The organism is Neoroseomonas lacus (genome assembly GCF_014644535.1).
Classification (GTDB): domain Bacteria; phylum Pseudomonadota; class Alphaproteobacteria; order Acetobacterales; family Acetobacteraceae; genus Neoroseomonas; species Neoroseomonas lacus.
The window spans coordinates 1-114234 of sequence record NZ_BMKW01000006.1; the positions used below are offsets into that span (position 1 = coordinate 1).

Genomic DNA, 114234 nt, shown 5'->3' on the forward strand with positions numbered 1-114234 from the left:
TCCGCATGGCCATGATCCGCATCATGCTCCGCCGACTGGCAGCAATGCCCTCAGCATGAATCGGAACTTCCCGGATGGGCTCTGAGGCGCAGACTGGACGAACCTTGCACCGCAGAAGTGACGTCCGAAGCTTAAGGAGAAAGGTGCATTAAGTAAACTGATAGCGTAATCAGAGACCGCAATTGATGTAATGACAACAGGCGGTGCTGGATCGCTTGACCGTCCTGAGGCATGCCGGAACGACAGGGGACGCTATGACGGCAACGCCGCCGGATCCGATCGACTATCAGCTTATCGGCTTGGCCGAAGATGGCGGGGTCGGGGACCTGCTCGCCGGCCTCGGTCAGAAGCAGGGACGGATTCGCCTGCAGGCGCTGATTTCTGAATGGCTGCGCATGGAGAATCTGGTTGTCCTGACCGGCTCAGGCACATCGGTCTCCGCGGGCGGCAAGACCATGGCCAATCTCGAGACGGCAATTTTCGACACCATCCAGGCGATGGCCGATCTGCCTGCCTCCATAGCGCCGATCCTCGAAGCTCGCCGGCGCAATGTCCAGCATGCCAATCTCCTTAGCGAGCCGATCGGGTTTGAGACCTGGCTGTCCTTCGTGGCAAATGCCCTGGTCGTCGCGGAGAATGCCGGCGGTCCGTTCGGAGCCGTCGCCTGGCCGAATACGCCCGGCCCAACCAAGGATGAACTCAAGTGGTTCGTCGACCGCCTGCGAATCGCGATCTTCGCCGAATGCGCGCTGTCGCTGCCCGATAGCGCGCAGGCGACCACCGCGGACAAGATCGCACCGCAGCTGGCCTTCCTCTCCAAGCTGGTCGCGCGTGACAGCAATCTCGGGCGCACGCACCTCTTCACGCTCAACTACGACACACTGTTCGAACAGGCGCTCGAACTTCTCGGCGTGCAGTATTTCGACGGCTTTACTGGCCGCGCCGCTGCGCGTTTCGACCCATCGGTCTATGGCCTCGACATCTATTATCCCGGCGAAGTCGCCGAAGGACGCGTGCGCCGCTTCGACAAGTTCCTCCACTTCTACAAGTTGCACGGCTCGATCCACTGGTTCGAGCAGGGCCTGGAGATGCGTGCCCGCCATCCCGATCTTGCGCCGTATCGCGCCTATGCCAGCATGACCACGTCCGAGAAGGCCGCAGCACTTGTCCCGCTGGCCCAGAACGCGCGATCGGTCGGGATCCTGCCCACTGCCAACAAGTTCGCGCAGACCCTGGCCATGCCCTATGCGCACCTCTTCCGCTCGTTCCAGGTGCGCCTCGGCATCCCCCAAACCTTCCTGCTTGTCCTCGGCTACGGGTTCGGCGACGATCATGTGTCGCGGATCATCGAAAATGCTCTGATGAACCCATCGCTTGTCATGCTGGTGGTCGAACCCAATCCCAACAGCCCAGTGATTGCGCGCATCCGACGCTACAAGGATCTCGGCAAGCGCGCCTTCGTGCTGTGCCCGACCGAAGCCGGCTTCGCCCTAGAGCCCTTTGCGCATGCGACATTCGACGATTTCGCCCGCACGGTGATGCCGGACGTTCAGTGGCTCGACGACTTCCTGCGACTTCGCCGCTTCGAAAAGCAGATCGCCTCGTCCGCTACGCCCGCCACCTCGGATGACGCGGGTGGATAATCCGCGCCTCATCGGTCACATTGTCTCGGTCCAGGGCTTTCGGGTAAAGGTCGAGTTGCTGCCGGAAACCCGTTCGGCGATGCGCGCGACGCTCGACGGCGTTCAGGCCGCAATCGCGATCAATGCCTATTTGACCTTTGCGCTGGGCGCCGGCGAAACGGTGATCGGCATCATCACGGATCTTGAAGCGCGCGAGACTTTCGATCCGGGCAGCAGCGACGATCTGAGTCTCGAACTGATGAAGCCACGCCGAGTTGCTAGCGTCCAGCTGCTCGGCACGATCGAGCATAATGACGACGAGCCCTCCTTCAGTCCGGGCATCTCGGTTTTGCCGACGCTCGACACGCCGGCGGAGATCGGCTCGCCTGATATCCTGCGCGCTGTCTTCGAGATTCCACCGCGACGCAACAAGCCCGAGGGCTATGACGAGAATGACTTCGACTGCGATCTCAAGATCGGTTTCCCGACTGGGCAGGCGTGCAATGTCGTGCGCGCCTCCTATAACGATCTCTTCTCGCGGCCGCTCGCTATCGTCGGCAACACCGGTTCGGGCAAATCCTTCTCGGTCTCCAGCCTGATTCAGAAGGCGATGAAGGCGCTCGACGGGGCGCGCGAGGAGCCGCACGTTTTCATCCTCGATATCAATGGCGAATATGCCAAGGCCTTCCCGGCCGCCGAACCCGAACAGCGGCTGCCCGATCGCATTTACCTCAACGGCAAGGAATTTGCGCTGCCGCTATGGTTTCTCAACGCCGAGGAGATCTGCGCCTGGCTCAGCGCGTCAGAACAGACCCAGGAGCCTGTGCTTAAGGATTGGTGGGCGATCGCAAAGGGCGGCAATGCGACCGCGGCCGCGAGCATGGGCGCGTTCCAGAATGCCATGAGCGCGCTCGACCAACTGCTAACCGAACTCACCAGGATCAAGAAGAAGGCCGCCGGCTCCTACTGTGACGCGGTCACCGGCCATCTCGCCGGGACCGGGATTGACACCACGGCCTTCACCGCCTTGTTCGCCGCGCATCGCTCGGTCAATGACTACAACACCGAGGTGATGAACAATCAGGCAGCGATCGCAGCGGAATCCGAGACGCTCAAGGACGCGATCCGTGCGAAGATTGTTGGCGGCAGTGGCGCGGCCGAGGCTGGTGCGCGTACCGCCGATTCCCCGTTGCCGATCGCGCGGGCGACGCTGACCGATCCATCGCTTATCAACCGCGCGGTCTCCAAAGAGGATACATTCCGGGTCGATGCGCATCTGACGACTTTGAAGCTGCGCCTGAGGACGCGGCTCGACGATAAGCGTTGGCGCGCCTTCCTCAATTATGAGGAAGCCGCCACTCAAATCGACACGCTGTCGTCCTGGTTTTCCTGCTTTGGCCTTGGCACCGACACCGGCCCGAAGGTCTCGGTGCTCGACCTGTCGATGCTGAGCAATGAGGTATTGCCCTATGCCTGTGCAGTCATTGGCCGAGTTCTGCTTGAGACGCGTGAGCGATTGCCTGCGACCTCGCGCTACAAGCATCCGTGGGTGGTGGTTCTCGAAGAGGCGCACAATTATTCCCGGCCGGCGCGGTCGGACGAGGATCGCGGTCATCGTCTGGCGCGGCTCACCTATGAGCGGGTCGCCAAAGAAGGCCGCAAGTTCGGGCTGTCTTTGATCATCGCCAGCCAGCGGCCGAGCGAGATCAGTCAAACCATCATCAGCCAATGCGCCAACTTCATCAGCCATCGGCTGCAGAACCCCGACGACATTGACCATTTCCGCCGCATCATCCCGATGCAGGCGCGGCGGCTGCTTGACCAAGTGACGATCCTCGCCTCAGGTGAGGCGATTGTGTTCGGTAGCGCCTTTCACCTGCCGACGCGTGTGCAATTTGATCGGCCCGATCCTGGACCATACAGCCAGACTGCCGCACCGTATCATGAGTGGCACAAGGAAGCGTCGGCCTTCCCGCTCGGCGAAGTCATGGAGGCTTGGGGCACCTGATGCGTACTCACTTGGAATCTTGCGCCCGGACCGTTTTTTTCGGCGAGAAGCACGCGATCGCCATTCGATATGGCTAGACCGCTTTCAACTCGATATCGGTCGTTCGAGGAAAGGCTGAACGAATGGCCGCTTTCGGGATCAGAGTTCCGCCCATCGAACTACCGATATGGGCGCAAAGCAGTCAAGGAGCTTGACCACATCACAGCAGCCGATGCCGGACGCGCCGTGCCGCCTCGACAGTGAAGCGGCGACGCCGATTGCTCGGTCGACGCCGTCGCGCGACGCTACCTCCGCAACCTCGCAAGAGTATCGGCTCTGGCGGACGCGACAATCGCATCGACATCTTCGGCCAGCATCAGTCTCTCAGCAACCAGCCGCCCCGCGGCGGTGCGTACGGCGGCAACGTAGTCGTCTTGTGCCGCATAACGCTCCTCGATCGACAACCTTGGGTCGCGGGCTGACTCACGTTCCACGCGGGTGACGGCAAACGGCAACACGGCGCCGGTATTGTAGCATAGCGCACCCGGTGCGAAGCCCTCCGCGCGCGGGTTCCAGCCGGTATAGGTTGCGCGCGGCACTTCGAGCGCTACGCTCCGCACGCCGGCTATGGCGTTGCCGTCGGCATCCACCCGCGGCACCAGCACCGCGTATTCGCCGCGCACCACCGGCGGCACGACGCCATTGTCCACGAGCTGCGCCGGACCATAGGCCCCGCGATACCCCAGCGCGGCGATCCCCGCATACAGTCCGGCCGCCGGCACCAGCGTGCCCTGGCTACGCATCGGAAAGCGCGTGGCGGGCGGTTCCACGCCCTCACGCATCCAGGCCTCCATCGCGACCAGCAGCGCGCGCATAGGCGCTCCGGCATGCAGCGGATTCACCGGCAGGGCACAGCGATCCAACGGCGCAGCCACCGCACTCGCCAATGCGAAATGCGGATGCCCGGCCATGGCATAGGCGCGCACTTCTGGCGGCAGGTCGATGTGGTTGCCGCGCGTATCGGTCACCAGCAGGGAGGCTCGTGCACCCCAGAATTCGTATTCGCTGTCGGTCTGCATCACCAGTGGGCAGGTGCTGGACAGGCGGCAGCGCAGCAGCAGCCCGTCGCGCCGCCCTGTCAGGTGGTCCTCGGTGACAGCGTAGGTGAAGGGAAACTGGTCCGCGGGGTACAGCCTGTCGCCGTGCGGTGTCGGGTTGCGCCCGGGCTGCGCAAAGCGTGCATTGGTGAAGGTGCGGCGCGTGCCGGGGATGTGCGGCAGCATGGCGTCGTAAACACGCCGGCCCCGCTCATCCTCGTTGAAGCCGAGATAGAGGAAGTCGCGCACGAAACGCCCAGATTGCGAAACGCCATGCAGCATGGCGCGGTCCACCGAGACACGGCCCTCGACCGCCAGCGGATTGGCGGCGCCGCGTTCACGCATCAGGAAGGCGCCGACGTCGCGCATCGCGGCGAAGGCGATACCCTGCACCATTGGGTCGCGCGCCGTGTAGATGAATTCATACAGCGCGCCCGCGTCGAAGCCGGCGGGGCGGGTGATCTCGATGCGCGACGGATCGACGAAGCGGAAGCTCATGTCCGGTGGGGTCTGGCGCTCATCCTCGAAGCGGCCGCGCACGGTCAGCGTCGCGCCCTGCTGGCTCGCCGCCGGATAGGTAAGCGGCACGGTGACCGGGCTGGTGGTGGAGTCGAACAGGAACTCCTCGCGCGACACACCGGTGACGTTCGGCACCACCGGTGCTTCCAGCCGCAGCCCCGCACCGCGGCCCTCGCCTGGTGGAATGTCGGCCTGCCAGCCGACCCAGGCCAGGGTCAGGCCCTGGCGTAGCAGGAAGCCGTTTCCCGGGTTCCGTCCGTTCATCAGGCCATTCGCCGCACCATCATTGTAAAGCTGACCTACGAGTTCGCGGCCACGGTTCGGCGCCTCGACGATCAGCGTGCCATTGCCGCGGAAGGGCTGGACGGGACGCAGCAGTACCACCTCGGTAACCGCCTCGACACGGCCCTGCGCGTTGCGCGGTGCGAGCGCGATGTCAGCGATCAACGCATTGCGCGGATCGGCAGGGTCGAGCGCTATGGTGGCGCGAGCGGCGATGCGCGCATAGCGGCCGGCTTCGCCGAAGGAGCGGCCCTCGAAGACGATCTCAGGGGCGCCGACCTGTTCGAACCGTATCACTTCGGCACGCGGCGCCACCGCAAGCATGCAGAGGCCAACCACGGCCAGCGTGGCAGATCGAATGCACATGGGAACGTTCCTCCGTCAGAAGAGGTTAGGCTGCAACGGCTGCCGAAAGGAAGTGGGGCGGCCGACGTCGCCATCGAGCTGTTCCCTGTACGTTCTAGGCGCTAATATGTCGCGGATGACGCTCCCGGGCCGCAAGATCATCCACATCGACATGGACGCCTTCTACGCGTCGGTGGAACAGCGTGACGATCCGTCGCACCGCGGCCGTCCGGTGGCGGTTGGGCACGGTGCGGCGCGGGGCGTGGTGGCCGCTGCGAGCTACGAGGCGCGCGTCTTCGGCATCCGCTCGGCCATGCCGTCGGTCACGGCCCTGCGGCAGTGCGCGGAACTGATCTTCGTCCCGCCGCGCTTCGAGGTGTACGGAGCCGTCTCGCACCAGATCCACGCGATCTTCGCCGACTACCCGCCATCTCCGAACACATACCCCCGAGCGATGCTGTCCCGCGCCGCGTGTACACGGCCGAGAAAGTTCTGCTGATGTTGTGCATCACGACAGATGTGCCGATTAGACCAAGGACGTTCCGATATGAGTTTCCTTGCAATTGAATAGTCATGCCGATGTCGCTGCGACGAGCCGATCCTCTTCTCGGCATATGAGCACCACGCGTCCACGCAGGAAGTTCCTCGAAGAGCTCGCCGAATGGCCTGTTTGCTCGACTGTTGAGAACGCTGAAGCATTGCTCGCGTTGAAGACGTCGGCGACCAGGAAGTCGTCGACGATGCAAGTCTGAGGCGAGAATGCACGATCGAAGATCTCAGGAGCCCCTGGACGTTCCGAAAGACGTCCTGGCGCCAAAGCGCCGCGGCCATGGCATGGCGCTTCCACAGCGGCTGCGAATGATGGCAATACGACTGGAGGCAGGACTGCGCGAGACGCCGCAGCGCTTCATCCCGCTCGCGTTCCACGCGGCGCGTCTTGATGAAGAGGCCAGGCGTCGCCTTCTGCACTTCCTTGTTTCCGACGTTCAGCGCGAAGCGATCGCGTCACCGACCTGCCCTCCGCGTGTGCTCGATTTGCTGGACCGCGCGCGCGATGCCGTCGCGGGTGAATCGCCCGAGTGCGATGAGCGCCGACGCACGCTGGCCAATGATATCCTTGCGCAGGAGATGCCACGCCGGCGAAGGCGTCACATCCATTGCCACGGAGCAATCACATCGGATCGACGCCTGCTGTTCCTCCGCACTGTTCTACTAGCGGAGGAAGCCGACGCGTTCACCCCCCTCAACCTGTGGCGGGTCATCGCCTATGCGATGGCCGACTATGACTATGACCACTTCGTCCTGAAGGGACCGCACATCGCTGTGCGTGTCCGCGCGCTCGCACATTGGGTCGAGCGCGAGATGGCATCTGCACCCGTGGATGCGGAGACGAGCTGCCGCTCATAAGTGGGCGGCGGCTTGCGCTCGTGCTCGGATATCAGCGTCGCTGTCGCGATCGCATCGCCTGTAGGACGGAGGCTGCATCCGGCACCCAACGAACGCCAAGCCGGGACATCGGCCGTGTCGGCAATCGCAGATTGCGATGCGCACGGAGAAAAGGAACGTTGCCCTCCGCGCAGCGTCGCTCGAGGTCGTCGCCCCAGGCCAGCATACCACGCCCACTGATGGGCAGGATCTCGGCCTCCAGCGCCTCGCCTGTCAGCCGGAGCCTCGGCGGCAGGCGATGGCGCCCAAGCAAATGCGTTGCCATGTAAATGCCGATGCGCCCCACTGGATCCGTCGCCGAGGGCAGGCAATTGTCCTCGTCGAGATACACCGCCATTTCAAAGCCAAGCCGTTGAATGCTAGTGCCTGCTTCTCTGCCTTCAGCCCTTCAGCATCGATGGCGCCAAGAAAAGTAACCTCCAGCCGGCGGTAGTTCAGCTCGATGTCCTCCGGATGCGGCACCCACTCCGGTTCCGGCAGACCCTGCTTGATCGCGGCCGCAATATCGTTTCGCGCCGTCTCCTGATAACCCTCCCAGAACTCGAGGCGAGCCTTTTGCGCCTGATGGAAGCGTTCATCCTCAGCCTTCAGTAGATCAAAGAAGGTCCGCTGTGCCAGAACCCCACCGCGCATGGCCGCAAGGGCCAGGGAGCGCGCCGCAGCCTCCCGGGTGGTGACCTGCTGGCTGCCTGAGGCATCGTTGATGGTGAGCATGCGCGCCGCCTCAGCGCGCAACGCCTCGGCTGTCGGATACCGCGCCTCAATCCAGTTCGGCTTCACCTCGCGCTTGCGCGGCCTCCCGCGCGGATTGCCGGACTGGCCCTTGCGGAACTGGCCAGATTTGGGCGGGCGCTGATACCCCACCCTATCCTGCTCGGCATCATCGTCACGATCCTCGGTCATGCCGCCTGACCTCCCTGCGGGACGAGGCCACGCGCCGCAGCGACGTCCTCGAACGCCTTGCGGCTATCTGCCAGGACGGCCTCCTTCCCGGTGAAGGTCTGAAATCGCCGGATAATGGTGTCGCAGTAGTGAGGATCATATTCGATCAGGCGTGCAGCTCGCCCTGTCATTTGGGCTGCCATCAGCGTCGTTCCCGACCCGGCGAAGGGATCCAACACCAGGTCTCCCCGCCGCGAGCAATCGCGGATCGCATCCGCGACCAATGCCACCGGCTTGACCGTGGGGTGCATGGCCAGCTCCTCGGCGCGCTTGCCCCGGATGCTACTGATCCCGGGGTAGTCCCACACATTGGTGCGGTAGCGCCCGATATCGCCCAGGCCGAAGTTGTTCACATGCGGCGCGGCACCATGCTTGAACACGAAGATCAGCTCATGCTTGGAGCGATAGAAGCTCCCCATGCCACCATTGGTCTTGTTCCACACACAGAGGTTCTTCAGTTCGAGCTCGGCCAGGCGACCAGCGGCGGAGAGCTCCTCCAGGTGCCGCCAATCCATGCAGACATAGAGGATGGCGCCATCCTGGCAGCGGGCGGCCATGTTGGTCAGGGCTACCGTCAGGAAGGTGCTAAACTCCGCCGCCGCCATCTCGCCCACCCCCATGGCGAACTCCCGATGGCGGACCCGCCCGAGGCCACAGACATGCCCGTCGATGGGCACGTTGTAGGGTGGGTCGGTGAAGACCAGCCCGACCTGCCCACCCTGCAGCAGCCGATCATAATGGGCCGGGTCGCGCGCATCGCCGCAGAGCAGGAGGTGGTTGCCGAGGCACCAGAGATCGCCAGGGCGCGATACAGCGTGCTCTGGCATGTCGGGGATGCGATCGGCAGCGCTGTCGTCCGGCCCCGGCTGCTGCTGTCGTGCCAGGTCGAGGGTGAAATCGACCTCCGTCAAGCTGAAGCCCGTGAGCTCCACCTCGAAGCCGGCGTCGATCAGTTCCTGGAATTCCAGGGCGAGGAGGTCCTGGTCTCACCCGGCATTCAGCGCCAGCTTATTGTCGGCCAGCGCATAGGCTTGGCGCTCCTTGGATGTCAGGTCCCCCAGCGGCACCACGGGGATCTGGTCGATGCCGAGCAGTTTCGCAGCGGCAACCCGGCCATGGCCGGCGATGATGGCACCCTCATCATCGACGAGGACGGGGTTGGTGAAGCCGAAGCGCTCGATCGAGGTGGCGATCTGGCGGATCTGCTTGCGGCTATGGGTGCGCGCGTTTCGCCTGGCCGGCGTGAGGCTGCTGACGGGCCGGTAGTCGATGGCGCGCGTGGGGAGATCTCGCATGATGGGTTCCCGATGCGGTGACGATGGCGACGGAACCGCGATACGGGGCGATATTCATGAATTCAAACTATTTGATACACGATCTATACATGCTCTTAATGACCTCTTAGAAGCCTCTTAAAGGCCTCTTAGACCTCTACACTCTATTGATTCGAAGAGTGAAATTAACGAACCAAATCATTTTCAAGAACAAATCCGCCTGCGAATCGGCGTGCGCGATGCCTGTACTGGGCGAAGGTCGCGCAAAAATCGTACATCGCCATTTCGCCGCCCATCACTGAGAGGTTTTGGCGGACCGGATGTCAGTCCTAGGCGGAGGATGGAGCGAGCCGAGTTGGGACCGGTCCCAAACTTAGGCGGAATGCGGAGCCTGATGCGCTGCTTTGGATCCTTCGCGGAAATTTTTCCGCATTAAAGAAGGCGGGGGCCGTCCCGAAGCGGGCTCCTCTGCATCAGAGATCCGTCACAGATCCTTGCATCCTATAGGTTGACGTCGAATCATATATGATTTCTGATCTGCGAAGGAGGACCTTCCCCATGATCGCTCGCCGTCCGCTAATCCTATCCGGCTTCGCCTTGATGCTCGCCGCGGCCGACCCGGTGCCCGCCAGCGCCCAGACGACCCCCACAACTGCGCCTCCTTCTGCCAACACTCTCGCCGTCGTGCAGGCGCGGGGCGTGCTGAACTGTGGCGTTAACGCGGGCGTTCCCGGCTTTGCTGTGCCCGACAGCGCCGGCGTCTATCGCGGCCTGGACGTTGATATCTGCCGTGCGCTCGCCGCTGCGATCTTCGGCGACGCCGACAAGGTGAGCTACCGCGCCGTGACCGGGCTGACCCGTTTTCCCGCACTTCAGAGCGGCGAGATTGACGTCCTCACCATGGAGGTCACCTGGACCTTCGGGCGCGATGCGGGCCTGAACGTCAACTATACCGCCATCAACTACTATGACGGCCAAGGCTTCCTCGTGCGCCGTTCATCCGGTGCGCGATCGGCGCGCGACCTCGATGGCGCCACCATCTGCGTGAATCCGGGGAGTGCGACTGAGCTGAACTTGGCCGACTATTTCCGCCAGCACGGCATGCAGTTCGCGCCCGTCATCATCGAGACTGGCGCTGACCTTGTACGAGCCTACCTCAGCGGTCGCTGTGACGCCCTCACCAGTGATCGCGGCCTTCTCGGCGCGCGGCTGCACTCCTCCATCCCGAATCCCTCCGAACACGTCATCCTACCTGACGTCATCTCCAAGGAGCCCTATTCCCCCGTCGTGCGGCACGGCGACGACCGCTGGGCCGACATCGTTCGTTGGACCGTCTGGGCGATGCAGGAAGCAGAGGAATATGGCGTAACGTCAGCGAATGCGGAGGCGATGCGGTCATCGAGCAACCCCACCGTCCAACGTCTACTCGGAGTGACCGGCGACTTCGGTCCGATGCTCGGGCTGCGGCCGAACTGGGCGTACGACATCGTTCGACAGGTGGGCAACTACGCCGAAAGCTACGACCGCAACCTTGCTCCGCTTGGGCTGGAGAGAGGGGCAAATCGCCTGTGGCGCGATGGGGGTCTACTCTACCCGCCGCCATTCCGCTGAAGAGCATTGCGACAGCACTTCTGATGGCCGGCCGAGCATGTTGGAGCCGCGAGCCGCGATGCCCGGCCCGCTCGACCGCGGCAATGCGCCTCCGGCGCTGCCGTCCCGCAGGAAGACATGGCCAAGCGCGGCATGCGTGCTTTCGCTTGAGACCATCCGAACAACCGACATGCTGGGACCAAGCTGTCCGTCCCGCCGCAGAAAGGGGAATGCGATGATGCCCACGAAGCGCCGTTCTATTCTGGCCGCAACCGCCAGTGCGGCCCTTGCACGGCCCAGTCGGGCGCAATCTTCATCCGCGCGCACACTGCGCCTGGTACCCCAGGCGGATCTTGCCAATCTGGATCCGATCTGGACGCCCGCCGCGGTCACCAACAACCATGGCTACACGGTCTTCGACACGCTGTATGCGCTGGACGAACGGTTGCAGGTCCGGCCCCAGATGGCCGACGGGCACCAGGTCTCGGATGATGGGGTCACCTGGACCATCAAGCTGAGGTCAGGGCTGATATTCCATGACGGCGAACCCGTGCGCGGGCGCGATTGCGTCGCCAGTCTGCTGCGATGGAGCAAGCGTGACGGCTTCGGGCAGATGCTGGCCAGGGTTGTCGACGGCTGGGAAGCGCCGGACGACCTCACGATCCGCATTAGGCTCAAGAGCCCTTTCCCGCGACTGCTTGAGGCGCTTGGCAAGCGTTCCATCTTCACGCCCTTCATCATGCCCGAGCGGCTGGCGCAGACCGAGCCTACCCGACAGATCACGGAAATGATCGGCTCCGGCCCCTACCGCTTCGTCAGGGATGAATGGTCGTCCGGCAATCGCGTCGTTTATGCGCGGCACGAGGCCTATGTGCCGCGCGACGAGCCGGCGAGCCTGCTGGCTGGAGGCAAGCATGCGCATTTCGATCGCATCGAGTGGCGGATCGTCCCCGATGCCTCGACGGCAACCGCAGCGCTGCTCCGCGGTGAGGTCGATTGGCTTGAGCAGACCATGCCCGACCTGAACCCGATGATGACGCGCAATAGCAATGTCCGGGTCGAGGCGCTGGATCAGTACGGCACCCTCTCCTTCCTTCGCTTCAACTCGCTGACGCCGCCCTTCAACAATCCCGCGTTGCGCCGCGCGGTGCTCGGGGCCATCGACCAAGACGCCTACATGCAGGCTGTCACCGGCGGAAACATCCGCTGGCAGCGCTGCGCTTCGATGTTTCCCTGCGGCGTGCCATTTTCCAACGAGGTCGGTGCGCCGTTCCTGCGATCGCCACCCGACCTGGCCAAGGCGCGCGACGCCATTGCCGCGGCAGGCTACGCCGGGGAGCGCGTGGTCATCATGAGCCCCAGCGATTTCGCGTCCATCGCCCCGCTGGGCGACATTACGGCGGATGCCCTCGCAAAAGCCGGCATGAACATCGATCTGCAGACCATGGATTGGGGCACGCTTGTGCAGCGCCGCGCGTCGCGCGCGCCAGTGGAGGCAGGCGTATGGAACATCTTCCATAGCTGGGCACCCGCGACCAGCATGATGACGCCCGCCTTCAACGACTATGTGCGTGGGCTTGGCGCAGGTGGCTATTTCGGCTGGTACGAGAATGCCAGAATCGAGGCGTTGATCGGTGATTGGCTCACGGCCTCCACCGACCAACAACAGCAAGCCATCTACGACGCCGTCCAGGCCGAAGCGTGGGCGGCCCCGCCAACCATCATGCTCGGCCAGTACTTCCCGACCACCGCTTATCGCGGCGACCTGACCGGCCGGATCACCACCAGCAGTCCGCTGCCGTGGAACATTCGCCGCGCCTAGGACAGGTCGGGTTCGGCCGGAAATAGCCAGCGCTCGACGATGCCCATTGAAGAGAGCCTGGAGCAGACGGCGGGAACGCGCCGTGAAGGCAGCATGCTCCAGAACGAGCAGAGGAAGCACGATGGACGGAAAACGCCCCACTGTCGCGTCGCTCACCGGGATGGTGGCCGCGGCGCATCCACTCGCTGCACAGGCTGGCGCCGGCGTACTGTCGCGCGGCGGCAACGCCTTCGATGCCGCCGTGGCGACGGCGGCCGCGTTGAACGTCGTCGAGCCTGGGATGTCGGGCCTGGCCGGACAGGGTGTGGCCAGCTGCTATGTGGCGGCTGAACGGCGCGTTCGCACGCTCAACTTCGTGACGCATGTGCCGCACCAATTTCCGGCCGGCCGCTTCCACGACCGCGAGGAGATGCGCAAGGGAGCGCACACGCCAGGCGTGCCCGGCAACCTCGCGGGATGGTGCGAGCTTCTCAGGGCGCATGGCAGCCTCTCTTTGGCGGAGGTGTTCGCGCCGGCGATCCGGCTTGCGGAGGAGGGCTTCCCTCTCACCGAGATGAACACCGACCACATCAACCGTGCCGCCGCCGCATTTCGCGCCTTCCCATTCTTCGACGACTGGAATGCGACCTATACGGCCGGCACAGGGCGTGTCGCCCTGCATCAGATTCTGCGACAGCCGAATCTGGCGAGGACATTCGAGGCGATCGTCGCGAAGGGGCCGGATCATCTGTATCGCGGCCCGCTCGGGGAACAGATGGTCCAATACCTCGCCTCTCACGGCGGCTGCCTCACCATGGCTGATCTCGACGCGGTGCAGCCTGCGTGGAGCGATCCGCTCTCCCTGCGCTATCGCCATCTCACCGTCCACACGCTGCCGCCACCGAGCGAGGCGTTCCAGCTTCACCTGACGTTGGCCGTGTTGGAGAGCTTCGACATTGGCCGGCTGGAACCGCATGGCGTCGAATACCTCGACATGCTCTGGCGGACCATCCGCGTCGCCGCCGGCGAACGCATTGAGCACAACAAGCCGGATAACGAGACGCTCGACCGGCTGCTCGCCAGCGTCAATATCGATCGCCTTCGGGCGCAGGTCATGGCACCCGGCGTCATCGACGGCCTGACCGAGCAATGGCTGCCGCGCGCGCCGGACATGAACAAGGAGAACACGACCTCCTTCTCAATCATGGACGCAGCCGGGAATGTGGTGTGCCTCACGCAGAGCCTGGGCGACCTCTTCGGCTCCGCGGTCGTGATCGGCCAGACCGGCGTCTGCATGAACGACTTCCTGTATTGGGCCGAGACGGACCTGCGCGGCCGCAATGCGCTTGTGGGCGGCAGCAGGCTGGCCTTCCCGACCGCACCGATGATCAGCACCGTCGATGGCGAGCCGGTCCTCGCGCTCGGCACGCCGGGCAGCTACGGCATTCTGCAGACACAGCCGCAGGCGCTGGTCCAGTACGTGGATTTCAGGCGCGACCTGCAAGAGGCCATCGAGGAACCGCGCGCACGGCTTTTCGACGGGCGGGTCGTTCATCCCGAAAGCCGTCTGCCGCCCGCGACGCTAGCTGCATTGGCGCAGCGCGGCCATCTGGTGCAGGAGACGCCGCCCTGGAGCATCCTCGTCGGCGGCATGCAGGGGATCGCGCGTGATCCGGCCTCCGGCGTCATGATCGGTGGCGCGGACCCGCGCCGCGAAGGCTATGTGGCACTGGCGTGAGGCGCCGATGGCGGCCGACATTGTTGGCGCGCTGCCTCTGGTCGAGACCGGCGCCGATCAGCGCGCTTGCGCCGGGCGGCTCAGCCTTTGTTCTTCCGCCCCTCGATCAGCGTCTGATAGTTGGCCAGGACCCGTTCAAGCGCGACGTTGATGTGTGCTTCCAGGATGGCCACTGCGGTCGCCGTGTCGCGACGTTCGCAAGCCTCGAGCATCGCCAGGTGCTCCGCGAGGATGTAATCCGGAACGCCGATGCCGCGTGCCATGAGCGTGGCATAGCCGTATCGGTGTGAGATGGCGTGCGCCTGCTCGATGAAGGCGAGGAGGTGCCGCCGCCCACAGGGCGCGTAGAGCGCCATGTGGAAGCGGAGATTCCATGAGAAGAGAAGTTCGAGCGGGACGCCTTGTTCCGCCTCCTCGAGCAGCGCCCTGGCGCGTCGGGTATCGCGGCTCGTGAGGTCCGGCATCGCCAGGCGGAGAGCGAGCGGCTCGAGCACCAGGCGCGTCTCATAGGCGTCCTGAAGTTCGAGACTGCTCTCGGGCGCGACGACGAAGCCCCGGTTGCGCTCGAAGCCGACCAGGCGGGATGCCTCCAGTTCCCTCAGCGCCTCGCGGACGGGAATCGGGCTGATATCGAGGGAGCGGGCGACGGGATCGATGCGAATTGCCTCCCCACCGGGCAGCAGTCCGATGACGATCGCTTCGCGAAGGACGGCGGCGGCGAAGGCCGGGGCGGGCTGGTCGCCGCGCCCGATGCGTTGGGCGAGCGCGCCGAGAGGATCGGCTCGGCTGGTATCGGAAGGCGCGCGGGCCTTGCCGTCCGAAGGCGGCCGGGGCGCTTTGGAGGAGCGAGTTGAGGTCACGGGGGCACTCATGTCCGATCCGACGGTTCAGGCCGCAAGGGGGACGCGCGCGGGGGAAGAATCATATATATTGACACTAAATCGTATATGATATTTTCTCGCGCCATGATCGCTCCCATCAGAAACACATTGGCGACCACATGCTAGTTCGCGATGCCGGACGCAACGAGCATGACGTGACCGCGCGCGGTCACCCGCGCCATCCGGACGAGGCCAAGCGCGGAGCGGTAGCGGATTTTCGCTCGGACCTCATGGCCGGCATTCCGCCTGCCGCGCGCGAGGCCATGCTACGGGCGGCAGCGCAGGATCCGGAGATGGGCTCTCGCGACGATCCCCACCAGTCGCGGCTGGAACGCGTCGTGGCGGATCTCGCCGGCTTCGAGGACGCCCTGTTCGTGCCGACCTGCACGCTTGCCAACCAGATCGCGCTCCGCCTCTGGTGCCGGCCGGGCGATGCCATGGTCGCGGCCGCGGACAGTCATGTTGCCGGGCAGGAGGCGTCGAGCACGGCAGGCCTCGCTGGCGTGACGGTGCGGCGCCTGGCGGGGAGGCGAGGGCATCTCGCGCCCGAGGCGGTGCAGGCTGCCCTTGCCGCGCCACGGCGCGCCGAGGAGCAACCCACCACCCTTGTCTGGCTGGAGAACACCCACATGCGCGCGGGCGGCAGCGTGGCGCCTGAGGGCTGGGGCAGGGCGATCGCCAGTGCCTGCCGGGAAGCGGGGGTACGCCTGCACCTCGACGGCTCGCGCTTATGGAATGCTGAGGCAGCTACGGGACTTTCCCTCGCGGCCCTTGCCACGGACGCGGACAGTCTCTCCCTCAGCCTCAACAAGGCGCTTGGCGCGCCGGCGGGGTCGCTTCTCCTCGGCGGCCGCGCCTTCATCCGCGAGGCGCTTGCCGTGCGGGCGACGCTTGGCGCGAATTGGCGCCCGGTCGGCTTCCTCGCGGCCGGCGCCTTGGCGGCGGTGAATGGAAGGGCCGACCGTCTGCAGGACGACCACCGGCGCGCTCGCCTGCTGCATGTCGGGCTGTCGCGCGCCCTCGGGCCTCTCGCGGGCGAACCGCCCGACACGAATATCGTACTCGTCACGACCCCGCCGGGAATGGCCGCCACCCATGCCGCAGCGGCGCTGCAGGAAGCGGGTTTACTGGTCCTGCCACTCGATCGCGCGACGCTCCGGTTTGTTGTGCATGCCAGAATCGATGACGACGCCGTGGTAAGGGCCGTCGACGTCACCGCCCGCGTTCTGAATGCCACGCCTGGGTGATGGTGCGGGCCCCGGCGCCGTGGGCGCCTGATCCACGCTCGAGTGTGCGGCGGAAGGCAGCGAGGGAACGATGATGCGCCACGACGCCCTGGATGATGCCTGGATCGGACCTCTTGATCTATTCCGGATTGGCCTGGGTCCATCGAGTTCGCATACGGTTGGCCCAATGGTCGCCGCGGCGCATTTCGCGGCGCTCCTGCCGACAGGTGTCGAGCGCATCTCGGTGCATCTGTATGGATCCCTTGCCCTGACGGGACGGGGGCATGCGACCGACACCGCCGTGCTGCTCGGCCTTACCGGCGCCCGGCCCGACGAGCTCGACCCGGACGATGCCGCAGCGATCGCGTCCGAGGTGCGGGCGCGACGACGCCTACGATTGCCCGCCGGCGGGGAGGTGCCGTTCGTGCCCGCCTCCGACATCGTCTTCCATCCTCGGGAATCGCTGCCGCGGCACACCAACGGCGTTCTGTTCTCCGCCATGGCCCGCGAAGGGCCCTTCACGCGCACCTACTATTCGATTGGTGGGGGCTTCGTCGTGGATGAGGAGGGGCTCCCGCTCGGGTTCCACCGCCGTTTGAGCCGACGATTACGCTCGCGCGATCGACAGTCATCGGGATGACGCGACAAGCATTCGTCATGAGAATCCCGACAGCCTTCCCGACATCAATCGTGCGGCCACCGCCCAGAGCCAGGATCGCTGTCGCCTGATGCGCCTTGCATTGTCGAAAGCGTTGTTGACCGTGGCGTCGCTTGGGTCGGGCTCGATCTCCGAGAAGATCGAATGTGCGACACCGGCATGGTCGAGCGGCGCAAGAATGCGAACGAGGATTGGACCTCAGCGCATCGCCGGGTAGGCGGCGATGAGGACCCGCTTGATATTCAGCGCGGGAGTAGCTCGGTGGGCTTTTCATGCGTATTGGAGTCAAAATAAAACAGGTCTTATAGAAGAAGTTCTGGGTACTTTATAATTTAATATAATTATTAGTGGCGATGACGATCGTACATATACTGTCGTTCGATGGGTTAGGTGGGCATTTTGATATTATGGTCGGGGTGGAATGATGCAAATAAGACGAATGAATATATCGAATATTGTCAATCATTCGTAGTATCCATCCGGGAGCAGCCTAAATCCAGCTGATCGTGCCCACTTCCAGTAGAGCACTGCAACGACGGGTCATGATCATGGATGGGTAACCTCGTCCAGGAGCTCCACACGGCCGGACAGCCGCAATCCCGTGCCATCGGGACCTCGGCGGACGAAGATCTCGGAAGGCCTGCCCATCGCTTCTCCCTGCCTTACGGTCAGCACGAGCGGCGCGGCGCCGAGAGTGCAGAGACCCGCATAGAGCGCGGTTGCGGCGATGCCGGTCGCGGCATCTTCCGGATAGCCGGAGTTCTGTGGGAATTGCCGCGCATGCGCTGAGGCGGAATTGGCCAGAACGTAAGGGTAAAGGCCCGTGGAACCGATCGCCTCGCACGCCGCGCGTACCGCGCCCGGGTCGGGCGCGAGCGCATGCAGCCGCGCGACATCGCGCAGGGGAATGAGCGTCTTGATGCGGCTCGTCGTTGCATTTAGGACCGGCGCATCGGCAAGATCCGCAGCGGTGATGCCAAGGGCGGTGAGGATTGGGGCAAGGTCAGCCACCGCCGCGGCGCGGCCGGCGGGCTGGGTCAGTTCGACGGTATCGTCCATGAAGATCGCACGTACCGGCCCGGACAGCGTTTCGATGTGCAATGTGGCGCCGGGTGCCTCGCCGCGGCGCCGCAGCAGCCAGGCGGCACCCAGCGAGGCGTGGCCGCACATCTCCATTTCATGCGCAGGAACGAAGAAGCGAAAACGGCGATCCGCTGACGCGGAATCCACGGGCGGCAGGACGAAGGCGCTCTCATGGCCATGATGGGCGGCGATCAGGCGCATCGCCTCGCCCGTCAGACCGCGCGCATCGGGTACGATCGGTGCCGGGTTGCCGCCGCCCGGCGCGGCCGGAAAGACAGAGACGAGAATGGTTCCGGGAACTCGCGGGGCCGATGACATGCCCTGCTGATACCAGTTGGGCCAAACATTCGCGCGCCCGATCGGGCCTTAGGAACGTCCCGATCGGGCCATCTTCGGAGAGTGTCCGGCATGGCGCCGGAACAGTCGTGCAAGATGGGAGGGTGAGTTGACGCCAACCGCGCCTGCGGCTTCGGTGACGTCGGCGCCCGCGGCAAGGCGCCGCGCGGCGGCATCGACGCGGATGCGCGCGAGATGGGCGCCGATCCCCTCATTGAAATGGTTGCGGAACAGCCGCGTTAGGTGCCGGCGTGACACACCGAACCGCGCTGCGAGAGCGCCAAGGTCATGTCGCCCTGCGGGCTCCGCCGCGAGATGGGCAGCGACCGCCCGGACCAGGGCAGCGCCATGGTCGCGCGCCAGGGCCGGCAATCCCTGATCCGCGACCTCGGCCAGGATGAGCTGGTCGACCAGGCGTGCGCGCTCGTCGCTGCGGCGCAGGCTGTCCCGATAGCCGAGCAACGGCAGCAGCGCCGGCGGCAATGGCCCGGCACGCCAGCCGGCACTGCGCGGCAGCCAGCCCGCCAGTTTGCCGTCGGCCGCGTAGAGCACCAGGTGCTGATGGCCTGCCGCCCCAGCGCGCGTCCGATGCCCCACGCCTGCCGTGACGACAAGCGCCTCGCCGGGACGCAGCACGTGTTCCGACCGGCCTCGGCTGTCGAGCGCGAAGCGCAGCGAGCCGGCACGCGGCATGAGAAGCATGGCGCAGTCATGGACATGCCAGTCGGTGGCATAGTCGTCGCCGCCGACAGTCGTTGCAGCCCAATCGGTATGACCCAGCGAGAAGTACATGGTACCTGGAGGATAGACGAAGGGTGAGCCAGAAGGGAGAGGGTTGTGCGACGCGGGCGTCCTACCGTGACGGGGGCCAGCACTTCTTCGGGGATCAGTTTCGTCAGGTCGAGCACATCGAAGTCGAAGGAAGAGGGGGCGAGCAGGAAGGCAGTTCTTCCCTTGCGGGAACTGACCACTTTTGATCGTGAGGCAGTGCGCCGCCCAACCTCACCCACAGAAGCGCCAAAGCTCCCGTTGGCCAGTCGCCTCCATTGTCTCCACGCCTTTGATAACGAACATCGCGCAAACAGAGAACCCTTGCGCGGGCACGAGGCTAGTGAAGAATGATCATATGACGGCCCGGATCGGAATTCTTCTCACGCCAGATTTCGGACTGACCTCGTTCACATCGATCGTGGAGGTGATGCGAAGCGCGAACACGCTGCAGGGGTCGGATGTCTACGCGTGGCAGATCATCGCGGCCGAGGCCGGCCCAGTCCTGAGCACGGCGGGTGTCGCCATCATGGCGGGGCCGCTGCCCTCGGAACACACCGCTTTCGAACGCATCTTCGTCCCGGCAGCCGGCAATCCCGCGCTGTATGACAATGCGAGGGTTCTGCAATGGCTGCGGCGCGCACATCGCCATGGCGTACAGGTGGTCGGTGTCTCTGGCGGCGCCTTTCTTCTTGCGAAGGCGGGCCTGCTCCATGGCCGGCGCTTCACAATCCACTGGGAGCATATTGAACCCTTGCTCGAGGCATTTCCGGACCTGACACCACAGCAGACCGTCCACGAAATTGACGGCAGCACGGTTACGGCAGCGGGCGGCATCGCCACCTTTGACCTGATGCTGACGCTCTTGGCGCAGGATCGCGGAGCGGCATTCTCCGCGCGTGTTGGTGACTGGCTGCTCCACACCGAGCATCGATCTGGCGCGCAATTACAGAGGTCTGATCCCGGCACGCGCAATGCGGTCGAGCATGGTGCGCTGGCCCGCGTGCTTGCGCATATCGAAGGCCATGCCCACGAACCGCTGACGCTCCAGGCGTTGGCAGCGAATGCCAGGCTGTCGAGTCGTCACCTGGAGCGCCTGTTTCAGCAATATCTCGGCCGATCGGTGCATGATCATTTGGTGGACGTCCGTCTGTCGCGGGCGCGGGTGTTGCTGCGCCAGACGCCGTTGGCGATCGGCGAGATCGCGATTGCAACTGGCTATGCCAGTGCCAGCCACTTCACGCAGATCTATCGCACGCGCTTCGGGATTACGCCGCGGGTGGAACGGCAGCAGGAACGGCGGCGCCTTGGACGTTTTCCGTGATGACGGCGCAGCGATTGGCGGGTGCGCCGCCGCCCGCCCAGCTCGGCACGCTCTCGGCCGACCGCTCGCCAGCGATGGCCTGCGCCACCGCACGCCCCATCAGGGCACCGAACTTGAAGCCGTGGCCGGAACAGGCGCTGATGATCCAGCCGCACTCCGCCAACGGCTCCACGATGAAGCGCTCATCCGCCGTCACCGTGTAGTAGCAGGCGCGGCAGTCCGTGATCCTATAGCTTTCGGCGTCACGAAGGTTTCCCGCGATGGCCGAATGCAGCCGCGCCACATCCTCCGTCCGGACATCGCGCGGCGCATCGGGATCCCCGGTCAGCGAAAAGCTGTGGTCGCCGATCTTCAGGCGCGTGCCCTGTCGCGGAGGCAGGATATACGCCCCGTTTGCACCTCGGGAGATGATGACTGGCGCGACGGCCCAGGCCGCCGCCATCGTGGCGGGTGGCTCCAGATAGATCACCGCCTGGCGCGACGGTACCGCCGCTCTGTCATAGGCCGGCAAAAGACGCCCCACCCAGGCTCCGGCGGCGACGACCACCAGGTCAGCTTCGTAGTCGCGGGCGTCCGCGGTCACCGTGCCCCTGACCGGATCGATTGCGGTGACCCGCGTGCGGGACAGCAACTGCGCGCCGTGTCGCGCGAGCCAGCGCACCAGATCCTCGACGATGCGCGAGGCAAAGAGGATCCCTGAACCCTGCGCCTCCAGGATTCGCGCGAAGGCTTCGACGCGCAGCATCGGAAATGACCGACGGGCGGTGGCCGGATCGATCTCGCGCAGGGCCAGCCCCGCCTCGGCCTGGGTCGCAGCTACAGCCTCGATCCAGCTCTCTTGCCCGCTGGACAGGAGGTGAATTGAGGGCGTCGGTTCGAGGTGGACGGCGCCGAGGTCTGACCATAACTCGTCCCAGGCGGCGAAGGCCTGCGGGATCAACCGGGCATAGCCCCGCATCTCGCCATAGGCGTGCCGGATGATGCGGTGTTCGTCGAAGGACGAGCCGAGCGGATTCGGCAAGTCGCCCTGCTCGATGACCGTCACGGCAAACCCACGTCGCGTCAGCGCCCACGCCGTGCACAACCCGGCGATGCCGCCGCCGGCGACCAGAATGCGTCCCTGCCGACGCGGTGCGCGCACCGTCACTGGCGTACCGCGTCCATCGCCAAGGTGTATTCATCCTCCCGCACGCTATAGGCGATGCCGGCCCTTGTGCCCCAGGTATTGATGGGGAAGTACAGAGGAATGATCGCCTGCTTGTCGGTGATCCCGCGGTCGGCCACCTGGCGCACCAACGCCTCCCGCGCGGCTTCATCGATGGTACGGCCGGCTTCGTCGATCAACGCATCGGTGCGGTTGTCGGAGAACTGTCCCCAATTCCCCGAGCCGATCCCGCGCTGTCGATCCTGCGTATGCAGGATGCGCTGCAACTGCGTCAGCACTTCGCTGCGCGCAGAAAGCGAACCGCTCAGCGTGGCGCTGAATTCATGCCGTGCGGCACGCGAGAAGTAGATGGCCGAGGGCATGGCATCGACCCGTGTGCGAATGCCGATGCGCGTCCACATCTGGCTTACCGCCTGCAGTACCTGCGCGTCGAGCGGGTAGCGGTTGTTCGGTCCCGAAAGAGCGAGGTCGAACCCTGCGGCCAGACCGGCTTCCTGCATCAGGCGTCGCGCCGCTGCGATGTCCGCGCGCGGCACCTCCGGCTGCGGCCGCAATGCCGGATACACCGTCGGTACCGCCTGGCCATGCAGCAGACGCTCGGTCAACGCCGCGCGGTCGATCGCCAGGGACATCGCCCGCCGGACGCGCACATCCTGGAGCGGATTGCTGGGCAATGGCCGACCCTGCGCATCCGTGACGTTGGGCGATTCGCTGCGCCCCACATCAAGGCCCAAATAGTAGAAACGTACGCCGGGGGCCGAAGACAATCGCAGGTCGTCGCGGCGCCGCAGTGTCTCGATATCAGCGCCGCTGACGAAGTTGATCATGTCGACATCGCCGGCCAGGAGGGCAGCGGTACGTGCGCCATTGTTGACGATTGGCCTGATGACAACCGACTGCCATTCTGGTCTGTTGCCGGCATAGGACGGGTTGCGCTCGAGGACGATGGCGCTGCCGCGGCTGCGGGACACCAGGCGGTAGGGGCCGCTGCCAATGGTGGCTGCGCCTGAATCATAGTCAGCTGTCGTCGCGGCGGCAGCCGTCGCACGGGACAGGATGGCGACGGAGCGCAGCGAGTGCATGAGCAGCGGCGCCGGTGCATTTGTTCGCAGCCGAAGCCGCCGCTCATCGAGCACCTCGACCGTGCTAATATCCTGCAGATACCAGCGAAAGCTCGACGGACTGCCCGGTACGTTGCGGGCGCGCTCGTAGGAGAAGGCGACATCGTCGGCGGTCAGCGGCCCGCCATTGTGGAACGTGACGCCGGACCGCAGGGTCACCTCCCACGTCAGGTCGTCAATGTTCGTCCACTCCAGGGCGACGTCAGCCACCAGCTCGCCTGCGGCGGTCAGGCGCGTCAGGGAACCGAAGATATGCTTCGCCAGTTCCATGTTCGGCGTCAGGTCGTAGAAATGCGGGTCCAGCGATGTCGCTTCGCTGGCGACGCCGATGCGCAGGGTCTGGGAGGCCGTCGGCTGCGCGAGGAAGGCCGCGACCGTCGCCGCGATCAGCGCCGCTCCGCGCCCACGCGATCTCATCTGTCGCGCGATCATTGCCAGATCCCCTCGGCCACGCGCAGGTAGTTCTCGCCAAGGATGCCGCGTGCCTCGGTCTCGCTGAAGCCGTTGTCAAGGAGGGCATCTGCCAGTTGCGGCATCTGCTCCGGCTCGAAGTAGTTCCAGGGTGGCGGCCGCAATGCCTTGCGGCCGGTCCAGCGATGCGGTGTCTTTGCGAAGTTGCGGTAGTGCTCGCGGGTGAAATAGACGTTGTCGATGCCGATCGCGACATGCTGGGGTCCTACGCTATCGGCGATATAGCGGATATGGCGCAGCATGTCGGCGACCTCGGCGGTGCCCTCCTCGCTCAGGAAATTGCCGATGCCGGTGACGCCGATAACGCCACCGGAGCCGGCACAGGCACGGATCAGATCGTCGGGGATGTTCCGTTCATGCCCGTGGACAGCGATGGCGTTGGAATGGCTGAAGATGACGGGTGTCGTGGAACATTCGAAGATGTCGCGGCACGAGGCATAGCCAGTGTGGGTGGCATCAACGATCATGCCGACCTGGTTCATCCGCCGGATCAGGCTGCGGCCGAAGCTGCTGAGGCCGGCATCGCTCTCCTCGAGGCAGCCATCCGCCGCGGCATTGCGCTTGTTGTAGGCGAGCAGCATCTGGCGCACGCCAAGGGCGTAGTACACCTCGACCATCTCCACATCGCCGCCGAGGCCGTTGCTGCCCTGGAAGTTGAACTGGATGGCCAGCTTGCCATCACGCTTGGCCTGGCGGATGTCAGGGACGGAGAGAGCGAGGCGATAGCGCTCGGGCTCGCGAAGGATACCGGCCCGGACCATGGCGAGGTGGCGCATCGTCTGCTCGATGCCGTGCCGGTCGCCGCTGAGTGACAAGGAGACTGAGGAGATGCCTGCCGCGACATAGCGCGGCAGGATCGTGTCGAGATCCTCGTAAGGCTCGCTATAGGGAAGGACCAAGTCGCAACTGATCACCGATTCCCAGAAGGACTGTCCCATCGCCGCATCCCCGGTTGCCGATGGTGCAGCCTAGAGGGAAGGTTGAGGCCCTTTTGTCGGTTTTGGGACACGCACCGACGATCACCATGTTCGCGGCGGCGTCCAGTCGATGAGCGGATCGGCCACCCACGCTGCGTCTGGACGTGACGGTTGATCACCTGAAGCGCGGCATCAGTCATGGGGCTCTGGGGCATTCGGCTGTTGGCGCTCCAACCGCCTCTCGCCTTTGCTTTGGGCCCGTCGCCGCAAGGCGGCTGAGACCAAGGCCAGGCAGCGTGATTCTGGCGGTTGGCCCGGCATGTCGCAGCTCGTGCGCGATGGAAGGGCTGGGTCGACGCTGGTGTTCATGGCCCTCGATCAGCGCGACCGTCCTCGCCCTTCGGGCATGGAAGCGGCTTTGCCGCTCGGTCGCGCAGGCCGGCAGTGCCCTCGGAGCCGAAGCAGTACGGCAACTGCGTCACCTTCAGGGGGGACGGACGCATGAACGTTGATCCTGATGCGCAGCACCAACGATCTCATTGTGATTCAAAAAATGAAAATGGAATTCCAAAACCATTTGACGATGAGGCCAGGCTGGCGCACATAGGGGGCATGAAGACGACCAAGACGCCCGAAGCTGGACAGGTGACCGTCGCCATGGCGCGTGGCCTGGAGGTGCTGCTTGCCTTCGCCGCCGACGACGAATGGCTTGGCAATGCAGAACTCGCGGCGCGAACCGGTCTGCCAAAGCCCACCGTCACCAGGGCCACGAATACCCTTGTCGAAACGGGCTTCCTCGAACCCGACCCGGCCTCCCAGCGCTTTCGCCTTGGCCCCTCGGCGCTGGTTCTGGCGGGGCGCGTGACAAACTTCGCCTCCCTGCGTGTCACGTTGCGGCCAATACTCCAGGGGGTCGTCAAGGATACCGGTGCCAGCGTCGGTGCTGTTCATGCTGACCGCGGTGAATTGACCTATTTCGAATACTGCCGGTCCGATGGGCCGATCGCGATTTCGCTTGGCACGGGTTCTCGCGTGGCCATGCTGCATTCGGCGGCTGCGTCGGCGATGCTTTCAGTGGCCGCACCCCTCGAGCGAGAGCGTTTGCTTGCTGATGCGTCAGTCCATGGCCCGGACGAGATGGCCGCCCTGGTGGCACAGGCGGCGCGTGGCGCAGCCGAAATGGCAGAGTTCGGCCACTGCCGGTCATTCGGGCTTTGGCACCCGCATGTGAATTCCATCGCCGTCCCGTATCGCGTTCCGGTGACGGGCATGCTCACGGCAATCACGGCCGCCGGTCCGATCTACGCGATGACGCCGGAACACCTGGTGAGCGTCGTCGCACCACGACTCCAGGCCGCCGTGGCGGATTTGCAAAGGAGATTCGGGCTATGACCAACCTGACCGCCCAACGCTCGCTGGGTCGACGCGCCGCTATGAGCCTCGCAGGGATGGCCCTTGCTTCTCCCGCGACGTTGCGCGCACAGACGCCAGTGTCCGGTCCCATCCGTGTCGTCGTCCCGTACTCGACGGGCGGTACGGCCGACTTGGTGACGCGGTCCGTCGGCGACCGCATGTCGGCCGCCCTCGGCGTGCCTGTGGTGCCAGACTATCGACCCGGGGCAAACCTGATGATCGGCGCCCAGATCGCAGCCACGGCGCCGCCCGACGGCCGAACGCTCTTCCTTGGGACGGGCACGAGCCACAGCCTCAATCCGCTGCTGCGCAGCAATCTCCCGTATCGGCCCGAGCAGCTGGTTCCGGTCATTCCACTGACCGAGAATGCCTATATCATCGTCGTACCACCCGACAGCCAGGCGCGCACGCTCGCCGAGTTCGTCGCTCTTGCAAGGGTCCAGCAGGGCGGGATGAACTTCGGCACCTTTGGCGCCGGAAACATCAATCACCTGGGTATGGAACTGCTGGCCCAGCTCTCCGGCATCACGATGAACAGCGTTCCCTATCGGATTGGCGTCCAGTCCGATGTGGATCTGATGGCGGGCCGCCTCGATGTGCTCATGACCACCTTGACGATCCTGCCGCATATCCGTTCAGGCGCGGTACGGGCACTCGCCGTCACCACGCCGCAGCGATATCCGCTGCTGCCCGAGGTCCCGACCGTCGCCGAACAAGGCTACCCCGGATACGACGTGCGCGGCTGGTTCTCTTTCTTCGCGCCAGCGGGCACGTCGGAGCAGATCCTTGCCCGCTTCAACACCGAGGCAAACGCGGCGCTGCGAGATCCCGCCGTTTCGGCCGCATTTGCCCCTCATGGCCTGACCCCGCTCGGCGGCAGCGCAGCCGATCTTGGCGCCATGATCGCCGCCGAGAATGCGCGTTGGGGCCCCATCATTCAGCGCCTCGGCCTTCGCGACAAAGTCTGAACTGCGCAACACGTCGTTCCAACAGGAGAAGCCCATGTCCGAGACCAAGACACCCCATGTCATTGAACTGATGGCCGAGGTGGGGAAGGCCTTCATTGCGCATGACGCGGCGGGCATCGCCGCGCATTTCGCCGAAGACGGCGTGTTCATCAATGCCGTCGGTGATCTTGCCGGCGACACCTATACTGGCCCCGAACAGGTTCGCGGATACTTCGAGAAGATCTTCGCCGAATCGCCGGACGTGGCGTGGAAGGCGCGCGCCGCACCGCTGGTCATAAGCGACACGCAGGCGGTGACGCAGTGGCACCGCACGGCGACAGGCCCCGATGGCGTCCGCAAGCAGTGGTTCGGCGTCGACATCTACGAGTTCCGCGGGCGTCAGGTGATCAAGAAGGACACCTACATCAAAGCGATCATCACCGGCTGACGATCGAGCCCGACCAGGACGGCCGCATCGGTATGGGCGGTGCCAGAGGCATTGGAGCGAAGACATGATGATACTGGGTGCAATTGGTGGTGCCCTGGGCGGCCATCTTGGCGGTTGGCGTCATCCGGATGCCTGGCCGCTCAGCATGATGCAGCTGTCCAACTCGATTGAGTTCGCGAAGACGGCCGAGCGCGGCAAGCTGCACATGATGTTCATGGCAGACGGCAACGGCGTCCGTCAGATGGACAAACCCGAGCTCTTCGCAGCCAACAGCCCGTCCGACCGGCCCTCCGTGTTCGAGCCTGTGACCCTCTACGCGGCGCTGTCTCAGCATACGAGCCGGATCGGCTTCGTCGGCACAGCGACCACGACCTATGAGGAGCCCTATACCCTCGCGCGGAAGTTTGGATCCCTCGACCACTTGAGCGGTGGGCGAGCGGCCTGGAATCTGGTCACGACGTCCAACGCGGAGGACGCGCTCAATTTCAGCCACAGCGAGCATGTCGCGCGCGACACGCGCTACGGGCGGGCACGCGAGTTCCTCGACGTCGTGCGAGGCCTTTGGGACAGCTGGGATGAGAACGCCTTCATCCAGGACAAGACCACGGGACGATATCTCGATCCTGCCGGCGTACAGGTCCTCAATCATCGCGGCGAGCACTTCGCGGTCAAGGGCCCGCTCAACATGGTGCGGCCGCCGCAGGGGCATCCGGTCGTATTCTCGGCGGGACAATCCGAAGCCGGCAAGGAACTGGCCGCCTATGGATCAGACGCGCTCTTCATGTCCGTCGCCAGCATGCAGGAGGGGCAATCTCTCTACGCCGACATCAAGGGACGCATGGGAAAGTACGGTCGATCGCCCGATCAACTCAAATTGCTGCCGGCGCTGAGCGTCCTGGTCGGCCGTACAGCAGCGGAGGCGGAGGCGCTTTTCGACGAGCTTCAGTCGCTCATCTCGCCGACGCTGGGCGTTGCCTACTTGTCCAAGATGATCGGTGCGGACCTGTCTGGCTATCCGCTGGATGGACCTGTTCCGGACGTTGCAGTGCAGTCAGTCGGTGGCACGGGAATCGGCACATCGATCCAGCAGATGGCGCTTCGCGAGGGCCTGACGATCCGGCAGGCGTACGAACGCATCCTGCCGCAGATGGGCGGCAATATGATCAAGGGCGACCCAGAGCAGATCGCCGCGGCCATGACGGAGTGGTTCACGTCCAAGGCCTGCGACGGCTTCATGATCACGCTACCGCTTCTTCCTCGCGGCTTGAACGACTTCGTCGATCTCGTCGTGCCCTTGCTGCAGCAGCGAGGCGTGTTCCACATGGATTATGAGGGACTGACGCTGCGCAGCAATCTCGGTCTGCAGCGGCCGATCCGCAGAATCGCAGCAGCCAAGACTTTGACAGCCGCCTGACGGGCGATTTCGTCCGAAGGCACCCTCGCCCCTCTTGATTCAATCCGGGTGGACCCGGCCAGTGCGTCTGGCCGGCCCGTCTCCCCACGTCGGACGACATCCAGCATGAACGCCATCGCTCCTGCCCACACGGCCAGCTGCTATGATGACCTTTACCTCTTCATCGGAGGCGAGTGGATCGGAGCGGCCGGACGCTCGACGTCGCCCGTGATCAATCCTGCGACGGGTCAAGTCATTGGCCATGTGCCGCACGCGACTGCCGTGGAAATCGATCACGCCCTGGAGGTCGCCGAGGGGAGCTTTCGAAGCTGGAGTGCCACTCCGCCTTATGAGCGCGCCAAGATCCTGAAGCGCGCCGCGGACCTGATCCGCGAACGTACCGCTCATCTCGAGTGGCTGATGACGACGGAAGAGGGCAAGCCCCTGGCCGAAGCCAAGTACGAGATCGCCAGCGCTGCCGACTACTTCGAGTGGTTCGCCGAGCAGGGCAAGCGAACCTATGGCCGCGTCGTGCCTGCCCGACGTCCCGGGGTCCAGCAATTTGTGAAGCGCCAAGCGATCGGGCCAGTGGCGGCGTTCACGCCTTGGAACTTCCCTGGCATCACGCCGGCTCGGAAACTTTCCGCCGCATTGGCCGCGGGTTGCTCCGTCATCATCAAGCCCGCCGAGGAATGCCCGGCCACCGCCCTGGGAATCGCCCGCGCACTGGACGATGCTGGGCTGCCGAAGGGTGTACTGCAGATGGTGTTTGGTGATCCGTCAGCGATCTCCTCGCAACTGTTGGCATCACCGGTCATTCGCAAGGCGACCTTCACCGGGTCGGTGCCTGTCGGCAAGTTGCTGGCAGCGCAGGCAGCATCCGGCGTGAAGCCCATCACGCTCGAACTTGGCGGTCACGGCCCGGTGCTCGTCTTTGACGATGCCGATCTCGATGAGGCCGCGCGGCTCGGTGCGGCGAATCGTTTCCGTGGGACGGGTCAGATCTGCATCTCCTCAACCCGGTTCCTGGTGCAACGCGCAAGCTACGCTGCGTTCGCCCAACGCTTCGTGGCTGCGGCCGAAGCGCTGGTGGTCGGAGACGGACTCGATCCGGCAACGCAGGTCGGCCCGCTCGGCAACCAGCGTCAGGTGGCTAAGGTCCAGGCGCTTGTTGAAGACGCACTGGCCCATGGCGCGACATTGCTCACCGGCGGCCGGCGGCTCGCACGTGACGGCTTCTTCTATGCCCCCACCGTACTCGCAGACGTGCCGATGCACGCGCGCATCATGCACGAGGAGCCTTTCGGACCCATCGCCGTGCTGCGTCCATTCGACACCATCGAGGATGGATTGGCTGAAGCGAACCGGCTTCCCTATGCCCTGGGCGCCTATGCTTTCACGACGAATGCACGCACTGCCATTGCCGTGGGCGATGGCTTCGAGGCCGGCATGATCGGCATCAATCACTTCAACATGATTGTGTCCGAGCTGCCGTTCGGCGGAATGCAGGAAAGCGGCTACGGCTCCGAGGGTGGCGAGGAGGGTATCGAGAGCTACCTCGTCACCAAGTTCATCAGCCAAGTGTGACGTCACCTGGTCGTCATCGGGCAAGGAGAAGCCATCGTGAAAGCAATACAAATCGACGAGTTCGGGGATGCGGACGTGTTGCGTATCGCCGAGTCGCCAGAGCCGGTGCTGCGGCCCGCGGACCTGCTCGTGCGCGTGCGCGCCGCTGGCGTTAACCGCGCGGATCTGACGCAACGCCGCGGTGGGTATGGTCGAGCCGACTTCGGAGACTCAACCATCATGGGCTTGGAAGTTGCCGGCGAAGTCATCGCGATCGGTCCTGAGGCTGCGGGCTTCGCTCTGGGCGACAGGGTCATGGCCGTGACCGGAGGTGGCGGCTATGCAGAAATTGCACGCATCGACCATCGCATGGCCATGCCGGTGCCGCCGAATCTGAGTTTCATTCAGGCAGCCGCGATCCCCGAAGTCTTTATCACGGCACATGAAGCGCTCTTTCATTTGGCGGATCTGCAACCCGGAGAGTCCGTGCTGATCCACGCGGCGTCGGGCGGCGTTGGCTCCGCGGCGGTGCAGCTTGCCCATGCCGCGGGGGCGCGAGTTCTTGCGACAGCGCAAGCCGGCAAGTTGGATCGCGTGCGGGAGCTGGGAGCCGACATCGCCATCGATCATCGCAACCAGGACTTCGCCGAGGTGGCTGCCAAGGAGACTGATGGTCGCGGTCTCGATGTGATCATCGACTTTATCGGCGCACCCTACATCGAGCGGAACATTCGATCCCTCGCCGCCGGCGGCCGGTTGATCCAGGTCGGCCTCATGGGCGGTGGGGAGGCAAAGATCCCGCTCGAAATCATCCTCTTCAGGCACATTCGGATCATTGGCACTGTGATGAAATCACGAACCGCAGCCGTCAAGCACGCGATGACCCGGCGCTTCAGGGAACGTTGGTACGAGGCACTTTCGACGGGTGCGCTGAGCCCTGTGATCGACAGCGTATTCCCCATGGCGGATGCCGCGGGGGCGCATCGCCGTATGGAGAGCGGCGACGCGTTTGGTAAGATCATTCTGTCCGCGGCTCAGTGATCGTCTTCGAGCGCAGCACGAGCTGCGACGCGGCTTCCTCTACGCCGCAGTTGATGACGATCATCTCCAGCCGCCGCTCGCTTCAGGTCATCCCGTTTCAAGGCACGTTGCACGCCAGGTGGGTCGTCCGGACACTTGTTGTGTGTCACGGGGAGCCGCCTTCCGCGCCATGCCGAGCGCGACCTGTGAGGCTCCTCGGTGCAAGTCCTGCCGGACTGGTCGTGCCCCAAACGTCGCTCAAAGCGCGCGGCGCAGTGGGCGCCGAGCGTGCCCAACACAGGGGGTGAGGACGAGTTCCTGACATTACCGCAGGCTGTCTCTTGGGGACACGCACACCCCGTCGGCGCCTGGTGTGCGGCGTCGCGCTTGAAGCGGTCCGCGCCGATGCAGCAAGTGATCGGTACCTATCTGTCAAAGCGCTTGCCGTTCGTGCCAACAGAAAACCTCCCGATCAATGTTGGAATATCCAGTCGGCGCCTTCGTAGAAAGTCGCTCTCGCCATCCGAGGAGATTTCCGATGCTGCTCACATGCCATTCGGCAGACAGGCAAATGGACAACACACGGAACTACGGCACCGCAAGGTGAGCCGATCATCGTAGGCGCGTCAGCCATGATCGCGAATCCTACCTACTTCGGAAGCGGCCAACGTACCAGGCTGCGCGGACAGGCATCACAGGGTCGGCACCGCGTCGACTTTGCACACTAACTTCGAAAGGAAAACACCATGAAGGTTCTAACGGACACGATTCTGTCCTTCTCCGCCTGCACGGCCGAGATCGATATCCCAGTGGACCAACTGGACATCGCGGAGTGGCTCTTTAGCTTGCCCGAGGCGGAGTATCAGCGCTGCTGCCCGCCAGACCACATCTCCTGTGGCACCACCCGCACCGATGATGGCCGACCGATGTCCATCAATGTCGAGATGATCGGCACAGGCCTAGTGATCCAGCACTACGTTGCCGAGGAATATGGCAAGGCCTACTGCCGGATGAACTCGATTTCGGATGTCTTCACGCCGAACGGGCGCACCCAGGTCAATGTGATCTGGGAGCTGCTCGCGGAGCCCCTGGAGGGCGGACGCACGCGCTATACCAATCGCGTGACGTCGCATCCGACCGACGCCTTCATGGCGTTCCTCGAACAGCACGGCATGACCTTCGAGGCAGCGGCCAAGGCCCGACAGGAAGCGGGCGGCGACCACAATGGGCGCGAGACCCCGTTGTTCGCGGCAAGCATCGCACGCAGGGCAAAGGCACGGATGAGTGCGCAGGTTCGAGCGGCCTGACGGCGCTGACTGAACCAGGGACACGGCGGGAGTCACCCGGGCGTGCTTGCAGCATGGCCGGGGCGTCGCAGCGAACCGCGCTTCTGACGATCGAGTTGCTCTACCGGATGGTCCCGTGTCGATGCAGAAGGTGCCGTACCGCGTCGCCACACAACCGAGCTTCATTCCATCCGGAAGGAGCTAGACGTTCAGGTTGCGCCGGCCACCGTCCTGTCGTGGATCCGAGACAGAGAGTTGCCCGTGGGAGGCGTCACCACGCCGTCTTCCGCGCGCTTCTACAATAATCATGGGGCGAGACCCTCAGACTGTGATGTGCGTCGCTGTTGCGAGAAGCGCTTCGGAACGACCCGGGATGAAAGCTGCAAGCCGCGAGCGCTGCCCCAGTGATCGACGACAACAATGCCGTCATGAAACGTCGCCGTGTCGAGGGCGGATGAGACGGTAAAATACTGAATAGAGGTACCTGTACACGACCGTCACAGCGTAACGCAGTGAAGGGATCCGCTTGGGCGGCGGCGGCCTACGCGCCCTATGAGCCCTCGACGGACAGATCGATCCCGGGTCCAGCCCAATCCAACCGTCAGGTCTGGACATTTTCGCGTTCACAGCACATGTCTTTTGGGGCGAGATAGTCGCGTCAATGCTATCGTCCCAACTTCAGCATGCCGAGTGAGAGGGACAGCGTTCCGGTGCGCCCGAAGGCAGTCTATGGCGAGAATCTGAGTGACCATTGGCGTGGTCACTGCGCCGTGTCTTCGATAACGGCCGGCGAGACGACGGCGGGCGCTGTGACCATCGCGCGCCTCACCGGCGGACGCGATTTCGGGTTCGTCGAGCCAGTGCCGGCCGAGGAGAGCTACGCGTTCTCGCTGGAGCTGATGAACTACCAGAGTGGCGAGCTCTGGCTAGATGGAAGAAGCACCCAACAGACAGAACTGGCGCGGAACAATAGCGTCTTCTTTGATCTGCGGCATCGCGTCGAAGCCAAGTTAGAAGATCCCTTTGACTTTCTGCACTTTCACATCCCGCGAGCGTATTTTGACGCGTTGGCGCGTGCCTCCGGGCTAGCACGTATCCAGGATCTGAACTTCACATCAGGTCGAGGAGTTTTTGACGAGACGATCCACCACATTGGGCAGGTTCTGTTGCCGGCAGTGGCTTCACCTCGCGAAGTCAATCGCCTCTTTCTAGACCATGTGATCACGGCGTTCTGCGTCCACGTGACGACGACTTACGGGGCACGTGTGGAACCCAGGACCACTGCGCGAGGGCTTTCGGAATGGCGCCTGAAGCGTGCCAAGGAACTAATCGAAAGCCAGCTTGATGGCAAACTTACTATTGCAGAGATCGCGCGCGAATGCGGCCTGACGCCGAGCTACTTCGCCCAGCAATTCGCCGAAGCGACCGGGATGACCCCGCATCGTTGGCTCCTGAAGGCGCGGGTCGATGCTGCAACCAGGCTGCTAGTCCAAGGGGCACTTCCGATCGCTGCGATCGCCATCGCCTGTGGGTTTGCCGACCAGAGCCATTTCACACGCACCTTCTCCAGAGTGACCGGCGTGACGCCCAAGGTCTGGCAGGATCGCTTCCGATAGATTTGCTGTGAGAATGGCCGGACCACACGCCCCCATCTCCCACCGGTCTGCGGGATCCTGTTCAATAATTCCATATCCCGTGCAATCCAGGAGCGTGGGAACCGGGCATGTTGGCGGCGGCGAGTGGATGACGCGTGTGCATCTCAAGACGACGGCTACTGGAGCGCCCAGATGAATGTCCTGACAGCCCATGACCGTGAAGCCGCGAAGTCGACTCTCGAGCGCCCTCCGGCATCACGACAGATGACTGATCTTGGACGCACACCGATGTATGGCGCGTGCACGGATCATTTGGTTAAGAACTCACTGACGGTGATCGCGCTTGGTGTCGATGCCGCACATCATTGGCTGAATCGCTCGCCGCCGAATATCGCGGAGGCAACACGGGTTCTTTCGCTCGCACGCGCAGCTTCGTCCAAGATCAGTCGTGCGATGTCAGGGGAATTGACGAAACTTGAAGAGCACGCTGGTGGCTGACGTCGGCTCACAATCGCCACGTCCGACCACGCGCATCTTCATCAAGGTGAACAGGATTGCCGGGGCGGCGCAAACTCGTTCAGGACCGCGTCGGCCTCAGGCGTCGCCATTTCGATTCGCGCCAGGTCATGTTCGTCAGCGGCGCGGCCAAAAGGCGCCGCGCCGCGATGCGCTTACGCAGGAGCAAGATCCTTCCCGCCCATACGAAGGCGGCTGAGGTAGAGATAGACCACCGGCGTCGTGAACAGCGTAAGGAGCTGGCTCACCGCGAGCCCCCCGATCATCGCGAAGCCGAGCGGCTGCCGCAGTTCCGCGCCGGTTCCCGTTGCCAGCATCAATGGCAGCGCGCCAAGCAACGCCGCCGCCGTCGTCATCAGGATGGGACGAAAGCGCAACAGGCAGGCGTCACGAATGGCATCGACCGGCGGCTTGCCCTGCTCCCGTTCCGCCGCGAGCGCGAAATCCACGAGCATGATGCCGTTCTTCTTCACGATGCCGATCAGCAGGATCAGGGCGATCATCGCGATGATGTCGAAATCATAGCCACCGGCCCAGAGCACCAGCACCGCCCCGAGTCCCGCCGAGGGCAGGGTCGACAGGATGGTGAGCGGATGAACGAAGCTCTCATAGAGAATGCCGAGGATGATGTAGACTACAACAAGCGCGGCCAGGATCAGCACCGGCACGCTCCTCAACGACGATTGGAAGGCCTGTGCGTTGCCTTGGAAGCTGCTCCGCAGGCTGCCCGGCAGCCGCAGCCTGGACATCGCCTGGTCGATCGCCGTCACCGCGTCACTCAGTGCGACGCCGGCTGCCAGATTGAAACTAAGCGTCACCGACGGGAAGAGGGCCTGGTGATTGACCGCGATGGGTCGCGTCGGCGCGCTGCTCCACCGGGCGAATGAGGAGAGCGGCACCTGTCGGCCCGTCACGGGGGAGGTCATGAAGATCCGCTGCAACGCTGTCGGTGCCGCCTGGATCGCCGGCAGGGCCTCCAGGACCACGTGGTAGAAATTCGTCTGCGTGAAGGTCTGGGCCGCCTGCCGTTGCCCAAAGGCGTCGTACAGCGTGCTGTTGATCTGCTGCGGCGTGATGCCGTAGCGGCCGGCGGCGTCGCGATCGATCTCGATGGTGAGGGTCGTGCCGCCGGTCTGCTGGTCGCTGGCGACGTCGCGGAGCTGCGGCAGCGCACCGAGCGACGCGAAGATTCGCGGCGCCCAGAGATCCAGCTCCGCGGCGTTCGCATCCTGCAAGGTGTACTGGTACTGCGTGCTGGCAAGACGCCCGCCGACATTGATGTCCTGGACCGATTGCAGATACGTCCTGGCGCCCTGCACGGCGGCCAGTTCGGGGCTCACGCGCCGAATGATCTCGCCCGCTGATGCCTGGCGCTCGTCGCGCGGGGTAAGGCTGATGAACAGACGTCCCTGATTCTCCGTCAAGCCTGCTGCACTGCCAAGGCTCATGCCGACGGTCGCCACATCCGGATCATGCCGAACGATATCGGCCAATCGCAGCGAGATGCGCTTCATTTCCTCGAAGGATGTCTCCGGCGATGTTTGGATTGTGCCGAGGATCAGCCCAGTATCCTGCTGCGGAAAGAAGCCCTTGGGAATCTGCACAAACGCCACGCCGGTCGCGACGATCGTTGCGAAGAACAGCATCAGCATCGCGGGCTGATGCGCCAACGCGACATCCAGCATCCGTCGATAGCCATCCTGAATCGCGTTGAAGGCAGCTTCGGACAGCCGGTACAGCCTGCCATGGCGCTGCGTCGCATCATGGGGTGGCAGCATGCGGGCGGCCATCATCGGCGTCAGCGTCAGTGAGACGATGACCGAGACGAGGATGGTTGCCGTGACGGTCACCGCGAATTCGCGGAACAGACGCCCAACGATGCCCGGCATCAGGAACAGCGGGATGAACACCGCGACCAGCGATATGCTGATCGAGACGATGGTGAAGCCGACCTCCCCCGAACCGCGCAATGCCGCCGCAAGGGGCGACAGGCCCGATTGCGCGTGCCGCTCTATGTTCTCAAGCATCACGATGGCATCGTCCACGACGAATCCGACCGCGATGGTCAGCGCCATCAGCGACAGATTGTCCAGACTGTAGCCGAGCGCATAGAGCACCGCGAAGGACGCGATGAGGGCGAGCGGCACCGAGACCGCCGGGATCAGCGTCGTGCGGAGATTGCGCAGAAAGACGAAGATGACGGCGACGACCAGGCCGATGGTCAGGACCAGGGTTCTCTGCACATCCGCCACGGCGGCACGGATGGTCTGTGTCCGGTCGCTCAGCACGGTCACCGTCACGCTGGGCGGAATGGCGGCTTGCAGCGCGGGCAGTGCCGCCTTGATGCGATCGACCGTGGCGATGACGTTGGCGCCCGGCACGCGGCTGATGGCGAGCATGATGGCTGCTCGGCCATTGGCATAGGCGGCAAGGCGGGCATTCTCGGCCGCATCGACCGCCTGGCCGATGTCACGCACACGGACCGGAGCGCCGCCTCGATAGGCGATGATGGCGTCATTCCATTGCGCCGCCGCCAGCAACTGGCTGTTGTCATAGATGACGAAGGACCGCGTGCTCCGTTCCAGCGAACCCTGCGGCGCGACCGTGGTCAGGGCCGCGATGGCGCTGCGCACATCCTCGAACGACAGGCCGAGCGAGGCGAGTTTCGCGGTATCGATCTGGATGCGCACCGCGGGCTTCTGCTGGCCGTTGACGCCGACCTGGGCGACGCCCGCTATCTGCCCGAGGTGTTCGGCGAGGATCGTCTCCGCATAATCATCGACCTGGGTCAGTGCCAGCAGGTCCGATTGGACGGCCAGCACCAGGATCGGCGCGTCAGCCGGGTTGACCTTCCGGTATTGCGGCGGCGACGGCAGGTTGCCCGGCAACTGGCCGGCCGCCTGGTTGATCGCGGATTGGATGTCGAGAGCCGCGCCATCGATGTTGCGGGTCAGGTCGAATTGGACCGTGATGGCGCTGCTGCCCAGCACGCTGCTCGATGTCATGGAGGTGACGCCGGGGATTTGCCCGAACTGGCGCTCCAGCGGCGCGGTGACGGAGGTCGCGATGATTTCCGGGCTGGCCCCGGGGAGCTGGGTCGTGATTGCGATGGTCGGGAAATCGACCTGCGGCAGTGGCGCGACGGGCAGCAGCGGATAGCTGACGACGCCGAGGAACAGCAGCGCCATCATCAGCAGGATGGTGGCCACCGGGCGCGCGATGAAGGGGGCGGAGATGTTCATCGGGCCGGCCCGCCCTGGGTTCCGCCCGTTACCGTGACCCGGCTGCCGGGCTGCAGGCGGAACTGGCCGTTGGTGACGACCGTCGTGCCGACCGGCAAGCCACCATCCAGCACGGCAATGCCGTCGGCGATACGCGCCACCTGTACCGGCTGCGGCGCGACGGTCTGGTCAGGGCGCACAACGTACACCCAGTAACCGTCTGGCCCTCGCTGAATGGCTGTCGATGGCACTGTCGGCACCGCGTGATCGACGCGCAACAGCAGGCGGACCGTGACGAACTGGCCCGGCCACAATGCCCCGTCTGCATTGGGCAGTTCCGCCTTGAGCTGCAACTGCCCGCTCGCCGGGTCAATCTGGTTGTTCACCAGCAGCAAGGTGCCCTCACCGAGCCGGCGGCTCGATTGCCGTTCCATCACAGTCACGCGCAACGGCCCGGCGGCCATCGCGCGACGGATGTCGGGCAGGGTCTCCGCGGGCAGCGTGAAGATCGTGGCGATCGGTCGCACCTGCGCGATCACCACGATCGTGGTGGCCTCCGCGGCCCGCAGCAGGTTCCCGGCATCGACTTGCAGGATGCCGGTCAGGCCGCTGATCGGCGCGGTCAGCGTCGTGTAGCCGAGCTGGATGCGGGCGCTCGCGATGGTGGCGTCGTCGCCCTGCAGCTGCGCCTGCAATTGGGCGACCAGCGCCTGCTGGTTCGTGAGCTGCTGGCGTGACGCGAAGTCGTCTCGCGCGAGATCCGCATAGCGCTGCAGGTTGAGCTGTGCGTTGTGAAGCAACGCCTCGTCCTGTGCCTTGCGGGCGAGCGCCTGGTCCAGCGCCGCCTGGTAGGGGCGCGGGTCGATCTGCGCGAGCACATCGCCGGCATGAACCTCCTGGCCTTCCCTGAAGCGGATCTGCTGGAGGATGCCATCGACCTGCGCCCGCAGAGTGACGGTGTTGAGGGCCTGCATCGAGCCAAGGCCGTCGAGCGTGAGCGGGACATCAGCCATTCGGAGCGGCGCGACTTCGACAGGCACCGGCTGCGCCATGGCGACCTGGACAAGCGTCGTCATGGCCAGCACCAGGATGGCGAACAGATGTGAGGGAAGCGCCAGCTTCATGTCGTGATGTCCCTGCCGAAGGCCATACCAACATATCCCCCGATGAATCGGCACACACTGTGCGCCAACCTACACCGCTGGGTCCGTGGTATCGGCGAAGGCTAGGCGCGGGCTGCCCGCAGGTCTGCCGTTGCGCGGGCGCGGATTGTCGAATCGGCACGATTTCTGTGTAGCGGCGATCTGTCGTCGTCCTGCCATGGTCGAACTCATACCTTGGTTTACCTTCGGTACGCCAAGGTGCGAGCGCGACGACCCGGCGTAGAATGTCCTCGCGATCCAGCCTGCCGTCAGATGTGTCCATCGAGATGATGAAGGCGATACCGATGGCCCAGTTCAATGCAACGACGTCCGAGACCACCCTCGATCGCGCAGGCCTCGGCGGCATCGCGCATCTCGACGGCGGAGACGATTGTCCGGACGCCACCATGGCGCACTTCGTCCGCGCCCTGCTGCCATCCCAACAGGCGGAGGCGGTGCTCAGCGGCTTCTACACCGAGGCCTTCCACGCCAGCCTGCTCGACCGCCTGGCTGCGCTGCGCGGAACCGGATCGCAGGACAGCCGTCGGCGCGTATCGCCGCTTCCGAAGTGGAAACTGCGCAACGTGGAGGCGCATGTCGATGCCAATATCGGCGAGCGGATCCTGCTGTCCGATCTGGCGGTAAGCGCGGGGCTCAGCGAGATGCACTTCGCCGCGCAGTTCAAGCTGGCCACCGGGCAGCGTCCGCACGACTACGTCACGCATCGTCGCATCCAGCATGCGCGCCACATGTTGATAGAGACGCGCGAGCCGATCGTGCAGGTGGCGCTCGCCGTTGGTTTCCAGACCCAGGCGCATTTCACCACGGTGTTCAAGCGGGTGGTCGGCATGACGCCGAACGCCTGGCGCAAGGCCGAGCGGGACCGCAGAGCGACGATGCCGCCCGTGGCGATCGCTGAGCATCGCGTTGTGTCCGGCGGCGCACAGTGGCAGCCCTTCGCCGCGATCCGTGGTGAGCATGTCTGCGCCGCGGAGCAGAGGGCGTCGGCCGGCGAACGCTGACCGTCCCTCGTTGAAGGGCCGGCTGAAACCAGGCCCTCGAAGCGACGAACACGGACAGTATCGGGCGCGCCAGCCTTACAGGGCTGACGCGGCCGGTCCCTCGAGCCATGGTCCGAAGCTTACTCACCCGCCATGATCCTGACTCCGCGCGACGCCTGTTGGCGCGTTCCGCATGCGCCATGTCCGCGCCTCAGCCAGGGCTCTCTGCGGCGCGGATGATGGCCCGCGCCGCCCCGACCACCTCCTGCCTCGTGGTGAAGCGCCCCAATCCGATGCGCAACGCGCCGAGCGCCTGTGCATCAGTCAAGCCGATCGCCTGCAGCACCGGCGAGGGATGCAGCGCGCCCGAACCGCAGGCCGAGCCGGAGGATATCGCGACGTCGTTCCGCAGGAGGTAGATAAGGTCGCGCGCCACCAGCCGCGGCCAGCCAAGATTGAGATTGCCGGCCAGCCTATGGGTCAGGCCACCATGGATGCGGAGCCCCGGAATGACGCGCAGCCTTTCGAGCAGAAGTTCGCGCAGGGCCGCGATCCGTTGCGGTTCCTCCGGCAGTGCGCGGAGCGCGAGCGCGGCGGCCATCCCAAAGCCGACGATCAGTGGAACTGGCAATGTACCCGGTCGCAGGCCCCGCTCCTGACCAGCGCCGAACAGGATCGGGGCAAGCCGGTCGCGCGAATCCCTCGCGACGATGAGCGCGCCGACGCCCTGCGGTCCATAGATCTTGTGCGCGGACAGGCTGATGAAATCTGCCTGCAGACCGGCCCGCGATATCGGGATGCGACCTGCCGCCTGCGCGGCGTCAACATGCAGCAGTATGTCATGCCGCTTCGCCAGCACGCCGATCTCCTGGATCGGCTGGATCGCGCCAATCTCGTGATTCGCGAACGCCATGGAGATCAGGCCGGTGTCCGGCCGGATGGCTGCCGCAACTTCATCGGGGTGGACAAGGCCATCGCCGTCCACTGGCAGATACGTGACAGTGCCGCCGCGGCGGGCATACTCGGCCGCACAGGCCAGAACCGATGCATGCTCGATGGACGTCGTGATGAGGTGACGCCGCGCGCCCGTCTGCGCACCGAGCAGCGCGAGATTGTTGGCCTCGGTGGCGCCGGACGTGAACACCACATCGGCGGGACGCGCGCCGACCAGCGCCGCGACATCGCGCCGGGCGCCCTCGACGGCCGATTGGGCACGCCATCCATACGGGTGCTCGGCCGATCCGGCATTGCCGAAGAACGCGCCCAGAAAGGGTAGCATCGCCTCGCGCACGCGCGGGTCGACCGGCGTCGTGGCGTGATGATCGAAATACGCCGGCGGCCCGGACCGCGCCACATCATCGACGCCATCGATATCGCCGGCAAGGCTCCACAGGATCCGGCTGTCGATCATCGCGCCGCAGTCCCATGTGCACCGCCGCCGCCGGGTGGATCGCCCGCTCCGTCCTGATCCGCGGCTGGCTGGACGAGCGAAACCGGATCGCTGGCCGGGAACGTCTCGGACAGCGCCTCATAGAGAAGGCGATCAGCCATCGCGTCCCGCATCTCCTCGGCTCGCCTGTGGGCTGCTACGGCGTCATCGGATGCTGCGTTCAGGGTCTGCTCCATCAGTCCAGATTGCGCGGACACCATCCGCCCAAGCGAGCAAGGCTTCTTCCAGGATCGCGTGGAGACTTGCGGATTGGCGCGGCGTCGTAGATCTAGAAGCTGACCCTGACGCCGACACTCCAGCCGGTGACGCCGTCGCCGACGATGCCGGAGCCGCGCAGGCTGACCGCGCTAACCCCGGGCAGCAGCTGCCCATCGGCGAATTCGAGCCCCCCGCCAAGCTCCGCGAATCGCGAGAATCCCAACGCATCGTTGTTCTGGCCGAGCATCCAGGTGCCGGATGCGAAGGCGATCCAGCGCACCGAAAGGCTGCCGACCTCGAACCCTGTGGGGCCCTTGAGCTCGACGCTGGCGGTGGCCACGCTGAAGCCATTTGTGATGTCGAATGCCGGATCGCTGGCGCTCAGGCCGATATCGGCAATCTGGTTGAAGCGCAGGCCGGCCTGCAGCGTCATCTGTCTGCCGAGGTCGCGCTCGTGCAGCGCGGCCACGGCGCCGCCGATGAGCAGACTGTCGAGAGATACATTCGTCAACAGGCCCCGCGTCGCCTGCGCCAGCACGGGGGCAACTACACCACTGAAGCGCGCATCGCTATCGATCCTGGTATAGCCGACCAGGAAGATCGGCCGGATAATGGTCTTGCCGCCCAGCGCCTCGAGAACGGGGATGTCGACCCCGACGCCACCGAGTGCTGTGACGGCATCGTAGGTGAAGCGCGCCCCGGTTGCGCCGTAGCCTCGGTCAGACACGATGTCGTTCTCGCGGCCGTGGTTATAGCCGCCCGTGAACTCTACATACGGCGCAGCACCTCCGAGCCAGCTAGATTCGACAGGTGCGAAACTGTGCGCGACGGGCACCTTGTAGCTGTCCAGATGCAGGCCGCCTGAATCGTAGGTCGCCGCGCTGATGCCCGGCACCCCGCCGAAGATCGAGAAGGTATGGAGGGCGCCGGCGATGTCGCCCGCACGGGCGACATCAGCGAGGGATTCGCGCAGCGTCTGCGCGGATGCCATGGCGGGCGCACCGGACAGAAGCAAGGTGATTGGCAGGCGGCGCAGACAGGATCGGACGGGATTCGTCATGGTGCTTCAAAATCCTCGCTGATCATGCCTGCATTCGAGCCCGTCGGACCCCGTCACGGAGCGTCGCGCTCGTGATCGTCGTGGTGCTTCGAAAGGCGTCGCTGTGCTGCCTGGGTGCCGCCGAGCGCCCGCCCGGTGTTGCAACCACGCCGGATCAGAGCCGCTCGGCCTCGCGCCAGTCGGCCATGGTGACCGTCGCGCTCGGAGCGGTGCGCGCCACCCGCATCGTCGTTCGTGATCGAGAATTCCGACGGAGTTGCCGCCGTCAGGCCGAGTGTCCGTCTGCCAGGTGGCCCGACCCATCCCTGCTGCCGCCATCAATCAGTGCCGCGGCGACACAATGCGCGATGGTGTTGCCGTCCACGGGTTTGCTCAGATAGGCCTTTGCGCCGGCCTCCATGACCCTTCGCCGGATCGCCTCGGTAGGAAAGGCCGTCATGAAGATCATTGGGAAGCGGCGACCGGCACTCAGCAGACAGGCCTGAAGCTCCGGGCCGTCCATGCCCGGCATCTGCACGTCAAGGATCATGCAGGCCGGATTCTGGTGCCCTTCTTCATCGAGAAACGCCAGGGCGGACCCGTATCCGCGGGTTTCATAGCCGAACGAACGCAACAGGCTGGACAGTGCGTTCCGTACCGCTTCGTCGTCATCAACGATGGCAATCTGAGCAAAGTGGCTCATCAGTCAGGGGACCTCGGTGCCGTGCCGCACGACGAGGATCCATCGTGCGGCTTCGTGTCTTATCGCCGCTGATGGCTGGTCTTGGAACTATACAGAGGTTTGCAAGGTGTCAGACTATGGTCGCGGCAGGCCGAGGGCTTCCGCCTGGCGCACGAGCTCGGCCAGTGACTTCGCCTGCATCTTCCGCATCGCATTGCCCCGGTGGATCTTGACGGTGATCTCGCTCAGGCCGATGCGCCCGGCGACCTGCTTGTTCATGAGGCCGGCGACAACATGCACCATGACTTCTCGTTCGCGCGGAGACAGCGTCTCGTAGCGTTCGCGGAGATCGATGGCCGCTTCGGTGGTCTTGCGCCGCTGTCGGTCCCGGCCCACGGCGGCGGCGACGGCATCCAGCATGTCCTGGTCCCTGAACGGCTTGGGCAGGAAATCCACCGCACCGGCCTTCATGGCGCGCACGCTCATCGGCACGTCGCCATACCCCGTCATGAAGACGATCGGCATCGCGACGCCAATGCGCGCCAGCTCACCCTGGAGATCGAGGCCGCTGATGCCGGGAAGGCGCACATCCAATACGATGCAGCCTGGGATATCGGGGACCGGCGTGCCGAGAAGTTCCACCGGCGAGGCGTGCTGGCGCGTGGCGAAGCCCACCGAGCGCAGCAGGCTGTCGAGCGACGCCCTTACGGACGCGTCATCGTCGACGATGATGACGATCTCCTCCGCAGGAGGTTTCTGCGCGGGCGCGCCGCCTGGACCTGACTTGATCATGCTGCGGCGTGCTCCTGGATGACGGCAGGGAGGCTGAGGCGGAAGACCGCGCCCTCACCCGGGCGGCTCTCGACGGACAACCGTCCTCCATGCGCCTCGGCGGTGGTCCGGCAGATGGCCAGGCCCATCCCCATCCCCTGCTCGCGGGTCGTGAAGAAGGGTTCGAAGAGCCGCGAAAGCTCGGCCGGTCCTATGCCGGGGCCGTTGTCCGCAACGATGACAGCGATACGCCCGCCCTCATCAAGGCTGGCGGAGACGCGTATCAGGCGTGGCTCATCACGCACGGCCAGGGCCTGGCCCGCATTGATCATCAGGTTGACCATGATCTGCTGGAACTGAATCCGATCGCCGCGTACCGGGGGCAGGTCCGGTGCAATGTCGATCGTGAGGTCCACCTGAGCTGCCAGGAGCTCCCGTTCCACAATGAGAACGGACTCGTCGATGATCGTCGTCATGTTCAGCAACTCCTGCTGGAGTGGCGCCTTCTTCACGAAGGATCGGATGCGCGCGACGATCTGGCTCGCCCGGTTGCCTTCGGCCACGATGCGGCTCAGCGCCTGATCGACTTCCGCCAGGTCCGGGGAAGCGCGGCGGAGCCAGCGCAGACCGGCCTCCCCATTGGTGACCACGGCCATCAGAGGCTGGTTCACCTCATGCGCAATGGACGCCGAGAGCTCGCCGAGCGTCGCCGTGCGAGCGGCATGAGCAAGACCAGCCTGTGCAGCAAGCAGCGCGTCCTGTGCCTGCCGGCGTTCCGTGATGTCCACCAGGAAGATGAGCACGCTTCCGTCGGGATCGTCCGCCGGGGGGAAGGTCACTGTGTACAGCAATGGCGTACGGCTGCCATCGGCGTGCAGGAGCTCGGACTCACCTTCGAAGAATGGTTCGCCGCGCGCGAAGGCGTCCAGGGTCTCGGCAAAGATGCGGTCACCAACGATGCGGAGATTTTCGGCGCTCGCATCGACGGGTTTGGTGGCGCTGCGATTCAGAATGCCGAGCATTGCCGGATTGACGTCGATCATGCGCACCAGGGTGCGGATGCTCCTGACCTCCTGCAACGCGCCGTCATGGGTAGTGGCGAGATCGTGCCACGATACGGATCCCAGACCATGCAACGCGGCGCGAATGCCGCGCCAATCTTCCTCGATGACGCCGATCCGACTTGTGTTGAACATGCGGCGATAGCGGCCTTCGCTCCGCATCAACGCCGAGGTCGCGGCACAACCCTGCAACGCCAGCACCGCCGTAATGCCGATGGCCGAAAGGCTCACCATCGCTCGAAATGTCGCGGAGCCGACGGACCGGAATCCGTGTGTTTCGAAATAGGCGATCAGCGTCAGCAGCAGCGTGCCGCCGGCCGCCATGACAATGTCGCGGCGACGCCCAGTCCGCGCCGCCAGCAGGACGACAACGACATACAGCACGGCCACCGCGCCTTCGAGCGGCGAGATGGTGTCGAAGAGGAAGATCGCAACTGTCAGCAAAAGCGCGGTGGCCAGCAGCGCATTGCGGTTCGCAGCCGGCCCCGATCGTTGCCCGCCACGCCGCAACGATGCCGGTGGGCTTCGATGCATATCGGTCGTTGGATGTTCGCCCACGGATCCGCCGCCATTTCCTGACACGTGAACTGATACAGCAGTTCCCAAGCACGAACGATGCCATGGCTGCGGCGACACAGGAACTATACGGAGGTTTAGCGTCGATGCCGCCTGTGCGGAAGTGGACGCTACGCTTGCACGGGCATGACATCCGGCTCGCCATTCGCCAGCCGGGCGAGGAACGCAGGATCAACCCGCAGATGCGGGGTCACCAGCGCCGGCGGTCCAAGTAAACAGGCGGCGTTGGATCAAGGGTCGCTTGGGTGCCGCCACCTGCTGATCTGCGATGCCGTGGGTGGCGGGAGCATTATCTCGTCGGCGAGCGGCGCCGCCCATCCCATGCCGGCCCTTTATCGTCTCCGTGGTTCAGGGCGCAATACGGTGCGGATGTGTGCATATCGTCCGGCGCGCCCCCTTAGCCCAGGCCACGAGGGTCAGGCCTGCATCCTGCGCGATCTCGATCGCAAGCTGCGTCGGCGCCGACAGCGCAACCAGCACGCCGATGCCGGCGGCAACTGATTTCTGCACCATCTCATAGCTGCAGCGGCTGGTGATGACGGCGAAACCCTCCCCGGGATCCGCCGGCCCCGCGGCCAGCGCACCGATGAGCTTGTCAAGCGCGTTGTGACGCCCGACATCCTCGCGCACCAGCACGACGTCACCCTGCGACGTGGCCCAGGCGGCCGCGTGCACGGCGTGCACGCGCAGATGCAGGTCCTGTAGCGCCGGCAGGTTCGCGACTGCGTGCGCGATGGCGGAAGGGGCGATCACCTCGCCGGTCCCGACCGGGCTGAGCGGGCGGAACACCTGGTCAAGGCTGTCGACGCCACAAAGACCACAGCCTGTCCGGCCCACCAGGTTCCGGCGACGCGCCATCAGCGCGGCGAAGCGCTCATGTGTCACCGTCATCTCGACGGAGATGCCGCGACAGGTCGCGCGTTGTTCGATGTCGAGCAACTCGGTCGAATCCTCGAGAATGCCCTCCGACAACGAAAAGCCGAGCGCGAAATCCTCCAGTTCCCGTGGCGTCGCCATCATCACAGCGTGCGACACGCCATTGTAGACGAGCGCCACCGGGACTTCCTCGGCAAGGTCGATGTGTCCGAGCCGCGACATCCAGGCGGCCGAGCTGGCCGCCGGCACGAGGATCTCGGCCGCTGCGGCCTGCATCATCATCGTCATGACTCATATCCTTCCGGCGTTGTCTGGGCACTGCGGCGAAACACCCAATAGGCATTGGCCTGGTAGGCCAGCACCACCGGCAGCACGATGATGAGACCGAAGCCGATGAAGCGGAGGCTCTGCGGATCCGACGCGGCTTGCCAGATCGTGACGCTGTGCGGAATGGCGTAGGGCCAAAGGCTGACGGCCAGGCCAGCGAAACCGCACAGGAAGATCACCACGCCGAGCAGCAGGGGTCGCACGCGGCTTTCACCCCAGAGGCTGAACCACGTAGCGGCCGAAGCCAGCATGGCCAGCATCGGTACCGGGGCCAGCCACAGGATGGTTGGCCAGCCGAACCAGCGCTCGGCGATGCGCGGGTCAACCAGGGCGGTCCACAGACTCACCACGACGAGCATGGCGGTTGTCACGATCAGGGCTGCGTGACCGCCCTCGCGCGCGAACGTCCGAGTGGTGCCCTCCGAACGCCAGATCAGCCAGCCGGCACCCAACAGCGCGTAGCCACCCATCAGGCCGACGCCACAGAGAAGGCCGAGCACGCTCAGCACATCCGTCGCGCTGCCAGCGAACCGGCCGTCATGCACGGAGACGCCATTGATCAGACCGCCGAGGATCATGCCCTGCGCCAGCGCGGCGAGAACGGACCCGGCACCAAAGACGACATCCCAAGCTCGGCGGAACCGTTCGGCGTTGCCGCGGAAGGCGATCGCCACGCCACGCAGGATAAGCGCGAACAGCATTGCCATGACCGGCAGGTAGAAGGCCGATAGCAGCACCGCGAAGGCCGCGGGAAAGGCGGCCCAGAGCAGTGCCGCACCCATCACCAGCCAGGTCTCGTTGCCATCCCAGATGGGCTCCAGCCCTTCGATCATGGCCAGGCGCTCGACCTCGCGTGGGGCGGCGAGGGAGAGGATGCCGACGCCGAGGTCGAAACCGTCGGCCAGCACATAAACGATGCCGCAGAGCCCAAGCGGGGCTGCGAACATGACGGGTTCATCCATGGGCTTCACTCCGGCGATCAAGGTCGGTGGTGCGTGACGTGGCCACGCCGCGCAGGATCAAGCGTGTGGCAAAGCCGATGAAGACGACAAGCAGCGCGGCATAGAGCAGGAGGAACAGCAGCAGCGACGTCGCCACAGCCGCCGATGGCACAGGGGAGACAGCGTCGGCCGTGCGCAGCAGGCCATAGACAACCCATGGCTGGCGCCCGGCTTCGGTGACGGTCCAACCGGCGATCACCGCGACGAAACCGAGCGGGGATACGGCGATGGTCAGCCACTGGAAGCGCCGCGATGCGAACAGGCGTCCTCGCAGACGCAGGATGGCGCCGGTGATGGCCACCGTCAGCAACAGGATGCCGATGCCGGCCATGATTCGGAAGGCGAAGAAGACGATGGGAACATAAGGCCTGTCCTCGCGCGGCACCGCCCGCAGCCCCCGCACCTCGCCATTCCAGGAATGGGTCAGGTACAGGCTGCCCAGCCGCGGGATCTCCACGGCGAAGCGGTTTCGCTCGGCATCCATGTCAGGCCAGGCGAACAGCGTCGCCGGCACGCCGCGCCCACTTTCCCACAGCCCTTCCATGGCGGCGAGCTTGGTCGGTTGGTACTGCCGCGTGTTCAACCCGTGCATGTCACCAAGCACGATCTGCAACGGCGCGAGGATCAGCGCCGCCCACAATGCGAGCGAGAAGGCCTTGCGTGCCGCTGCCTGGCCCGGTTCGCGCAGCAGCTGAATTGCGGAGACGCCCGCCACCAGGAACGAGACGGTGAGGAAGCTCGCCCCGAGCATGTGCATCACGCGGTACGGATAGGAGGGGGTCAGGATCACCGCGAGCCAATCCGTCACATGGAAGATGCCATCGGCATCGCGCACCACTCCGCCGGGGGTCTGCATCCAGGAATTGGCGGCCAGCACCAGTGCTGCGCTCAGCAGTGTCCCGAAAGCGACGATGCAACAGGCGATCAGATGCGCGCCGCGGCTGATGCGTCCCTCACCGAACAGGACGATGCCGATGAAGCCGGCTTCGAGGAAGAATGCGACCAGGACCTCATAGGCAAAGAGCGGCCCGAGCACCCGTCCGGTCGATTGCGAGAAGCCTGCCCAGTTCGTTCCCATCTCGTAGCTCAGCACTAGGCCCGTCACCACGCCCATCGCAAAGCTGAGACCGAACAGCCGCGACCAGAAGCGCATGAGGTCGCGGAACACCGGATTGCCGGTGCGCCACCAGCGGAAACTGAGGAAGGCCACGAAGGCCGCTGTTCCGATGCTGAAGGTCGGCCACAGGATGTGAAATCCGATGGTGGCCGCGAATTGCAGCCGGGAGAGGATGAGCGCGTCCATCACACAGTCTCCCCGACACGCGGAGTCGCGCTGCGCACGATACGCACCGGGACCGCCTTGGAGGCCGGTGTGCCGCTGATCGGATCGTGCAGGTATAGCGGCACCAGCGGATTGGCTTCCGGATAGTAGGCGCCGCAGCATCGGTCCGGCAGCAGGTAGGGCACCACGGCGAGCCCATCGAGACTGCGCACCACGCCGTCGGTCGAGGCAGTGGTGAGGGTGACCCGGTCGCCTTCCGCGAGGCCGCGCCGCTGCATTTCCCGTTCGTTCAGGAACAGGATGTCGCGTCGGCCCCGGATGCCGCGATAGCGGTCCGTGAGGCTGTAGACGGTCGTGTTGTATTGGTCATGGCTGCGCAGCGTGGCGAGCCACAGCACCTCCGGATCGCTCTCGTGCTCATCCTCGTCGAGGCCGTCGAACACCAGGAAGTTCGCGCGGCCGGATGGCGTCATCCAGATCCGCTCGCGCGCCGGGGAAGCCAGGTGGAAGCCGCCCGGCACGCGAATGCGGGCATTGTAGCCCTGGAAGGCCGGCAGCACTGCCTCGATGGCATCGCGGATGCGGTCGTAATCCGCGGCAAAGCCCTCCCAGTCGATCGGGGAGGCCGCGCCGAGCACCGCCCGGGCCATGCCGGCGACGATGGCGATCTCGCTGCGCAGATGCTCCGAGGCCGGCGCATTGCGCCCGGCCGAGGCGTGCACCATCGACATCGAATCCTCGACCGTGATGGATTGCGTACCGCTGGCCTGCACATCGACCTCGGTGCGGCCGAGGCACGGCAGGATCAGCGCCGCGCGCCCGTGGACCACATGGCTGCGGTTCAGGCGCGTCGATACATGCACCGTGAGGTCGAGGCCGCGGATCGCCGGCCAGGTCCGTTGCCAGTCGGGGACTGCGGAGACGAAGTTGCCACCCATGCCGAACAACACGCGGGATTCGCCGCGCTGCATCGCCTCGAGCGCCGCCACGGTATTGTGGCCATGCGCGCGCGGCGGATCGAAACCGAAGTGCTCGCCGAGCCGGTCGAGGAAGGCGGCGGACGGCTTCTCGTCGATGCCCATCGTGCGGTCACCCTGCACGTTGGAATGGCCGCGCACCGGGCAGATGCCCGCACCCTCCCGACCGACATTGCCACGCATCAGGGCGAGGTTGGCCACCTGCTGCACGACCTCGGCGCCGCGCCGGTGCTGCGTCACGCCCATGCCATAGACCAGGATTGCGCGCTCCGCGGTCATGTACACCCCGGCCGCCTGCGTCAGCACCGCACGGTCAAGGCCGGATTTGCGCTCGATGTCCTCCCAGGCGGTCGCGCGAAGGTCGGTGGCCACGGCTTCGAATCCGGCGGTATGGCCGGCGATGAAGGCGTAATCCAGGAAGCGAGGAAGGTCGCCTTCCAGCGCGGCGTCGTCGGCCTCGAGGATTGCCTTCATGAGCCCCTTCAGCACCGCGGCGTCGCTGCCGATGCGCAGCTGGTAGATGCTGTCGCTGATCGGTGTGGAGGACATGCTCGCCATCTCCACCGGACTTTGCGGTGATTGAAAGCGTTCCAGCGCGCGTTCGCGCAGCGGATTGAAGGATATGATGCGCGCCCCACGTCGGGCGGCGTCGCGCAGCGAAGTCAGCATGCGCGGGCTGTTGGTGCCGGGGTTCTGCCCGAAGATGAAGATCGCATCGGCGCGATCAAAATCCTCCAGCAGCACGGTGCCCTTGCCGACGCCGATCGATTCCGGCAGGCCGACGCTGGTCGGCTCGTGGCACATGTTGGAACAATCGGGGAAGTTGTTCGTACCGAAGGTGCGAACGAAGAGCTGGTAAAGGAAGGCAGCCTCGTTCGATGTGCGGCCGGAGGTATAGAACTCCGCTGCATTCGGACTCGGCAACGCGGCCAGATGGCGCGCGATCAACGCGAAGGCGTCGTCCCAGCCGATCGGCCGGTAGTGGTCCGTCGCGGCATCATAGGCCATGGGGTGCGTGATGCGCCCCTGCATCTCCAGATCATGGTCGCCCCATGATTCGAGTTCGGTGACGCTATGGGCGGCGAAGAACTCCGGCGTGCAGCGATGGCCCGTGGCCTCCCACGCAACGGCCTTCGCGCCATTCTCGCAGAACTCGAAGGACGAGGTGTGCTTCGGATCCGGCCAGGCGCAGCCCGGGCAGTCGAAGCCGTCGGGCTGGTTCACCCGGAGAAGCGTGGCGCTCCCCCGCAATGCCGTGTCCTGGCCCAGCAGCGCGGCGCCGGTGGCACGCAGCGCGCCCCAGCCGCCGGCCGCATCATGGTAAGGTCGTATGATCCGCTTGCCCGACATCTTGGCCTTGCCCATTTCCGAAATTACGAGCCGCAGTGTCGAGTGCCTCGCCTGCGCGCGCTTTCGAAATCCTGAGCCGCGTTTCGTACTTGCCCGAGGCCGTGAGACGGCGACCGGAGACTGTCGCTTGATGCCGCTGTGATGGTCGTGAAGTCGGCACGGCACGCGTGCTTCAAGCCGACGTGATTTGCACGCCCCCGCCGTGGATCGGCACGCCCGGTCGCCGCCAAATCATTGACAAGACGATCAGCGCCGCGACCACGCCTGCGCCGGCGAGAAGTGCCGCCGGCAGACGCAGGCCCTCGATCGTGGCCGCGCCACCGATCACGCAGGCGATGAATGCAAGCCAGGTGGTAGCGTAGACGCCGGCTTCCGCGACACCGGTCTTGCCAAGACAGGCACGGGCCAGCGCATCCCCCACGCCGAAGAGAGCCCCAGTCACGTAGCTCCTGCCGATCGAAGCCCCGCCGATCGCCACATGGTTCGCGTTCTGCATCCCCATCGCGAGGGCGACGAACAGCAGAGCGGCATGTGCTGTCCATGGGCCGAGCAGCATCCAGGCCAGGGCGAAGCAAAGAACCTCACAGATGAGAACCAGCGGCAGGTGGGCCCGCGCCTCGACCGCTGACATCAGGGAACCCAGGAAGGCCCCAAGCATGAACGCGCCGATTACCACGGCCGACAAGATGATTGAGCGCGCATCGCCCCGGGCCAGTGCCATGCCGAGTTGCGTGCTGTTGCCGCTCATGAATGACAGATACAGATGTCCCGTTGCCATGTAGCCCACCGCATCGTCAAATCCGGCGAGCGTCGTCATCAGTGTCGCCTGTAAGAGGATTTGCCAACCCGGTAGTCGGTCGGTGGTCGTCAGGGATTCCTGAGGGCGGGTCATCCTTGGCCTTTGACCATGGGCGCAGCGTATCGGTGCCGACCGCATGTGCCGATCGACAACGCCGGAACGGCATGTGCTCGACAGGCGCCTGCATCAGCAGGCCGCCTGTCAGGGCATCAATCAGCGTACGACGGCACGCTTGTTGGGGTTGAGCACGGCCATGGCAGTGTCATCGAGATTGAGATGGTCGCGCACCAGCTCGGGTGGCGTCAGGGCCAGCCACTGGTTCAGCGCGACATCCTTGAATTCCGGCTTGTTGAAGACGTTCGGAAGCCGAACCGGCGTGGTTCCGATGTTCTCGATGTAGTGCGCCAGAGTCTTCGGCACATAGCCGACATCGCCGGCCCGGTAGTTGAAGGTCCGCGCCTTCGACGTCGCGTCGAACACGGTCATGCGCGCTTCACCCTGGATGTAGAACTGCCATTCATCGGCATCCGGGTGCCAGTGGATTTCGCGCATGGCACCGGGCTCAAGATCGATGATCAGGGCGGCCATGTTGGTGACGGGGAAATTCCGGACGTCAACGACGGTGGTGGCTCCGCCGTTCCATTGGCTGGGCGTGAGATCGGCACCGTGGATCGTGAACGGCATGGGGGGTCGCTGCTTGGGCAGCCTGGCGAGAACGTCTTCGATCGGCGCTGGAACGGGCAGCGGGAAAATGTACCGCTCCTTGGGCGGAAGCTGGGCGAAATGTTCCGCGGCAACCCCAAAGTTCTTGGCAATGACATCGATCGGCATATGCGCCATCAGCTCTGTCACCAGCAGCGTCTCGTTCTCGGAGAAATTGCCGTCGTCAAACACGAGAAGGAACTCGCAGCCCTCCGCAAGACCCTGGATCGAATGCGGAATGCCGGCCGGAAAGAGCCAGATGTCGCCGGCCTTCAGGTCGTCGACATAGACGCTTCCTTCGTGATCGACCACCGTCACGCGGCAGCGCCCTTCGAGCACGTAGCCCCATTCAGCTTCCTTGTGCCAATGCATCTCCCGGACCACACCGGCGCCGAGGCGCATGTCCACGCCGGCCAGGCCCTTGGCGACGGGCAGCTCCCGCACCGTCACTTCACGGGCCCATCCACCGAGTTCGAGGCGATTATGCGCCATCCCAAAGGAGAACTTCAGGTTCGGGATGGAGCCATTGTCGGTTGCCGGCGGTAGGAAGATGTCGGGATTCTGGCGATCGATTTCCACATTGCGCGGCCCGGGATCATTCGCACCGTATGCGCCGCGGATGGGCTTGGGGGATATCCGATGAAGACATCTATGTTTTCCTGATGAATCCGTTTGATCGCGTGAGCTAGGCCTGACCTGTGGGGACATGAAGTGCCGGCGGAGAACGTCATGCGGAAGTCACCGCATGCCCCCGGCAGCGATCGTCCCGGCACGCAAGCCGACGAGGCCGCTCCCCGACGCATCGTATGGGAGCGGCCTCGCCGGTCGGTTCCAGCCTGACGGAGAGCCGATCAGGCCCCCGCGAAGGCCAGCAGGTCCGGATTGATCACATCGGCATGCGTGGTCAGCATGCCGTGCGGAAAGCCCGGATAGATCTTGAGCGTGCTGTTCTTCAGCAGCTTGGCCTGAAGCAGGCTGGCATCGGCATACGGGACGACCTGATCGTCATCACCCTGCAGTACCAGGGTCGGCACGTCGATGCTCTTGAGATCTTCCGTCTGGTCGGTCTCCGAGAACGCCTTGATGCCCTCATAATGCGCCTTGGCGCTGCCGGTCATGCCCTGGCGCCACCAATTGTCGATCACGCCTTGCGAGACTTTCGCGCCTGGCCGATTGAAGCCGTAGAACGGACCCGCCGCGACATCGATGTAGAACTGCGCCCGGTTGGCGGCGAGGGCGGTGCGGAAGCCATCGAACACCTCGATCGGCGTGCCGCCGGGGTTGCTCGCGGACTTCACCATCAGCGGCGGGACGGCGCTGACAAGCACCGCCTTGGCGACGCGGCCCTGCGGCTGGCCGAACTTCGCGACATAGCGGGCGACCTCGCCACCGCCGGTCGAATGGCCGATATGCACGGCGTTGCGCAGGTCAAGATGCTCGGCGACGGCCGAGGCATCCGCGGCATAGTGATCCATGTCGTGGCCGTCCGAGACCTGGGCCGAGCGTCCATGGCCGCGACGGTCATGCGCCACGACGCGGTAGCCCTTGTCCAGGAAGTAGAGCATCTGGGCGTCCCAGTCGTCGGAGGAGAGCGGCCATCCATGGTGGAAGACGATCGGCCTTGCATCCCGCGGCCCCCAATCCTTGTAGAAGATGGCGACCCCGTCCTGGGTGTTGACGAAATTGCTGGTCATGGAAACCTCGACTCTGTCAGTGGTTGTTGACTTGGTGGATCAGCCTTGAAGCAGACCGCGGGCGGGATTGCTCCGACCTGGCGCGCGTGCAGCTCCATGTCTTGGATGTGCTTTCAATCCGGTTGCTCACCTCCTGCCATGACTTGGGCTCCCGCGGCGCACCGCATCTTCGATGCCCATCGCCTGCGCCTGCCGCAACTCGGCGACGAGGCTGTCGAGATCGCGCGGTCCGTCGTATCGGAAGCCGTTGATGAACAGGGTGGGCGTGCCATTGACACCGCTGCGCACGCCGCCGCGGAAATCGTCGCGGATCTTCTGGTCAAAGCGCCCGTCGAAGGCTTCCGCCACGACACCCGCAGGCAGGCCCAGGCCTTGGCCATAGGCCAGCAGATCGCGCTCACCGAGCGCCTCCTGGTTCTCGTACAATAGGTCATGGGCCTGCCAGAACAGCCCGGCGCTCGCTGCCATCTCGGCGAACTCCGCGGCGCGCATCGCGTGCGGATGCATTTCCGTCAGCGGAAAGTTGCGGAAGACGAAGCGCAGCTCGTCCCCCATGGCACGCTGCACGGCCTTGAGGATGGGATAGGCCTCGCCGCAATACGGGCATTCGTAGTCACCGTATTCGACGAGCGTGACCGTCGCGCCGGCCGATCCCTGCGCATGGTCGCCGGCACCGACCGGAATGCTGAGCCGGCTCACGACACAGCCTCCGCCGCACCGGTGCGCGCCGCGATGTCCTGCAACGCCTCGATGATGCCGTCCGCACCGGGATTGATGCCGAGCGGTGCGACATGGCTCCATCGGATGACGCCATCCGCATCGATGACGAACAGGGCGCGCTCGGTGATGCCTTCCTTCTCGCGGTAGACACCGTAGCGTCGCGCGACCTCGCCCTTCGGCTGGAAGTCGGCGAGCAGCGGAAAGTGCAGCTTGCGCTCCGCGGCGAAGGCGGCGTGGCACCACACGCCATCGACCGAGATGCCGACGAGCTGCGCGCCAAGGCCACGGAACTCGGACAGGATCTCGTTGTACAGCGCCATCTGGTCACCGCAGACCGGGCTCCAATCCGCGGGATAGAAGGCCAGGATCACCGGGCTGCCCCGAAGATCGCCGAGCGAGACCATCTGGTCAGGCGTCGCGGGCAGGCTGAACGCCGGGGCCATGGCCCCGGCCTGCAGCGCCGCGTTGGGATAGGTGGTGGACATCATGGGCCACTCGCTGGTTCGAATGGTGCGCGGTCAGCGCGGGGCACGCGTCGATTCGAACAGGAACCAGGCCCGACGTTCGGCTTCGTCGATCCAGACTTCGATGGCACTGGTCGAGGCGGAGTCGTTGTGGGTCTCGCACACGGCGTGCGCGGCGCGCAGGAAGCCGACCATCCGGCGATTGTCCTCGGCGAGTTCCGCCAGCATGTCCTCCGGCGTCACATAGTCCGCGTCATTGTCGGCCAGGCGCTGCAGGCGGGCGATATGGCCGATCGAGCGCAGCGTGGTGCCGCCGACCTTGCGCGCCCGCTCGGCCAGCGCGTCGGTGGTGGCGAAGATCTGGTCGCCCTGCTCGTCGAGCATGAGGTGGTAGTCGCGGAAATGCGGACCGGACATGTGCCAGTGGAAGTTCTTGGTCTTCAGGTACAGCGCGAACATGTCGGCGAGCACGCCGGTCAGTGCCGCGGCGATGTCCTTCGTGGCGTTCTCGCCAAGGTCGGTCGGGGTGCGCAGCGGCGCCTTCTGGCGGGTCGAGAGGGTGGCGTCGGTCATCGTGCTTCTCCGTGGTTCGGGCCCGTCCGCCGTGTCGTCCGCCCCCGGCATCGTGCCGGTCTGCGGTCTGGTCCCGACGGGCGTTGTTCCCGTGGCCAGAGTTCTAGATGCCTGGCTGCCGCGATTGAATCAGCGGGAAGCATCGTCGCATCATACTTAGGTGCTACTACCGGAACCGGACCGCTGTGGCGGGCCGCGACCTAAACCAAAGGATGATGGGATCACCTCATCCGTAGAATGGCCGCGCATGGCCAGACGGCCCTATCTCACATGGCGGCCCGCGTGACCGAACCATGTTCGAGTCCTTCGTCGGCTGCGTCGCCGGGAGCATCCCTGGCCGATGGCACGAGAAGGTCCAATGGAATGACAACGACAAGCCTTGCGAGCGCCGCGCCTGCCCAGCCCCGGGCCCTGACCCGCGCCACGACCTTTGCCATGGCGGCGGCGGCGGGCATCGCGGTCGCGAACATCTACTACAACCAGCCGATGCTCGGCATCATCGCGCGGGACTTCGGCGGTGCCGATGCTGTGTCGTTGATCCCGACAGCGACGTTGCTCGGCTATGCGCTGAGCCTCCTGCTGCTCCTGCCGCTCGGCGATGTGATGGACCAGCGTCGCCTAATCGTCGGTCAGTTCGTCATCCTCGCCGCGGCGCTTGCCCTGGCGGCGGCCGCGCCCAACGCGGTGGTCCTGGTCCTGGCGTCTTTTCTGGTCGGCGTCGCCTCGACCGTGGCGCAGCAGATCGTGCCCGTCGCGGCGCATCTCGCCACGCCCGAACGGCGCGGTGCCACGGTCGGCCTGGTGATGGGTGGCCTGCTGAGCGGGATCCTGCTCAGTCGCACGCTCGGCGGCTTCGTCGCCGCCCATGGCGGGTGGCGCGCGATGTTCTGGCTGGCCGTGCCCATGGCGCTTGGCGCGGCGCTGCTGATGGCGGCCATACTGCCGCGGCGCGCGCCATCAGCTACCATGCGCTACGGCAACGCGCTGCTGTCGCTCGGCGCGTTGTGGCGCGCGCATCCTGTGCTGCGCCAGGCGGCGGTGATGCAGGCGGCGTTATTCGCATCCTTCTCGGCGTTCTGGACCATCCTGGCGCTGCGCCTCGAACAACCGCCCTTCGAACTCGGTGCGGAGGTTGCCGGGCTGTTCGGCGTGATCGGCGCGGTGGGTATCGCGGCGGCACCGCTGGCCGGGCGTGTCGCGGACCGGCGCGGGCCGCGCCTGGTGATCGGCCTCGGCGCGGCGCTGGCCATCGTCGCCTGGCTGCTGTTCGGCCTCTGGCCGAGCCTGGTGGGCCTGATCGTCGGCGTCATCATCCTTGATTTCGGCGTGCAGGGGGCGCTTGTCTCGAACCAGCACGTCATCTTCGCCCTGCAGCCGGAAGCGCGCAGCCGCATCAACACCATCTTCATGACGGGCATGTTCCTGGGCGGCTCAGCCGGGGCCGCGGCGGCCATGGCGGCCTGGCATGCCGGTGGCTGGATCGCGGTCTGCGCCCTCGGCCTGCTTTGCGGTGCCTTGGCCCTGCTGCGAGAGATCACCGGCCGCGTCAGCGAAGGGCGCCGGTCATGAAGCCGCTCGACATCGCCATCGTGGGCGGCTCGCTGGGCGGGCTGTTCGTCGCCATCTTGCTGCGGCAGGACGGGCATCGCGTGCGGGTCTTCGAACGCTCGACGCATGGCCTCGAGGGTCGTGGCGCGGGTCTCGTCGCGCAGGCCGATGTCTTCGCCATGCTGCGCGCCATCGGCGGCGAGGCTGCGGCCGAGGTGGGCGTCGTCGCGCAGGAACGCATCTTCTTCGACCGCAGCGGCGCCATCGCGCATCGCCAGGCCACGCCGCAGATGCAGATGTCGTGGGACAACCTCTTTCGCGTCGTGCGGGGCGGGCTCGGCGATGACGCCTATTTGCAGGGTCGCACCGTCACAAACGCCGCCACCAGGGCCGATGCCGCGGTGCTGACATTCGACGATGGCAGCACCGAGGCTGCCGATATCATCATCGGCGCCGATGGGATCGGCTCCATCGTGCGGCGGGCCGTGGTGGGTGGCGCGGCAGCGAACCTCTACGCCGGCTACGTCGCCTGGCGCGGCCTCGTGCCTGAGAATACGCTGCCCGCCGAGGCCGCGATCCTGCTCGACCGCTTCGCCTTCTACATCGCGCCGCAGTCGCATGCGCTCGGATACTCGGTCACCGGTCCATATGGCGAGATGGCCCGCGGCGAACGACGCTACAACTGGGTGTGGTATCGCCGCGTGGCAGGCGATGCGCTGCCGGGGCTCCTTACCGACCGATCAGGCCACACGCATCCTTTCTCGCTCGCACCGGGCCAGACACCGGATGCGGTGGCCGCGCAACTGCGCTCCGATGCGGCGGCGCTGCTGCCGCCGGCTTTCGCAGCCGCGGTTGCCGCCGAACCGCACCCATTCGTGCAGGCCATTTTCGACTATGAGGCGCCGCGCATGGCGACGGGGCGGCTGGCGCTGCTCGGCGATGCCGCCTTTGTCGCGCGACCCCATACGGCGATGGGCGTCGCCAAGGCCGCGGCGGATGCCATGGCCTTGCGCGATGCCTTGCGGGGTGGGTCCGTCGATGCAGCGCTGAACGGCTATGAGCGAGCGCGCATGGCCGAGGGAGCCGCCATCGTCGCCTATGGACGACGGCTGGGCGCCGAACTCGGATGAGCAGCGTCTCGGTTCCCGTCACCGCAGGCCGCTGGGCCGACGGGCTACGCGCAGCGGTGTCGTCGAAAGCGCCGGCGTTGATGTTTGGGCTGCGCCTCTGGGCCTCGATCAGCCTCTCGCTGTACCTGGCCTTCTGGCTGGAACTCGACGGTCCTGCCCTGGCGGCCACCAGCGCGGCCTTCGTCTGCCAGCCACAGCTGGGTGCGTCACTGCGCAAGGGCTGGTTCCGCATGATCGGCACGGTGGCGGGTGCCGTGGTGGCGGTCGCCCTGACCGCGGCATTCCCGCAGGATCGCATCGTGTTCCTGACGCTGGTCGCGCTGTGGGGCGGCGCGTGCGCACTGGCCGCCACGCTGCTGCGCAACTTCGCCTCCTATGCTGCCGCGCTCGCGGGCTTCACGGCGGCCTTCATCGTCAGCGATCAGCTCGGCGCGACCGGCGGGCCGAACGGCGCCGCCTTCATCCTGGCCGTGAACCGTGTGTCGGAAGTCTGCCTCGGGATCGCCTGCGCCGGCGTTATCCAGGCGGTGACGGACCTTGGAACGGCGCGGCGCCGGCTGGCGGATCTGCTGGCGGTCCTGATCGCCGATCTCGCCCGCGGCATCGTGTGCACGCTGGCCGAGGCAGGACCGGCACAGCCGGACACGCAGGCGGCACGGCGCGACCTGCTGCGTCGCGTCATCGCGCTGGACCCGGCCGTGGATGAGACGATCGGTGAGTCGACGGATGTGCGGAACAAATCGCTTACGCTTCAGGCGGCCATCGCCGGCGGCTTCGCCGCTCTTGGTGCCTGGCGCGCCGTTGCGCTGCGGCTGAGGCTCTTGCCCGGCGCGGCGGCGCAGGCTCAGGCGGCAACCGTACTGGACGGACTCGCCCCAGCCCTGCGCGCCGCCGCCGGCACGGTACAGCCCGCGACCTGGCAGCGGGACGCCGCTCGGCTGCGCGCACAGGCGCTCGCCTCGGCGGATCGGCTGTTTGCGATACCCACGGCAGCCCCTTCCGAGAGGCTGCTCGCGAATCACGCCGCGCGGGCGCTGGCCGGCCTGGCCGAGGCGATCAACGGCCTCGCGCTGCTGGTCGATGCGCCCGTTGCATCGCCCGCCGGCCAGGGAGGCTGGCGGCTGCAAGTGCCGGATTGGGGCCCGGCCCTGGTGAATGCCGGGCGGTCCGTCGTCGCGATCATGGCGGTGCAACTGCTCTGGATCGTCACGGCCTGGCCAGGCGGCGGGGTCGCCATGGCCTGGGTGGCCATCGTGACGGCGCTCTTCGCACCGCGCGCGGACCAGGCCTATGCGGGCGCGTTTGGCTACCTGGTCGGCACGCTCGTGTCCCTCTCGGCGGCCGCGATTCTCGCCTTCGCGGTGTTGCCGCAGCTGAACGGCTTCCCGGCATTCACGCTCGCCCTGGCAGCCTACTTCATCCCGGCCGGCGTCCTGATGGCGATCGGCTGGCGGCCTCCGGTGGCGATCGGGATGGTCGGCACCATGGCAGCGTTCCTGATGCCGACTAACGCCATGGTCTATGACTCGCTGGCCTTCTACAACAACGCGCTCGCGCTGTTGATCGGCAATGGTGCCGCACTGGCCGCATTCCGCCTGATACCGCCGATCCCTGCCATGACGCGAGTGGAACGCCTGCTCCGGCTTTCCCTGCGCGATTTGCGCGGCCTGGCGCTGGCCCCGAGGCGGTGGAGCCTCGCCGACTGGGAGGCGCGGCTCTACAGCCGACTCGCTGCATTGCCAGACCAGGCCGAACCGCTGCAACGCGCGCGGCTGCTTGCCGCGCTTGATCTCGGGATCGAGATGCTTCGGCTGCGTCGGGTCGTCAGCGCCGCGTGGCATGCAGGCATCGCCACCCTGGCCGAGGCGGATGATCTGGCCGCGGTGTTCGAGGCGATCGCCGGCGGACGCAGCCTGGCGGCGGCGGATCGCCTCGACCGGCTTGATCGTCGTCTGGCGGCGCGGTCCCCGACCGGGACGCTTGCGGCGGACGCGGCCCAGTGGCGCGCGAGCATGCTCGCGGTTTCGGATCTCCTGCGCGCGCACGCCGCGTTCTTCGACGAGGGATCAGCCCGGTGAGGTTCATGGAGATCAACCTGTTCGGCGTCTATGTCGCGCCGATCGTGCCGATGATGCTCGCCGCCTGGTGCGTGACCATCGGGCTGCGCGGCGCAGCGAGCCGCATCGGCCTGCTGCGCAGGGTCTGGCACCCGGCGCTGTTCGTCCTTGCCATCTATGTTGTCACCCTGTCCGCGACGGTGCTGCTGGCCGCGCGAGGAGGCCTCGATGTCCGCTTCTGACGCCAATGGGCGGCACGATGCCGCTGAATCCGCCCGCAGCGTGCCGATAGGGCCGCCCGGTGACGGGACCAGCCGTGCGGGCACAGCCCGCAGGGTCGCGACGACCGCCCTGGCCGTGCTGCTGGCCGCCTTGGCCGCCTGGTTCGCCTGGCAGGCCTATATGGCGTCCCCCTGGACGAGGGACGGCGTGGTCCGGGCCTATGTCGTCACGATTGCGCCGGAGGTCGCCGGGCGCATCGTCGCCCTGCCGATCGCCGACAACCAGTTTGTCCGCCGGGGCGAGCTGCTCCTGCGCATCGACCCGACCAACTACCGGATTGCCGTGAGCCTTGCCGAAGCCGCCTTGCTGCAGGCGCAAGCCAATGCGGACAACGCCGTGCATGAATCGCAGCGGCGCCAACGCCTGACCGACATTGCCGTCTCGGCCGAGGAGCAGCAGACCTTCGCGACCCGCGCCGCGATGGCCCGCGCCCAGGTGCAGCAGGCGCAGGCCAATCTGGATCAGGCCCGCGCCAATCTAGAACGCACGGAGATCCGCGCACCCGTTGATGGCTGGGTGACCAATCTGTCCGCGCGCCTGGGCGACTATGCGACGGTCGGTGCGTTGCGGATCTCCCTGGTCGATGCCGCATCCTTCTGGGTCGATGGCTATTTCGAGGAGACGGCCCTTGCGTCCGTCCGGGAAGGCGATGCGGCAACGATCAAGCTGATGAGTCATGGCGAGGTGCTGCGCGGCCATGTGGACAGCATCGCGCGCGGCATCGCGGTGGCGAATGCGCAGCCGACGCAGCAGGGGCTGGCCACGGTCAATCCGATCTTCACCTGGGTCCGCCTGGCGCAGCGCATCCCGGTGCGCATTCACATCGACCAGGTGCCGGAAGCGACACGACTGGCGGCAGGGATGACGGCCACCGTCCAACTGACGCCGCGGCACCCGTAGCCAGACAGAGAGTGGCGCCCAGGGCGGAACTGCCGGACGTTCTCCATAACGTTCAGCTCGGGGCATTTCAGCGGCAGCAAGGGAGTGACTGATCGCGTCCGTGATCGAGCTGTCCCATCCGATGTCGGCGCCTACCGTGGTTCCGGCCAAGGCTGATTTGGAATGAAAATTGGACCAAGAATGGGAACCGTGGGCGGGCGCTCCTCCGCCCAGATCAGGAATTGAGAGGTGCTGTCGACCTGATCGTCATGGCGGCCACCCGGGAAACTCAGCAATTCCCGTCGATACTCCGGCAACCAGTGTGCGTCCGGCGGGGATAACACGCGCCCTGCCTCAAACACCGCCGATGCGCGCTGCACGCGGGCAGGCTTGTCCAGCTTAGGCTTGATCGCGATGACCGCGCACTTTTCCCCTAACCGAAGCGCCTGAGCGAGGGCTGACCCTGAACTGGCATCTTCGATCAGAATCCGATGGGCGGAGAAGCGCTGTGCCAATTCCTTGGCCCGGTGCAGTAGATCCGGGAACTCCATGCGCTCACGCAGGACGTGAAGAAGGTAGTATTTGCGGCCGCGGATGCCCCAGGTCGTGCAGACCGACCAGTCGTTCCTTCCGCCCACCTTGCTTGCCACGTCCCAGCTCTGCACAATTTGCTCGAACTCTTCGGGAGCTGACATCGCCCCATCGGGACAGGTCAGAAGCCATTCCGCTCGGATCAGCGTACCGCCGGCAGGGATCGGATCCTGCTGATACTGTGCCTCAAACAAATAGCTGCCGAGGTGCCGGCGTGCTTCGTCAAGCTGCTCAGCTGCAGCCCGCCCCGGCTCCAGGATGTCTCCAGTGCGACGCCGCCACGTTCGCTTCGCGTCGAGGGGAACGTCTTCATCCTCGGTCGCGATTGCTTGGAGACGAAGGTGGTGCCAACCGCCCTTCTCCAGCAGATGCCCTGACAGATCGTCTTCATGCACGCGCTGCATGATGACAGCGATTGCTCCGGATGCAGGATCATCCAGCCGCGAGACCACCGTGCTATCGAACCATTCATTCACCTTGCGCCGTTCGGCCTCGGAGGCAGCATCCATTGGCTTGATCGGATCGTCGATGATGATCACGTCACCGCCGCGCCCTGTGAGCGTGCCGCCGACCGATGTGGCGTATCGAAAGCCGGCCGCGGTGGTTGCGACTTCGGCCTCCGTGTTCTTGCGCGCGTCGATCTGCATGGCCGGGAAAAGCGCGCGATACCATGATGTCTCGATGACCCGTCTGAAGTCGCGCGCTAACCTGCGCGAGAGGTCGTCCGAATACGAAGCGACAATGATTCTGGTCGACGGGCTACGCCCGAGAATCCAGGCTGGGTAGGCGACGGATGCGATAAGGGACTTCAGCGACCTCGGCGGCAGGTTGACGATCAGCCGCCGGAGTTCACCATCGCGCATCCGCAGCATTTGATGGCCGATTGCGTCGATGTGCCGGCCCGGCACGAACCGGTCTCCAACGTTGACGGTCGAGAACACTTTCCGGACGAAACTCGGGAAGTGCTGCCGGAGGATGGCGTTAAGAATCGCCGCATGCTGCGACGCACTTCCGGGTTCGGAACTAGCCTTCCTGGGCATCGTCCTCTCGCTGCGTCGCGAGGAATGCCGCGATGATCTTCTGATCATCCGCTTCGACTGACTGCTCACCGGCCGACGCCTGTGCGGCCGTCGGTTCGGCCCGCTGCATGAATGTCATCAGCAGGTTGGTCGTGCGTGGCTCGCCCTGCAGCGCCTTGTTGACCATGCTCGCGATCAATGCGTCGCGCTTGCGCACGCGGCGAACTTTACCGCCTTCGCGAACGGCAACCGACTTATCGAGCTCTTCCTTCAGCAGGACCATGAGGTTCCGGCTGCCGCGGCGTCGGCCGGCTGGATTGCCTGACTGACCCTTCCGAAAGCGGCTATGGGCGGGCGGCTTGCCATACCCGACGGCATAGTCATCCTCGCGGTCGTCAGTCATGGCCTTCACCTAATGGTGCCTTGCCTGCCTGGTCGAGTCGAGCAGTCGCCACCTCGGCGAAGGTTCGGCCATCCCCGGCAAACACAGCGCTGTCCCCAGTCAGGTCTTGCCAGCGGCGGACGGCGAGGTCGACATAGGCCGGATGGATCTCGATCGCGAAGCTGCGGCGGCCGGTTCGTTCGGCAGCCAGGATTGTGGTGCCGCTGCCCGCGAAGGGGTCGAGCACGATGCCACGGCGATTGGAGCAATCAAGGATTGCGTCCGCGACCATCGCGACCGGCTTCACGGTGGGATGCATCGCCAGTTGCTGGTCGCGGCCTGGCCGCATGGAGTTCATGCCTGGATAGCGCCAGATATTGGTGCGATGTCGGCCGCTGACACCGAGCTGAACGTTGTTGATGGTGCGCCCCGGCCCGTTCTGGAATATCCAAACGAACTCATGCTGGGACCGATACAGCGATCCCATGCCCGCGTTGTCCTTGGCCCACACGCAGACATTCCGTGTCAGGTATCGCCCGCGAGCCGCGTCCAGAAGCTCGCGCGAGTGCCGCCAATCCATGCAAATGAAGTGCGTGGATGCGCGCTCGCTATGGCGACTGAATAATTCGAACGCTTGATCCAAGAACTTCGTGAACTCTGGCGGCGTCATTTCTCCACTCGCCATCGCGAATTCGCGATGCTGGGCCTTGCCGAGGCCGCTCACATGCCCCGCGATCGGGACGTTATATGGTGGATCCGTGAAGACCATCTGTGCGGTCTCACCCTCGAACAGCAGCCTGTAGGACGCCCCTTCGAGAGCGCTGCCGCAGAAGAGGCGGTGCTTTTCGCCCAACCGCCACAGGTCGCCTGGCGTCGACACCGCCGGTCCTGCTTCTGGTTCAGGTATTGGTGGCTCAACATCTTCGCCCGGCTCGGCGTCGAGGATCAGAAGGTCGGTCTCGGCCATGCCAAAACCGGTCAGCTCGATCTCGAACCCAAGGTCGACCAGTTCAGACAACTCGACCGCTGGGGCCGTCCGATCCCAGCCGGCTAACTCCGCCAGGCGATTATCGGCGACGACGTAGGCGCGCCGCTGTGCCGGAGTGAGGCCGTTGATCTGCAGCGTCGGCACCTGGGCCATGCCGAGTCGTCGGGCGGCCTCTAGCCGCCCATGGCCGGCGAGAACATTGGCGGCCTCATCCACGAGAATGGGGCTGGTGAAGCCGAATGCCTTGATGGCGGATATCAGCCGCTGGAGTTGTCCTTCCGGGTGAGTGCGAGCGTTGCGCGGCGCGGGCGTCAGCGTCTCGATAGGCCGCCAGTACACCGCAGCGGCAAGGACCTGCGGGATTTGCGGTGGCGTTGTCGGCTCAGCGGTCTGCGGACGGCGGGCCCTGGGCTTGGGCATGGAAGCGTGTGTCTCCTGCGAACGATCGGAGGAGAATGGCGGTGTGACGCAGGCAAGTCCGCGTCATATCCTGCCCGGTAAGTGAAGTGGTCGCCGGCTCAGTCTTCCTCCGAGGGTGGGAACGGGTCGGGTTCACCACGCAGAATGGCGTTCAACCGAGCCTTTGCCCGACGCGCACTCTCTGTCAGCGCGGCCTCCTCCTCGTCGCGCATGCGCTTTCGGGTCTGCACAATCTCAAAGGGGGTCATGCCAAAGCCGCCCGCAAACTCCTCAAGGCGGCGGCGAACGGTTGGCTCCGTGCTGTTGACATCGTCCGCGGTTCTTTTGATCGCAGCAGTCGGCGTCGCGCCGCCCAGAACGTGATCTTCGAATTGCGCGAACCACGCCCCTCCTTCCCTTCGATTGCGCCAATCCGTTATCGGATTCTGATTCTTGCGCCTTGCTTTGAAACCCAGCGCGTTGCCGACCTCCTCAGCGAGCCGATCGGCCGGCACCCCATTGTCTTGCCAATCTCGAAGCTGCGCCGCGAAGGCGTCGAGGTGCACGATGACCCACGGAGGCAGTGGCAATCCAAACCCGCCACCGGTGTCGCGACACAGCCGCCAGGCAGCCCAAACGGCCATCGGATTGCCAGTCTGTCGGTGCTCGGCTTCCATTTCTGCGAGCAGCGCCTCGCGGGCCTGCCAGTTCGTCGGCCGCGACGTGGGGCCTGCGGACCCGCTCGGATCCTCTGGGCGTGGCTCGCTGTTGATACCATTGCCTGACGTCACCCTGGGACACCGTCGCACAGTGTTGCAGCAGCGGTCGCCGACCCATCGCGCATCGGTGGTTCACTGATCAATGATTCACAGCATTGAACGAGGGGCGGATTTGGTGGCCTGAAACGTTGCCCAATACCTCCCTGTTCCATCCGACATATTCCCTGCAAGGGTGAGACAAATTCCCTGCTTCGCGGTTAGGGAATTCGCAGCGTACGCTAGCTATTCTGTGGCCTTGCGCGGTGCATTGCGAGCATCCGGGCCTGAATTGCGTTGGATTTCCGTGTTTTTTCCCGGCGGAACAGGGAATTCAGCCATGTGGGCGGCCGAGACGGGTTCGCCCGAGACTGCGTCCACAGCCATGCAGTCGCGGTGCCGCAGACGATTTCCGGGGCGGCGGGACCATCGGCTCACCAGTGGCGTCGGCGATCAACCCAGCCAATAGGCTCGGATGACTGGCATTGCCGCCCAGGCGGTGATCTTGTCGCGGATGCGCTCGCCGGTGACCTCCCTCTCGAACTGCGCGAAGGACAGCAGCATGTTCCGCGTCAGCCGGCCCATGCTGGTCATGGTGTTGAACTGCTAGGTGATCGAGACGAAGGAGGCGCCGTGGCCATCGAGCACTTCGACGATCTTGGCGAAATCGGCGAGCGACCGGGTCAGTCGGTCGAACTTGTAGACGACGACCAGATCGACCCGCCCTGCGGCGACATCGGCGAGCAGGCGCTGCAGCGCCGGGCGGTTCATGCTGCTGCCCGAGAGACCGCCATCGTCGTAGCGCGTGGGGAGCAGCGACCAGCCCTCGTGGCGCTGGCTGCGGATATAGGCCTCGCAGGCCTTCCACTGGGCATCGAGAGAGTTGAATTCCTGCTCCAGCCCTTTCTCAGAGGACTTTCGGGCGTAGATGGCGCAGCGCAGGCTGGTCCTGGTTGCAGGCTGACCTGAGCCCCGACGGCTACGCATCGCGCGCATCCTCAGCCTGCTGATCCACCGACAGCGCCCTTGCATGCCTGTCGGCCTCCGCTCCGACAGACAGCTTGAATCAAATCCCTCCCGCGTCGCGGAAGACCCAAGATCCAGCCAGATCGAAATCCGCTCTAAGCGGCGTGAACGCAGTGTCCGCTACGGCTGGCGCCGGCGCGTCGTGGTCGTCCGATGCGTCGGCGTCGTCGTCCGCCGCGGGGGTGTCCGCGTCGGCGCCCGCCGGACCACCGGTCTGGGCGGCGGCGGCGGGCGACGGATCACGTAACGCTGCTGCGCCGGAGACATGATCAGCCAGCGCGCCTGCAGCTCCGCGTCATCATCTGGCACGTCCTCGCCCATGCGGCCGAGCGCGGCGCGGGCGCGGCGCTTGTGTTCCTCGGTCAGATCAGCCCAGGGGATCGGCCCGGGGGAATAGACATCCTCCGGATCAGGGTCGCCGGTCAGCTCCGGCACGGCCGGTGCTACCGGCGCGGGCGCCGGGGTCGCACAGGCGGACAGGCCGGTGAGCAGCGCCAGCAATCCCGCGCGCCGTCCGAAGTGTCGGGTCATGGGGCCAACTCCACCATCACCGGGACATGGTCCGAGGCCTTGGCCCAACCCCGCGCATCCTTGAAGACGACATGGCGCGACAGCGCGCCGGCAAGGTCCGGGCTGACCCAGACATGGTCAAGCCGTCGACCGCGATCGGAGGCGCGCCAATCGGCCGCGCGATAGGACCACCACGTGTAAAGCTTCTGGTCGGCCGGCACGAAGTGGCGCAGCGCGTCGTGCCAGCCGCCGGCGCGCTGCCAGGCGCCCAGCGCCTCGACCTCGACCGGCGTATGCGAGACGACGTCGAGCAATTGCTTGTGCGACCACACATCATGTTCGAGCGGCGCGATGTTGAGGTCGCCCACCATCACCGCCCGCTGCGCCGGCCGCGCGCTGGACCAGGCGGTGGCTTCCGCTACGAAATCCAGCTTGTGGCCGAATTTCAGGTTCTTCTCGCGGTCGGGAATGTCGCCGCCGGCGGGGATGTAGAAATTGTGCAGCTCGATCGGCCCACCCGGCGCGTCGATGCTGGCGCCGAGGTGGCGGCAATCACCCTTGCCGCACCAGTCGGGGTCCTCGCCGCGCAACAGGATCGGCCGCTTCGACAGGATGGCGACGCCGTTATACCCCTTCATCCCGCGCACCAGCCGGTGCGTGAAGCCGAGCGCCTCGACCCCCTCATGCGGGAAGAACTCGTCGGGGCATTTGGTTTCCTGCAGGCACAGCACGTCGGGGTCGAGCGCGGCCACGAGGTCGCTCAACAGCGGCAGCCGGAGCCGCACGCTGTTGATGTTCCAGGTGGCGATGCGCAGGGTGCCGCGCCCGGCGGCGGCCTTGGCCGGCATCAGACGATCTTCGTCTTCACCTCGCCGACGCCTTCCACGAAGCCGGACAGCACGTCGCCTTTCACCACCGCCGCCACACCTTCCGGCGTGCCGGTCATGATCAGGTCGCCCGGGGCGAGCTCGACCAGTTCGGACAGGTTGGCGATCACTTCCGGCACCGACCAGATCAGCTTGGACAGGTCGGAGGTCTGGGTGACCTTGCCGTTCACCGTGAGTTCGATCTTGCCCTTGGAGGGGTCGATCCCGGCGGCCGGCACCAGCGCGCCCATCGGCGCCGATCGGTCGAAGCCCTTGCCCATGTCCCAGGGGCGGCCGGTCTTCTTGGCCTCGTTCTGGATGTCGCGGCGCGTCATGTCGAGCCCGCAGCAATAGCCCCACACATGCTTCAGCGCGTCGGCGACCGCGATGTTCTTCCCACCCACGCCGATGGCGACGACCAGTTCCATCTCGTGATGCAGCGACTTGGTCACGGAGGGGTAGGGCATGTCGGCATCGTTGATGACGACGGCGTCGGCCGGCTTGGTGAAATAGAAGGGCGGCTCGCGCGTCGGGTCGGAGCCCATCTCGATGGCGTGCTCGGCATAATTGCGCCCGACGCAGAAAATGCGCCGCACCGGGAACATGGCATCGCTGCCCTTCACGGGGATGGCGGCGACCGGCGGCGGGGGCAGGACGTAGGACACCATGCGGGCAAGGCTCCGATCGAGGATGGGATGGCCCACCTATACAGGCCGATGCGCTGGGCCGGAAGCCGGACCGGCGGCCTCGCTGCAACTTAACATGTCACATGAAGTTGCCGGCCGAAGGACAAGTATACGGTCGACAAAACCGAGGGCAGCGGGCAAAAAGAAGCGCCCGGTCAGGGGGGTGACCGGGCGCCATATTTTATTCCGATCGGAATGGTCGGGCGAGCCGGCAGGGGACACCGGTACTCGACCACCGGCATTTTGCGTGCCGGTTTGTGCACATTAGACCCCTGTGGCCTTGGAAGCAAAAGGCAATTGGACGAAAGCCGGTGACCGCCGTCACGCGGCTTCCGCGCCACTTCTATTCGGCGGCCTGCGCGAGCCCCGTATGGCCGAGCCGCGCGGCGCGGTGGGCGGCGCAGGCCTGCCCGAAGGCGAGGAAGATCGCACGGCTGTCGGCGTCATGCTCCCAATCGTATTCCGGATGCCATTGCACGCCGATGGCGAAGGCCGTCGCACCCTCGACCCGCACCGCCTCCACCGTGCCATCCGGCGCCCAGGCCTCGGCCACCAGGCGCGGCGCCAGGCGCTGCACGCCCTGGTTGTGCAGCGAATTCACCGCGAGCCGGCCGGCCTGCCGCGCGGGCGGCGTGAGCACCCGCGCCAGCGCGCCCTCCGTCTCGATCCGCACGCCATGCGCCTTGCCGGTCCGCACGCGCGGGATCGGCTGGTCGGACGGGGTGGAATGGTCCATCCGCCCGGGCAGATCCTGGATGCGCTGGTCGAGGCTGCCGCCCAGCGCCACATTCAATTCCTGCATGCCGCGGCAGATAGCCAGCAGCGGCACGCCGTTCTCGATGGCGGCGCGGATCAGCGGCAGGGTCGTGGCGTCGCGGCAATGGTCTTCCGGCGTGCCGTCGGCATGGGCCGGGCCGTCATAATGGCCGGGCCACACATTCGACCGGCTGCCGGTCAGGATCAGCCCATCGAGGTGCGGCAGCAATTCCTCCGACAGGTCCTCGCCGGCGGCGGGCAGCAGCACGGGCGTGCCATGCGCCGGCCCGCGCACGACGCGCACATAGCTGTCGGAGGCGGCATGATTCGGCGTACCGAAAATGCCGAACGGTTTCTGGCAACAGGAGATGCCGATCAACGGTCTCATGGAATAACAGACTCACCCGATGCGGTGTCAGGATCAAGGCATTCCGTGGAGTTTTCGTGAAAGCCGGCCCAGCTTTGCATGCGAGCCATGCAGCCAGCCCGGGTTCCTGCGCAGCGCACGGTCATTCCGGCGCCGCGCGGCTGGTTCAATTGCCGCCACCCTGCGGGGCGCCCATGCCGCCGGGTTCGAAAAAGCGCGGGTCGTTGAACTGGAACAGGCTCGACGGGAAGCGCTGCCCGGTCTCGATGCGGAACAGGCTCACGCGGGTCTCGCGCCGCTGCGCGTCGAACACCGCCCATTGGCGCAGCTCCATCGGTTCGGGGTTGAACACCAGGGTCAGCCGGCCTTCGCCAGGCTCGCTCGTGCGGTACACGGTCACGCGCAGGAAGCCGCCCGAGCGTTCGACGGCGGTGACGGTCACATCGCCCGAGAGCTGAACCCGTTCGCGCAGGATAATGCCGAGCGGCGTCTGGCTGATCAGCAGCGTCGTCGGCGCGCGCAATTCGCGATCATACATAAGGAACTGGCCGGCATAGGCGACCAGCAGCAGCGGCTCCGGCGGGTCGTATTCGAAGCGCATGCGGCCCGGCCGCCAGATCCAGGCGGTGCCCTCGGCCGCAGCGCCGCTCTGCGCGATCTGCAGGAAGCGCGCGCGCAGCGTGGTGAGGTTGTTCAGATAAGTCTCGACCCGTGCGAGATCGGCGCGGTCCCGGTCGGTCAGCGCGGCGGCGCCCGGCGCGGGGGGCGCCGCGGCGCGCTGGGCCAACGCCGGCGTGGCGAGCAGAGCGGGGGTGAGCAGCAGGAGACGGCGGTTCATGGGCAAAGGATGTGGCGCGTCATGGCGGCCGTTGGAAGCCCCTCGGGGGTTGTACGGAAGGTTCGGCACCGGCCCGAACCCCCACGACAGTATCCTGGAATCGGTGGCCGGGTGGGCGTGCCGTCCGTGGAAACGCGCCGGGCGGCGCGTCTCCAGACGGACTCTCAGCGCGGTGTCGCGCCGCGCGGGGCAGCCATGCCCGGTACGCCCTGCGGCACCTGCATGGTCTGGTAGCCCTGCGGACGGCGGAACTGCGCCGGGTCCTGCGTGCCATAGGCGACGCGCACGGCCTCCATGCGGCCCTGCTGCCCCTGTGAGGCCCCCTGGGCTCGCAGCATCACGCCATCGGCGGTGATGCAGGCCTCGCCGGTCTGGTCACGGCCCTGGTAGCGCCACACGGTGCAGTCGGTGCCGGCGATCTTCTCGGTGGCGCCACGGGTGAAATTGGCGTCCTGCATGGCCTGCTGCACGCCGGCGGCCTGCTGCATCGGCACATCCATTATGGTGCGCATCGCCTCCATCACCATGAAGCCGCGCTGGTTCTGATGGTCGGCAACCATGTAGCCGACGCCGCCGGGCATGTTCATGCGCATCAGCCGCTGCGCCGCGGACCACTGCATGGTCAGCTCGGCACCCTGGCCCTGGCCGGAGACCCGATAGGTCACGGCAACGTCGCGCGTCGGATAGATCTGCGGGCGGTCCTGCGCCTGGGCGGCGAGGGGAAGGGCGATGATTAGGGCGGCGGCGATCGCGTGACGCATGGCGTGGTCTCCTAACAACGGGGCACCGTCCATTCCGGATGACGGCGCAAAGAACATTTTGCCCCCACGAACGTGGCAAAGGAATGAAGCGCTTCACGGCTGGCTGCGCCGCGCCCGTCCTGGCGCGCCGCATCACTGTGTCGCCGGTCGGCGCCGAGACCCCGGAAGCCTTTGTCCGCCGCGGCCTGGCGCGCTTGCTCCACCTGGGTGCAGGGATTATGCACCCCGGCAGATGACCGAAACATTCATCAATCGAATCGCCTGCGCGGTCCCGCCGAATCAAATTCACGAGGCCTTCTGCATTTTCGCCGGCCGCCACGCGCTGCAAGGCCGCGACGCAAAGACCTTCGCCCGCATGGCCGAGCGCAGCCAGATCGAGAAGCGTTGGTCGGTCCTGGAACCGTCAGAGCCGCTCGGCAGCGGCACCAGCTGTGGCTTCTACCAATGGGGCGCGGCCTTCCCCTCAACCAGGTCCCGCATGCAGCGCTACGAGGCCGCCGCCCCGGCGCTGGCCAAATCGGCGCTCGACACGCTCGGCCTGGAGGCGGAAGCACCGCGCGTCACCCATCTGGTCTTTGCGAGCTGCACGGGCTTTGTCGCCCCCGGCATCGACCAGTGGGTCATCAACCACTACGGCATCCGCGGCAGCGTCGAACGCAGCATCGTCGGCTTCATGGGCTGCCAGGCGGCGATCAACGCGCTGAAACTCGCCTGGCACATCGTGCGCAGCCAGCCCGAGGCACGCGTGCTGGTCATCTGCCTGGAACTCTGCACGCTGCACCTGCAGGGCACTTCGGCGATCGAACAATTGCTGTCATTCCAGATCTTCGCCGATGGCTGCGCCGCCGCCCTCGTCACCGCCGATCCGATCGGCCTGCGCATGGACGGCTTCCACGCCGGGCTGGTGCCGCAGGCCGCCGACCAGATCACCTGGCGCATCGGTGACAGCGGCTTCGACATGACGCTGTCGGGCATGGTGCCCTTCACCCTCGCCCATGCGCTGCCCGACTGGAGCGAGCAGATCCTCGGTGGCGCTGACCCTTCCGAGATCGACCTGTGGGCGGTGCATCCGGGCGGCCGCAGCATCCTCGATGCTGTGGCTCATGGCCTCGACCTTCCCGAGAATGCACTGGCGCCGAGCCGCGCGGTGCTCCGCGACCACGGCAACATGTCCTCCGCCACCGTGATGTTTGTGATGCGCAACATGATGGCGCAGGCGAGCCCCGGCCAGCGCGGCTGCGCCATGGCCTTCGGCCCCGGCCTGTCCGCCGAGACCATGCGGTTCGTGACCGTGTGATGCCCGGCGGCTGGCTCGCCACCCGCAGCGCCGGCCCGGAATGGATGGACGATGCGGCGCAGGGCGAACCGGCCTTCCACAGCGCGCTGCGCGACCTCGAATTCCTCAACCGCATCAGCTTCGGCTACCGCCCGACCTTGCGCTTCCTCGATGCGCTGGTGGCGCGGACGGGGGCCACATCCCTGTCGGTGCTCGATGTCGGCGCCGGCGGTGGCGACATGCTGCGGCGGGTCGCGCGCTGGGGTGTCGAGCGCGGCATTACGCTCGAACTCACCGGTCTCGACCGCAGCCCTTCCGCGGTGACATCGGCGCGCCGCGCCGGCACCCCGGGGGACTGGATCACCGCGGACCTCTTCGACCTGCCGGCCGAGGCGCGCTTCGACGTCATCCTCTCCGCCCTGTTCACGCACCATCTGCCCGATCCCGACCTGGTCCGCTTCCTGCGCTGGATGGAACGGCATGCGCGGCGCGGCTGGATGATCAACGACCTGCATCGCCACGCCATCCCGTGGTGCGGGCTTTGGGTCGGCACGCGGGCGATGCGGCTCGACCCGATGGTGGTGCATGATTCCACCATCTCCGTCGCGCGCGCCTTCACCCGTGCCGATTGGCGCCGCCTCTCGGCCGAGGCCGGCGTCGCGCCGCGCATCGCCTGGCAGTTCCCGTTCCGCTGGTCGGTGTCGCGGATCATCGTGCCGTGAGCGATGCCGACGTGCTGGTCGCCGGTGGCGGCCCAGCCGGGGCGGCCTGCGCCATCATGCTCGCGCGCGGCGGGCGTCGCGTGGTTCTGGTGGAACGCGAAACCGGCCCGCGCGAGAAGGTCTGCGGCGAATTCCTCGGCGCCGATGCGCTGGCCTGCCTCGCCGCGCTCGGGCTCGACCCGTTCGCGCTGGGCGGCGTGCGCATCGCCGAGGCGCAGGTGGCGCGGGGCCGGGGTACGGCGGGATTCGTGCTGCCCTTCGCCGCCGCCGGCCTGCCGCGCCGCGTGTTGGATGAGGCCCTGCTCGATGCCGCGATCGCGTCGGGCGTGACCCTGCTGCGCGGCGCGTCCGTGCGCGATGCGGTGCGCGAGAGCCGCTCGCCTTCGGATGGGATCATCCGAGCGCATGACGATGCGCGCCGAAGAACGCCTGGCGCAGGTGGTGTGAACACCCGTGACCACGGCATGCCCGGGGGCGCGGCCTGGAGCCTGCGCCTGTCGGACGGAACGCGGCTGCGCGCGCCGCACCTGGTGCTCGCCACCGGAAAGCATGCGCTGCGCGGTTTCGTCCGCGCCGGGACGGCCGGCGGGTCGGTCGGCGCGAAGCTGCATCTGCGCCTGCGTGCGCCGCTGCGTGCCGTCACGCTGTTGCCCTGCGCGGGCGGCTATGCGGGGTTGCAGCCCAGCGGCGATGGCGCGGCGAATCTCTGTGCTGCACTGGCGGCGCATCAGGTCACCGCGCTGCAGGATGCCGCGACTTTCGTCGCTTTGGTGCGCGACGGCTCGCCGCTCGGCGCGGCGCTGCTCGACGGCGCGCGGCCCCTGATGCAACGTCCGCTCGCCGTGGCGGGCGTGCCCTATGGCTTCCTGCATCGCGACCCGGTGGATGCCGACCCGGCGCTGTGGCGCCTGGGCGACCAATTCGCCGTCATTCCCTCCCTGCTTGGCGATGGCATGGCGATGGCCATGGCTAGTGGCATGGCGGCGGCGGCGGCGATGCTCGGGGGCGAAACGGCGCCGGCCTTCCACGCCGCCTGGCGCCGCCGGCTGGTCGCGCCCATGCGCATCGCCGGGCTGGTGGGCCACGTGTTCCGACAGCGGCCGGGGGTGTTCGCCGGGATTGTCGCCATGGCGCCGGGCGTGGCGCGGCTGGTGGCCCGGCGGACGCGCGTCATCACGGGCGAGGCGCCACGCGCGGCCTGACCGGCGCAACCCGGCGTCCGCCGGCGCGTTACCGCTCCAGCCACAACAGGAGAATGGTCATGATCCGCAAGATCCCCGCCCTCATCGCGCTGACGGCTGGCCTCGGTCTGTCTGCCTGCGGCGAAACCCCGGGCGAGCGTGCCATCACCGGTGGCCTGCTCGGCGCCGGTACCGGTGCCGCGGTTGGTTCCTTCTCCGGCAATGCCGGGACGGGCGCGCTGATCGGTGGCGCGGTGGGCGCGGTGGGCGGTGCGGCAACGGCGCCGGGTGTGCTGCGCTGACGCGATGACGGCAGCGATCGCCATTCGCTTTCGAAGCCTCAGGAATGGACAGGCGTCGCCCCTCCAAACTACCCCGACAACGTACCGGGCACGTTGGTATGCACCCTTTGCCAGAATGCCCCCGTTGTCGGAATTAGCGCGGTGACCCACTCCCGCGCCCGAAGCACGTAGTGGGGGGCGCAATGACGCACCTGCCCAACGGCAGGCATCGTTTTCCAAAGGCCCCCCGGCCTTTGGCGGCGTGAGGTCCGGAGGGCGCAACGTCCCTCGTTGATCCGCTGCGCCGCTACCCTCGCCGCAACGCCGCCGCCGGTGACAGCCGCACCGCTCGCCACGCCGGATACAGGGCCCCTGCCGCACACAGCACCATCGCCCCCGCCAGCGGCACGCCCAGCCCCATGACGGTCGGCTTGAAGGTGATGTAGCGCCCGATGGCCGGGATCGCCTCGAACAGCCCGGTGAAGGCGATGCCGATCCCGGTGCCGAGCACGCACCCCATTGTCCCCAGCATCATCCCTTCCAGCAGGATCAGCCCGAGCAGCCGGCCGTCCGTCCAGCCCATCGCCGCGATGATGCCGATCTCGCGCGTGCGTTCCTGCACCGACATCAGTTGCGAACTCAGGACATTCAGCCCGCCCAGCGCCAGCGCGATCAGCGACACCGCCAGCGAGACCGCGTTCAGCACCGCGAGGTTGCGGTCAGTGTCCATCACCTCCGCCGCATCCGAGACCAGCACCGGGCCGGCGGCGGCGAGCGCCGCGCGCACTTCCTCCCGATGCGCGACGGTGCGCGGTTCCGCCAGTCGGATATGGAAGCCGGTCACCTGCCCGGTGCGGAAGGTGAGCGCCTGCAGCGCGGTGAGCGGCATCAGCACCACGCTGCGATTCATCCGCGACTTCCACCGCGCGATGCCGACAACCTCGAAAGGCTCATCCTGCAACTCGATCATCGCGCCGGGCGCGAGGCCGAGGCTCTCCGCGATGACGTCGCCGAGCACCACCTGGCGGTCGTCACCCTCCCGCAGATTGCGTCCCGCCACGATCGGCGCCTGGCGCAGCGCCGCCGAGCCGGGCGCGGCGCCAGCAACCAGGATGGGCCGCCCGCTCGCATTGGTCGCGAAGGCGATCAACTCGCCATCGACGCCGGCGACGCCGGGGATGGTGGCGAGCCGCGCACCCAGAGTCTCCGGCAACCGGCCGCCAAAGGCATCGGTCGAGGCGCGTTGCGACACGATGAGGTCGGCGCCGCGCTCATTCAAGCTGTCGCCCACGCCGCTCCTGATGCCCTGGCCGAGCGACAGCAGCGCCACCGCGCCACCCACTGCAAGCCCGATTCCGATGGTGGACAGCACGGTGCGCGTCGGCCGCCGGCGCAGATTGATCAGAGCAAGACCCAGCAGGTTCATGCCGCGAGCACCCCGGCCGGCTCATCTGCCATCACCGAGCCGTCATGCATCCGGATGCGCCGCGGGCAACGTGCCGCCAGCGCCGGGTCATGCGTCACCATCAGCAACGTCATGCCGTCCTCCTCCGGCAGGCGCAGCAGCAGCGCCGCGATCGCCTCGGCATTGCCGCTGTCGAGGCTGCCGGTCGGCTCATCGGCCAGCAGCAAAGCAGGGCGCCGCACCAGCGCGCGGGCGATCGCCACGCGCTGGCGTTCACCGCCTGACATCTCGGCCGGCAGATGCGTTGCCCGGCCCGCCATGCCGACGCGTTCCAGCGCCGCCTCGGCACGCTCGCGCTGCACGCGTTCGGACAGGCCGCCGCCCATCAGGGCGAGTTCCACATTCTGCCGCGAGGTCAGAGTCGGCAGCAGGTTGAATTCCTGGAACACGATGCCGATCGCCTGGCCGCGCAGCGCCGACCATTCGCGCCGTGCGCTGACTGGCCTGCCCTGCCACAACACCCGCCCGGCATCGGGGATGTCGATGCCACCGGCGATGTTCAGCAGGCAGGTCTTGCCCGAACCGCTGCGTCCGGTCAGCGCCACGCGCTCGCCGGCACCGATGCTGAGGCTGACATCGCGCAGCGCCGTCACGCGACCGCCATCGAAGCTGCGCGAGACACTCTCGAAGGCGATCAGCGGCGGTCTGATGCCGGTCATGGCAGCGGCGCGCCATGGGCCAACCCGGCGATCGCCGCTTCGGCATTGCCCTCGGCGGTATCGAAGGCGGCGCGCACCTGCTCATGCAGCACCGAGCTGAGGCTGACGCCATCGGCCGAGACATCGCTTGCCCGCCAGCCCCAGGGCCCGCCCGGTCGCAGCCGCCAGACCAGCGTGCGTTCCTCGGTTTCCGCAACAGACAGCCTGGCGGTGACGGAGAAGCCATCCGCTCGCTGGTGCGTGCGCAGCAGCGTCAGCGTACCTGGGCCACGGCGGCGCGCGCAGTCCCGTGCCAGCCTTTCGCGCAGGGCGGCGGTGAAGCGCGCATGGCCGTCGTCGCCGAGCTTGAGCCAGATGAAATCGCCGGCGACGGCGTGGGCAAGGAGCGGGATGTCGAAGCTGGCCTCGGCCTGGGTGTCGCAGGCGGCGATGCGCGGTGCGCCTGGCGGGGTCGCGGCGATCTCGCGCCAGCCGGCTTCGCTGCGGAGGAGGAAACTCTCGACCGGCGGTGGTTCCGCCGCGACGGCCGACGCCATGCAGGCCAGGAAAGGGGCGAGGATGCCGGCGTGGCGCATGGCCGGCTTCATACGCCGCATCCGTCGGGGCGCCAATCGCCGATGGGGCGAGCCGGTGCCGGTGGTCTCATGCCAACGGCACTATTTGATGGCCGGAAAGGGAAGGTTGGAGGGGCGCCGCCCCTCCAAGCCACCCCGCCAACGTGCAGTGCACTTTGGAATGCCATCTTTTGGCGCTGGGCACTGTACGCATCCTGTGGCCACGGCGCGCGCTTCGTGCGCAAGGGCGGGTTTCGCCACCACTGCTGACCGCTGCGCAAGGCACCAAGTCGAGGTTTCCAAAGGCCCTTAGGCCTTTGGTGGGGAGAGTGCGAGAGGGGCGACGCCCCTCTCGGTCCCACCGGTCAAGCTCAAGGGCCGCCGGTATCATACCAACAGCCGACCGCTGGCATCCGCCGCAACAGGCCCTCGGACGCGCCGTGCCGGAGGCACGCCTCCGGCGTGACGCGCAGACCTCCGACTTGCTTGGCCTTCGCCAGACCGCTGGCGGGCCGCATTGGCGACCTCGGCACGAGTCGTAGCCGTGGGCCGCCGGTATCAAGCGGCCTCGCTGCCCGTCGGCGCCGCGTCCCGCCATGTTAGCCCCTCGGCGATACGCTGCCGGACCAGCGGTGGCCCATCCTCGTCCAACTCGATCAATGTCCAGCCATTCGGCACGCCCTGTACGCGATGGGACAGTGTGCTGCCGCAGATCACGACCGGCGGACTGCCGGGGATCGGCGCCGAGCGATGCAGGTGGCCCGAGAGAACCGCGCAAACCCCGGCGCGCCCCATCATCGCCAGCGCGGCGCCGGCGCCAAGCGGCCTGGCGCGGCCGGGCGCCATCGGCGGGTGGCGTAGCGGGTGGTGTGCGACCACAACGACACGACGCTCCCCGGCCGCCTCGATCCGCGAGGCGAGACGCGCCAGCCGCGCGGCCGAGACACCGCCGGCCGACCAGTCGAGATGCGGTTGCGCCCGCCGCACCGTATCGAGTCCGATCAGCGCCAGCCCAGGCAGCATCACCACCGGTTCGGTGGTTTGCGAGATGAAGCGCCGCCACCGCCGCCGCGGGTCGAACATCCGCTCGAACAGCGCGCGGGCCGGGATGTCGTGATTGCCCGGCACGGCGACGACGGGGGCGGGCAGTGTGGCGATGAAAGCTGCCGCCGCCTCGAATTCCAGCTGCCGCGCACGCTGCGTCAGGTCGCCGCTGATCGCGATGGCATCGGGCGCGAAGCTGGCGATGTCCTCGATCAACGGCCCAACCAAAGCAGGCAGATGCGCACCGAAATGGATATCGGACAGATGCGCGATGCGGATCATCCACGCGGCGGCCGCAGCACGCGCAGCGCATCGGGCCGCAGGCGGAAGCGCAGCGGCGCTTCCAGCAGATGCTGTTCGCCATCGAGGGTGACGCGCAGCCTTCCGTCGATGCCCTGCACCGCCAGATGCGGCCGATCGAAGGCGGTCACGCCCTGATCCGTGGCGAGGCGCCCGCGAATCCAGCGCCAGCCCTGCCGCAGCCCGGCGAGCAGGCCGCCGCGGCGCACCGCATGCACCTCGAAGCACGGCAAGGCACCGGGTGGCGGCAGCGTCACCACCACGGCATCGGCCCGGATGCGGCGGCCCTCGGCACGCAGGCGGAGTGACCGGCGCGGCGCCCGCGCCATGCTCCGCAGCGTCGCGCGGATCAGCGGCAGCCAGCCGGCAAGGCCGACCCCGCGCTGCATTTCGCGAAAGCGCACCAGCCGCGACGGTCGCCCGACGATGGATTGATAGAGGAAGACCCGGCCGTTCAGCGTGCCCAGCGCCAGCGTCTCCACCGTCGCGCCGGCAAGGCTGCGCGCCGCCGCCAGCGGGTCGGACGGGATGCCGAGTCGCGCGGCCAGCCGGTTCATCGTACCGCCCGGCAGGACGCCCAGCATGACATCCAGCCCCACGATCCCCTCGGCAACGGCGCGGATCGTACCATCGCCGCCAAGGGTGAACACCACCGCCGGCCGCGCCGCGAGCGCCGCCGCGAGCTGGGCATCGAGCGGCAGGTCCGGTCGCGCCGGCATCGCGACATCATATCCGGCTCCCCCGAGCGCGGCGACGAGTCTGTCGATCCCGTCGCCATCCAGGCGTGCGGAACCGGCGGCCGGATTGACCAGCAGTGCAGCGGGTATCGGCCGCGCCATGACGGCATCGGCGGGCGAATGGACGGTCGGGTGTTCCGGCATGGCGCAGCAACGCGGCGGCGGGGGCGTGGTTGCATCGGATCAGGGGGGAGGAAGGTCCAAGTGGCGCTACCCTTCGAGCAGCCTGGCAGGAAGCTCGGTTTGAGGCCGTCGTGAAGGTCGAGGGGCGCTGCCCCTCGAGCACCCCGGCAGGAAACTCAGTTTCCTGCACCTTCGGGCGATTGCTGCGCAATTGTCAGTCGCGCGGGCCCGGCGCCAATACCTCGCGTTTGCCGACATGGTTGGCGGCGCCGACGACGCCCTGCTTTTCCATCTGCTCGATCAGCTTCGCCGCGCGATTGTAGCCGATGTTCAAATGACGCTGGACGAAGGAGGTGCTCGCCTTGCCCTCCCGCGTCACCAGATCCACCGCCTGGTCGTACAGCGAAGCCTCGCCATCCGTGTTGCCGCCCAGCATGCCGGGCTGCATGCCGTCCTCATCCGGCTCCTCGGTGACTTCCTCGATGTAGGAAGGCTCGCCCTGTTCGCGCAGGAATTCCACCACGCGCTCGACCTCGGTGTCCGACACGAAAGGCCCATGCACGCGCGCCAGCCGCCCGCCGCCAGGCATGTGCAGCATGTCACCCTGGCCGAGCAGCTGCTCCGCGCCCTGCTCGCCGAGAATGGTGCGGCTGTCGATCTTCGAGGTCACCTGGAAGGAGATGCGCGTCGGGAAATTCGCCTTGATGGTGCCGGTGATGACATCAACCGACGGCCGCTGCGTCGCCATGATCACATGGATGCCCGCGGCACGCGCCATCTGCGCGAGGCGCTGCACGGCGGCCTCGATCTCCTTGCCGGCGACGATCATCAGATCGGCCATTTCGTCGATGACGACGACGATCATCGGCAGCGGCTCGAGCGCGAGCGGCTGTTCCTCAAACACCGGCTTGCCAGTATCGGGGTCGAAGCCGGTCTGCACCTTGCGCGTCAGCACCTCGCCACGCGTGCGCGCCGCGACGACCTTGTCGTTGTAGCCGCCGATGTTTCGCACGCCGAGCTGCGACATGGAGCGATACCGTCGCTCCATCTCGCGCACCGTCCATTTCAGCGCGCCGATCGCCTTGGGCGGTTCCGTCACCACCGGCGCCAGCAGATGCGGGATGCGGTCATAGACCGACAATTCCAGCATCTTCGGGTCGATCATGATGAAGCGGCATTCCTCCGGCCCGAAGCGATAGAGCAGCGACAGGATCATCGTGTTGATGCCGACCGACTTCCCCGAGCCGGTGGTGCCCGCGATCAGCAGATGCGGCATGCGTGCGAGGTCGGCGATGACCGGCCCGCCGCCGATATCCTTGCCCAGCGCCAGCGGCAGCTTCGCCTGGTGCCGTCCCCAGGATTCATCGGCGAACATCTCGGACAGGTACACGGTCTCGCGCTTGGCATTCGGCATCTCGATGCCGATCACGTTGCGCCCCGGCACCGTCGCGATACGGACCGCGATCAGCGACATCGACCGTGCGATATCGTCGGCGAGGCCGATGACGCGCGAGGATTTCGTCCCCGGCGCCGGCTCCAGTTCATACAGCGTCACCACCGGGCCGGGGCGTATCTCGGCGATGCGCCCGCGCACGCCGTAATCCTCCAGCACGCTCTCCAGCAGCCGCGCATTGGCCTGCAGCGATTCCTCCGAAGGCCGGCCGGTGCGCCGCGCTGGCGCCTCGGTCAGCAGGTCGAGCGGCGGCAGCTTCCACCCCTCGGTGCCGAGGTCGAGCGCGCGCTGCTCCGGCGCGCGGCGGCCCCGGTCGGGCGCGCGGTCCAGCACCTTGGTGCGCGAGGCCAGCCGTGGCTTGCCGGCGGGCTCGGTGCCCGGCCGCACGTCGCCATCCTGGCCCGGCAGCGGGGCGGGCGGGTCGGTCGGGTTGGGCGGAACGGCGGTCGCCGCCTCATCAGCCGCGCGCAACATCGCGCCGAGCGGCGTGGCATTCGGCTCCCGCCGCATCAGCGCGCCGGCGCCGCGGCCAACGCTGCGGCCCATGCTGCGGAAGGGTACGCCCAGCCGGGCGAACAGCCCCGGCACCGCCGGGTCGCGCCGCTCGGGTTCGTGATCCGGCTCTTCCTCGTCACGACCGGGGCCTTGGCGACGCAGGCTGGCCGCACCGCTGCGTGCCGCGCCGACGGCGACCTGCCCGGCGCCGACCGCCACGCGACCGGCGCCGCGCCATTCACCCACCGTCAGCCCGCAGGCGATGAAGGCGGTGCCGACCGCGGCGACCATCACGATACCCTGGCCGACCAACATGCCGGCCGGCCCGAGGACGCGCGCCAGCGTATCCACCAGCAGCCCGGCCACGGTCGGCCCGACAATTCCGCCCGGCCCCGCCTCGACCGGCAGCAACTGGGGCAGCGGCAACAGCGACAGCGCCGCCGCAGCCATCGGCATCCCCGCCAGCAGCCCCAGCAGCCGTACCGTGACCGACCCGATGCCGCGATGCGTCACCAGCCGGAACGCCCAGGCGAGCAGTGCCAGGCAGGGCAGCGCCGCGCCGAAGCCGAAGCCCTGCAGCATCAGGTCCGACACCACCGCGCCCACCGGCCCGGCCAAGTTCGTGGTCGGCCCATGGGTCGCGGTATTGAAGGACGGGTCTGCCGGATTGTGGCTGCCCAGCGCGACGCCGAGTCCGATGGCGACGATCGCCACCAGCAGGCCGAACATCTCCATCGCCCGACGGCGCAGCACCGCACGGACAGCGGCCGAGGCGAAACGGCCGGAACCGGAACTGGCGGAGGACCGGACGGAGGCCGGCGAGGGGTCGGTCAATGCGGCGCGGGTCATCGGCTCTTTGTCTTGATCCTGGCTGGCAATGCTACACGGGAAGTGCCTGCCGGCGCAGTGTTTCGGCGAGGGTGGCACGGATTGCCCCAACGAGGCGTTGCCGCCGCGCCACGGTGCCCCCGCCGCACCGCGCAAGACGCCCTAGCCGCCCTGACGCCGCCGCCCGGCACCAGGCTGAGGTTTCCAAAGGCCCTTAGGCCTTTGGTGGGGAGGTTCGGAGGGGCAAAGCCCCTCTGATCAACAGCCCGCCCCAACGCCTCAAGCCCCCGCCAGGAACACCGGCGGCGGCACCTCGCCACCCGGCAGGGCGGTAGCCACCAGTACCGCGCCGCCCGGTGCGGGCTCCAACGCCAATCGCAGCACGCTGCTCGGCGGGGCCATCGCCGCGGCCTCCCGTGCGAGGCGCAAGATCGTCGCCTGCAACGCCGCCGGCGAGGCCGCCAGCGGCGGCAGCACCGGCGCCGCCACCATCTCCGCCAGGCGGCCAGGCCCAACGCTCAGCCGCACCAGTGGATTCATGCCGGCGAAGACGGCCTGCGCCGGTGTCCCGTCCGGGGGCGGCGCGCCGAGGGCGAGATAGGCGTGCAGCAGCGCCTGCAAACGCGCCGAGGCGTCGGTCAGCCGCTCGGCGCGGGCGATGTCGCGCTCGCTGGCGCCGCGGGCCCGCTGCATCAATTCGGCGGTGCCGGACAGTGCGGCGAGCAGGTTGTTCGCCTCATGCCGCACCGGTCGGGCCAGCTCGACGAGCAGGTCAAGCGGGTCGGTCATTCGCCGCCCCGGCCGCGCTGGCTGTCCAGGATGTCGTGGAAGAGACGCGCCGGCAGGCCCCCGCCGGCCACCCCATCCATCGGCGTCGCATCGTCATTGCCCAGCCAGATACCCATCACCAGCCCCCCCGCGATGCCGATGAACCAGGCATCGCGATTATCCTGCGTCGTGCCGGTCTTGCCCGCCACCACAATGCCGACCACCGCGGCGGCGCGGCCGGTGCCCCGCGATACCGTCGCGCCCATCATCCGGCGCATCGCCTCGGCCGCCTCGGCGGTGATGACCGGCGCGGGGGCCGGCGGCAGCCAGGCGATCGGGCGCCCCTCCGCGCGCGCCTCCGCCACGCCGAAGGGGGCGATGCGCCGCCCGCCATTGGCAAAGGGCGCATAGGCCGCGACCAGGTCGAGCAGCGTCACCTCCGCGGTGCCGAGCGCGATCGAGGCATCGCGTGGGAACGGCCCCGGCAGGCCAAGCCGCTGCGCCACGGCGGCGACGGCCCGCGCCCCGCCGGCGCGCTGCATGACCCGCACAGCCGCGGTGTTCACCGAAAAGGCCAGGGCGTCCTCGATGCTGATCTCCCCGCGCGTCCGCCAATGGCCATTGCCCGGCGACCAGCCACCCAGGCTGATCGGCCCGTCCGAGACCATGTCATCCGGCCGCCCCCCCGCCTCGATCGCGGCGAGATAGACGAAGGGCTTGAAGGCCGAGCCCGGCTGCCGCCGCGCCTGGGTGGCGCGGTTGAACGGGCTGGCGCGGTAGTCGCGGCCGCCGGCCATGGCGCGCACGGCGCCGGAGCCGGCCTCGATCGCCACCACCGCGCCCTGGGAGACGCCGGCGGGGCGGCCCTGGCTGGCCAGCATCGCCTCCAGCCGTGCCTCGACCGCCGCCTGCAACCGCGAATCGAGCGTGGTGCGCAGCAACAGGTCCGAGGTCGCCGGGGCGCGGTCGCCGATGCGGTCGCGCACCCAATCGGCGAACCAGCCGGCATCGCGCGACGGCGCGCGCGGGAATTGCAGGCGTTCGGCCTCGACCATCGCGCTGGCGGCGGTCAGCGCGCCGGTCTCGACCATGGCGTCCAGCACCTCCACCGCGCGATGCACCGCCGCGCTCGGGTTGACGCGCGGATTGTAGCGCGACGGCGCCCTGGGCAGCCCGGCCAGCACTGCCGCCTGGCCCGGTGTCAGCCGCCGCGCCGGCACGCCGAAATACAGCCGCGCCGCTGCATCCACGCCATAGGTTCCGGCGCCGAGATAGACGCGGTTGAGGTAGATCGTCAGCAGTTCATCCTTGGTGAAGCGCTGTTCCAGCCACAAAGCGAGCAGCGCTTCCTGCACCTTGCGCCGCAGGCTGCGCTCGGGCGTGAGGAACAGGTTCTTGGCCAACTGCTGGGTCAGCGTCGAGCCGCCCTGCACGACCCGCCCGGCGGTCACGTTCACCACCATGGCGCGCACCAGCCCGACCAGGTCCAGGCCCCTATGGTCGCGGAAGCGGCGATCCTCGATGGCGATGAAGGCGGCCGGCACATGGGCCGGCAGGTCGCGCAGCCGCACCGTCTCGCCATACAGGTCGCCGCTGGTCGACAGCAGCGAGCCATCGGCGGCGACCATGGTGACCGAAGGCCGCCGGGTGATCAGCGAATCCTCCGGCCGAGGCAGGTCCCAGGCGAAGAAGATCACCGCGACGAAGGCGGCAACCAGGCCCCAGACAGCGAGGAAAAGTGCCCAGCGGAACAGGCGCGGCGCCATCCGGCGTCGCGCGCGAGCGGGGGGTGCGGGTCGGGCGGGTGCGGCGATGGGGGATCGCCGCACCCGTGGCGCGACGGCACGGGGCATTGAAGGCGCCTATAGCATGGCGGGGGGAGCGCGTCGCAAATCTCGGCGGAAGGTCAGAGGGGCGCCGCCCCTCCGAACCACCCCGCCAAAGGGCTGGGCCCTTTGGAATGCCTTTCCGTGGCTCCGGGCGCCGTTGTCGGATTGGGCGTCGGAACCCACCCCCGCGCCCCGTTCGACCGCGTGACGGCCCCCGGCCCGACGGGCGTGACCGATTGCCCGCCGCCAATTCAATTCCTGCCACCCGGCACGACAGCCAGGATCGGCATCAGGATTCATCGCCCTGCACAGCGCGACGCTCGTTCCCGCGAACAAGCCTCCGCGCCCAACACCAGGTATCGGTTTCCAAAGGCCCCGGGCCTTTGGTGGGGGCGTGAGGCACTGCCTCACGCGGAGAGGGCAAAACCCTCTCCGGTCCCGCCCCAACCGTCAGCCGACGCCCTTCATCCGCCGCAACAACGCCGCCAGCCGCGCCTCCGCAGCCCGCTGTGCGGCCCGTTCGATGGCGCGGTAATCCGCCACCAGGCTGCGCCCGGCATCGGTCAGGGTGGCGCCGCCGCCCCGATACCCGCCGGTGCTGGCCTCGACCACCGGGCTGCCGAGCTGGGTATTGAGCGCATCGACCAAATCCCAGGCCCGCTTGTAGCTCATCCCCAGCGCACGTCCGGCCGCCGAGATCGACCCTTCGCGGTCGATCGCCTCCAGCAGCCGAATCTTGCCCGGCCCAATTCGCCCGCCCCCCGGCAGGTCGATGCGCAGGCTCAGCTCGGCCGCCTCGGTCATGGCGCGGCCGCCGTGATGGCCACGCCGATATCGGCCGGCGGCGCGGCATAGACCGCCGACGTCACCAGCAACTCGGCTCCCGCACGGGCATAGGCGGCGGCATTGGCCTCGGTCACCCCGCCGGCGACGACGAGCAGCGGGTGCTTCGGCAGCCTGGCCATGGCGCGAACCGCCTCGGCCACCTGCTCGGGGGAGAGCTTGTCGAGCTGCACCGCATCCACCCCGGCGGCAGCGAACCACAGCGCCTCGTCGACGCTCTCGGCCTCGACCTCGATCTTGCGTTCCGGCTGAGCGGCACGCAGCGCGGCGACCCACAGATGCGGCGGCTGGCGGCCGAGAAAGACGCGATGCTGGGCAAACACCAGCACGCTGTCCGACAGGCCGAGCCGGTGCGGGATGCAGCTGCCGGCCATGATCGCCTTCAGCATCACGTCCTTCGCCCCAGGCAGGTGCTTGCGCGTGCAGGCCACGGCGATGCCCGGCCGGCCTTCCCGTGCGGCGGTCAGGATGCGCCGCGCGCGGGTGGCGACGCCGGAGGTCACCTCCATCAGCGTCTGCGCCACCTTCAGCCCGCGATGCAGGGCGGTAGCGTCGCCCTCGGCGATCAGCAGGTCCCCGCCCGCCTCGACCTGCGCGCCGGAGGCGGCCATGCGCCGCGCCGCCGTACAGCCGGCGAGCAGCATCAGGCGTTCGCCTTCCTCGACGCAGCAGGCGGTGATGGTCGCGCGGGTGCGGAAGGTTGCGGTGCCGCGCCGCTCGCCGATGCCCAGGCCGCGCGTCGTCAGGTCGCCAAAGGGCGCGTCCTCACGCAGCATGGCGAGCAGCCGTTCGTCAGGCAGCAGGTAGGGCATCGTCGCCTCCTGGTTCGATGGGGCGTTCGGCCCCTACGGCCATGCGATGGTCGAAGGTGACAGCCTTGACCAGCGCCCATAGCGGCATTCCCGGGCGCAACGCCAGACGGCGGACGCTGTCGCGGGTGATGCGCGCGAGCAACGTGCTCGGCCCGATCGCCAGGCGCAGGAAAACCTCCTGGCCCTCGCCAGCGGGTTGGATGTCGGTGAGCGTGGTGCGCAGGATGTTCTGGGTGGAGATGCCGCGCGGTTCCTCGATGGCGACGGCGATGTCGCGGGCGCGCACCCGCACTCGCAGCCGTGTGCCCGGCGCGCCGGGATGCAGTGTGGTGACCAGCGCGCCGCCGGGGAAATCAAGCCGCGTCAGCCCATCGAGCGGCGCCGCCCCCACCGTGCAGTCGAGCAGCACGCCGGCATCGCGCCGCGCCGCGAGCGGCAGGTCGGTGCGCGCCGCCAGCGTGGTGACCGGGCCATTGGCGAGCACGCGGCCGTGCTCCAGCAGCACCAGGTGGTCGGCGAGCGCGTCCACTTCATCGAGCGCATGGGTGACGTAGAGGATCGGTAGTCTGGCCACGTCGCGCAGTCGGGCGAGGAAGGGCAGCACCTCGGCGCGCCGCGCGGCGTCGAGCGCGGCCAGCGGTTCGTCCATCAGCAGCAGCCGCGGCCGGGCCAGCAACGCGCGGCCGAGCGCCACGCGCTGGCGTTCGCCACCCGACAGCCCGCCCGGGCGACGCGCGAGCAGATGGTCGATGCCGAGTAGCGCGACCACCTCATTGAAGCTTGGACCGTCGGCGTCTCGTGGCGCGCGACGCAGGCCGTAACGCAGATTGGTCTCGACGCTGAGATGCGGGAACAGCCGGGCATCCTGGAACACCACGGCACAGCGCCGGCGTTCCGGCGGCAGGGCGATGCCGCGCGCGGTGTCGAGCACCACCTCGCCGCCGATCGCCACGCGCCCTTCCTGCGGCCGCAACAATCCGGCGACGGCGGCGAGGATGGTGCTTTTGCCGCAGCCCGACGGACCGAACAACGCGGTCACGCCGCTCTCTGGCGCATCGAAGGCGACATCGAGCGCGAAGCCGTCGTGCCCGAAGCGGTGGCGCAGCGCGACCTGCGGCATCAGGCGCGACCCAGCAGGCGGTACATCCGCCGCGCGACGACTTCCGCCAGCAGCAGCCCGGCGATCGCCAGCGTGAAGGAAATGCCGGCGAGCCGCGCCGCCACGGCCTCGCCGCCGGCCGTCTGCGTCGCGGCATAGATCGCGAGCGGCAGGGTCTGCGTCTCGCCCGGGATGTTCGAGGCGAAGGTGATGACGGCGCCGAATTCGCCCAGCCCGGCGGCGAAGGCGGTGACCGCCCCGGCCAGGATGCCCGGCGACATCAGCGGCAGGGTGATGGTGACGAAGCGGTCGATCGGCCCGGCGCCGAGCGTGCGCGCCGCCGCCTCCAGCCCGGTATCGACCGTGTCGAGGCCAAGCCGCACCGCGCGCACGATGAGCGGGAAGGACATCACCGCGGTGGCGAGTGCGGCGCCCTCGGTGGTGAACACCAGCCGGATGCCGAACCAGTCATGCAGCGGCCCGCCGATCGGGCCACGGATGCCGAACAGCATCAGCAGCCCCCAGCCGACCACGACGGGCGGCACCACCAGCGGCAGATGCACCAGCGCATCGAGCAACATCCGCCCCGGAAACCGCCCGCGCGAGAGCAGCCAGGCGATGCCGATCGCCGGCAGAAGCGAGACCGCGACCGACCGCGAGGCGACCTCGAGGCTGAGTCGGACCGCCTGCCATTCCTCCGCGCTGAGGCCGAGATTCACTGCGGGATGCTGAAGCCGAAGCGTTGCCAGGTGGGCCGCGCCTCGGGCCCGGTCAGGAAGGCGAGCAGGGCGCGTGCCTGGGCGTTGCCCTCGGCCCGGCGCGTCAGGGCGAAGGGGTAGGTGACGGGGGTGTGGCTGCCGACCGGGAAGGTGCCGACCACGCGCACTCCACGCGACGCCGCCGCATCCGTGCCATAGACGATGCCGTAGGGGGCTTCCCCGCGTTCAACCAGCAGCAGCGCGGCGCGGACATTGTCGGCGCGGGCGAGGCGCGGGGCAATCACCGCCCACTGGCCCATCCAGGTCAGCGCTGCCTGGGCGTAGCGGCCGACCGGCACATGCGCCGGGTCGCCCGTCGCGATGCGGCCATTCGGGCCGAGCAGCGCCAGCAGGTTGGTCTCGCGCGTCAGCGCCACCGGCTGCGCCGCATCGGCCGGCGCGATCAGCACCAGTGAATTGCCGATCGGGCTGCTACGCGTGTCGTTCACGATCAGGTTGCGTTGCTGGACATAGTCCATCCAGGCCTCATCGGCCGACATGAACAGGTCAGCCGGCGCACCCTGTTCGATCTGCCGCGCCAGCGCCGAGGAGGCCGCCAGCGAGAGGCGCGGTGTCGGGTTGCCGCGCGCCGCCCATTCCTGGCCCAGGGCGCGCATCGCATCCGTCAGGCTGGCGGCGGCGAAGATCGTGACAGCATCCTGTGCCCGTGCTGCGGTGGCGCCAGCAAGGCCGAAGACGGCGGCGGCGGCGAGAAGGACGCGGCGAAGCATAGGCACACTCCCGGTATGCGTTATATGCAGTTGGAAATAGCCGAAGCGATGCGCCGCGTCCATCATGGCGCCGGCAAGGGGAATGAGACCATGGACTGGAATGCCACGCGGCCAGGCGAGGTGGAGGGCGGCATGCCCGATCGCGCCGATGCCGCGATCAGCTTCATCGGCAGCATCCGCACGCCCTTCGCGACCCGGGCCGACTGCCCGCACCGCGGCAGCCCGGAGGGGCCAGTCTGTCGCATTGAGATCGAGGCACCCTGGCGTCCGGCCCTGCGCGGCATCGAGCCTGGCGCAAGGCTTGAGGTGCTGTACTGGATGCACCTCGCCCGGCGCGACCTGCTGGTGCAGGCGCCCAAGGGAAGGCCGGCCCCGCTCGGCACCTTCGCGCTGCGCTCACCGAACCGGCCCAACCCGATCTCGTCCTCCGAGGTGGAGGTGGTGGCGGTGACGGATGAGGCGGTGTTGGTGCGCGGCCTCGATTGCGTGGATGGAACGCCGCTGGTGGACATCAAGGCGTTGCGGCGCTGACGGCTGGTGTGGGGCTATGTGCACCCCAATATAGCGCGGCGGGCGGGCGCGGATCGGGCACGCCATGCTATGCTGCGCCCCCGCGGCCGCCAGCCGAAAGGACCCAGGATGACGACGACGGAGAAGACCTTCCCCATCACCCGCAGCGACGCCGAATGGCGTGCGCTGCTGACGCCCGAACAATACCGGGTGATGCGCGACCACGGCACCGAACGGCCCGGCAGCTGCGCCCTGCTGATGGAAAAGCGCGCCGGCGTGTTCACCTGCGTGGGCTGCGACACGCCGCTGTTCCGCTCGGGCCGGAAATTCGAGAGCGGCACGGGGTGGCCGAGCTTCGACGACCCGCTGCCCGGCGCGGTCGAGACCACGGTGGACCGCAGCTACGGCATGGTGCGCGTCGAGGTGCATTGCGCGACTTGCGGCAGCCATCTGGGCCATGTGTTCGATGACGGGCCGCCGCCGTCGGGGCTGCGGTATTGCATCAATGGGGTGGCGATGAATTTCGCGCCGGAGGCGGAAGCGTAGATTGGAGGGGCTTTGCCCCTCCAAACCACCCCACCAAAGGGCAGTGCCCTTTGGAATGCCATCTGTTGGTACCGGGCGCCGGCGTTGGGCTGACTGCCAAAATGTCGCCCACGATTTCGCAGAAGACGAGCGAAGGTGCAGGAACCTTTGTTTCCTGCCGGGTGCTCGAGGGGCGACGCCCCCTCGACCTTCTTACGCGCGCATATCCTCGGCAATGAGATCCGACGCCTTCTCCGCCACACTGAGCACCGTCGCATTGATGTTGCAGACAGGAATGTCAGGAAACACCGACGCATCCACCACCCGCAGCCCCTCGATCCCCCGGAACCGCAGCCGCGCATCCAGCGGCGCGTTCGCATCCCCGCCCATCCGCACCGTGCAGGATGGGTGATACACCGTCCCGCCTGTCGCCTTCGCCACGGCGAGCAACGCCTCGTCGCTCTCCGCTTCCGGTCCCGGACGCACTTCCCGCGCGACAATCCCCTGCAATGGCGCCGCCGCCATCCAGCGCCGCGCCAACCGCATCCCGCGTACTACGCAGGCTTCGTCGGCGTGCTCCGTCAGGAAGCGCGGCGCGATCGCCGGCGCATCCTCCGCCCGCGCCGATTTCAGCGTCACCGACCCCCGGCTATGCGGCCGGCATTGCCAGACCCCGAGGGTGAAGCCCGGCTCCGTCTCCGGCACGCCGATCCGACCATCCTGCCAGGACAGCGGCCCGCCATTGATCTGGATGTCCGGCGCATCCAAGCCGGCCTCGGTGCGCGCGAACAGCGACATCATCCCCGGCGACCAGGTCAGCACGCCCTTGCCCGTGGTCAGCCAGCGCAGCACTTCCAGCCCGAGCCTCGGCCAGACGATGCGGCGATTGGCCGACCAGCGATGATCCGTCAGCCGATAGCTCAGCCGCACGATGTAATGGTCCTGCAGATTCTGCCCGACCCCCGGCGCATCGAACACCGGCGCGATGCCATGTTCCGCCACATGCGTCGCCGGCCCGATGCCCGACCGCATCAGCAGATGCGGCGATCCGATCGCGCCCGCCGAGAGCACCACGCCGAACCGCGCGCGAATGATGCGCTCCTCGCCACCGCGCCGGATCGCCACACCCGTCGCGCGGCCACCCTCCACCACGATGCGCAGCGCCAGGCTGTTGTCGATCACCGTCAGGTTCGGCCGCGACAACGCCGGCACCAGATACGCCCGCGCCGCCGAGACGCGCCGCTGCCCCCGCCGCGTCTGCTGGAAGGTGGCGAAGCCCTCGCGCCGCGGCCCGTTCATGTCCGCATTCACCGGCAGGCCGATCGCACGGGCGGCGGCGGCGAACTGGTCGAGCAATTCGGGCGTCTCGGCCAGATGCTCGATCGGCTGCGGCCCGCTGGTGCCGCGCCCCTCGCCACCGCCGGCGAAGGATTCATGGCGCACGAAATAGGGCAGCAGGTCGTCCCACCCCCACCCCGTGCAACCCTTCTGCGCCCAGAGATCGTAGTCCGACGGGTCCCCGCGCACATGCCCGAGCCCGTTGATCGATGACGACCCACCCCAGACCCGCCCACGCGGATAATCCAGCGCGCGGTTGCCCGTCGCCGCATCCGGCTCGGTGCGGAACCCCCAGGTCAACTTCGCGTGGTCGAGAATGCGCGCATAGCCGGCAGGGATGTGGATATAGGGGTGGCGATCCTTGCCCCCCGCCTCGATGATGGCGACCGTCGCGCCATGTGCCGAAAGCCTGTTGGCCAGCACGCAGCCCGCGGAGCCGGCGCCGACGATCACATGGTCGAAATTGTCGCTCATCGCCGCCTCAATCGTCATCGCCACGCGGCGCACCACCGGCCTCGACCGCCGGCACGTCCCGCGCCACCGCCAGGATCAGCCGCCGCAGCCAGGCATGCCCGTCATCGCTTTCCAGCCGCCGATGGAAGATCATCGACAGCCGCGTATGGCGGATCTCGACCGGCGATTCGCGCACCACCAGCCCATGCGCATCCGCCAGCAACAGGGCGAGCCGCCCCGACAGCGTCATCACCATGTCGGTGCGTGCCAGGATGCCCGGTACCGCGGACAGATGCGCCACCACCGCGCCGAGTCGCCGCTTCTTCCCCCGCGTCGCCAGCGCCACGTCCAGCGCCCCGTCGCGCGACCCGTTCGGCGAATGCAACAGATGCGGGAAGGTGATCAGCCGGTCCTCGGTCATCACCCCGCTCGCCAACGGGTGGCCCTGCCGCATCAACGTCATGAAGCCCTCGGGCAGCAGGCGGATGCGGGTGTAGATCGCCGGCGGCTCCGGCAGCACGCCGACGGCAAGCTCCGCCTCGCCGCGTTCCAGCAATTCCTGCCAATTGGTGCGGTCGGCATGGCGGATCGCCACCAGGCAGCCCGGCGCCTCCCGCCCCATGCGTTGGAGCAGCGGCGGCGCCAGCACCGCCTCGGCATATTCCGACAAGGCAAGGGTGAAGACGCGATCGGAGGTCATCGGGTCGAACGGCGCATGGACGGCCAGCGTATCCCGCAGCCGGTCGAGCACCTCCGCCACCGGTCCGGCCAGGGCCAGCGCCAGCTCCGTCGGCTCCACGCCACCCGGGCGGCGCAGGAACAGCTCGTCATTCAGCGCCGCGCGCAGCCGGGCGAGCGCGTTGGACACCGCCGGCTGCGACAGGTTCAGCCGCTGCGCCGCGCGCGTGACGTGCCGTTCGCGCGCCACCGCGTCGAACACACGCAACAGGTTCAGGTCGAGAGTGGAAAGGTCCGCCATTCGTGTTGGTGATGATGGACGTTCCGAAGCCCCGTTGGAAGCCGGGGGGGCTCCCGAGGCATGGTGCGCCCCACCGAAGGCCGTGGGGCCTTTCCGCAACGAGGATGATGACGATGCTCGACACCAAGACGACCACCCCCTACGCCGCCTTCCTGCTCCGCGTGAGCATGGGCGCGCTGTTCCTCGCCCATGGCGGGCTGCTGAAGCTGGCGACCTTCGGTGTCGCCGGCACGATGGGTTATTTCGGCTCGCTCGGCTTCCCGCCGATCTTCGGCCTGATCGTGATCATCGCCGAGATCGGCGCCGGTATCGCGCTTGTCACTGGCGTCGGCGTCCGCGTCGTGAGCCTGCTGGCGCTGCCGATCATGATCGGCGCCACAATGCAGCATATCGGCAATGGCTGGGTCTTCAGCGCCGCGCGCGGCGGCTGGGAATTCCCCGCCTTCTGGACCGTGCTGCTGCTGGTGCAGGCCGGCCTCGGCGCCGGGGCCTTCGCCCTGGATGTGAACAAGCTGCTCGGCCGCCAGGTGATCCCGGCCAACGCTTGAGCATCGACACAACGCGAAGCGTGGGCGGGGGAGCAATCCCTCGCCCCTTCGCATTTCGAGGATGATGACCATGACGCAGACCCTGTTCAGTACCGTTCGCCTCGGCGACATCACGCTGCGGAACCGGATCGCGATGGCGCCGATGACGCGCAACCGCAGCCCCGACGGCGTGCCGACCGACCTCAACGCGCTGTATTACGGCCAGCGCGCCACCGCCGGGCTGATCATAACCGAAGGCACCACGCCCGATGCCGGCGGCCGCGGCTATATCGACATCCCCGGCCTGTACAGCGCCGCGCAGGTCGCCGGCTGGCGCAAGGTGGCCGAGGCCGTGCACGCCAAGGGCGGCAGGATCGTTGCGCAGGTGATGCATACCGGGCGCATCTCGCATCCCGACTTCCTCGATGGCGGCTCGCCGGTCGCGCCCTCCGCCGTGGCGGCGGCGGGCGACATCATCACCAAGGCCGGTCCCAAGCCGATGCCGGTGCCGCGCGCCCTGGACGCGGCCGAGATCCCGGCGGTGATCGCGACCTATGGCCGCGCCGCGACCCTTGCCATCGAGGCCGGCCTCGACGGCGTCGAGATCCATGGCGCCAACGGCTACCTGCCCAGCCAGTTCCTCTCGACCAACGCCAACCTCCGCACCGATGAATGGGGCGGGTCGGTCGAGAACCGCGCGCGCTTCCTGCTCGGCGCCGTGGCCGCGGCGGTGGCGGCGATCGGGCCTGGCCGAGTCGGTGTCCGCGTCAATCCGGGCAGCACCTTCAACGACGTGGCCGATACCGACCCTGAGGCGACGCTGACGCATCTCGCCACCGCGTTGTCCGGCCAGGGGCTGGCCTATCTGCACCTGGTGGGCGGCGCCTACAGCTACGACGCGGCGGGCATCGCCCGGCGGCTGTTCGACGGCCCGCTGATCCTGAACGGCGGCTACGACGCCGCGCGGGCGGAAGCGGACATCGCCGGCGGGCGGGCGGATGTCATCGCCTTCGGCGTGCCGTTCCTGGCCAATCCGGACCTGCCGACACGGCTGCGGACCGGCACGGCGCTGAACGCGCCGGACCCCAAGACCTTCTATGGCGGGGATGCGCACGGCTACACGGACTACCCGACCCTGGCGATCGCGGCCGAGTAGGCGGGGCGGAACCGGAGGGGCTCTGCCCCTCCGAACCGCTTCAAGCCTGTGGCGAGGTGAGGTCCGGCGAGCGACCGCTTGCCCTGTCAAGCGATGGCGCGTGCATTGGCGTGGCGACCTGCGCCGCGGTCGGGAACGGCGCCGGGACCTGCGTCCGCGCAACAGCCGCGCTGCGCGGGCGCGGGATGCGTTCCATGTCCATCGCCAAAGCCGGCCTCCCAGCCGGCCCCCCGTCGATGGGAACCGGAGCAGGGTTGTTCGGAGGGCCGTCGCCGCTCCATTCGTCGTCCGCTGGTCATCGGCAAGCCCCCGTGGGATCACAGCGAGACGAGGTGGTTGTCCCAGCGCAGCCGTTCGACCCAGCCGGCCGGCAAGGCTGCCACCGCGCCATCGGCGCCGACGGTGATGCCGCCGCCAAGGCCGGAGGTGACGACGAAGCCGCCACCGCCCGCCGCGACCCCGCAGCCGTCGCGCAGCGGGGTGCGGAACAGCGCGCGCCGCGTCCGCGCCTCGATCACCGCCATCACCCCGCCGCGCGGGCTGGTCACCGCGACGAGCCGGCCATCGGCGGTCGCCGCCGTGCTGCCGGTATAGTGATTCAGCGCGTCCCAGAGCGGTTCCGCGCCGTCCAGCATGGCGATCCGCGCGGCGTCGGCGATCGCGACCAGCGGCGGCCGTTCGAAGCGCGGGCCTTCATGCTGCATGGCAACGAACACCTCGCCATCCGCGTCGATGGCGAGGTGGCGCAGCGAGAGCAGCGTGTCCTCCCCGGGCAGGCGGCGGCGCGCCTGGATCCGGCCGCTCGCCGCGTCGATCAGCACCAGGAAGCTGTCGATGGTCTCGAGGTCGAGCCGCGCGCGGGGCAACCTGGGGTCGGTGCGGATGCCGCCATTGGCGACCCAGAGCGACCGGCCGTCACGGGTCAGGCGGATGTCATGCGGGTCGGCGCCGCCGGTGGGGAATTCGCCGATGCGGGCGAAGTCGCGGCCGGGGGCATAGACGCCGACAACGCCCTCGCCCTGAGCATCGAGTTCGGTCGCATACAGCAGCGCGCCATCGGCCGAGTAGGCGCCATGGCCGCAGAACCAGCGGTCGGTGGCGCGGGCGATGGTGTGCCGCACGGCACCGCTGGCGGCATCGAGCACCAGCGCGTAGTCGCCGGGCCGGCGGCCGAACAGCACGGCGGTGCCGCGATCGGGGGCGACCGCCGCGCCATGGCCGCGCGCCGGCAGGGCCAGTTCGAAGCGCGGCGTGCCATCCAGCCCGAAGGCGGCCGCCCGCCAGGCACCGCTGGCATCGGCGGCGGCCGAGAGGAAGTATGGCGTCGCCGCCAGGCTCGGCTTCGCCAGAGCGACCCCGGCCAAGGCGAGGGTGCCGCGTCGTCCGATCGTCGTCATCAGTCGCCATCCGTCGAGTTGAAGCCGACCGGCACGCCGATGGCCGGGGCCACCCGGTCGGCCAGCAGATGCCGGGTGTCGTTGAGCGCCTGGACCAGCGCCTCGACCTTCGGGCGCCCATTCGCATCGGCCACGGCGGCTTCCAGGCCGGGTGTCACGCGCGTCGCGGCGGTGATGGCGGTGGCGAAGGCGGCGTCGATCGCGCCGGTCAGGCTGGGCTCGGCAGCGCTGGTCAGCGGCGCGAATCCGGTGCGCCACAATTCCTCCAGCGCGACAATGGCGGCGCTGACCAGCGCCAGCGACTGCCCGCTGCGCCAAGCCTCGGCCCGGCGGGGAAACGCCTCGCGCAGCGAGGGGCCGAGGGGCCGCGCCACCTCGCGCTCGGTGACGAATTCGATGCCGCCATGCAGGCTCTTGAACAGCACCAGCAGGCCGTCCTGCGGGGTCTGGTAGATGCCGCCGGGCGTGCCCTCCAGCAGCACTTCCTCGGTCGGGTGCTGGGTGGTCCAGGCTGCTTCGAGGCCGCTCGCCATGTCCTGCAGATTGCGCCCGATCGCCGTCAGCAGGCTGCGACGGAAGGCTTGGTCGGCGACGAGCAGGCGCGGCGCCTCGGCGCCGAACAACAGCCGTTCGGCGGCCGGCAGGCCTTGCGCGCCGACGCGGCCACGGGCGAAGGCCTCGGGTGTGATGCTTGCCGGGTCGGCGCCGCGCAGCAGTTCGGCGATGTCGCGCGTGATGGTGTTGCGCGTGTCGGGGAACAGGTCGATGCGGAAGCCGCGGTCGAAGGCATCCATCGGCCCGAAGCGCAGATGCCGGATGCCCTGGAAGGCAAGCGCCGTCCGCACCCAGGCAGCGCGCGCGGCATCGGCGGTGGCCGCCGAGGGGTTGGCCTCGACCGCCGCCGTGGCGGCGGCGAAGTCGTGCGCGGCGGCGGTGAAGGCAGCGTGGCGCGGCAGCACATGGCCGGCCACGATGCGCCGGATGGCTTCGCGTTGCGCCTCCGGTCCGGGCTGTGCCCAGGCCGCGACGGGTAGCAACAAGGCAGCGGCGAGCAGGGCGCGGCGAAAGGTCATCACAGGCTTCCCAGGAAGGCGAGCAGGGCGGCGCGGTCGGCGGGCGGCAGGCCGACCACCCGGTCGCGCGCCGCCTGGGCCTCGCCACCATGCCACAATATCGCTTCCAGCGCATTGCGGGCGCGCCCGTCATGCAGCAGTTCGGTATGGCCGCTCACCGCCTGGGTATGACCGAGGCCCCACAGCGGCGCGGTGCGCCATTCATGCCCGTCCGCCGCGCCTTCGGGGCGGTTGTCGGCGAGGCTTTCGCCCATGTCGTGCAGCAGCATGTCGGTATAGGGCCAGATGCGCTGGCCCGAGAGTTCCGGCCGGTCATCCGCGTGGCCGGTGGTGAAGGACGGGCGGTGGCAGGCGGAGCAGCCGATGTCGCGGAAGATGGCACGGCCGCGCAGCACCTCCGGCGTCGGTTCGGCGCGGGCCGGTACGCCGAGATTACGGGCGTAGAACACCACCAGGTCGAACAGCCGAGGTTCGACCTCGGGCTTGCCAGGGCCGGGGGAACCGTCGGGCGCGGCCCGGCACAGCGTCTGCGCCGGCGTACATTCGCCATAGCCCTGCGCCACGTGGATCGGCGTGGACAGGCCCATATCCGCCATGAAGGCGTCGGCCGACTGGTCGGCGAGGGTGGGGGCGAGCGCCTTCCAGCCGAAGCGCCCGAGCGCGGCATGGCCGAGCGCGCCGCTCCAGACCCGCGCGGCGCGGCCGGAAACGCCGTCATGGTTGCGATCATCGGGGTCAGCGCCGGCGAGGATGTCGGCCTCCGGCACCAATTCCAGCAGGCCGAGTCCGATCATCGGCGGCGCGACGCGCGGGGAGGTCATCAGGCCCGGCCCCGGCGGCCCATAGCCCCAATTCTCGATGCGCCAGGCGGGGCGGCGCAGATGGGCGACCTCGCCGCCGGCGAGCGGCACCGCCTCCTCGGTCCAGTTCACCGCAACATGGCCTTCGGCGGCATGGCCTTGGATGCCGAAGGTCTGCAACTGCAGCCCATAGGTCGGGTCGGGCGTGGCCGGCAGCGTGGAGGCGGTGGGTTCGGTCGGGCGCGGGGCGGTGGGCGGCACCGACAGGCGCATCAGCAAGGAGGACGCCGCCTCGCCCGCCTCCGGCGGCCGGCCGCGCCCGTCGCGCAAATGGCAGGACTGGCAGCCCCGCGAATTGTAGAGCGGCCCCAGCCCATCCGAGCTGGTGGTCGAGGATGGCGAGGAGACCCACAGCTTGCGGAACACCCCATCGCCGATGCGGAAGGTGAACAGCCGCTCATAGGGAAGGTTGCCGGAGCCCTGGGAGAAGGCCCGCGCATCCCCGGTGTTGCGCACCGTGGCCGCCCCGCCTGGCAGCAGCTCGGACGGGTCCGGGCGGTCACTGGCGAGCGCGGTGCCGGCCAGCAGCAAGGCGACCGCGGTCGGGATGAGGCGACGCATGGCGGTCAGCGACGCGGGATGCCATCGGGGTTGTCGAGGCTCTGCGAGCGTTCCAGCGTCACCGTCAGCCGCAGCGCGCCGATGATGCGCTCGATGGTGCGCGTCTGGTCGAGCAGCTTGTCGATGCAGTTCTGCACCACCGCATTGCCCTCGGTATTGCCGTCCGCGAGCATCTGGTCATAGGCCTCGACCGTCTCGGCGCGGGTCTTCATCGCCTCGAAGGCGGCGAGCGTCGCGTCGAGCCTGGCGCGCATCTCGCGGTCCAGTGCGGGGAAGCCGGCGCGCACGAAATCCGACAGCGACGGGCCGCGCACGATGGAGCCATCGGTGCGGCGGTATTCGCCGAGATAGACCGACCGCATGCCGACGATGTTGCCGTAATGGCTGTTGTGGGTGTTGTCGGAGAAGCAGTCATGCTCCTCCTCCGGGTCATGCAGCAACAGGCCGAGCTTCATCCGCTCGCCCGCCAGTTCACCGAGCGAGAGGCTGCCCAGCCCGGTCAGGATGACGGCGATGCCGGCATCGGTGCCATTGGCGGTGACCGCGCGGCGGGCGGCGCCATTGGGCTGCCAGCTCGCCGCCATGGTCTCGAGTTCCGCCACCAGCATGCCGGTGACGACGGTTAGGTAGGCGCGGCGACGGTCCATGTTGCCGCCGGTGCCGCCCTCGCCCAGCACGTAGTCGGTATAGGGCCGGTTGCCCGCGCCGGGACCGGTGCCGTTGAGGTCCTGGCCCCAGAGCAGGAATTCGATGGCGTGGTAGCCGATGGTGACATTCGCCTCGATGCCGCCGATCTCGTCCAGCTTGGTCAGCACCTCGGGCGTGATGACGGTGACGTCGATCGTCTCGCCGGCATGGGTGATCTGGCGCGAGGCGATGATGTTGGCGGTGAACAGCGGGTTCTCGTCGCTGCTCTCGCCGTAGCTGGCGGTATCGACATAGTCGATCAGGCCTTCATCGAGCGGCCAGGCATTCACATGGCCTTCCCACGCATCCACCACCGGATTGCCGAAGCGGAAACACTCGGTGCGCGAATATGCCGGACGGGCGGCGAGCCAAGCCTGGCGCGCCGCGGTGAGGGTCGCCTCGGATGGTGTCTCGATCAGTGTTGCGACGGCCTGCTGCAGCAGGCGCGCGCCGGCCAGGGCATCGGCATACATGGCGGCGCCGATATCCACATAGGTGGCGAGCACCGCGCGCTTCGCCGGCGCCGCTTCGGCATGCGCCTGGCGCGCGAGCAGAGAGGCGAGCGTGACGCCCAGGACGATGCGACGGCTTGGCATGACAGACAATTCCATTCCGGCAGGGAAGCGGCGGGGGAGGCGGCGTGCGGCCTGCGCGCCTGACGCGCCGGTATATGCCTCAATTGCAAACCGCTCGCAATCGCAATGCGGTCGGCCCCGCAGTGCCGACCGCTCTGCGCCGCGTCGCCGCCTCGCCCGACATCGCTGGAAAGAAGCCGATTTTCACGGTGTGGCGATGGATGGCAGCCTGGATGAAGTGCCGATAATGCGACGCAGTTGCGTTTCCGTCGATGTTATATAGTATCATGTTGTGATTGCGTCCGCGAGGGCGGCCTCGTCGCCGCTGGGAGATTGTTGATGATGCTGCTCCTTCCCCCCCAGATCCGTGGCTTGGCCACGCGCGCCGCCCTGCTTGCGGGGCTGGCGGCGGTCACCCCGGCCGCCGGCCTGCGCGCCGAGGAGACCGAACCGGCAGCGGCCTGCGAGGAGGGCACCGAGGCGGCCAATGGCCTGTGCCTTTCGGCCGGCTTGATCGTCGACACCATCGGCAACACCACCGGCGGCGTGCGTTCGGGCGTGGCCGCGATCGCGCAGCTGCGCCTCGCCGCGCATCTGGACCTCGAGAAGATGCTCGGCCTCGAAGGGTGGTCGGCCCAGGCTTCGGCCTTCGGCATCTATGGCCGACAGCCGACGCCGACGCTGGTCGGCAGCCTCGCCCCGGTCAGCAGCATCGAGGCGCTGTCGACCGTCCGGCTGTTCGAATTGTGGATGGAACGCAGCTTCGGCGAATACGGTTCGATCCGCTTCGGCCAGCTTGCCGCGGACAGCGAATTCGCCACCGCCGAGTTCGCCGGCAACCTGGTCAGCGGCACCTGGGGCTGGCCGGTCGCGCTGGCCAATACCCTGCCGGCCGGCGGGCCGGCCTATCCGCTCGCCGCGCCGGGCGTGCGCGTGAACATCGGCGATCCCGATGCCGGCACCGGCCTGCGCGCGGCGATGTTCTCCGGCAATCCCGGCGGCAAATACGGCGTCGATACCAACCCGCAGGCGCATAACCGCTACGGCATCAATTTCAGCCTGGCCGGCGGCATTTTCTACATGGCGGAATTCGTCACCGGCGGAACCGCGCCGGAAGGCAGCGACGACGCGCCGCGGCCATGGACCCTCAAGCTCGGCGGCTGGTACCACAATGGCGGCTTCGATTCCGTGAACACCGCCGATGACGGCCTGTCCCTGGCCAACCCGGCCAGCTCCGGCGTGCCCAAGCGCTTCAACAACAACTACGGCTACTACGCGATCGGCGAGGCGGTGCTGTGGCGGGGCGAGAGCGGCCTGGTCGGCGTCTTCGGTCGCGCCTTCACCCAGCCGGACGACCGCAACGCCGTCTCCGTGCAGCTCGATGGGGGCGTCGCCTGGCGCGGACCGTTCGAGCGCGAGCACGACGCCATCTCGCTCGGCGTCTCCTGGGCGCGCATCGGCAATGATTCGCGCAACTACGACCAGGAACTGATCGCCTTCGGCGCCGACCGGCCGGTGCGCGACTACGAGACGATCGTCGAGCTGAACTACAATTATTCGATCATCGCGGACCGGCTGGCGGTGCGGCCGCTGGTGCAGGCGCTGTTCCACCCGGCGGCGCGCGAACCGGATGAACGCCGCAGCGCGACCTCCGCCCTGCCCAACGCCTTGGTGGTGGGGCTGCGGCTGACGGCGACGCTGTACTGACGCGGCTGCTGATTGGAGAGTGGCGCCGCCCCATAGGCGCGAACCGACCGACGCTGGCGGCCTTGAAGAGGGGCTCTGCCCCTGTCCACACCTCACCCCGTGGTTGGGGGTGGTCCGGAGCGGGCAAGGCCCTCTCCGGCTCCCACCGTCGCACCGCGAAATCTCCGCGCGTATGGGGCGCCGTTCCCCCAGTCTTACGCCGCGAGCGACGCCACCCCTCGCACCGCCACCGTCACCGCCGCGAGGTCCCGCGCCGCTGCCGCTTCCTGCACCAGCGCGGCGACCGAGGCCGCGCGCGCTCCATCCGGCGCCCCACCGGCCAGTCGTTGCGCCGCGAGCCGCATCTGGCTCGCGGCCACTTCCTCGACCAGCGCGGCCTTGGCACGCGGCCCGAAGGCGCCCGGCGCCGGTGCCGCGCCGATCCCCGCCCGCAGCGCATCGAGCGCATAGGCTTCCTCCACCGCCGCCCAGGCCGTCGCCGCCGTGGCCGCATCGACCCGGGCACGCGCCGCGAGCCGCACCACGGCCGGCGCGGCCGCCAGGCGCGGCGCGGCGGCGGCAAGCGCGCCAGCCTCCGCCGGCAGCCCTTCCGCGAGCGTTGGCGCATGCGCTGCGGCGGCACTGGCCAGCGCGGCGATGCCCGGCCGCAAGGTCGCGAGCGCCTGTTCCAGCGGCTGCGCCGGCGCGCCGAGCAGGTCTTGCGCCGCCGCTTCCTGAAGCCGCCGCAGCGCCAGCAGCGCATCGAGCCGCGCCTCGGCCGAGGCCGGTGAGGCATCGATCGCGTCGCACGCGGCTTCGAGCCCGAAGGCCTCGGCGGCGAGCAGCGCAGCGCGGCAGGCGGCGACCGGCTCGGCCGCCATGGTCAGCCGCGCCAGCGCCGCGCAGCCCAGCCGGTTGGCGACCGCATTGGCGACGATGGTGGCGATCAGGTCCCGCCGCAGCCGATGCCGCTCGATGAAGCGCGCATAAGTCGCCTGCAACGGTTGCGGGAAATAGGCGACCAGCGCCGGCAGCAGCGCCGGCTCATCCGGCAGCGAGGACTCCACCACCGCATCGGTCAGCCACAGCTTGGCGAAGGGCAGCAGCGCGGCGATCTCGGGCCGCGTCAAGGCATCGCCAGTGCCCATCCGCCGGCCCATCGCCGCCGCATCCGGCAGCCCGGCCACGGCGCGGTCGAGCAGCCCGGCATGCTCCAGCGTCTCCATCAGCGCCGCCTGGGCGGACAGATCCTCCGCCCCACCCATCTGTTCGAGCGTGACGGCCAGCGATTGCTGGTGGTTGTCGCGCAGTACCAGGCCGGCGACTTCATCCGTCATCTCGCGCAGTAGCTCGTCGCGATTGCGCCGCGTCAGCACGCCTTCGCCCTCGGCATCGGCAAGCAGGATCTTGATGTTCACCTCATGGTCGGAGGTGGAGACACCGGCGGAATTGTCGAGCGCATCGGTATTGATGCGAATGCCCTGCCGCGCCGTCTCGATGCGCCCGGCCTGCGTCACGCCGAGATTGGCGCCCTCGCCGACGACGCGCGCGCGCACCTCGTTGCCATCGATGCGGATCGCGTCATTGGCGCGGTCGCCCGCATCGGCCTGTGATTCCGTCGAGGCTTTCACATAGGTGCCGATGCCGCCGAAATAGAGCAGCTCCACCTCCATGCGCAGGATCGCCTGCATGATGGCGGTGGGCTCGGCGCGGTCGCTGGCAATGCCGAGCATCGCCTGCGCCTGCGGGCTCAGCGCAATGGTCTTGGCGTTGCGCGCGTGGACGCCGCCGCCCGTGCTGATCAGCGACGCCGTGTAGTCCGCCCAGGACGACCGCGGCAGCGCGAAGATCCGCTCGCGCTCGGCATAGGACGCCTCAGGGTCCGGATCGGGGTCGAGGAAGATGTGCCGATGGTCGAACGCCGCCCGCAGCCGCGTCTTTCGGGAGACGAGCAACCCATTGCCGAACACGTCCCCCGACATGTCGCCGACGCCGACCATGTCGAAGGGCGCATCCTGCACGGAACGGCCCAGCGTCTCCTGGAAATGCCGGTCGATCATCACCCAGGCACCGCGCGCGGTGATGCCCATGCCCTTGTGGTCGTAGCCCGCGCTGCCGCCCGAGGCGAAGGCATCGCCTAGCCAGAAGCCGTACTCGGCGGACAACCCATTGGCGATGTCGGAGAAGGTCGCCGTCCCCTTGTCGGCCGCGGCGACGATGTAGGGATCATCCCCATCCCGCCGCACGATCCCCGGCGGCGTGACGACAACGGTACCCTGGTAGTTGTCGGCGAGATCGAGCATCCCGCGCACCAGCATCTTGTAGCAGGCGATGCCCTCGGCCTGGAACGCCTCGCGGTCGCTCATCGGCGGCGGATGCTTCAGCACGAAGCCGCCCTTCGCCCCGGTCGGCACGATGATGACGTTCTTCAGCCGCTGCGCCTTCATCAGCCCGAGGATCTCGGTGCGGAAATCCTCCCGCCGATCGGACCAGCGGATGCCGCCGCGCGCCACCGGCCCGGCGCGCAGATGGCAACCTTCCATCCGCACGCCATGCACGAATATCTCGCGCCACGGCCGCGGCAGCGGCATCTCGCCGGCCTTCGCGCTGTCCAGTTTGAAGGCGATGGTGTCCTTGCCCTGGTAGAAATTGGTCCGAAGCATCGCATCGAGCAGCACGCGCAGCCGCGTCAGGATGCGGTCCTCATCGGGGTTCTCGATGCCGTCGAGCAGCATCGTCCAGGCGGCCTCGGCCTCGGATGTGTCGCGGTCGGTCGCCGCCGGGTCGAAGCGACGGCGGAAGATCTCGACAAGCAACCGCGCCGCTTCCGGCTGCACAGCCAACGCCGCCTCGACGCTCGCCTGCGCGAACGGAAACCCGACCTGCTTGGCCCAGCGGAACATCGCCCGCAGCAGCCAGCATTCGCGCCAGTCGAGCCCCGCCCGCAATACGAGCCGGTTGAAGCCATCCGCCTCCGCCGCGCCATCGAGCAGCGCCGAGAGCGCACCGAGGATCTCGTCGAACCGATCCTCCGGGCAATCCGCCCCGGCTTGCAGCCGATAGACATGCAGCACCACCGGCGGCCCCCCAGCCGGCGCCATGTGATAGGGCTGTTCCTCCACCGCCCGCAGGTCGAGGCTCTCGAACAGTGGCAGCGCATCGGCCAGCGGCAGCGGCCCGCCGGCATTGACCAGCCGCAGCGTCAGCTCGCGCGGCCCGGCCCCGGGCGCGCGGCGCAGATCGGCCCGCGGCCGCCCCGCCGCGATGGCGCGCTCGGCGAGCAGTATGTCAGCCACGCCCTGCGCCGCGCCGACGGTCTCGCGATAGGTCGCGGGAAAGCCCTCCCGCCACCGCGCCAGCCGCCCGGCCGCCTCCGCCTCGCCCTGGGTGGCGGCGAGCGCCTCGGCCAGCCTTTCGCCGAAGCCACGCGCGACCTGCGCGATCGCCGCCTCCAGCGCCACAGTATCCACCGCCGGCACCTCGCCGGGCCTGGTCGCGATGATGTAGTGCACCCGCGCCAGCGGCGCGTCGCCCAGCGCGATGTAGAAGGCCGACAGACGACCGCCGAAGGCGCGCGCCAGCATCTGCCCCACGCGTTCGCGCAGCCGGGTGTCGAAGGTGTCGCGCGGCAGCCAGGCGATCGCCGAGACGAAGCGCTCGAACGGATCGGGCCGCACCGCCAGCGCGGCGCGCGGGCGGATCGTCAGGTCGAGCGCACGGCGCGCCCCTTCCAACACCACCTCGGCCGGCGCCTGGAACAATTCGTCGCGCGGCCAGGTGTCGAGGATGTTGCGCAGCGCCCGCCCGTCATGGCTGTCCGCCTCGACGCCGGCGATCTCCAGGATATGGTCCACCTTGCGCCGCAGCAGCGGGATCGAGCGCGGGTTGCGGTTATAGGCCGCCGCCGCGAACAGCCCGAGGAACAGCCGCCCGCCCGCCACCTTGCCGGCAGCGTCGAAGATGCGCGTCGCCACCACATCGGCATGCTGCGGCCGATGCACCGTGGAACGCATATTCGCCTTGGCGACGGCCACCGGCGTAGGCAGCGACAGCGTCGCATGCACCGCCGGCGGGATCGCCGAGAGGTCGCGCAGCGCATCGAAGACCGGCAGCGAAGGATCGCGCAGCAGGCCGAGATTTTCCTCCGGCACGACGGCGATCACGCCATCCGCGCGCAGGGTGAAGCGCCGATGGCCGAGCAGGACGAAATTATCCTCCGCCAACCAGCGCAGGAACGCGACGGCCTCCTCGGCATCCGGCCCGCCCGGGGCGGCGACCTCGGCCTCCGCGCCGCGCAGCAGGCCGAGCATGGTCGGGAAGGCGGAGGTCGCCGCGCGCACATCCGACAGCGCGCCAGCCAACGCCGCTTCCAGCGCGTCCAGCGCCTCCGCCGGACGCGCCGCCGGGCCCGACAGCACCGGCCCGGCGGCACCGAGGGTGACGCGCATCATGCTCTCGCGCCCGCCGCCCGCGGGGTCGAGGGCCAGCAGATGCCCCGCCGCGTCGCGGCTGACGCGCAGCACCGGATGCAGCAGCGAGGTCACCGCCCGGCCATGCAGCGCCAGGGCGGCGAGCACCGTATCGACCAGGAAGGGCATGTCGTCGGTGACGATCTCGGCGACCGGGCGGGGGCCGATGTCCGGCCCGGCCGGTAGCAGCCGGACCTTGGCGGTCCCCGGCGCGCGATCCGCCGCGAAGCCGTACAGGCTGGCGGCCGCGGCGGCGAGTGTCTCGGGCGGCGTGGCGGCGAGTTCGCCGGTCGGCACCGCGGCATGCAGCACCCGCAGCAGCGTGGCGGCCCCGTGCGGCAGGCCGGGCGCCTGGGCGGCCAGCACATCGGCGGCGGCGCGCAGAACTTCCTCCCGCGTGGTGTCGGGAAGGGCGCGAATATCGTCCGCCATGGCGGTTCCTCCAGCTGTTTATTGGCCCCCGTGGAACCCTGCGCCAGGGCTCGCCCCGGCGTCCAGCCCGACGCTGACGCGCTCACGACTTCCAGGCTAGAGTTCACGCCATGACGATGACGTTGCAAGACCTGCTCGCCCCGATCACCCCCGAGCGCTTCTTCGCCGAGTTCCACGACCGGCAGCCGCTGCATGTCCAGGGCCACCCGGCGCGCTTCGCCGAGGTGCTGGACTGGGCCGCCATCAACCGCCTGCTCGACATGACGCATATCTGGTCCGAGACCAGCTTCAGGCTGGTGCTCGACAGCGTCGCGGTGCCGCCCCCCCAATACAGCGCCAAGGCCACCTCGCGCGACGGCGCGCCGGTACTCCAGCCGGTCGCCGCCAAGGTGCAGGACTGGGTGCGCCGCGGCGCCTCGGTGGTGATGAACGACGTGGACAGCCTGACGCCGGGCCTCGCCGCCGTCTCCGCCGCGCTCGAAGATGCCGGGCTGGGGAAGGCGCAGGCCAATGTCTACATCTCCTTCCAATCGCACAAGGCGTTCCATTCGCACTACGACACCCACGACGTCTGGGCGTTGCAGGTGGAAGGCGAGAAGACCTGGAACATCTGGGAAGGCCGTGCCGACTACCCAATCCCGCACCCCATCTTCCGCGGCCAGAAGCAGGACCATCACGACCGTGCCCGCGGCGCACTGCGCGAGCAGGTGGTGCTGAAGAAGGGCGACATCCTCTACCTGCCGCGCGGCTGGTATCACGACGCGCTGGCCGAGGCGCCGAACTCCGTCCACATTGCCTATGGCGTCCACGCGCCGCTCGGGATGGACGTGCTGAACATCCTGTCCGAACGCGCACTGTATGACGCGGCATTCCGCAAACCCCTGCCACGGCAGGACGGCACGGCGGCGGCGCGATATGCGCTGTCGCAACAATTCGCGAGCCTCGGCGCGCGGCTGACCGAACTGGCGAAGGACCCCAAGGTGATCGAGGTGCTGGAAAGCTTCATCCGCGACTACCGCTTCCATCGCGGCGGCTTCGACCTGCTCGCCGCGCGCGACGGCGCGGCTCCCGCGGCGCCCGCCGAGCGCGCCGCCGGCCCCCGCCTGCGCGTCGCCGAGCCCGGCGCCAAGACCGTGCGGCGCGGCAACGAATTCGGCCTCAAGACCGCCGGCGGTGTGATCCCCATGCCCTTTGGCGAGGTCGAGGCCACCGCCTGGGTGCTCGCCCGGCCGACGGTAACGGAGGCAGACCTCGCCACCGCCTGGCCGGCGGTTGATGCGCCGGGGCTGATCGCGCGGCTGCGCCAGGCCGGGGTGCTGGTCGGGTCATGAAGCGCCTCGCCCTTTTCCTCGCCCTGCTGACGACACCGGCCATGGCCGAGGTCGCCGCCATCAACTGCGTCGGCGCGCTGCAACTGGAAGACGACGTCTATTCCATTCCCTTCGCGCGCGGTTCGGCGCGCATCGGCGACGCCGCCCGCTCGCCCCTCGCGGCGGTGGTCGAAGCGCTCGCCGCCGACCGCTCGCGTGTCGCCTGCGTGCTCGGCCATGCCGGGCAGGAAGGCGGCGCGACCACCTCCATCCGCCTTGCCGCCGAGCGCGCCCGGGCGGTGGCCACGGCGCTGGCCGGCCTCGGCGTATCGCGCGACCGGTTGCGGACGGAGGCGCGCAGCGCGCAGTTCAGCCCCCGCGTGCGGGCGGAGACGCCGCCATCGCGCACGGTGACGGTGGTGGTGCTGCCGGCAGCCGGGCCTGAGCCCGCGCCAGCACCAACGCCGGCACCGGCACCCGCGCCGGCAGCAACCCCAGCGCCATCGCTCGCGCCCGAACCCGCGCCAGCGCCCGACGCCGCCCCGCCACCCGCCCGCGCGCCCTGACGCGGGCGCCATCCGCGCCGCCTGGGCCACGCCTGTCCAAGGCCCGGTCGGGGCGGCCGGCGACGACCCGCCGCAGCCAACGTGGCCCGCCGGCACCACGCCGCACAAACACCCGCCACGCATGCGTTTTTCCCCCGCACCGTGTCCTGTCAGCGCTTGCGGAGCGTCCGGCGCAACCGTCATCCTGCCCGACGCAAAACTCCCCCCCGAAAGGCCCTTCATGCGCCTGCCTTCCCTGGCGATGGCCGTCTGCATCGCCCTGGCCCCGCTATCAGCCCTGGCCCAGCCCACGCCGCGCGCCACGACCCCCCAGCCCGCGCCGCGCGAGCGTGAAGCCACCATCACCAACCAATCCGGCCAGACCTTGCGGGAGCTTTACGCGGCCCCCCCCGGCGCCGCCGATTTCGGGCCCGACCTGCTCGGCTCCGACACCGTGCCCGACCGCGGCACCTTCCGCGCGCGCCTCCCGGGGGCGACCTGCGACCTCGAATTCCGCGCCGTGTACCAGGACGGCACCGAGGATCGTCGCCGGCAGAACATCTGCCAGAACCGTCGCGTGCAGTTCGGCGACACCGCCATTCCCCTGCGCGAGGTGACGGTGCGCAACGAGACCGACGCCATCCTGCTGCAGATATTCGCCGCCCTGCCCAACGCGCCGGGCCGAGGCCCGGACCGGCTCGGCGAGAATGTCATCCCCGCCGGCCGCGAGTGGCGCGTCCGCCTCGGCCGCACGCGCGACTGCGTCTTCGACGTGACCGCCGTCTTCGAAGATGGCGAGGAGGAAACGCGCCCGGCCCTGAACATCTGCCGCACGCCGCGCGTCACCTTCGGGGACCCCAACGCGCCGCAGCGCGAGGCCCGCATCGCCAACACCGGCGATCGGGCGATCCGCGAATTCTTCGCCTCCACCCGCGCGCCGCTGGCCTGGGGACCGGACCGGCTGGGCACCGACCTGCTGCCCGCCGGCACCGACTTCACCCTGCGCGTCCGCGGCACCGCCTGCCTGTGGGACCTGCGTGCCGTCTATGAGGATGACGCGGAGGAAGTGAAACAGGGCGTCAACCTCTGCACGACGCGGGAAGTCGCCTTCGACGGTTCGGGTGCCCCGCGCGCCCCGGAACGCCGGGTGACGCTGGTCAACCGCCACGGCGCCGCGGTGCAGGAGGTCTATCTGTCCGGCAGCGCCGAGGATGATTGGGGCCCCGACCGACTGGGCGAGGAGCCCCTCCCGCGCGGCCAGCGCCGCGAGGTCGCCGCCCGGCTGCGCGACTGCGAGGCCGACCTGCGCATTGTCTTCGAGGAACGCCGCGCCGCCGAGGAACGCGCTTCCATCAATCTGTGCGAGAACCCGGTCATCGTGCTGCGGCCCGGCTGGACCCTGGTGGAGACGCTCGACCAGGATGAGCAGCAGGATCGTGGCCCGCGCCCCGGCAGCGTGCGGCTGCGCAACCGGGCCGAGGTTCCGGTCGCCGAGCTCTACGCGTATCCGCCCGGTGGCGAACGTGGGCCGGACCGGCTGGGCCGCACGGTTCTCGGCGTCGGCGAGGCGCTCGACTTCGCGCCCCCCGAGGGCACCGGCTGCCTCGCGGAGCTGATGGTGGTGTTCCGCGACGGGCGGGAGGTCGTCCTGACCGGTCTCGACCTCTGCGCCGGCGAGGAGCTGGTGCTGCAATGAAGCGCCTGGCCCTGGCGCTGCTGATGGTCGTGGCGGCGCCGGCGCTGCCGCTGTTCGCCGCCCGGCCGGCGGCTGCGCAGGGCGTGCCCGAGGCGTTGCGCGGCACCTGGGCCCGCGGGTCCTGCGCGGCACCCGAGGCGCTGTTGCACGTCACCGCGCGCGGCGTGGTGCGGCTGCCGGCGGAAGGGCCGGCGCGGCTGGTGCGCTTCCGGACGGTGCGCGACCAGGCGGGCTGGACCTTGGGCGTCGGCGCCGGGGCGGAGGCGCCGCGCGTCATGTTGCGCCCGGCCGAGGATGCGATCGACCTCGCCGAACCGGATGCCAAGCTGCGCGACGACCGGCTGCCCGGCGAGACGCGGGTGACGCGCTGGTTGCGCTGCCAGGCGCCGGGGGTGGGCAACGCGCTGCTGCATGGCGAAGGGCTCGCCTTCCTCAGCACGCTCGAGCGGCTGGAGGCGGCCTGCCAGGCCGGACCGCCGGCCTCCTGTCTGGCTGTGCTGGTCCGCGAAGCCGATGTCTCCGGTGACCACAAGCTGAGCATCGCCGAGGTGGCGCGACTGTTGCGCGGCGCCGCCTGGGCGCTGGCGCTGCAACAGGGCAGCGAGCCGGAGGTGATCGCCGTCACGACGGGGCTGGGCAGCATGGCGGCGCTGGCGGCGGCGCGGCTGGTGGTCGCCAGCCTGGATTACGACAATGACGGACAGCTCACGACGGCGGAATTGGCGCAGGACCGCATGGCGTTCCCCCCGGGCGCGGGCAGCCCGGATGGCCAGCCCGGTACGATCGAAGGGTTGGCCGAAGGCGCGGGGCTGTTGCGCAACCTGATCGAGCGGCTGGCGGTGGAATGAGCGGAGGGCGCCCCCGGAAAGGTGCGCTGCCCCCGTGCGGACTTGGCGCCGTTACCGCCAAGCCCGCCAGATCACCGCGTCATCTCGAAGACGGGCCGCACCGCCTTGCCGCGCGACCTGCGCTGAGGCGGGTCTCGGCACCGTGACATGATGGCGGCAGTGGATTTCCGCCGATGTTCCTGATATGTTCCAATCATCAAGCGGCGTATTGCGCCTGCGACGGGTGGATGGCCGGGCCGCTTAAAATCCTAAAACGCTAAAATCCTAAAGTGTGCAAAAACAATAGTTTGAGCAGTTTAATGCCAATATCCTGCCGGCGACGTTCGCTGCATTTCCAGCGAATGGGCCGACATGCAGGCCAGTGAAACCAAGGGCTGGTGGCCTGGGAACGACGCCCGCAGGATTTCGGAATCAGGACGTCGAAGCGGATTGCGTTCACGCCGACGACCACCTCCGCTCCGGGCCATTGTTTCTGCAGGCATCTGCACCTGATCAGCACGCTCGGAGGCCGATCCCCTGGATGGGCCGTCCAGCCTGGCCCGGTGCCGCCAGATTGACCCACGGTTTCCAAAGGCCCCGGGCCTTTGGTGGGGTGGCTTGGAGGGGCAAGGCCCCTCCAGTCTCGGCGCGCCCTACGCCAACCCCCAATGCGCCCGCAGCGCGGCGGCGGCCTGGCGCAGGGTGATGTCCGAGGTCGGCACCAGCCGTCCCATCGTCAGATAGGCGTGCATCTGGGTGGCCACATGCAGGTGGGTGACCGGCACGCCCTCGGCATCAAGTCGCTCGGCATAGGCGATGCCTTCGTCGCGCAGCGGGTCGTAGCCGCAGGTCATTACGAAGGCCGGGGCCGTGCCGGCGAGCGACGCCGCGCGCAGCGGGGAGGCGCGCCAGTCGATGCGCGCGGCGGCGTCGGGGATGTAGTGGTCGATGAACCAGCACATCGTCGCCGTGGTCAGCGGATAGCCCTCGATGCAGCGTTCATGGGAGGGCCGCTGCGCGGCGCCGAGGTCGGTCGCCGGATACAGCAGCAATTGGAAGCCCGGCGCCGGCACGGTGCCGTCGCGGCCCATCAGCGCCATCACCGCAGAGAGGTTGCCGCCGGCGCTGTCCCCGCCGACGGCGATGCGGGTCGCGTCGATGCGGAGCGCGGCGGCCTCGGCGTTGATGAAGCGCAGCGCGGCGGCGCAGTCATCGACCGCGGCGGGAAAGCGGTTTTCCGGCGCCAGGCGGTAATCCACCGAAATGATGCAGGCGCCGAGATGGTTCGCCAGGCTGCGGCAGAGCTGATCATAGGTGTACAGGCTGCCGATCACCCAGCCGCCGCCATGGATGAAGACCAGGCAAGGAAGTGCCACCCCGGCATCGGTGCCGAGGCCGCGATACCGGCGCAGCCCGATCGGCCCGGCCGGGCCGGGGCAGGTGAGATCCTCGACCTCGGCCACAACGGGCGGGTCGGGTTGCAGCACGGGGGCGGCGGCGGTGGAGACCTCGCGCGCCTCCTCCGGCGTCAGGGTCTGCAGGGCCGGGCGGCCGCTGTCACGGATCAGGTCGAGGACGCTTTGCGCGCCGGGATCGAGGGGCATGGTCACTCCGTCATTGCACTGCCACGGCGTCCGCTGCGGCGGCCAGGCGATGCCGGCATGCCCGCGCACGGTGACGCCGTCGCCGATCCGGCGATGGAACACGAGTTTGCCGGCACAGGCCATGACGCCCTGCGGCACGCCGGGAATGGCCGGGCCCGCAGCAGCGTCGCGCCCATGCGGGGCGCGGCGACGGCATGCGCGGCTCATGGCGGCGCGGTACGATGACGATGAAGCGCGCCGTGGTGCGACGGCTCAAGCCCGCTGAGCTGCGCCGCTGGACGGCTCGTCCCGTCTTTCGCTGTCGAGCCGCGCCTCGTTCGCGCCGAGATGACGCAGCATCAGCGCCACGGCGGCGGCGGACTCGCCACGCGCGAGGTGGTCGACGAGATCCGCATGTTCCTGCACCGCGCAGCAGGGTGGTGCGGCGCGGTCGTACAGCAGCACGGCAAGGGACGTCGTCGCCGTCAGTCGTTCGAGGAAACCGCGCAGGAAGTGATTGCTGCTCATCCCGGCGAGGACGAGATGGAATTCCGTGAGCAATTG

At 67.6% G+C, this 114234-nt stretch carries 97 protein-coding genes and 3 pseudogenes (1 of these 100 only partly in view); 38 read left to right on the forward strand and 62 right to left on the reverse strand.

The annotated features are described in order from the left end of the window. The first annotated feature begins 254 nt into the window (after nucleotides 1-254). Together IEY36_RS12590 and IEY36_RS12595 are read left to right on the forward strand one after the other, a co-directional pair. The gene (locus tag IEY36_RS12590) at nucleotides 255-1643 is read left to right on the forward strand and encodes an SIR2 family protein (protein ID WP_188967436.1); all 1389 of its coding nucleotides are present in this window, start codon (nucleotides 255-257) and stop codon (nucleotides 1641-1643) included. Further along, on the forward strand, nucleotides 1636-3630 hold the full coding sequence (locus IEY36_RS12595; RefSeq protein ID WP_188967437.1) for an ATP-binding protein: 1995 nt from the start codon (nucleotides 1636-1638) through the stop codon (nucleotides 3628-3630). Before IEY36_RS12590 ends, IEY36_RS12595 begins: the two co-directional genes overlap by 8 nt. 284 nt (nucleotides 3631-3914) lie before the next feature. On the opposite strand, the gene IEY36_RS12600 is transcribed toward IEY36_RS12595, so the two are convergent. Continuing rightward, a complete protein-coding gene (locus tag IEY36_RS12600) occupies nucleotides 3915-5873 on the reverse strand; it encodes an alpha/beta hydrolase domain-containing protein (RefSeq protein WP_229681282.1) in 1959 nt (652 codons plus the stop codon). 115 nt (nucleotides 5874-5988) lie between these two features. Between IEY36_RS12600 and IEY36_RS12605 the strand changes: the two are divergent. Further along, nucleotides 5989-6282: pseudogene (locus IEY36_RS12605) on the forward strand (Y-family DNA polymerase); the annotation flags it as partial. A 329-nt stretch (nucleotides 6283-6611) separates the two neighbouring features. Continuing rightward, nucleotides 6612-7259, forward strand: coding sequence for a hypothetical protein (locus tag IEY36_RS12610; RefSeq protein ID WP_188967438.1), 648 nt, complete (start codon nucleotides 6612-6614; stop codon nucleotides 7257-7259). 252 nt (nucleotides 7260-7511) lie between these two features. Here the strand turns inward: IEY36_RS12610 and IEY36_RS12615 are convergent, their stop codons facing one another. The 3 genes from IEY36_RS12615 to IEY36_RS30615 form a co-directional block, all read right to left on the reverse strand. Further along, nucleotides 7512-8201 carry a DUF5681 domain-containing protein gene (locus IEY36_RS12615; protein ID WP_188967439.1) on the reverse strand — a complete coding sequence of 230 codons (690 nt, stop codon included), beginning with the start codon at nucleotides 8199-8201 and terminating at the stop codon, nucleotides 7512-7514. Then, nucleotides 8198-9151 carry a DNA-methyltransferase gene (locus tag IEY36_RS12620; protein ID WP_229681283.1) on the reverse strand — a complete coding sequence of 318 codons (954 nt, stop codon included), beginning with the start codon at nucleotides 9149-9151 and terminating at the stop codon, nucleotides 8198-8200. Before IEY36_RS12620 ends, IEY36_RS12615 begins: the two co-directional genes overlap by 4 nt. A gap of 75 nt (nucleotides 9152-9226) precedes the next feature. Next, nucleotides 9227-9535: a ParB/Srx family N-terminal domain-containing protein gene (locus IEY36_RS30615; protein ID WP_229681284.1), complete on the reverse strand. Its 309-nt coding sequence runs from the start codon at nucleotides 9533-9535 to the stop codon at nucleotides 9227-9229. 537 nt (nucleotides 9536-10072) lie between these two features. Here IEY36_RS30615 and IEY36_RS12625 point away from each other — a divergent pair. From IEY36_RS12625 to IEY36_RS12635, 3 genes are all read left to right on the forward strand, one after another. After that, on the forward strand, nucleotides 10073-11125 hold the full coding sequence (locus tag IEY36_RS12625; RefSeq protein ID WP_188967440.1) for an amino acid ABC transporter substrate-binding protein: 1053 nt from the start codon (nucleotides 10073-10075) through the stop codon (nucleotides 11123-11125). Nucleotides 11126-11339: 214 nt separating this feature from the next. Further along, nucleotides 11340-12926, forward strand: a complete 1587-nt coding sequence (locus tag IEY36_RS12630; RefSeq protein ID WP_229681285.1) for an ABC transporter substrate-binding protein — start codon at nucleotides 11340-11342, stop codon at nucleotides 12924-12926. Nucleotides 12927-13047: 121 nt separating this feature from the next. Continuing rightward, a complete protein-coding gene (locus IEY36_RS12635; protein WP_188967441.1) occupies nucleotides 13048-14643 on the forward strand; it encodes a gamma-glutamyltransferase family protein in 1596 nt (531 codons plus the stop codon). A gap of 80 nt (nucleotides 14644-14723) precedes the next feature. Here the strand turns inward: IEY36_RS12635 and IEY36_RS12640 are convergent, their stop codons facing one another. Further along, a complete protein-coding gene (locus IEY36_RS12640; RefSeq protein ID WP_188967442.1) occupies nucleotides 14724-15515 on the reverse strand; it encodes a GntR family transcriptional regulator in 792 nt (263 codons plus the stop codon). A gap of 128 nt (nucleotides 15516-15643) precedes the next feature. Between IEY36_RS12640 and IEY36_RS12645 the strand changes: the two genes are divergently transcribed. Next, entirely contained in the window at nucleotides 15644-16771 is a 1128-nt protein-coding gene (locus tag IEY36_RS12645) for a threonine aldolase family protein (protein ID WP_188967443.1), read from the forward strand. A 70-nt stretch (nucleotides 16772-16841) separates the two neighbouring features. Beyond that, on the forward strand, nucleotides 16842-17390 hold the full coding sequence (locus IEY36_RS12650) for a serine dehydratase beta chain (protein ID WP_229681286.1): 549 nt from the start codon (nucleotides 16842-16844) through the stop codon (nucleotides 17388-17390). Between the two features lie 22 nt (nucleotides 17391-17412). On the opposite strand, the pseudogene IEY36_RS31335 reads toward IEY36_RS12650, so the two are convergent. From IEY36_RS31335 to IEY36_RS12660, 3 genes and pseudogenes are all read right to left on the reverse strand, one after another. After that, a pseudogene (locus tag IEY36_RS31335) lies at nucleotides 17413-17682 on the reverse strand (hypothetical protein); the annotation flags it as partial. A gap of 272 nt (nucleotides 17683-17954) precedes the next feature. Beyond that, the gene (locus IEY36_RS12655; protein WP_188967444.1) at nucleotides 17955-18809 is read right to left on the reverse strand and encodes a PhzF family phenazine biosynthesis protein; all 855 of its coding nucleotides are present in this window, start codon (nucleotides 18807-18809) and stop codon (nucleotides 17955-17957) included. Nucleotides 18810-18857: 48 nt separating this feature from the next. Beyond that, entirely contained in the window at nucleotides 18858-19619 is a 762-nt protein-coding gene (locus IEY36_RS12660) for an AraC family transcriptional regulator (RefSeq protein ID WP_188967445.1), read from the reverse strand. A gap of 334 nt (nucleotides 19620-19953) precedes the next feature. Here IEY36_RS12660 and IEY36_RS12665 point away from each other — a divergent pair, with 334 nt between their 5' ends. After that, nucleotides 19954-20919, forward strand: a complete 966-nt coding sequence (locus IEY36_RS12665) for a GlxA family transcriptional regulator (RefSeq protein ID WP_188967446.1) — start codon at nucleotides 19954-19956, stop codon at nucleotides 20917-20919. Here IEY36_RS12665 and IEY36_RS12670 read toward each other — a convergent pair. The 3 genes from IEY36_RS12670 to IEY36_RS12680 all read right to left on the reverse strand — a co-directional run bounded on the left by IEY36_RS12670 (nucleotide 20864) and on the right by IEY36_RS12680 (nucleotide 24614). Further along, nucleotides 20864-22066 carry an NAD(P)/FAD-dependent oxidoreductase gene (locus tag IEY36_RS12670; protein ID WP_308423153.1) on the reverse strand — a complete coding sequence of 401 codons (1203 nt, stop codon included), beginning with the start codon at nucleotides 22064-22066 and terminating at the stop codon, nucleotides 20864-20866. The genes IEY36_RS12665 and IEY36_RS12670 overlap by 56 nt on opposite strands. Further along, on the reverse strand, nucleotides 22063-23475 hold the full coding sequence (locus tag IEY36_RS12675; protein WP_188967448.1) for an ABC transporter substrate-binding protein: 1413 nt from the start codon (nucleotides 23473-23475) through the stop codon (nucleotides 22063-22065). Before IEY36_RS12675 ends, IEY36_RS12670 begins: the two co-directional genes overlap by 4 nt. 158 nt (nucleotides 23476-23633) lie before the next feature. Then, nucleotides 23634-24614: a dipeptidase gene (locus tag IEY36_RS12680; RefSeq protein ID WP_188967449.1), complete on the reverse strand. Its 981-nt coding sequence runs from the start codon at nucleotides 24612-24614 to the stop codon at nucleotides 23634-23636. A gap of 480 nt (nucleotides 24615-25094) precedes the next feature. Between IEY36_RS12680 and IEY36_RS12685 the strand changes: the two genes are divergently transcribed. The 9 genes from IEY36_RS12685 to IEY36_RS12725 all read left to right on the forward strand — a co-directional run bounded on the left by IEY36_RS12685 (nucleotide 25095) and on the right by IEY36_RS12725 (nucleotide 34759). Next, on the forward strand, nucleotides 25095-25985 hold the full coding sequence (locus tag IEY36_RS12685) for an IclR family transcriptional regulator (protein WP_188967450.1): 891 nt from the start codon (nucleotides 25095-25097) through the stop codon (nucleotides 25983-25985). After that, on the forward strand, nucleotides 25982-26974 hold the full coding sequence (locus tag IEY36_RS12690; protein ID WP_188967451.1) for a Bug family tripartite tricarboxylate transporter substrate binding protein: 993 nt from the start codon (nucleotides 25982-25984) through the stop codon (nucleotides 26972-26974). The genes IEY36_RS12685 and IEY36_RS12690 overlap by 4 nt, the downstream gene beginning before the upstream one ends. A 34-nt stretch (nucleotides 26975-27008) precedes the next feature. Then, complete coding sequence (locus IEY36_RS12695) at nucleotides 27009-27401, forward strand: nuclear transport factor 2 family protein (RefSeq protein ID WP_188967452.1); 393 nt, start codon at nucleotides 27009-27011, stop codon at nucleotides 27399-27401. 64 nt (nucleotides 27402-27465) lie between these two features. Next, the gene (locus IEY36_RS12700; protein ID WP_229681287.1) at nucleotides 27466-28815 is read left to right on the forward strand and encodes an LLM class flavin-dependent oxidoreductase; all 1350 of its coding nucleotides are present in this window, start codon (nucleotides 27466-27468) and stop codon (nucleotides 28813-28815) included. A gap of 105 nt (nucleotides 28816-28920) precedes the next feature. After that, the gene (locus IEY36_RS12705; RefSeq protein WP_188967453.1) at nucleotides 28921-30381 is read left to right on the forward strand and encodes an NAD-dependent succinate-semialdehyde dehydrogenase; all 1461 of its coding nucleotides are present in this window, start codon (nucleotides 28921-28923) and stop codon (nucleotides 30379-30381) included. Between the two features lie 36 nt (nucleotides 30382-30417). Beyond that, nucleotides 30418-31401: an NAD(P)H-quinone oxidoreductase gene (locus tag IEY36_RS12710; RefSeq protein WP_188967454.1), complete on the forward strand. Its 984-nt coding sequence runs from the start codon at nucleotides 30418-30420 to the stop codon at nucleotides 31399-31401. 725 nt (nucleotides 31402-32126) lie between these two features. Beyond that, nucleotides 32127-32687, forward strand: coding sequence for a hypothetical protein (locus IEY36_RS12715; RefSeq protein ID WP_188967455.1), 561 nt, complete (start codon nucleotides 32127-32129; stop codon nucleotides 32685-32687). A 788-nt stretch (nucleotides 32688-33475) separates the two neighbouring features. Next, nucleotides 33476-34282, forward strand: a complete 807-nt coding sequence (locus IEY36_RS12720) for a helix-turn-helix domain-containing protein (RefSeq protein ID WP_188967456.1) — start codon at nucleotides 33476-33478, stop codon at nucleotides 34280-34282. Nucleotides 34283-34453: 171 nt separating this feature from the next. Beyond that, nucleotides 34454-34759, forward strand: coding sequence for a hypothetical protein (locus IEY36_RS12725; RefSeq protein WP_188967457.1), 306 nt, complete (start codon nucleotides 34454-34456; stop codon nucleotides 34757-34759). 173 nt (nucleotides 34760-34932) lie between these two features. Here IEY36_RS12725 and IEY36_RS12730 read toward each other — a convergent pair whose 3' ends face one another. Both IEY36_RS12730 and IEY36_RS12735 read right to left on the reverse strand, forming a co-directional pair. Then, a complete protein-coding gene (locus tag IEY36_RS12730; protein ID WP_188967458.1) occupies nucleotides 34933-38019 on the reverse strand; it encodes an efflux RND transporter permease subunit in 3087 nt (1028 codons plus the stop codon). Next, a complete protein-coding gene (locus IEY36_RS12735) occupies nucleotides 38016-39074 on the reverse strand; it encodes an efflux RND transporter periplasmic adaptor subunit (RefSeq protein ID WP_229681319.1) in 1059 nt (352 codons plus the stop codon). The genes IEY36_RS12730 and IEY36_RS12735 overlap by 4 nt, the downstream gene beginning before the upstream one ends. A gap of 371 nt (nucleotides 39075-39445) precedes the next feature. Here IEY36_RS12735 and IEY36_RS12740 point away from each other — a divergent pair, with 371 nt between their 5' ends. Continuing rightward, nucleotides 39446-40162: a helix-turn-helix domain-containing protein gene (locus IEY36_RS12740; RefSeq protein WP_229681288.1), complete on the forward strand. Its 717-nt coding sequence runs from the start codon at nucleotides 39446-39448 to the stop codon at nucleotides 40160-40162. Between the two features lie 190 nt (nucleotides 40163-40352). Here IEY36_RS12740 and IEY36_RS12745 read toward each other — a convergent pair whose 3' ends face one another. From IEY36_RS12745 to IEY36_RS12820, 16 genes are all read right to left on the reverse strand, one after another. Further along, nucleotides 40353-41552 (reverse strand): cysteine desulfurase family protein, encoded by a 1200-nt coding sequence (locus IEY36_RS12745; RefSeq protein WP_188967459.1) that lies wholly within the window; start codon nucleotides 41550-41552, stop codon nucleotides 40353-40355. Next, a complete protein-coding gene (locus tag IEY36_RS12750) occupies nucleotides 41549-41767 on the reverse strand; it encodes a hypothetical protein (protein WP_188967460.1) in 219 nt (72 codons plus the stop codon). Before IEY36_RS12750 ends, IEY36_RS12745 begins: the two co-directional genes overlap by 4 nt. A gap of 92 nt (nucleotides 41768-41859) precedes the next feature. Beyond that, a complete protein-coding gene (locus tag IEY36_RS12755; protein ID WP_188967461.1) occupies nucleotides 41860-42849 on the reverse strand; it encodes a hypothetical protein in 990 nt (329 codons plus the stop codon). A gap of 265 nt (nucleotides 42850-43114) precedes the next feature. Then, nucleotides 43115-43531, reverse strand: a complete 417-nt coding sequence (locus IEY36_RS12760; protein WP_188967462.1) for a response regulator transcription factor — start codon at nucleotides 43529-43531, stop codon at nucleotides 43115-43117. A gap of 114 nt (nucleotides 43532-43645) precedes the next feature. After that, complete coding sequence (locus IEY36_RS12765; RefSeq protein ID WP_188967463.1) at nucleotides 43646-44302, reverse strand: response regulator transcription factor; 657 nt, start codon at nucleotides 44300-44302, stop codon at nucleotides 43646-43648. Then, on the reverse strand, nucleotides 44299-45900 hold the full coding sequence (locus IEY36_RS12770; RefSeq protein ID WP_229681290.1) for a sensor histidine kinase: 1602 nt from the start codon (nucleotides 45898-45900) through the stop codon (nucleotides 44299-44301). The genes IEY36_RS12765 and IEY36_RS12770 overlap by 4 nt, the downstream gene beginning before the upstream one ends. 366 nt (nucleotides 45901-46266) lie before the next feature. Continuing rightward, a complete protein-coding gene (gene fdhD / locus IEY36_RS12775; RefSeq protein ID WP_229681291.1) occupies nucleotides 46267-47082 on the reverse strand; it encodes a formate dehydrogenase accessory sulfurtransferase FdhD in 816 nt (271 codons plus the stop codon). Further along, on the reverse strand, nucleotides 47079-48083 hold the full coding sequence (locus tag IEY36_RS12780; RefSeq protein WP_188967464.1) for a cytochrome d ubiquinol oxidase subunit II: 1005 nt from the start codon (nucleotides 48081-48083) through the stop codon (nucleotides 47079-47081). Before IEY36_RS12780 ends, fdhD begins: the two co-directional genes overlap by 4 nt. Continuing rightward, nucleotides 48076-49425 (reverse strand): cytochrome ubiquinol oxidase subunit I, encoded by a 1350-nt coding sequence (locus tag IEY36_RS12785; RefSeq protein ID WP_188967465.1) that lies wholly within the window; start codon nucleotides 49423-49425, stop codon nucleotides 48076-48078. Before IEY36_RS12785 ends, IEY36_RS12780 begins: the two co-directional genes overlap by 8 nt. Next, on the reverse strand, nucleotides 49425-51731 hold the full coding sequence (locus IEY36_RS12790; RefSeq protein WP_188967767.1) for an FdhF/YdeP family oxidoreductase: 2307 nt from the start codon (nucleotides 51729-51731) through the stop codon (nucleotides 49425-49427). The genes IEY36_RS12785 and IEY36_RS12790 overlap by 1 nt, the downstream gene beginning before the upstream one ends. Before the next feature lie 172 nt (nucleotides 51732-51903). Beyond that, nucleotides 51904-52548 (reverse strand): YoaK family protein, encoded by a 645-nt coding sequence (locus IEY36_RS12795; RefSeq protein WP_188967466.1) that lies wholly within the window; start codon nucleotides 52546-52548, stop codon nucleotides 51904-51906. Nucleotides 52549-52743: 195 nt separating this feature from the next. Further along, on the reverse strand, nucleotides 52744-53868 hold the full coding sequence (locus IEY36_RS12800; RefSeq protein ID WP_373290324.1) for an oxalate decarboxylase family bicupin: 1125 nt from the start codon (nucleotides 53866-53868) through the stop codon (nucleotides 52744-52746). A gap of 215 nt (nucleotides 53869-54083) precedes the next feature. Then, a complete protein-coding gene (locus IEY36_RS12805; RefSeq protein WP_188967468.1) occupies nucleotides 54084-54926 on the reverse strand; it encodes an alpha/beta fold hydrolase in 843 nt (280 codons plus the stop codon). 126 nt (nucleotides 54927-55052) lie between these two features. Beyond that, a complete protein-coding gene (locus IEY36_RS12810) occupies nucleotides 55053-55625 on the reverse strand; it encodes a DsbA family protein (protein WP_188967469.1) in 573 nt (190 codons plus the stop codon). Next, a complete protein-coding gene (locus IEY36_RS12815) occupies nucleotides 55622-56134 on the reverse strand; it encodes a redoxin domain-containing protein (RefSeq protein ID WP_188967470.1) in 513 nt (170 codons plus the stop codon). The genes IEY36_RS12810 and IEY36_RS12815 overlap by 4 nt, the downstream gene beginning before the upstream one ends. A gap of 30 nt (nucleotides 56135-56164) precedes the next feature. After that, entirely contained in the window at nucleotides 56165-56683 is a 519-nt protein-coding gene (locus IEY36_RS12820) for a Dps family protein (RefSeq protein WP_188967471.1), read from the reverse strand. A 363-nt stretch (nucleotides 56684-57046) separates the two neighbouring features. On the opposite strand from IEY36_RS12820, the gene IEY36_RS12825 reads away from it, so the two are divergent. Genes IEY36_RS12825 through IEY36_RS12845 form a run of 5 tightly spaced genes read left to right on the forward strand, consistent with a single transcriptional unit; the run spans nucleotide 57047 to nucleotide 62600 of the window. After that, on the forward strand, nucleotides 57047-58252 hold the full coding sequence (locus tag IEY36_RS12825; protein ID WP_188967472.1) for an MFS transporter: 1206 nt from the start codon (nucleotides 57047-57049) through the stop codon (nucleotides 58250-58252). Beyond that, nucleotides 58249-59361 carry an FAD binding domain-containing protein gene (locus IEY36_RS12830; protein ID WP_188967473.1) on the forward strand — a complete coding sequence of 371 codons (1113 nt, stop codon included), beginning with the start codon at nucleotides 58249-58251 and terminating at the stop codon, nucleotides 59359-59361. The genes IEY36_RS12825 and IEY36_RS12830 overlap by 4 nt, the downstream gene beginning before the upstream one ends. Next, nucleotides 59358-61439, forward strand: coding sequence for an FUSC family protein (locus IEY36_RS12835; RefSeq protein WP_188967474.1), 2082 nt, complete (start codon nucleotides 59358-59360; stop codon nucleotides 61437-61439). Before IEY36_RS12830 ends, IEY36_RS12835 begins: the two co-directional genes overlap by 4 nt. A 5-nt stretch (nucleotides 61440-61444) precedes the next feature. After that, nucleotides 61445-61660, forward strand: a complete 216-nt coding sequence (locus IEY36_RS12840; protein ID WP_188967768.1) for a DUF1656 domain-containing protein — start codon at nucleotides 61445-61447, stop codon at nucleotides 61658-61660. Then, nucleotides 61647-62600: an efflux RND transporter periplasmic adaptor subunit gene (locus tag IEY36_RS12845; protein ID WP_188967475.1), complete on the forward strand. Its 954-nt coding sequence runs from the start codon at nucleotides 61647-61649 to the stop codon at nucleotides 62598-62600. Before IEY36_RS12840 ends, IEY36_RS12845 begins: the two co-directional genes overlap by 14 nt. A 131-nt stretch (nucleotides 62601-62731) precedes the next feature. On the opposite strand, the gene terL is transcribed toward IEY36_RS12845, so the two are convergent. The 11 genes and pseudogenes from terL to IEY36_RS12900 all read right to left on the reverse strand — a co-directional run bounded on the left by terL (nucleotide 62732) and on the right by IEY36_RS12900 (nucleotide 72523). Beyond that, nucleotides 62732-64210 (reverse strand): phage terminase large subunit, encoded by a 1479-nt coding sequence (terL, locus tag IEY36_RS12850; RefSeq protein WP_188967476.1) that lies wholly within the window; start codon nucleotides 64208-64210, stop codon nucleotides 62732-62734. Then, the gene (locus IEY36_RS12855) at nucleotides 64194-64592 is read right to left on the reverse strand and encodes a DUF5681 domain-containing protein (RefSeq protein WP_188967477.1); all 399 of its coding nucleotides are present in this window, start codon (nucleotides 64590-64592) and stop codon (nucleotides 64194-64196) included. Before IEY36_RS12855 ends, terL begins: the two co-directional genes overlap by 17 nt. Continuing rightward, nucleotides 64585-65979 (reverse strand): site-specific DNA-methyltransferase, encoded by a 1395-nt coding sequence (locus IEY36_RS12860; RefSeq protein ID WP_188967478.1) that lies wholly within the window; start codon nucleotides 65977-65979, stop codon nucleotides 64585-64587. The genes IEY36_RS12855 and IEY36_RS12860 overlap by 8 nt, the downstream gene beginning before the upstream one ends. Before the next feature lie 98 nt (nucleotides 65980-66077). Further along, a complete protein-coding gene (locus IEY36_RS12865) occupies nucleotides 66078-66635 on the reverse strand; it encodes a hypothetical protein (protein WP_188967479.1) in 558 nt (185 codons plus the stop codon). 531 nt (nucleotides 66636-67166) lie between these two features. Continuing rightward, nucleotides 67167-67745, reverse strand: a pseudogene (locus IEY36_RS12870) (recombinase family protein). Nucleotides 67746-67859: 114 nt separating this feature from the next. Continuing rightward, entirely contained in the window at nucleotides 67860-68270 is a 411-nt protein-coding gene (locus IEY36_RS12875) for a hypothetical protein (RefSeq protein WP_188967480.1), read from the reverse strand. Next, nucleotides 68267-69097 carry an exodeoxyribonuclease III gene (locus tag IEY36_RS12880; protein WP_188967481.1) on the reverse strand — a complete coding sequence of 277 codons (831 nt, stop codon included), beginning with the start codon at nucleotides 69095-69097 and terminating at the stop codon, nucleotides 68267-68269. The genes IEY36_RS12875 and IEY36_RS12880 overlap by 4 nt, the downstream gene beginning before the upstream one ends. Continuing rightward, nucleotides 69097-69783 carry a fumarylacetoacetate hydrolase family protein gene (locus tag IEY36_RS12885; protein WP_188967482.1) on the reverse strand — a complete coding sequence of 229 codons (687 nt, stop codon included), beginning with the start codon at nucleotides 69781-69783 and terminating at the stop codon, nucleotides 69097-69099. The genes IEY36_RS12880 and IEY36_RS12885 overlap by 1 nt, the downstream gene beginning before the upstream one ends. A gap of 361 nt (nucleotides 69784-70144) precedes the next feature. Beyond that, nucleotides 70145-70945, reverse strand: coding sequence for a gamma-glutamyl-gamma-aminobutyrate hydrolase family protein (locus IEY36_RS12890; protein WP_188967483.1), 801 nt, complete (start codon nucleotides 70943-70945; stop codon nucleotides 70145-70147). Nucleotides 70946-71090: 145 nt separating this feature from the next. Beyond that, a complete protein-coding gene (locus tag IEY36_RS12895) occupies nucleotides 71091-71762 on the reverse strand; it encodes a LolA family protein (RefSeq protein ID WP_188967484.1) in 672 nt (223 codons plus the stop codon). 164 nt (nucleotides 71763-71926) lie between these two features. Further along, entirely contained in the window at nucleotides 71927-72523 is a 597-nt protein-coding gene (locus tag IEY36_RS12900) for a DUF4412 domain-containing protein (protein WP_188967485.1), read from the reverse strand. A gap of 232 nt (nucleotides 72524-72755) precedes the next feature. Between IEY36_RS12900 and IEY36_RS12905 the strand changes: the two genes are divergently transcribed. Genes IEY36_RS12905 through IEY36_RS12920 form a run of 4 tightly spaced genes read left to right on the forward strand, consistent with a single transcriptional unit; the run spans nucleotide 72756 to nucleotide 76004 of the window. Then, nucleotides 72756-73820, forward strand: a complete 1065-nt coding sequence (locus IEY36_RS12905; RefSeq protein ID WP_188967486.1) for a type III polyketide synthase — start codon at nucleotides 72756-72758, stop codon at nucleotides 73818-73820. Beyond that, nucleotides 73820-74521 carry a methyltransferase domain-containing protein gene (locus IEY36_RS12910; RefSeq protein ID WP_188967487.1) on the forward strand — a complete coding sequence of 234 codons (702 nt, stop codon included), beginning with the start codon at nucleotides 73820-73822 and terminating at the stop codon, nucleotides 74519-74521. Before IEY36_RS12905 ends, IEY36_RS12910 begins: the two co-directional genes overlap by 1 nt. Beyond that, the gene (locus IEY36_RS12915) at nucleotides 74518-75723 is read left to right on the forward strand and encodes an NAD(P)/FAD-dependent oxidoreductase (RefSeq protein WP_188967488.1); all 1206 of its coding nucleotides are present in this window, start codon (nucleotides 74518-74520) and stop codon (nucleotides 75721-75723) included. The genes IEY36_RS12910 and IEY36_RS12915 overlap by 4 nt, the downstream gene beginning before the upstream one ends. A 59-nt stretch (nucleotides 75724-75782) precedes the next feature. Beyond that, nucleotides 75783-76004: a YMGG-like glycine zipper-containing protein gene (locus IEY36_RS12920; RefSeq protein WP_188967489.1), complete on the forward strand. Its 222-nt coding sequence runs from the start codon at nucleotides 75783-75785 to the stop codon at nucleotides 76002-76004. Nucleotides 76005-76290: 286 nt separating this feature from the next. Here IEY36_RS12920 and IEY36_RS12925 read toward each other — a convergent pair whose 3' ends face one another. The 13 genes from IEY36_RS12925 to modA all read right to left on the reverse strand — a co-directional run bounded on the left by IEY36_RS12925 (nucleotide 76291) and on the right by modA (nucleotide 90481). Beyond that, nucleotides 76291-77409: an ABC transporter permease gene (locus IEY36_RS12925; protein WP_188967490.1), complete on the reverse strand. Its 1119-nt coding sequence runs from the start codon at nucleotides 77407-77409 to the stop codon at nucleotides 76291-76293. After that, nucleotides 77406-78107 (reverse strand): ABC transporter ATP-binding protein, encoded by a 702-nt coding sequence (locus tag IEY36_RS12930; RefSeq protein WP_188967491.1) that lies wholly within the window; start codon nucleotides 78105-78107, stop codon nucleotides 77406-77408. Before IEY36_RS12930 ends, IEY36_RS12925 begins: the two co-directional genes overlap by 4 nt. Continuing rightward, a complete protein-coding gene (locus IEY36_RS12935; RefSeq protein WP_188967492.1) occupies nucleotides 78104-78694 on the reverse strand; it encodes an ABC transporter substrate-binding protein in 591 nt (196 codons plus the stop codon). The genes IEY36_RS12930 and IEY36_RS12935 overlap by 4 nt, the downstream gene beginning before the upstream one ends. 525 nt (nucleotides 78695-79219) lie before the next feature. Beyond that, the gene (locus tag IEY36_RS12940; RefSeq protein ID WP_188967493.1) at nucleotides 79220-79987 is read right to left on the reverse strand and encodes a metallophosphoesterase family protein; all 768 of its coding nucleotides are present in this window, start codon (nucleotides 79985-79987) and stop codon (nucleotides 79220-79222) included. Next, nucleotides 79984-80886: a diacylglycerol/lipid kinase family protein gene (locus tag IEY36_RS12945; RefSeq protein ID WP_188967494.1), complete on the reverse strand. Its 903-nt coding sequence runs from the start codon at nucleotides 80884-80886 to the stop codon at nucleotides 79984-79986. The genes IEY36_RS12940 and IEY36_RS12945 overlap by 4 nt, the downstream gene beginning before the upstream one ends. A gap of 193 nt (nucleotides 80887-81079) precedes the next feature. Then, complete coding sequence (locus IEY36_RS12950) at nucleotides 81080-83662, reverse strand: DNA translocase FtsK (protein WP_188967495.1); 2583 nt, start codon at nucleotides 83660-83662, stop codon at nucleotides 81080-81082. Nucleotides 83663-83920: 258 nt separating this feature from the next. Further along, complete coding sequence (locus tag IEY36_RS12955; protein WP_188967496.1) at nucleotides 83921-84430, reverse strand: nitrogen regulation protein NR(II); 510 nt, start codon at nucleotides 84428-84430, stop codon at nucleotides 83921-83923. Continuing rightward, the gene (locus tag IEY36_RS12960) at nucleotides 84427-86175 is read right to left on the reverse strand and encodes a transglycosylase domain-containing protein (RefSeq protein WP_229681293.1); all 1749 of its coding nucleotides are present in this window, start codon (nucleotides 86173-86175) and stop codon (nucleotides 84427-84429) included. The genes IEY36_RS12955 and IEY36_RS12960 overlap by 4 nt, the downstream gene beginning before the upstream one ends. 513 nt (nucleotides 86176-86688) lie before the next feature. Next, nucleotides 86689-87042: a winged helix-turn-helix domain-containing protein gene (locus IEY36_RS12965; RefSeq protein ID WP_188967498.1), complete on the reverse strand. Its 354-nt coding sequence runs from the start codon at nucleotides 87040-87042 to the stop codon at nucleotides 86689-86691. Beyond that, a complete protein-coding gene (modD, locus tag IEY36_RS12970) occupies nucleotides 87039-87893 on the reverse strand; it encodes a ModD protein (RefSeq protein ID WP_188967499.1) in 855 nt (284 codons plus the stop codon). The genes IEY36_RS12965 and modD overlap by 4 nt, the downstream gene beginning before the upstream one ends. Next, nucleotides 87874-89013, reverse strand: coding sequence for a molybdenum ABC transporter ATP-binding protein (gene modC, locus IEY36_RS12975; RefSeq protein WP_188967500.1), 1140 nt, complete (start codon nucleotides 89011-89013; stop codon nucleotides 87874-87876). The genes modD and modC overlap by 20 nt, the downstream gene beginning before the upstream one ends. Further along, entirely contained in the window at nucleotides 89013-89711 is a 699-nt protein-coding gene (modB, locus tag IEY36_RS12980) for a molybdate ABC transporter permease subunit (protein ID WP_188967501.1), read from the reverse strand. The genes modC and modB overlap by 1 nt, the downstream gene beginning before the upstream one ends. Next, a complete protein-coding gene (gene modA, locus IEY36_RS12985) occupies nucleotides 89708-90481 on the reverse strand; it encodes a molybdate ABC transporter substrate-binding protein (RefSeq protein WP_188967502.1) in 774 nt (257 codons plus the stop codon). The genes modB and modA overlap by 4 nt, the downstream gene beginning before the upstream one ends. A 90-nt stretch (nucleotides 90482-90571) precedes the next feature. Between modA and tsaA the strand changes: the two genes are divergently transcribed. Then, on the forward strand, nucleotides 90572-91012 hold the full coding sequence (gene tsaA / locus IEY36_RS12990; RefSeq protein WP_188967503.1) for a tRNA (N6-threonylcarbamoyladenosine(37)-N6)-methyltransferase TrmO: 441 nt from the start codon (nucleotides 90572-90574) through the stop codon (nucleotides 91010-91012). A gap of 108 nt (nucleotides 91013-91120) precedes the next feature. Continuing rightward, nucleotides 91121-91537, forward strand: a complete 417-nt coding sequence (gene msrB / locus IEY36_RS12995; protein WP_188967504.1) for a peptide-methionine (R)-S-oxide reductase MsrB — start codon at nucleotides 91121-91123, stop codon at nucleotides 91535-91537. Between the two features lie 192 nt (nucleotides 91538-91729). Here the strand turns inward: msrB and IEY36_RS13000 are convergent, their stop codons facing one another. After that, a complete protein-coding gene (locus IEY36_RS13000) occupies nucleotides 91730-93328 on the reverse strand; it encodes a GMC family oxidoreductase (protein WP_229681294.1) in 1599 nt (532 codons plus the stop codon). 7 nt (nucleotides 93329-93335) lie between these two features. Continuing rightward, nucleotides 93336-94286, reverse strand: a complete 951-nt coding sequence (locus IEY36_RS13005; RefSeq protein ID WP_188967506.1) for a LysR family transcriptional regulator — start codon at nucleotides 94284-94286, stop codon at nucleotides 93336-93338. 113 nt (nucleotides 94287-94399) lie between these two features. Here IEY36_RS13005 and IEY36_RS13010 point away from each other — a divergent pair, with 113 nt between their 5' ends. Then, complete coding sequence (locus IEY36_RS13010; protein WP_188967507.1) at nucleotides 94400-94834, forward strand: DoxX family protein; 435 nt, start codon at nucleotides 94400-94402, stop codon at nucleotides 94832-94834. Between the two features lie 70 nt (nucleotides 94835-94904). Further along, nucleotides 94905-95969 carry an alkene reductase gene (locus IEY36_RS13015; protein WP_188967508.1) on the forward strand — a complete coding sequence of 355 codons (1065 nt, stop codon included), beginning with the start codon at nucleotides 94905-94907 and terminating at the stop codon, nucleotides 95967-95969. A gap of 317 nt (nucleotides 95970-96286) precedes the next feature. On the opposite strand, the gene IEY36_RS13020 is transcribed toward IEY36_RS13015, so the two are convergent. From IEY36_RS13020 to IEY36_RS13035, 4 genes are read right to left on the reverse strand one after another with little or no spacing between them, the layout of a single operon-like run. Beyond that, nucleotides 96287-97366 (reverse strand): DUF1513 domain-containing protein, encoded by a 1080-nt coding sequence (locus IEY36_RS13020; RefSeq protein WP_188967509.1) that lies wholly within the window; start codon nucleotides 97364-97366, stop codon nucleotides 96287-96289. Beyond that, nucleotides 97366-98439 (reverse strand): imelysin family protein, encoded by a 1074-nt coding sequence (locus tag IEY36_RS13025; protein ID WP_188967510.1) that lies wholly within the window; start codon nucleotides 98437-98439, stop codon nucleotides 97366-97368. The genes IEY36_RS13020 and IEY36_RS13025 overlap by 1 nt, the downstream gene beginning before the upstream one ends. After that, on the reverse strand, nucleotides 98439-99860 hold the full coding sequence (locus IEY36_RS13030) for a di-heme oxidoreductase family protein (protein ID WP_188967511.1): 1422 nt from the start codon (nucleotides 99858-99860) through the stop codon (nucleotides 98439-98441). Before IEY36_RS13030 ends, IEY36_RS13025 begins: the two co-directional genes overlap by 1 nt. Nucleotides 99861-99865: 5 nt before the next feature. After that, complete coding sequence (locus tag IEY36_RS13035; RefSeq protein WP_188967512.1) at nucleotides 99866-101143, reverse strand: imelysin family protein; 1278 nt, start codon at nucleotides 101141-101143, stop codon at nucleotides 99866-99868. Nucleotides 101144-101461: 318 nt separating this feature from the next. On the opposite strand from IEY36_RS13035, the gene IEY36_RS13040 reads away from it, so the two are divergent. Continuing rightward, the gene (locus IEY36_RS13040; RefSeq protein ID WP_188967513.1) at nucleotides 101462-102829 is read left to right on the forward strand and encodes a carbohydrate porin; all 1368 of its coding nucleotides are present in this window, start codon (nucleotides 101462-101464) and stop codon (nucleotides 102827-102829) included. Nucleotides 102830-103023: 194 nt separating this feature from the next. Here the strand turns inward: IEY36_RS13040 and IEY36_RS13045 are convergent, their stop codons facing one another. Further along, nucleotides 103024-107709 carry an NAD-glutamate dehydrogenase gene (locus IEY36_RS13045; protein ID WP_188967514.1) on the reverse strand — a complete coding sequence of 1562 codons (4686 nt, stop codon included), beginning with the start codon at nucleotides 107707-107709 and terminating at the stop codon, nucleotides 103024-103026. A gap of 110 nt (nucleotides 107710-107819) precedes the next feature. Here IEY36_RS13045 and IEY36_RS13050 point away from each other — a divergent pair, with 110 nt between their 5' ends. From IEY36_RS13050 to IEY36_RS13065, 4 genes are all read left to right on the forward strand, one after another. Next, entirely contained in the window at nucleotides 107820-109040 is a 1221-nt protein-coding gene (locus IEY36_RS13050) for a cupin domain-containing protein (protein WP_188967515.1), read from the forward strand. Further along, entirely contained in the window at nucleotides 109037-109585 is a 549-nt protein-coding gene (locus tag IEY36_RS13055; RefSeq protein ID WP_188967516.1) for an OmpA family protein, read from the forward strand. The genes IEY36_RS13050 and IEY36_RS13055 overlap by 4 nt, the downstream gene beginning before the upstream one ends. A 220-nt stretch (nucleotides 109586-109805) precedes the next feature. Continuing rightward, nucleotides 109806-111260, forward strand: coding sequence for a hypothetical protein (locus tag IEY36_RS13060; protein WP_188967517.1), 1455 nt, complete (start codon nucleotides 109806-109808; stop codon nucleotides 111258-111260). Next, nucleotides 111257-112108, forward strand: a complete 852-nt coding sequence (locus IEY36_RS13065) for a hypothetical protein (protein ID WP_188967518.1) — start codon at nucleotides 111257-111259, stop codon at nucleotides 112106-112108. The genes IEY36_RS13060 and IEY36_RS13065 overlap by 4 nt, the downstream gene beginning before the upstream one ends. 632 nt (nucleotides 112109-112740) lie before the next feature. On the opposite strand, the gene IEY36_RS13070 is transcribed toward IEY36_RS13065, so the two are convergent. Together IEY36_RS13070 and IEY36_RS13075 are read right to left on the reverse strand one after the other, a co-directional pair. Continuing rightward, nucleotides 112741-113898 (reverse strand): alpha/beta hydrolase, encoded by a 1158-nt coding sequence (locus IEY36_RS13070; RefSeq protein WP_229681295.1) that lies wholly within the window; start codon nucleotides 113896-113898, stop codon nucleotides 112741-112743. Between the two features lie 45 nt (nucleotides 113899-113943). Next, on the reverse strand, nucleotides 113944-114234 hold the end of the coding sequence (locus IEY36_RS13075) for a GntR family transcriptional regulator (RefSeq protein ID WP_188967519.1). The gene runs 825 nt beyond the window's last position; the window shows 291 of its 1116 coding nt (coding positions 826-1116); its start codon lies beyond the right edge, outside the window; it ends in the stop codon at nucleotides 113944-113946.

Excerpts from the sequence above, each read along its gene's own strand:
- IEY36_RS12890 (WP_188967483.1), bottom strand. The coding sequence starts at position 70,945 with ATGAGACCGTTGATCGGCATCTCCTGTTGCCAGAAACCGTTCGGCATT.
- terL (WP_188967476.1), bottom strand. The coding sequence starts at position 64,210 with ATGCCCAGGAAGGCTAGTTCCGAACCCGGAAGTGCGTCGCAGCATGCG.
- IEY36_RS12900 (WP_188967485.1), bottom strand. The coding sequence starts at position 72,523 with ATGCGTCACGCGATCGCCGCCGCCCTAATCATCGCCCTTCCCCTCGCC.
- IEY36_RS12645 (WP_188967443.1), top strand. The coding sequence starts at position 15,644 with ATGCTAGTTCGCGATGCCGGACGCAACGAGCATGACGTGACCGCGCGC.
- IEY36_RS12675 (WP_188967448.1), bottom strand. The coding sequence starts at position 23,475 with ATGGAACTGGCGAAGCATATCTTCGGTTCCCTGACGCGCCTGACCGCC.
- IEY36_RS13030 (WP_188967511.1), bottom strand. The coding sequence starts at position 99,860 with ATGCGTCGCCTCATCCCGACCGCGGTCGCCTTGCTGCTGGCCGGCACC.
- IEY36_RS12805 (WP_188967468.1), bottom strand. The coding sequence starts at position 54,926 with ATGACCAGCAATTTCGTCAACACCCAGGACGGGGTCGCCATCTTCTAC.
- IEY36_RS12745 (WP_188967459.1), bottom strand. The coding sequence starts at position 41,552 with ATGATCGACAGCCGGATCCTGTGGAGCCTTGCCGGCGATATCGATGGC.
- IEY36_RS12885 (WP_188967482.1), bottom strand. The coding sequence starts at position 69,783 with ATGGTGTCCTACGTCCTGCCCCCGCCGCCGGTCGCCGCCATCCCCGTG.
- IEY36_RS13045 (WP_188967514.1), bottom strand. The coding sequence starts at position 107,709 with ATGGCGGACGATATTCGCGCCCTTCCCGACACCACGCGGGAGGAAGTT.
- IEY36_RS13065 (WP_188967518.1), top strand. The coding sequence starts at position 111,257 with ATGAAGCGCCTGGCCCTGGCGCTGCTGATGGTCGTGGCGGCGCCGGCG.
- IEY36_RS12825 (WP_188967472.1), top strand. The coding sequence starts at position 57,047 with ATGACAACGACAAGCCTTGCGAGCGCCGCGCCTGCCCAGCCCCGGGCC.
- IEY36_RS12955 (WP_188967496.1), bottom strand. The coding sequence starts at position 84,430 with ATGACCGACCCGCTTGACCTGCTCGTCGAGCTGGCCCGACCGGTGCGG.
- IEY36_RS12880 (WP_188967481.1), bottom strand. The coding sequence starts at position 69,097 with ATGCCGGCCAAGGCCGCCGCCGGGCGCGGCACCCTGCGCATCGCCACC.
- IEY36_RS13015 (WP_188967508.1), top strand. The coding sequence starts at position 94,905 with ATGACGCAGACCCTGTTCAGTACCGTTCGCCTCGGCGACATCACGCTG.
- IEY36_RS12660 (WP_188967445.1), bottom strand. The coding sequence starts at position 19,619 with ATGTACTTCTCGCTGGGTCATACCGATTGGGCTGCAACGACTGTCGGC.
- IEY36_RS12610 (WP_188967438.1), top strand. The coding sequence starts at position 6,612 with ATGCACGATCGAAGATCTCAGGAGCCCCTGGACGTTCCGAAAGACGTC.
- IEY36_RS13005 (WP_188967506.1), bottom strand. The coding sequence starts at position 94,286 with ATGGCGGACCTTTCCACTCTCGACCTGAACCTGTTGCGTGTGTTCGAC.
- IEY36_RS12760 (WP_188967462.1), bottom strand. The coding sequence starts at position 43,531 with ATGAGCCACTTTGCTCAGATTGCCATCGTTGATGACGACGAAGCGGTA.
- IEY36_RS13025 (WP_188967510.1), bottom strand. The coding sequence starts at position 98,439 with ATGACCTTTCGCCGCGCCCTGCTCGCCGCTGCCTTGTTGCTACCCGTC.
- IEY36_RS12830 (WP_188967473.1), top strand. The coding sequence starts at position 58,249 with ATGAAGCCGCTCGACATCGCCATCGTGGGCGGCTCGCTGGGCGGGCTG.
- modA (WP_188967502.1), bottom strand. The coding sequence starts at position 90,481 with ATGCTTCGCCGCGTCCTTCTCGCCGCCGCCGCCGTCTTCGGCCTTGCT.
- IEY36_RS12650 (WP_229681286.1), top strand. The coding sequence starts at position 16,842 with ATGATGCGCCACGACGCCCTGGATGATGCCTGGATCGGACCTCTTGAT.
- IEY36_RS12820 (WP_188967471.1), bottom strand. The coding sequence starts at position 56,683 with ATGACCGACGCCACCCTCTCGACCCGCCAGAAGGCGCCGCTGCGCACC.
- modC (WP_188967500.1), bottom strand. The coding sequence starts at position 89,013 with ATGCCGCAGGTCGCGCTGCGCCACCGCTTCGGGCACGACGGCTTCGCG.
- IEY36_RS12840 (WP_188967768.1), top strand. The coding sequence starts at position 61,445 with ATGGAGATCAACCTGTTCGGCGTCTATGTCGCGCCGATCGTGCCGATG.
- IEY36_RS12845 (WP_188967475.1), top strand. The coding sequence starts at position 61,647 with ATGTCCGCTTCTGACGCCAATGGGCGGCACGATGCCGCTGAATCCGCC.
- IEY36_RS12615 (WP_188967439.1), bottom strand. The coding sequence starts at position 8,201 with ATGACCGAGGATCGTGACGATGATGCCGAGCAGGATAGGGTGGGGTAT.
- IEY36_RS12630 (WP_229681285.1), top strand. The coding sequence starts at position 11,340 with ATGATGCCCACGAAGCGCCGTTCTATTCTGGCCGCAACCGCCAGTGCG.
- IEY36_RS12940 (WP_188967493.1), bottom strand. The coding sequence starts at position 79,987 with ATGATCCGCATCGCGCATCTGTCCGATATCCATTTCGGTGCGCATCTG.
- IEY36_RS12715 (WP_188967455.1), top strand. The coding sequence starts at position 32,127 with ATGAAGGTTCTAACGGACACGATTCTGTCCTTCTCCGCCTGCACGGCC.
- IEY36_RS12590 (WP_188967436.1), top strand. The coding sequence starts at position 255 with ATGACGGCAACGCCGCCGGATCCGATCGACTATCAGCTTATCGGCTTG.
- IEY36_RS12905 (WP_188967486.1), top strand. The coding sequence starts at position 72,756 with ATGACCGAAACATTCATCAATCGAATCGCCTGCGCGGTCCCGCCGAAT.
- IEY36_RS12780 (WP_188967464.1), bottom strand. The coding sequence starts at position 48,083 with ATGGATGAACCCGTCATGTTCGCAGCCCCGCTTGGGCTCTGCGGCATC.
- IEY36_RS12920 (WP_188967489.1), top strand. The coding sequence starts at position 75,783 with ATGATCCGCAAGATCCCCGCCCTCATCGCGCTGACGGCTGGCCTCGGT.
- IEY36_RS13060 (WP_188967517.1), top strand. The coding sequence starts at position 109,806 with ATGCGCCTGCCTTCCCTGGCGATGGCCGTCTGCATCGCCCTGGCCCCG.
- IEY36_RS12945 (WP_188967494.1), bottom strand. The coding sequence starts at position 80,886 with ATGCCGGAACACCCGACCGTCCATTCGCCCGCCGATGCCGTCATGGCG.
- IEY36_RS12685 (WP_188967450.1), top strand. The coding sequence starts at position 25,095 with ATGAACGTTGATCCTGATGCGCAGCACCAACGATCTCATTGTGATTCA.
- IEY36_RS12600 (WP_229681282.1), bottom strand. The coding sequence starts at position 5,873 with ATGTGCATTCGATCTGCCACGCTGGCCGTGGTTGGCCTCTGCATGCTT.
- IEY36_RS12730 (WP_188967458.1), bottom strand. The coding sequence starts at position 38,019 with ATGAACATCTCCGCCCCCTTCATCGCGCGCCCGGTGGCCACCATCCTG.
- IEY36_RS13070 (WP_229681295.1), bottom strand. The coding sequence starts at position 113,898 with ATGAGCCGCGCATGCCGTCGCCGCGCCCCGCATGGGCGCGACGCTGCT.
- IEY36_RS12960 (WP_229681293.1), bottom strand. The coding sequence starts at position 86,175 with ATGGCGCCGCGCCTGTTCCGCTGGGCACTTTTCCTCGCTGTCTGGGGC.
- IEY36_RS13010 (WP_188967507.1), top strand. The coding sequence starts at position 94,400 with ATGCTCGACACCAAGACGACCACCCCCTACGCCGCCTTCCTGCTCCGC.
- IEY36_RS12865 (WP_188967479.1), bottom strand. The coding sequence starts at position 66,635 with ATGGAAGCCGAGCACCGACAGACTGGCAATCCGATGGCCGTTTGGGCT.
- IEY36_RS12635 (WP_188967441.1), top strand. The coding sequence starts at position 13,048 with ATGGACGGAAAACGCCCCACTGTCGCGTCGCTCACCGGGATGGTGGCC.
- IEY36_RS12725 (WP_188967457.1), top strand. The coding sequence starts at position 34,454 with ATGAATGTCCTGACAGCCCATGACCGTGAAGCCGCGAAGTCGACTCTC.
- IEY36_RS12655 (WP_188967444.1), bottom strand. The coding sequence starts at position 18,809 with ATGTCATCGGCCCCGCGAGTTCCCGGAACCATTCTCGTCTCTGTCTTT.
- IEY36_RS12695 (WP_188967452.1), top strand. The coding sequence starts at position 27,009 with ATGTCCGAGACCAAGACACCCCATGTCATTGAACTGATGGCCGAGGTG.
- IEY36_RS12950 (WP_188967495.1), bottom strand. The coding sequence starts at position 83,662 with ATGACCCGCGCCGCATTGACCGACCCCTCGCCGGCCTCCGTCCGGTCC.
- IEY36_RS12795 (WP_188967466.1), bottom strand. The coding sequence starts at position 52,548 with ATGACGACGCTCGCCGGATTTGACGATGCGGTGGGCTACATGGCAACG.
- IEY36_RS12690 (WP_188967451.1), top strand. The coding sequence starts at position 25,982 with ATGACCAACCTGACCGCCCAACGCTCGCTGGGTCGACGCGCCGCTATG.
- IEY36_RS12925 (WP_188967490.1), bottom strand. The coding sequence starts at position 77,409 with ATGAACCTGCTGGGTCTTGCTCTGATCAATCTGCGCCGGCGGCCGACG.
- fdhD (WP_229681291.1), bottom strand. The coding sequence starts at position 47,082 with ATGACGATGATGATGCAGGCCGCAGCGGCCGAGATCCTCGTGCCGGCG.
- IEY36_RS12910 (WP_188967487.1), top strand. The coding sequence starts at position 73,820 with ATGCCCGGCGGCTGGCTCGCCACCCGCAGCGCCGGCCCGGAATGGATG.
- IEY36_RS12705 (WP_188967453.1), top strand. The coding sequence starts at position 28,921 with ATGAACGCCATCGCTCCTGCCCACACGGCCAGCTGCTATGATGACCTT.
- IEY36_RS12855 (WP_188967477.1), bottom strand. The coding sequence starts at position 64,592 with ATGACTGACGACCGCGAGGATGACTATGCCGTCGGGTATGGCAAGCCG.
- IEY36_RS13020 (WP_188967509.1), bottom strand. The coding sequence starts at position 97,366 with ATGACGACGATCGGACGACGCGGCACCCTCGCCTTGGCCGGGGTCGCT.
- IEY36_RS12765 (WP_188967463.1), bottom strand. The coding sequence starts at position 44,302 with ATGATCAAGTCAGGTCCAGGCGGCGCGCCCGCGCAGAAACCTCCTGCG.
- IEY36_RS12755 (WP_188967461.1), bottom strand. The coding sequence starts at position 42,849 with ATGACGAATCCCGTCCGATCCTGTCTGCGCCGCCTGCCAATCACCTTG.
- IEY36_RS12680 (WP_188967449.1), bottom strand. The coding sequence starts at position 24,614 with ATGGGACAGTCCTTCTGGGAATCGGTGATCAGTTGCGACTTGGTCCTT.
- IEY36_RS12640 (WP_188967442.1), bottom strand. The coding sequence starts at position 15,515 with ATGAGTGCCCCCGTGACCTCAACTCGCTCCTCCAAAGCGCCCCGGCCG.
- IEY36_RS12750 (WP_188967460.1), bottom strand. The coding sequence starts at position 41,767 with ATGGAGCAGACCCTGAACGCAGCATCCGATGACGCCGTAGCAGCCCAC.
- IEY36_RS30615 (WP_229681284.1), bottom strand. The coding sequence starts at position 9,535 with ATGCGAGATCTCCCCACGCGCGCCATCGACTACCGGCCCGTCAGCAGC.
- IEY36_RS12875 (WP_188967480.1), bottom strand. The coding sequence starts at position 68,270 with ATGACCCGACACTTCGGACGGCGCGCGGGATTGCTGGCGCTGCTCACC.
- IEY36_RS12740 (WP_229681288.1), top strand. The coding sequence starts at position 39,446 with ATGGCCCAGTTCAATGCAACGACGTCCGAGACCACCCTCGATCGCGCA.
- IEY36_RS12860 (WP_188967478.1), bottom strand. The coding sequence starts at position 65,979 with ATGCCCAAGCCCAGGGCCCGCCGTCCGCAGACCGCTGAGCCGACAACG.
- IEY36_RS13055 (WP_188967516.1), top strand. The coding sequence starts at position 109,037 with ATGAAGCGCCTCGCCCTTTTCCTCGCCCTGCTGACGACACCGGCCATG.
- tsaA (WP_188967503.1), top strand. The coding sequence starts at position 90,572 with ATGGACTGGAATGCCACGCGGCCAGGCGAGGTGGAGGGCGGCATGCCC.
- IEY36_RS12790 (WP_188967767.1), bottom strand. The coding sequence starts at position 51,731 with ATGTCGGGCAAGCGGATCATACGACCTTACCATGATGCGGCCGGCGGC.
- IEY36_RS13035 (WP_188967512.1), bottom strand. The coding sequence starts at position 101,143 with ATGCCAAGCCGTCGCATCGTCCTGGGCGTCACGCTCGCCTCTCTGCTC.
- IEY36_RS12700 (WP_229681287.1), top strand. The coding sequence starts at position 27,466 with ATGATGATACTGGGTGCAATTGGTGGTGCCCTGGGCGGCCATCTTGGC.
- IEY36_RS12815 (WP_188967470.1), bottom strand. The coding sequence starts at position 56,134 with ATGATGTCCACCACCTATCCCAACGCGGCGCTGCAGGCCGGGGCCATG.
- IEY36_RS12895 (WP_188967484.1), bottom strand. The coding sequence starts at position 71,762 with ATGAACCGCCGTCTCCTGCTGCTCACCCCCGCTCTGCTCGCCACGCCG.
- IEY36_RS12625 (WP_188967440.1), top strand. The coding sequence starts at position 10,073 with ATGATCGCTCGCCGTCCGCTAATCCTATCCGGCTTCGCCTTGATGCTC.
- IEY36_RS12835 (WP_188967474.1), top strand. The coding sequence starts at position 59,358 with ATGAGCAGCGTCTCGGTTCCCGTCACCGCAGGCCGCTGGGCCGACGGG.
- IEY36_RS13040 (WP_188967513.1), top strand. The coding sequence starts at position 101,462 with ATGATGCTGCTCCTTCCCCCCCAGATCCGTGGCTTGGCCACGCGCGCC.
- IEY36_RS12935 (WP_188967492.1), bottom strand. The coding sequence starts at position 78,694 with ATGAAGCCGGCCATGCGCCACGCCGGCATCCTCGCCCCTTTCCTGGCC.
- IEY36_RS13000 (WP_229681294.1), bottom strand. The coding sequence starts at position 93,328 with ATGAGCGACAATTTCGACCATGTGATCGTCGGCGCCGGCTCCGCGGGC.
- IEY36_RS12965 (WP_188967498.1), bottom strand. The coding sequence starts at position 87,042 with ATGACCGAGGCGGCCGAGCTGAGCCTGCGCATCGACCTGCCGGGGGGC.
- IEY36_RS12930 (WP_188967491.1), bottom strand. The coding sequence starts at position 78,107 with ATGACCGGCATCAGACCGCCGCTGATCGCCTTCGAGAGTGTCTCGCGC.
- modD (WP_188967499.1), bottom strand. The coding sequence starts at position 87,893 with ATGCCCTACCTGCTGCCTGACGAACGGCTGCTCGCCATGCTGCGTGAG.
- msrB (WP_188967504.1), top strand. The coding sequence starts at position 91,121 with ATGACGACGACGGAGAAGACCTTCCCCATCACCCGCAGCGACGCCGAA.
- IEY36_RS12665 (WP_188967446.1), top strand. The coding sequence starts at position 19,954 with ATGACGGCCCGGATCGGAATTCTTCTCACGCCAGATTTCGGACTGACC.
- IEY36_RS12785 (WP_188967465.1), bottom strand. The coding sequence starts at position 49,425 with ATGGACGCGCTCATCCTCTCCCGGCTGCAATTCGCGGCCACCATCGGA.
- IEY36_RS12735 (WP_229681319.1), bottom strand. The coding sequence starts at position 39,074 with ATGACGACGCTTGTCCAGGTCGCCATGGCGCAGCCGGTGCCTGTCGAA.
- IEY36_RS13050 (WP_188967515.1), top strand. The coding sequence starts at position 107,820 with ATGACGATGACGTTGCAAGACCTGCTCGCCCCGATCACCCCCGAGCGC.